This window comes from Actinotalea lenta (genome assembly GCF_030586465.1).
GTDB classification, from domain to species: Bacteria; Actinomycetota; Actinomycetes; order Actinomycetales; family Cellulomonadaceae; genus Actinotalea; species Actinotalea lenta.
In genome coordinates, this window is the sequence record NZ_JAUQYP010000001.1 from 169,392 (window position 1) to 284,443 (window position 115,052).

Annotated in this window: 98 protein-coding genes and 4 tRNA genes (2 of these 102 cut by a window edge); 35 read left to right on the plus strand and 67 right to left on the minus strand. The window is 73.3% G+C overall.

The window, feature by feature from the left end; genetic code table 11:
- The 3 genes in view from Q6348_RS00825 to Q6348_RS00835 are tightly spaced (at most 34 nt apart) and all read right to left on the minus strand, a layout consistent with a single transcriptional unit that may run on beyond the window.
- Positions 1-751, minus strand: partial view of a S8 family serine peptidase gene (locus Q6348_RS00825; protein ID WP_304599446.1) — the 5' end (the start) only. 938 nt of this gene lie to the left of the window's left edge; only the first 751 of its 1,689 coding nucleotides appear in the window; its start codon is at positions 749-751; its stop codon lies off the left edge, out of view.
- Positions 752-785: 34 nt separating this feature from the next.
- On the minus strand, positions 786-1,280 hold the full coding sequence (locus Q6348_RS00830) for a hypothetical protein (RefSeq protein WP_304599447.1): 495 nt from the start codon (positions 1,278-1,280) through the stop codon (positions 786-788).
- Positions 1,265-1,870: an RNA polymerase sigma factor gene (locus Q6348_RS00835; protein WP_304599448.1), complete on the minus strand. Its 606-nt coding sequence runs from the start codon at positions 1,868-1,870 to the stop codon at positions 1,265-1,267. The genes Q6348_RS00830 and Q6348_RS00835 overlap by 16 nt, the downstream gene beginning before the upstream one ends.
- Positions 1,871-2,078: 208 nt before the next feature.
- Here Q6348_RS00835 and Q6348_RS00840 point away from each other — a divergent pair, with 208 nt between their 5' ends.
- Positions 2,079-3,020, plus strand: coding sequence for an asparaginase (locus tag Q6348_RS00840; RefSeq protein ID WP_304599449.1), 942 nt, complete (start codon positions 2,079-2,081; stop codon positions 3,018-3,020).
- A 77-nt stretch (positions 3,021-3,097) separates the two neighbouring features.
- Here Q6348_RS00840 and rplA read toward each other — a convergent pair whose 3' ends face one another.
- The 5 genes from rplA to Q6348_RS00865 form a co-directional block, all read right to left on the minus strand.
- Positions 3,098-3,817 carry a 50S ribosomal protein L1 gene (gene rplA, locus Q6348_RS00845; RefSeq protein ID WP_304599450.1) on the minus strand — a complete coding sequence of 240 codons (720 nt, stop codon included), beginning with the start codon at positions 3,815-3,817 and terminating at the stop codon, positions 3,098-3,100.
- A gap of 79 nt (positions 3,818-3,896) precedes the next feature.
- Positions 3,897-4,328 carry a 50S ribosomal protein L11 gene (gene rplK / locus Q6348_RS00850; RefSeq protein ID WP_304599451.1) on the minus strand — a complete coding sequence of 144 codons (432 nt, stop codon included), beginning with the start codon at positions 4,326-4,328 and terminating at the stop codon, positions 3,897-3,899.
- Between the two features lie 94 nt (positions 4,329-4,422).
- The gene (gene nusG, locus Q6348_RS00855) at positions 4,423-5,178 is read right to left on the minus strand and encodes a transcription termination/antitermination protein NusG (protein ID WP_304599452.1); all 756 of its coding nucleotides are present in this window, start codon (positions 5,176-5,178) and stop codon (positions 4,423-4,425) included.
- Between the two features lie 47 nt (positions 5,179-5,225).
- Positions 5,226-5,474, minus strand: coding sequence for a preprotein translocase subunit SecE (secE, locus tag Q6348_RS00860; protein ID WP_304599453.1), 249 nt, complete (start codon positions 5,472-5,474; stop codon positions 5,226-5,228).
- Between the two features lie 82 nt (positions 5,475-5,556).
- Positions 5,557-5,629, minus strand: a tRNA-Trp gene (locus Q6348_RS00865).
- A gap of 287 nt (positions 5,630-5,916) precedes the next feature.
- On the opposite strand from Q6348_RS00865, the gene Q6348_RS00870 reads away from it, so the two are divergent.
- Together Q6348_RS00870 and Q6348_RS00875 are read left to right on the plus strand one after the other, a co-directional pair.
- Positions 5,917-7,137, plus strand: coding sequence for a pyridoxal phosphate-dependent aminotransferase (locus tag Q6348_RS00870; protein ID WP_304599454.1), 1,221 nt, complete (start codon positions 5,917-5,919; stop codon positions 7,135-7,137).
- Between the two features lie 28 nt (positions 7,138-7,165).
- Positions 7,166-7,759, plus strand: coding sequence for an alpha/beta family hydrolase (locus tag Q6348_RS00875; RefSeq protein ID WP_304599455.1), 594 nt, complete (start codon positions 7,166-7,168; stop codon positions 7,757-7,759).
- Here the strand turns inward: Q6348_RS00875 and Q6348_RS00880 are convergent.
- Entirely contained in the window at positions 7,732-8,337 is a 606-nt protein-coding gene (locus tag Q6348_RS00880) for a PKD domain-containing protein (RefSeq protein WP_304599456.1), read from the minus strand. The two genes, Q6348_RS00875 and Q6348_RS00880, sit on opposite strands and share 28 nt — an antisense overlap.
- A 392-nt stretch (positions 8,338-8,729) precedes the next feature.
- A complete protein-coding gene (locus tag Q6348_RS00885) occupies positions 8,730-9,209 on the minus strand; it encodes a DUF6318 family protein (protein ID WP_304599457.1) in 480 nt (159 codons plus the stop codon).
- Between the two features lie 347 nt (positions 9,210-9,556).
- On the opposite strand from Q6348_RS00885, the gene Q6348_RS00890 reads away from it, so the two are divergent.
- The 4 genes from Q6348_RS00890 to Q6348_RS00905 are packed head-to-tail and all read left to right on the plus strand — an operon-like array spanning position 9,557 to position 13,195.
- Complete coding sequence (locus Q6348_RS00890) at positions 9,557-10,399, plus strand: ABC transporter ATP-binding protein (protein WP_304599458.1); 843 nt, start codon at positions 9,557-9,559, stop codon at positions 10,397-10,399.
- Positions 10,399-11,271: an ABC transporter permease gene (locus Q6348_RS00895; protein ID WP_304599459.1), complete on the plus strand. Its 873-nt coding sequence runs from the start codon at positions 10,399-10,401 to the stop codon at positions 11,269-11,271. The genes Q6348_RS00890 and Q6348_RS00895 overlap by 1 nt, the downstream gene beginning before the upstream one ends.
- Positions 11,268-12,572 (plus strand): sensor histidine kinase, encoded by a 1,305-nt coding sequence (locus tag Q6348_RS00900; protein ID WP_304599460.1) that lies wholly within the window; start codon positions 11,268-11,270, stop codon positions 12,570-12,572. The genes Q6348_RS00895 and Q6348_RS00900 overlap by 4 nt, the downstream gene beginning before the upstream one ends.
- Positions 12,569-13,195: a response regulator gene (locus Q6348_RS00905; RefSeq protein ID WP_304599461.1), complete on the plus strand. Its 627-nt coding sequence runs from the start codon at positions 12,569-12,571 to the stop codon at positions 13,193-13,195. Before Q6348_RS00900 ends, Q6348_RS00905 begins: the two co-directional genes overlap by 4 nt.
- Before the next feature lie 3 nt (positions 13,196-13,198).
- Here the strand turns inward: Q6348_RS00905 and Q6348_RS00910 are convergent, their stop codons facing one another.
- Positions 13,199-13,768: a DUF308 domain-containing protein gene (locus tag Q6348_RS00910; protein WP_304599462.1), complete on the minus strand. Its 570-nt coding sequence runs from the start codon at positions 13,766-13,768 to the stop codon at positions 13,199-13,201.
- 98 nt (positions 13,769-13,866) lie between these two features.
- Between Q6348_RS00910 and Q6348_RS00915 the strand changes: the two genes are divergently transcribed.
- Positions 13,867-14,907: an adenosine deaminase gene (locus Q6348_RS00915; RefSeq protein ID WP_304599463.1), complete on the plus strand. Its 1,041-nt coding sequence runs from the start codon at positions 13,867-13,869 to the stop codon at positions 14,905-14,907.
- On the opposite strand, the gene Q6348_RS00920 is transcribed toward Q6348_RS00915, so the two are convergent.
- From Q6348_RS00920 to Q6348_RS00940, 5 genes are all read right to left on the minus strand, one after another.
- A complete protein-coding gene (locus Q6348_RS00920; protein ID WP_304599464.1) occupies positions 14,894-15,640 on the minus strand; it encodes an ABC transporter permease in 747 nt (248 codons plus the stop codon). The two genes, Q6348_RS00915 and Q6348_RS00920, sit on opposite strands and share 14 nt — an antisense overlap.
- A 5-nt stretch (positions 15,641-15,645) precedes the next feature.
- Complete coding sequence (locus Q6348_RS00925) at positions 15,646-16,560, minus strand: ABC transporter ATP-binding protein (protein WP_304599465.1); 915 nt, start codon at positions 16,558-16,560, stop codon at positions 15,646-15,648.
- Positions 16,561-16,729: 169 nt separating this feature from the next.
- Positions 16,730-17,833 carry a UDP-N-acetylmuramate dehydrogenase gene (locus tag Q6348_RS00930; RefSeq protein ID WP_304599466.1) on the minus strand — a complete coding sequence of 368 codons (1,104 nt, stop codon included), beginning with the start codon at positions 17,831-17,833 and terminating at the stop codon, positions 16,730-16,732.
- 24 nt (positions 17,834-17,857) lie between these two features.
- A complete protein-coding gene (locus Q6348_RS00935) occupies positions 17,858-19,078 on the minus strand; it encodes an MFS transporter (protein ID WP_304599467.1) in 1,221 nt (406 codons plus the stop codon).
- Positions 19,075-20,541: an MFS transporter gene (locus tag Q6348_RS00940; protein WP_304599468.1), complete on the minus strand. Its 1,467-nt coding sequence runs from the start codon at positions 20,539-20,541 to the stop codon at positions 19,075-19,077. Before Q6348_RS00940 ends, Q6348_RS00935 begins: the two co-directional genes overlap by 4 nt.
- A 128-nt stretch (positions 20,542-20,669) precedes the next feature.
- On the opposite strand from Q6348_RS00940, the gene Q6348_RS00945 reads away from it, so the two are divergent.
- Positions 20,670-21,728 (plus strand): LacI family DNA-binding transcriptional regulator, encoded by a 1,059-nt coding sequence (locus Q6348_RS00945; protein WP_304599469.1) that lies wholly within the window; start codon positions 20,670-20,672, stop codon positions 21,726-21,728.
- A 27-nt stretch (positions 21,729-21,755) separates the two neighbouring features.
- Here the strand turns inward: Q6348_RS00945 and Q6348_RS00950 are convergent, their stop codons facing one another.
- From Q6348_RS00950 to Q6348_RS00975, 6 genes are all read right to left on the minus strand, one after another.
- Positions 21,756-22,172 (minus strand): MaoC/PaaZ C-terminal domain-containing protein, encoded by a 417-nt coding sequence (locus Q6348_RS00950; RefSeq protein WP_304599470.1) that lies wholly within the window; start codon positions 22,170-22,172, stop codon positions 21,756-21,758.
- Positions 22,169-22,618, minus strand: coding sequence for an FAS1-like dehydratase domain-containing protein (locus Q6348_RS00955; RefSeq protein WP_304599471.1), 450 nt, complete (start codon positions 22,616-22,618; stop codon positions 22,169-22,171). Before Q6348_RS00955 ends, Q6348_RS00950 begins: the two co-directional genes overlap by 4 nt.
- An 11-nt stretch (positions 22,619-22,629) precedes the next feature.
- Entirely contained in the window at positions 22,630-22,800 is a 171-nt protein-coding gene (gene rpmG, locus Q6348_RS00960) for a 50S ribosomal protein L33 (RefSeq protein WP_263578066.1), read from the minus strand.
- 52 nt (positions 22,801-22,852) lie between these two features.
- Positions 22,853-22,929, minus strand: a tRNA-Met gene (locus Q6348_RS00965).
- A 30-nt stretch (positions 22,930-22,959) separates the two neighbouring features.
- Positions 22,960-23,032: transfer RNA gene (locus Q6348_RS00970), tRNA-Thr, on the minus strand.
- A 54-nt stretch (positions 23,033-23,086) separates the two neighbouring features.
- Positions 23,087-23,443 (minus strand): helix-turn-helix transcriptional regulator, encoded by a 357-nt coding sequence (locus Q6348_RS00975; RefSeq protein ID WP_304599472.1) that lies wholly within the window; start codon positions 23,441-23,443, stop codon positions 23,087-23,089.
- Between the two features lie 86 nt (positions 23,444-23,529).
- On the opposite strand from Q6348_RS00975, the gene Q6348_RS00980 reads away from it, so the two are divergent.
- Positions 23,530-27,666, plus strand: a complete 4,137-nt coding sequence (locus Q6348_RS00980) for a putative inorganic carbon transporter subunit DabA (protein WP_304599473.1) — start codon at positions 23,530-23,532, stop codon at positions 27,664-27,666.
- Entirely contained in the window at positions 27,659-28,519 is an 861-nt protein-coding gene (locus Q6348_RS00985) for a DUF6671 family protein (protein WP_304599474.1), read from the plus strand. Before Q6348_RS00980 ends, Q6348_RS00985 begins: the two co-directional genes overlap by 8 nt.
- A gap of 47 nt (positions 28,520-28,566) precedes the next feature.
- Here the strand turns inward: Q6348_RS00985 and Q6348_RS00990 are convergent.
- Positions 28,567-28,650: transfer RNA gene (locus Q6348_RS00990), tRNA-Tyr, on the minus strand.
- A 124-nt stretch (positions 28,651-28,774) separates the two neighbouring features.
- On the opposite strand from Q6348_RS00990, the gene Q6348_RS00995 reads away from it, so the two are divergent.
- A complete protein-coding gene (locus Q6348_RS00995) occupies positions 28,775-29,266 on the plus strand; it encodes a YajQ family cyclic di-GMP-binding protein (protein ID WP_304599475.1) in 492 nt (163 codons plus the stop codon).
- Between the two features lie 30 nt (positions 29,267-29,296).
- On the opposite strand, the gene Q6348_RS01000 is transcribed toward Q6348_RS00995, so the two are convergent.
- Complete coding sequence (locus Q6348_RS01000) at positions 29,297-29,782, minus strand: MarR family winged helix-turn-helix transcriptional regulator (RefSeq protein WP_304599476.1); 486 nt, start codon at positions 29,780-29,782, stop codon at positions 29,297-29,299.
- A gap of 24 nt (positions 29,783-29,806) precedes the next feature.
- Here Q6348_RS01000 and Q6348_RS01005 point away from each other — a divergent pair, with 24 nt between their 5' ends.
- Both Q6348_RS01005 and Q6348_RS01010 read left to right on the plus strand, forming a co-directional pair.
- Positions 29,807-31,780 carry a chloride channel protein gene (locus tag Q6348_RS01005; protein ID WP_304599477.1) on the plus strand — a complete coding sequence of 658 codons (1,974 nt, stop codon included), beginning with the start codon at positions 29,807-29,809 and terminating at the stop codon, positions 31,778-31,780.
- Between the two features lie 44 nt (positions 31,781-31,824).
- On the plus strand, positions 31,825-33,633 hold the full coding sequence (locus Q6348_RS01010) for a chloride channel protein (protein WP_304599478.1): 1,809 nt from the start codon (positions 31,825-31,827) through the stop codon (positions 33,631-33,633).
- Between the two features lie 15 nt (positions 33,634-33,648).
- Here Q6348_RS01010 and htpX read toward each other — a convergent pair whose 3' ends face one another.
- Together htpX and Q6348_RS01020 are read right to left on the minus strand one after the other, a co-directional pair.
- Entirely contained in the window at positions 33,649-34,518 is an 870-nt protein-coding gene (htpX, locus tag Q6348_RS01015; protein WP_304599479.1) for a zinc metalloprotease HtpX, read from the minus strand.
- A 138-nt stretch (positions 34,519-34,656) separates the two neighbouring features.
- Positions 34,657-36,018, minus strand: coding sequence for an FAD-dependent oxidoreductase (locus Q6348_RS01020; protein WP_304601876.1), 1,362 nt, complete (start codon positions 36,016-36,018; stop codon positions 34,657-34,659).
- Positions 36,019-36,139: 121 nt separating this feature from the next.
- On the opposite strand from Q6348_RS01020, the gene rarD reads away from it, so the two are divergent.
- Positions 36,140-37,078, plus strand: coding sequence for an EamA family transporter RarD (gene rarD / locus Q6348_RS01025; protein ID WP_304599480.1), 939 nt, complete (start codon positions 36,140-36,142; stop codon positions 37,076-37,078).
- Here the strand turns inward: rarD and Q6348_RS01030 are convergent.
- The 25 genes from Q6348_RS01030 to Q6348_RS01150 all read right to left on the minus strand — a co-directional run bounded on the left by Q6348_RS01030 (position 37,054) and on the right by Q6348_RS01150 (position 71,978).
- Positions 37,054-38,214 (minus strand): RDD family protein, encoded by a 1,161-nt coding sequence (locus tag Q6348_RS01030; RefSeq protein WP_304599481.1) that lies wholly within the window; start codon positions 38,212-38,214, stop codon positions 37,054-37,056. The two genes, rarD and Q6348_RS01030, sit on opposite strands and share 25 nt — an antisense overlap.
- A 153-nt stretch (positions 38,215-38,367) precedes the next feature.
- Positions 38,368-40,617 (minus strand): transglutaminase-like domain-containing protein, encoded by a 2,250-nt coding sequence (locus Q6348_RS01035; protein WP_304599482.1) that lies wholly within the window; start codon positions 40,615-40,617, stop codon positions 38,368-38,370.
- The gene (locus Q6348_RS01040; RefSeq protein ID WP_304599483.1) at positions 40,614-41,801 is read right to left on the minus strand and encodes a DUF58 domain-containing protein; all 1,188 of its coding nucleotides are present in this window, start codon (positions 41,799-41,801) and stop codon (positions 40,614-40,616) included. Before Q6348_RS01040 ends, Q6348_RS01035 begins: the two co-directional genes overlap by 4 nt.
- A gap of 7 nt (positions 41,802-41,808) precedes the next feature.
- Positions 41,809-42,768: an AAA family ATPase gene (locus tag Q6348_RS01045; RefSeq protein WP_304601877.1), complete on the minus strand. Its 960-nt coding sequence runs from the start codon at positions 42,766-42,768 to the stop codon at positions 41,809-41,811.
- A gap of 39 nt (positions 42,769-42,807) precedes the next feature.
- On the minus strand, positions 42,808-48,741 hold the full coding sequence (locus Q6348_RS01050) for a fibronectin type III domain-containing protein (RefSeq protein WP_304599484.1): 5,934 nt from the start codon (positions 48,739-48,741) through the stop codon (positions 42,808-42,810).
- Positions 48,738-50,258, minus strand: a complete 1,521-nt coding sequence (locus Q6348_RS01055; RefSeq protein WP_304599485.1) for a serine/threonine-protein kinase — start codon at positions 50,256-50,258, stop codon at positions 48,738-48,740. The genes Q6348_RS01050 and Q6348_RS01055 overlap by 4 nt, the downstream gene beginning before the upstream one ends.
- Positions 50,255-51,535: an FHA domain-containing protein gene (locus Q6348_RS01060; RefSeq protein ID WP_304599486.1), complete on the minus strand. Its 1,281-nt coding sequence runs from the start codon at positions 51,533-51,535 to the stop codon at positions 50,255-50,257. The genes Q6348_RS01055 and Q6348_RS01060 overlap by 4 nt, the downstream gene beginning before the upstream one ends.
- On the minus strand, positions 51,532-52,344 hold the full coding sequence (locus Q6348_RS01065) for a PP2C family protein-serine/threonine phosphatase (protein ID WP_304599487.1): 813 nt from the start codon (positions 52,342-52,344) through the stop codon (positions 51,532-51,534). The genes Q6348_RS01060 and Q6348_RS01065 overlap by 4 nt, the downstream gene beginning before the upstream one ends.
- A gap of 144 nt (positions 52,345-52,488) precedes the next feature.
- Positions 52,489-53,487, minus strand: a complete 999-nt coding sequence (locus Q6348_RS01070) for a polyprenyl synthetase family protein (protein ID WP_304599488.1) — start codon at positions 53,485-53,487, stop codon at positions 52,489-52,491.
- Positions 53,484-55,067 carry an NADH-quinone oxidoreductase subunit NuoN gene (gene nuoN / locus Q6348_RS01075; RefSeq protein ID WP_304599489.1) on the minus strand — a complete coding sequence of 528 codons (1,584 nt, stop codon included), beginning with the start codon at positions 55,065-55,067 and terminating at the stop codon, positions 53,484-53,486. Before nuoN ends, Q6348_RS01070 begins: the two co-directional genes overlap by 4 nt.
- On the minus strand, positions 55,064-56,635 hold the full coding sequence (locus tag Q6348_RS01080) for an NADH-quinone oxidoreductase subunit M (protein ID WP_304599490.1): 1,572 nt from the start codon (positions 56,633-56,635) through the stop codon (positions 55,064-55,066). The genes nuoN and Q6348_RS01080 overlap by 4 nt, the downstream gene beginning before the upstream one ends.
- A 13-nt stretch (positions 56,636-56,648) precedes the next feature.
- Complete coding sequence (nuoL, locus tag Q6348_RS01085) at positions 56,649-58,622, minus strand: NADH-quinone oxidoreductase subunit L (RefSeq protein WP_304599491.1); 1,974 nt, start codon at positions 58,620-58,622, stop codon at positions 56,649-56,651.
- Positions 58,623-58,628: 6 nt separating this feature from the next.
- On the minus strand, positions 58,629-58,928 hold the full coding sequence (gene nuoK / locus Q6348_RS01090) for an NADH-quinone oxidoreductase subunit NuoK (RefSeq protein WP_304599492.1): 300 nt from the start codon (positions 58,926-58,928) through the stop codon (positions 58,629-58,631).
- Positions 58,925-59,800, minus strand: a complete 876-nt coding sequence (locus tag Q6348_RS01095; protein ID WP_304599493.1) for an NADH-quinone oxidoreductase subunit J — start codon at positions 59,798-59,800, stop codon at positions 58,925-58,927. The genes nuoK and Q6348_RS01095 overlap by 4 nt, the downstream gene beginning before the upstream one ends.
- Entirely contained in the window at positions 59,797-60,411 is a 615-nt protein-coding gene (nuoI, locus tag Q6348_RS01100) for an NADH-quinone oxidoreductase subunit NuoI (RefSeq protein WP_350339673.1), read from the minus strand. Before nuoI ends, Q6348_RS01095 begins: the two co-directional genes overlap by 4 nt.
- 73 nt (positions 60,412-60,484) lie before the next feature.
- Positions 60,485-61,849 (minus strand): NADH-quinone oxidoreductase subunit NuoH, encoded by a 1,365-nt coding sequence (gene nuoH, locus Q6348_RS01105; RefSeq protein ID WP_434062030.1) that lies wholly within the window; start codon positions 61,847-61,849, stop codon positions 60,485-60,487.
- A complete protein-coding gene (locus Q6348_RS01110; protein WP_304599494.1) occupies positions 61,846-64,491 on the minus strand; it encodes an NADH-quinone oxidoreductase subunit G in 2,646 nt (881 codons plus the stop codon). The genes nuoH and Q6348_RS01110 overlap by 4 nt, the downstream gene beginning before the upstream one ends.
- The gene (nuoF, locus tag Q6348_RS01115) at positions 64,488-65,819 is read right to left on the minus strand and encodes an NADH-quinone oxidoreductase subunit NuoF (protein ID WP_304599495.1); all 1,332 of its coding nucleotides are present in this window, start codon (positions 65,817-65,819) and stop codon (positions 64,488-64,490) included. The genes Q6348_RS01110 and nuoF overlap by 4 nt, the downstream gene beginning before the upstream one ends.
- Positions 65,819-66,649, minus strand: coding sequence for an NADH-quinone oxidoreductase subunit NuoE (nuoE, locus tag Q6348_RS01120; RefSeq protein ID WP_304599496.1), 831 nt, complete (start codon positions 66,647-66,649; stop codon positions 65,819-65,821). Before nuoE ends, nuoF begins: the two co-directional genes overlap by 1 nt.
- Complete coding sequence (locus Q6348_RS01125; RefSeq protein WP_304599497.1) at positions 66,649-67,995, minus strand: NADH-quinone oxidoreductase subunit D; 1,347 nt, start codon at positions 67,993-67,995, stop codon at positions 66,649-66,651. The genes nuoE and Q6348_RS01125 overlap by 1 nt, the downstream gene beginning before the upstream one ends.
- Positions 67,995-68,684 carry an NADH-quinone oxidoreductase subunit C gene (locus Q6348_RS01130; RefSeq protein WP_434062058.1) on the minus strand — a complete coding sequence of 230 codons (690 nt, stop codon included), beginning with the start codon at positions 68,682-68,684 and terminating at the stop codon, positions 67,995-67,997. The genes Q6348_RS01125 and Q6348_RS01130 overlap by 1 nt, the downstream gene beginning before the upstream one ends.
- A gap of 128 nt (positions 68,685-68,812) precedes the next feature.
- On the minus strand, positions 68,813-69,364 hold the full coding sequence (locus Q6348_RS01135) for a NuoB/complex I 20 kDa subunit family protein (RefSeq protein ID WP_304599499.1): 552 nt from the start codon (positions 69,362-69,364) through the stop codon (positions 68,813-68,815).
- Positions 69,365-69,404: 40 nt separating this feature from the next.
- The gene (locus Q6348_RS01140) at positions 69,405-69,767 is read right to left on the minus strand and encodes an NADH-quinone oxidoreductase subunit A (RefSeq protein WP_304599500.1); all 363 of its coding nucleotides are present in this window, start codon (positions 69,765-69,767) and stop codon (positions 69,405-69,407) included.
- A gap of 85 nt (positions 69,768-69,852) precedes the next feature.
- Positions 69,853-71,139, minus strand: coding sequence for a geranylgeranyl reductase family protein (locus tag Q6348_RS01145; RefSeq protein ID WP_304599501.1), 1,287 nt, complete (start codon positions 71,137-71,139; stop codon positions 69,853-69,855).
- Between the two features lie 125 nt (positions 71,140-71,264).
- Positions 71,265-71,978 carry a demethylmenaquinone methyltransferase gene (locus Q6348_RS01150; protein WP_434062031.1) on the minus strand — a complete coding sequence of 238 codons (714 nt, stop codon included), beginning with the start codon at positions 71,976-71,978 and terminating at the stop codon, positions 71,265-71,267.
- 256 nt (positions 71,979-72,234) lie between these two features.
- On the opposite strand from Q6348_RS01150, the gene Q6348_RS01155 reads away from it, so the two are divergent.
- Positions 72,235-73,524, plus strand: a complete 1,290-nt coding sequence (locus Q6348_RS01155) for an isochorismate synthase (RefSeq protein ID WP_304599503.1) — start codon at positions 72,235-72,237, stop codon at positions 73,522-73,524.
- 323 nt (positions 73,525-73,847) lie between these two features.
- Here Q6348_RS01155 and Q6348_RS01160 read toward each other — a convergent pair whose 3' ends face one another.
- The 3 genes from Q6348_RS01160 to Q6348_RS01170 all read right to left on the minus strand — a co-directional run bounded on the left by Q6348_RS01160 (position 73,848) and on the right by Q6348_RS01170 (position 78,311).
- Positions 73,848-75,416 (minus strand): trypsin-like peptidase domain-containing protein, encoded by a 1,569-nt coding sequence (locus tag Q6348_RS01160; protein ID WP_304599504.1) that lies wholly within the window; start codon positions 75,414-75,416, stop codon positions 73,848-73,850.
- Between the two features lie 148 nt (positions 75,417-75,564).
- Positions 75,565-77,331, minus strand: a complete 1,767-nt coding sequence (gene menD / locus Q6348_RS01165) for a 2-succinyl-5-enolpyruvyl-6-hydroxy-3-cyclohexene-1-carboxylic-acid synthase (RefSeq protein ID WP_304599505.1) — start codon at positions 77,329-77,331, stop codon at positions 75,565-75,567.
- Positions 77,328-78,311 (minus strand): o-succinylbenzoate synthase, encoded by a 984-nt coding sequence (locus Q6348_RS01170; RefSeq protein ID WP_304599506.1) that lies wholly within the window; start codon positions 78,309-78,311, stop codon positions 77,328-77,330. Before Q6348_RS01170 ends, menD begins: the two co-directional genes overlap by 4 nt.
- A 40-nt stretch (positions 78,312-78,351) precedes the next feature.
- Here Q6348_RS01170 and Q6348_RS01175 point away from each other — a divergent pair, with 40 nt between their 5' ends.
- Positions 78,352-79,296: a 1,4-dihydroxy-2-naphthoyl-CoA synthase gene (locus Q6348_RS01175; protein WP_304599507.1), complete on the plus strand. Its 945-nt coding sequence runs from the start codon at positions 78,352-78,354 to the stop codon at positions 79,294-79,296.
- A 14-nt stretch (positions 79,297-79,310) separates the two neighbouring features.
- Here the strand turns inward: Q6348_RS01175 and Q6348_RS01180 are convergent, their stop codons facing one another.
- On the minus strand, positions 79,311-81,725 hold the full coding sequence (locus Q6348_RS01180; protein WP_304599508.1) for a putative bifunctional diguanylate cyclase/phosphodiesterase: 2,415 nt from the start codon (positions 81,723-81,725) through the stop codon (positions 79,311-79,313).
- A gap of 76 nt (positions 81,726-81,801) precedes the next feature.
- Positions 81,802-82,884 (minus strand): DUF3048 domain-containing protein, encoded by a 1,083-nt coding sequence (locus Q6348_RS01185; RefSeq protein WP_304599509.1) that lies wholly within the window; start codon positions 82,882-82,884, stop codon positions 81,802-81,804.
- Between the two features lie 83 nt (positions 82,885-82,967).
- Between Q6348_RS01185 and Q6348_RS01190 the strand changes: the two genes are divergently transcribed.
- Together Q6348_RS01190 and Q6348_RS01195 are read left to right on the plus strand one after the other, a co-directional pair.
- On the plus strand, positions 82,968-84,095 hold the full coding sequence (locus Q6348_RS01190; protein ID WP_350339629.1) for an AMP-binding protein: 1,128 nt from the start codon (positions 82,968-82,970) through the stop codon (positions 84,093-84,095).
- Positions 84,095-84,964, plus strand: coding sequence for a 1,4-dihydroxy-2-naphthoate polyprenyltransferase (locus Q6348_RS01195; protein ID WP_304599510.1), 870 nt, complete (start codon positions 84,095-84,097; stop codon positions 84,962-84,964). The genes Q6348_RS01190 and Q6348_RS01195 overlap by 1 nt, the downstream gene beginning before the upstream one ends.
- A gap of 290 nt (positions 84,965-85,254) precedes the next feature.
- Here Q6348_RS01195 and Q6348_RS01200 read toward each other — a convergent pair whose 3' ends face one another.
- The gene (locus Q6348_RS01200) at positions 85,255-87,747 is read right to left on the minus strand and encodes a zinc metalloprotease (protein WP_304599511.1); all 2,493 of its coding nucleotides are present in this window, start codon (positions 87,745-87,747) and stop codon (positions 85,255-85,257) included.
- A gap of 117 nt (positions 87,748-87,864) precedes the next feature.
- Positions 87,865-88,221: a DUF4229 domain-containing protein gene (locus tag Q6348_RS01205; protein ID WP_304599512.1), complete on the minus strand. Its 357-nt coding sequence runs from the start codon at positions 88,219-88,221 to the stop codon at positions 87,865-87,867.
- A 335-nt stretch (positions 88,222-88,556) separates the two neighbouring features.
- Between Q6348_RS01205 and Q6348_RS01210 the strand changes: the two genes are divergently transcribed.
- The 4 genes from Q6348_RS01210 to Q6348_RS01225 all read left to right on the plus strand — a co-directional run bounded on the left by Q6348_RS01210 (position 88,557) and on the right by Q6348_RS01225 (position 94,098).
- On the plus strand, positions 88,557-90,227 hold the full coding sequence (locus Q6348_RS01210) for an ABC transporter substrate-binding protein (RefSeq protein WP_304599513.1): 1,671 nt from the start codon (positions 88,557-88,559) through the stop codon (positions 90,225-90,227).
- A 97-nt stretch (positions 90,228-90,324) separates the two neighbouring features.
- Positions 90,325-91,395 (plus strand): ABC transporter permease, encoded by a 1,071-nt coding sequence (locus Q6348_RS01215; RefSeq protein WP_304599514.1) that lies wholly within the window; start codon positions 90,325-90,327, stop codon positions 91,393-91,395.
- Position 91,396: 1 nt separating this feature from the next.
- Entirely contained in the window at positions 91,397-92,410 is a 1,014-nt protein-coding gene (locus tag Q6348_RS01220; RefSeq protein ID WP_304599515.1) for an ABC transporter permease, read from the plus strand.
- Positions 92,407-94,098, plus strand: coding sequence for a dipeptide ABC transporter ATP-binding protein (locus Q6348_RS01225; protein ID WP_304599516.1), 1,692 nt, complete (start codon positions 92,407-92,409; stop codon positions 94,096-94,098). The genes Q6348_RS01220 and Q6348_RS01225 overlap by 4 nt, the downstream gene beginning before the upstream one ends.
- A gap of 19 nt (positions 94,099-94,117) precedes the next feature.
- Here Q6348_RS01225 and Q6348_RS01230 read toward each other — a convergent pair whose 3' ends face one another.
- Entirely contained in the window at positions 94,118-94,732 is a 615-nt protein-coding gene (locus Q6348_RS01230; protein WP_304599517.1) for a hypothetical protein, read from the minus strand.
- Between the two features lie 54 nt (positions 94,733-94,786).
- Positions 94,787-95,509, minus strand: coding sequence for an AIM24 family protein (locus Q6348_RS01235; RefSeq protein ID WP_304599518.1), 723 nt, complete (start codon positions 95,507-95,509; stop codon positions 94,787-94,789).
- Between the two features lie 128 nt (positions 95,510-95,637).
- Here Q6348_RS01235 and Q6348_RS01240 point away from each other — a divergent pair, with 128 nt between their 5' ends.
- From Q6348_RS01240 to Q6348_RS01260, 5 genes are all read left to right on the plus strand, one after another.
- Positions 95,638-96,090, plus strand: a complete 453-nt coding sequence (locus Q6348_RS01240) for a hypothetical protein (RefSeq protein WP_304599519.1) — start codon at positions 95,638-95,640, stop codon at positions 96,088-96,090.
- Between the two features lie 197 nt (positions 96,091-96,287).
- On the plus strand, positions 96,288-96,515 hold the full coding sequence (locus Q6348_RS01245) for a chemotaxis protein CheW (RefSeq protein ID WP_304599520.1): 228 nt from the start codon (positions 96,288-96,290) through the stop codon (positions 96,513-96,515).
- Positions 96,516-96,618: 103 nt separating this feature from the next.
- Positions 96,619-96,957 carry a hypothetical protein gene (locus Q6348_RS01250; protein WP_304599521.1) on the plus strand — a complete coding sequence of 113 codons (339 nt, stop codon included), beginning with the start codon at positions 96,619-96,621 and terminating at the stop codon, positions 96,955-96,957.
- Positions 96,954-98,096 carry an iron-containing alcohol dehydrogenase gene (locus Q6348_RS01255; RefSeq protein WP_304599522.1) on the plus strand — a complete coding sequence of 381 codons (1,143 nt, stop codon included), beginning with the start codon at positions 96,954-96,956 and terminating at the stop codon, positions 98,094-98,096. The genes Q6348_RS01250 and Q6348_RS01255 overlap by 4 nt, the downstream gene beginning before the upstream one ends.
- 37 nt (positions 98,097-98,133) lie before the next feature.
- Entirely contained in the window at positions 98,134-99,186 is a 1,053-nt protein-coding gene (locus Q6348_RS01260) for an Atu2307/SP_0267 family LLM class monooxygenase (protein ID WP_304599523.1), read from the plus strand.
- Between the two features lie 45 nt (positions 99,187-99,231).
- Here the strand turns inward: Q6348_RS01260 and Q6348_RS01265 are convergent, their stop codons facing one another.
- On the minus strand, positions 99,232-99,771 hold the full coding sequence (locus Q6348_RS01265) for a PRC-barrel domain-containing protein (protein WP_304599524.1): 540 nt from the start codon (positions 99,769-99,771) through the stop codon (positions 99,232-99,234).
- A 124-nt stretch (positions 99,772-99,895) separates the two neighbouring features.
- On the minus strand, positions 99,896-100,324 hold the full coding sequence (locus tag Q6348_RS01270) for a CBS domain-containing protein (protein WP_304599525.1): 429 nt from the start codon (positions 100,322-100,324) through the stop codon (positions 99,896-99,898).
- A gap of 200 nt (positions 100,325-100,524) precedes the next feature.
- On the opposite strand from Q6348_RS01270, the gene Q6348_RS01275 reads away from it, so the two are divergent.
- Positions 100,525-101,985, plus strand: a complete 1,461-nt coding sequence (locus Q6348_RS01275; protein ID WP_304599526.1) for a GGDEF domain-containing protein — start codon at positions 100,525-100,527, stop codon at positions 101,983-101,985.
- Positions 101,986-101,988: 3 nt separating this feature from the next.
- Here Q6348_RS01275 and Q6348_RS01280 read toward each other — a convergent pair whose 3' ends face one another.
- From Q6348_RS01280 to Q6348_RS01295, 4 genes are all read right to left on the minus strand, one after another.
- Entirely contained in the window at positions 101,989-103,224 is a 1,236-nt protein-coding gene (locus tag Q6348_RS01280; RefSeq protein WP_304599527.1) for a sugar ABC transporter permease, read from the minus strand.
- Positions 103,221-103,997, minus strand: coding sequence for an ATP-binding cassette domain-containing protein (locus tag Q6348_RS01285; RefSeq protein WP_304599528.1), 777 nt, complete (start codon positions 103,995-103,997; stop codon positions 103,221-103,223). Before Q6348_RS01285 ends, Q6348_RS01280 begins: the two co-directional genes overlap by 4 nt.
- A 48-nt stretch (positions 103,998-104,045) precedes the next feature.
- Positions 104,046-105,287 (minus strand): sugar ABC transporter substrate-binding protein, encoded by a 1,242-nt coding sequence (locus tag Q6348_RS01290; protein WP_304599529.1) that lies wholly within the window; start codon positions 105,285-105,287, stop codon positions 104,046-104,048.
- A gap of 311 nt (positions 105,288-105,598) precedes the next feature.
- Entirely contained in the window at positions 105,599-106,015 is a 417-nt protein-coding gene (locus tag Q6348_RS01295; protein ID WP_304599530.1) for a hypothetical protein, read from the minus strand.
- A 102-nt stretch (positions 106,016-106,117) separates the two neighbouring features.
- Here Q6348_RS01295 and Q6348_RS01300 point away from each other — a divergent pair, with 102 nt between their 5' ends.
- The 4 genes from Q6348_RS01300 (at position 106,118) to Q6348_RS01315 (ending at position 110,260) form a co-directional block, all read left to right on the plus strand.
- Positions 106,118-108,154, plus strand: a complete 2,037-nt coding sequence (locus Q6348_RS01300) for an FAD-dependent oxidoreductase (RefSeq protein ID WP_304599531.1) — start codon at positions 106,118-106,120, stop codon at positions 108,152-108,154.
- Positions 108,151-108,528 (plus strand): succinate dehydrogenase/fumarate reductase transmembrane subunit, encoded by a 378-nt coding sequence (locus Q6348_RS01305; RefSeq protein ID WP_304599532.1) that lies wholly within the window; start codon positions 108,151-108,153, stop codon positions 108,526-108,528. The genes Q6348_RS01300 and Q6348_RS01305 overlap by 4 nt, the downstream gene beginning before the upstream one ends.
- 3 nt (positions 108,529-108,531) lie before the next feature.
- Complete coding sequence (locus Q6348_RS01310) at positions 108,532-108,960, plus strand: succinate dehydrogenase/fumarate reductase transmembrane subunit (RefSeq protein ID WP_304599533.1); 429 nt, start codon at positions 108,532-108,534, stop codon at positions 108,958-108,960.
- A gap of 175 nt (positions 108,961-109,135) precedes the next feature.
- Positions 109,136-110,260 carry a GGDEF domain-containing protein gene (locus Q6348_RS01315; RefSeq protein WP_304599534.1) on the plus strand — a complete coding sequence of 375 codons (1,125 nt, stop codon included), beginning with the start codon at positions 109,136-109,138 and terminating at the stop codon, positions 110,258-110,260.
- An 18-nt stretch (positions 110,261-110,278) separates the two neighbouring features.
- Here the strand turns inward: Q6348_RS01315 and Q6348_RS01320 are convergent, their stop codons facing one another.
- Positions 110,279-112,633, minus strand: a complete 2,355-nt coding sequence (locus tag Q6348_RS01320; protein WP_304599535.1) for a putative bifunctional diguanylate cyclase/phosphodiesterase — start codon at positions 112,631-112,633, stop codon at positions 110,279-110,281.
- Positions 112,634-112,759: 126 nt separating this feature from the next.
- Between Q6348_RS01320 and Q6348_RS01325 the strand changes: the two genes are divergently transcribed.
- Both Q6348_RS01325 and Q6348_RS01330 read left to right on the plus strand, forming a co-directional pair.
- Positions 112,760-113,773: a GNAT family N-acetyltransferase gene (locus Q6348_RS01325; protein WP_304599536.1), complete on the plus strand. Its 1,014-nt coding sequence runs from the start codon at positions 112,760-112,762 to the stop codon at positions 113,771-113,773.
- Positions 113,774-113,838: 65 nt separating this feature from the next.
- A protein-coding gene (locus Q6348_RS01330) for an MFS transporter (protein ID WP_304599537.1) crosses the window boundary here: on the plus strand, positions 113,839-115,052 show its 5' portion. Its footprint extends 163 nt past the window's final position; the window shows 1,214 of its 1,377 coding nt (coding positions 1-1,214); the start codon lies at positions 113,839-113,841; its stop codon lies beyond the right edge, outside the window.

The following is a 115,052-nucleotide window of genomic DNA, read 5'->3' on the forward strand; positions in this document are numbered from 1 at the left end:
GCGTGCGGGTCCCGGTGTCCAGCAGCGCGACCACCGGCCGCGTCGTCCCGTCGGCGGACCGCAGGACGTCCGCACCGTCCGCGTGCCGCCGGTGAGGACGCGGACCGACCCAGGCTGTGGGCGTGCGCCCACCCGAGCCCGGCACGGCGTACTCGGTCAGACCCGCGTACGGCAGCGGCTGGGTGAACGGCAGCGGCTGGGTGAACGGCAGCGGCTGGGTGAACGGCAGCGGCTGGGTGAACGGCAGCGGCTGGGTGAACGGCAGCGGCTGGGTGAAGGGGTTCCCGCCGATCCCGACGGTGGCGGCCAGGACGTGGTCGAGGGCCGCGACCGCCGGCGCCCCCGTCTTGTCCACCAGGTCCTCCAGCAGCGGCCACGCGTCCACCGGGTGCCGGACCTCACCGGGCTCCGCGCTGATCCGCACGCCGAACCCGGCATGCTCCAGGACGAACGCGTAGGCGTCGTCCGGCAGGTCCGCCCGGCCGAGGACCTCGAGCTCGCGCACGTCCCTCGGATCGACGCTGACCACCCAGCCGCGCTCCCGGGCGAGCTCGGCGAGCGTGGCGAGCTCGCTGCCACGCAGCTCCGGCGTGCCGGCCAGGAGCACGGTGTCCTCGAAGTACGACGTCGTCATCGGCCGCGCCGAGTCCGCGCGGCGAACCGCGGTTGCCGGGTCGAGCATGCGGACCCGACCTGCGAGCGGATCGTGCGGGTCGGGCTCCGCCGACCCCGGGACCTTCGGTGCGACCATCGACGTCTCCTCCCCTGCGGGCCGCGACGGCTCGCTACAGCTCGATCACCGGCGTGCTGACGGCCGGCCCCGTGCCGTCGGACCGGCGCAGCACCAGGCTGGCCGGGCCCGTCGGCACGTCCTCCAGGACGAAGCACCCCTCGTCGTCCGACTCGGTCCGGATCTCGCCGTCCGGGCGGAACAGTGCGACGTCGCACCGCACAGCCGGTGCGATCCATCCGTCGACCCGGATCCCGCCCGCACCGGGCGACAGGGTGATCATGACCGTGCACGGGTCCGCCGTGAAGGTCACGGTCCGCGCCGTGACGGTCTCCTCGCCGCGCAGCGCCGGTTCGGGGGTCTGCAACCGGACCAGTTCGACCAGCTCCGACTCCAGCCCGTCGAGCGTGATCGCGAACAGTGCACGGTCCGCCAGACCGTCCGGCACGGGGTCCACCGTGCGCACGACCCGGCCCAGCCGCGCCAGCAGGGTCCGGTCGCGGGCGTCCATCGGCTCGTCCGGCGAGTACTCCGTCATGACCATTCCCATCTGTCGTCCTGGTCGAGCAGCGCCCGCAGCTTGGCCAGGCATCGTCCGCGCGTCACGCCGACGGCGGTCACCTTCATCCCGGTCACCTCCGCGATCGCGCGGTAGTCGGGCCGGTCGGCAGCCGCGACGCACCGCAGGATCTGCCGACACCGTTCTGGCAGCCTGGCGAACACCCGCCACAGGGTGCGGTCGCGCTCGGTCTCCAGCAGGTGTCGCTCCGGACCGACGCCGGCGTCGGGCACCTCGCCCGCCTCGTCGATGTCGTCCGGCAAGGGCCGCGCCCGCGCCGCGGCGGCTCGGGTGCCGCGCACCGCGGACCACGCTGCTCGACGGGCGCTGACCAGCAGCCAGGCCAGCGCGGCCTGCGGTTCGCGGATCGTCTCGGCGTGCCGGACGAACGAGACCCAGACGCCCTGGACCACGTCCTCGGCCTGCTCACGGGCCACGCCCTGCCCCCGCACCACGTGCCAGAGCAGAGGGGTGGCATCTCGGACGAAGGCCTCGAAGGCTCCGGTTCGCCCCTCGCGGTACTCCACCAGCGCACGCGCGCCGCGCTCGCCGAGCGTCATTGCGTGCGCCTGATCTGTCACCGTCGGGTGCTCCATGGGGGCAAGCCGTCCTGTCGACCTCGGGGTGCGAGACTACGGGGAGCGTGACGCACGCCACAAGGCGCAGGGCGCACCGCTCCTACCCATGACGGAGGACGGGACCGAGCGCCGGTGACACCCACGCTGCGAGGTGACATGTGATCTCGGTCACGCACGCTCGCCTGACCCTCGACCGGACCAAGGAGAGCCTGTGCCCCATCCCCTGGACACCGCCGGAGCCGTGGAGCTCGCCGTCGTGGACCGCGACGGGCTGCCCGAGTCCCGCCACCTGGGTGCTGCCGCGCTGGTCGACGCCGACGGCCGGCTGATCGAGTCGCACGGAGACATGGCCGCCGCCGTCTACCCGAGATCGGCCCTCAAGCCATTCCAGGCTGAGGTCTCCCTGGCGGCCGGCGCACCGCTGGAGCCGGTGCAGCGCGTGCTCGCCTGCGCCAGCCACGCGGGCACAGACGAGCACGTCGCGGTGGTCTCGCACGTGCTGCGCGACGCCGGGCTGGACGAGGGTGCGCTGGGCTGCCCCGTAGCCGCCCCGCTCGACCCCACCACGGCCGCGCGGGTCGAGACGAGCCGGCTCCGTATGAACTGCTCCGGCAAGCACGCTGCGTTCCTCTCGGCCTGCGTCACCGCGGGCTGGGACACCGCGACCTACCTCGAACCGTCCCACCCGCTGCAGCGGGCCGTGCTCGCGAGCGTGCAGGACCGGTGCGGTGAGCACGTCGCGCACACCGGCACCGACGGGTGCGGGGCCCCGGCCCACGCGCTCACCCTGCCAGCCCTGGCGCGCGGCGCCTCCCGACTGCTCGGGCCGGGCAGCGCCCTGGCGGACGACGTCCGCGCGCACCCGTGGGCCCTGGACGGCCCGGGTCGGGCGAACACCCGAACGGTGGAGGCCACAGGGGCGGTGGCCAAGGTGGGCGCCGAGGGGTACCTGCTCGTGGTCGCCCCCGGCGGCGCCGCGGTCAGCCTCAAGGTGCTGGACGGTTCGCAGCGCGTGACGACGTTCGTCGCGCTGTCCCTGCTGGCGCGCGCCGGGGCGCTGGACCCCGACGTGGTGGCGCCGCTGCTCGCCGAGCTCACGCCCCCGCCCACGGGTGGCGGGCACGTCGTCGGCAGCTGGCGGCTGAGCGTGTAGCACAGCGGCCCGGCCCCCGAGGGGACCGGGCCGCAGTCACGTGCGGTGCGCCGGCTCGCGGCGTGGAGACTCGACCGTCAGGCCACGTCCTCCTCGACGAGCAGCCCGCGCGTCTTGTTCGGGTCGAGCGGGACGCTCGGGCCCATCGTCGTGGCGACGAACGCCTTGGTGATGTAGCGCCCCTTGGAGGCCGACGGCTTGAGCCGCAGCACCTCCTCCAGCGCCGCGGCGTAGTTCTCCACCAGCGCGGTGTCGGAGAAGGACACCTTGCCGATGATGAAGTGCAGGTTCGCGTGCTTGTCGACGCGGAACTCGATCTTGCCGCCCTTGATGTCGGACACGGCCTTGGCCACGTCCATCGTCACGGTGCCGGTCTTCGGGTTCGGCATCAGACCCCGCGGGCCGAGCACCTTGCCGAGCCGGCCGACCTTGCCCATCAGGTCCGGGGTGGCGACCGCTGCGTCGAAGTCGGTGTAGCCGTCCGCGACCTTGGCGATCAGGTCGTCCGCACCCACCTCGTCCGCGCCGGCGTCGATCGCCTGCTGGGCGCGGTCGCCCTGGGCGAAGACGATGACCCGCGCGGTCTTGCCGGTGCCGTGGGGCAGGTTGACGGTGCCACGGACCATCTGGTCGGCCTTGCGGGGGTCGACTCCGAGCCGGAAGGCGACCTCGACGGTCGCGTCGTACTTGGCGGTGGAGGTCTTCTGCGCCAGGCGGATCGCCTCGAGCGGCGGGTACAGCCGAGTCTTGTCGATCGTCGCCGCCGCGGCGCGGTAGGCCTTGCCGTGCTGTGCCATGGTCTCTCCTTCGAGTCGTGGTCGTCGGGCCGCACAGGGCCCTGCCACTGGGAGGACGGGCCGGTCGGCCCGCCCCGGGTCAGTCGTTGACCGTGATGCCCATCGAGCGGGCGGTACCGGCGATGATCTTGGCCGCGGCCTCGATGTCGTTGGCGTTCAGGTCAGCCATCTTGGTCTCGGCGATCTCGCGCACCTGGGCGCCCGTGATCGAGGCGACCTTGGTGGTGTGCGGGGTCGGAGAACCCTTGGGGACACCGGCGGCCTTCTTGATCAGCTCGGCGGCCGGCGGAGTCTTGAGGATGAAGGTGAAGGACCGGTCCTCGTAGACCGTGATCTCCACCGGCACGACGTTGCCACGCTGCGACTCCGTCGCGGCGTTGTACGCCTTGCAGAACTCCATGATGTTGACGCCGTGCTGACCCAGCGCAGGCCCGATGGGCGGCGCGGGGTTCGCGGCACCGGCGTTGATCTGGAGCTTGATCAGGCCGGCGACCTTCTTCTTCGGGGGCATGTGCCTTCCGTTCCACCTCGTGGGCCGACGCCGTGGGCGATGACCCGGTTGCAGTGCCGGCGAGCGGTTGCCCGCCGGCGGGTGCGTCGTCCGGTCAGATCTTGGCGACCTGGTTGAACGACAGCTCGACCGGGGTCTCCCGGCCGAAGATCGAGACGAGGACCTTGAGCTTCTGCGCCTCGGCGTTGATCTCCGAGATCGTCGCGGGCAGCGTGTCGAACGGGCCGTCCGTGACGGTGACCGACTCGCCGACGGAGAAATCCACCTGGATCGCCGGGGCGCCTGCCGCGGCCTTCGCGGGGGTCTTCTCCGGTGCGGGCGCGAGCGTCGGGGCGAGCATCGAGAACACCTCGTCCAGCATGAGCGGGACCGGCTGGTGGGTCTGCCCGACGAAGCCCGTGACCCCCGGGGTGTGCCGGACGGCGCCCCACGACTCGTCGGTCAGGTCCATGCGCACCAGCACGTAGCCGGGGATGCGGACCTTGCGCACCACCTTGCGCTGGGAGTTCTTGATCTCCACGACCTCCTCCATGGGGACCTCCACCTGGTAGATGAAGTCCTCCATGTTGAGGCTCTGGATCCGGTTCTCGAGGTTCGCCTTCACGCGGTTCTCGTAGCCGGCGTAGGAGTGGATGACGTACCAGTCGCCGGGCTGGCGACGCAGCTGCGCCTTGTACTCAGCGACCGGGTCGACGACCTCGTCCTCGACGTCCTCGGGAGCAGCGTCCCCGTCGGTGGTCTGCGCCTCGGCGTCCTCGCCCTCCGCGGGCTCGGCAGCCTGCTCGGCCGTCGCCTCGGCGTCGTCCGGCACGGCGAGCTCGTCCTGCGGCTCGGGAGACTCCTGGGACACGGTGCGAACCTGCTTTCTGTCGATGACGGTGGCGGGCAGGGCGGGCGTCAGCCGCCGAACACCCAGCCGACCAGCGTTCCCACGCCGAGGTCGACGAGCGTGACGAACGCCATGACGATGGCGACGAACACCAGCACGACGGCGGTGTAACGCAGGAGCTCGGCCCGGGTCGGCCGGACCACCTTCTTCAGCTCGGCGATGACCTGGCGGAAGAACAGGGCGATCCGCGCGAACAGCCCTCGGCGCGCGCCGTCCTTCGACGACGCCTTGCCGCTGGTGCGGGCCCGTTCGCTCACGTCACGTCCTCAGATCTCGTCGTTCTCCCCCGGCCCCGACGACCGCCCGAGCGGTTCGTGGTGCGGGACCTGCGATCACACGCAGGGCAGGAGGGACTCGAACCCACAACCGCCGGTTTTGGAGACCGGTGCGCTACCAATTGCGCCACTGCCCTATGGCTTCGACATCCGGCTGCGGGCGCGCCGCAACATGGCGGACGTCAACCGCCGACGCACGAGTGTACGTGCTCGGCAGGCCCAGGTCGAACCCCGCCCGGCGCAGAACGCGGCCTCGTGTGCGGATCGCGGCCTCCGGCGCGGAACGCGGCGCGTCGGACGCCGCACCCTGCGCCCGGCGCCGCACCCTGCGCCCGACGCCGCACTTCGTGTTCTGCGCCGTGCGCGGGCGCGGCAGTGTGGGATGCGGGTACTGCGCGCAGGACGGCTCTGCGAGGATGGGCCCGTGAGCGAGCACCCGACCACCAAGCCCCGCATCTCGACCCGCATCGGCTCGATCGCCGAGTCCGCCACGCTTGCCGTGGACGCCAAGGCGAAGGCGCTCAAGGCTGCCGGCCGTCCCGTCATCGGGTTCGGCGCCGGTGAGCCGGACTTCCCGACTCCGGACTACGTGGTCGCCGCCGCCGTCGCGGCCTGCTCGGTGCCGGCCAACCACCGCTACACGCCCGCTGCCGGTCTGCCGGACCTGCGCCAGGCCGTGGCGGACAAGACCCAGCGGGACTCGGGGTACGAGGTGGCGCCCTCCCAGGTCCTCATCACCAACGGCGGCAAGCAGGCGGTCTACGAGGCCTTCGCGACACTCGTGGACCCCGGGGACGAGGTGCTGCTGCCGGCGCCGTACTGGACCACCTACCCCGAGGCCATCCGGCTGGCCGGCGGGACACCGGTGGAGGTGTTCGCGGGCGCGGACCAGGGCTACCTGGTGACCGTCGACCAGCTGGAGGCGGCGCGCACCGAGCGGACGAAGGCGCTGCTGTTCTGCTCGCCGTCCAACCCGACCGGGGCCGTGTACTCCCCCGAGCAGACCGAGGCGATCGGCCGCTGGGCTCTCGAGCACGGCATCTGGGTCATCACCGACGAGATCTACGAGCACCTGGTCTACGACGACGCGGTGTTCACCCCGATCGTGCGTGCCGTGCCGGAGCTGGCCGACACGACCGTCGTGCTCAACGGCGTCGCCAAGACCTACGCGATGACCGGTTGGCGAGTCGGCTGGATGATCGGCCCGGCCGACGTCATCAAGGCCGCGACCAACCTGCAGTCCCACCTGTCCTCGAACGTGGCGAACGTGTCCCAGCGCGCTGCGATCGCGGCCGTGACCGGGGACCTGTCGGCCGTGGCCAGGATGCGCGAGGCCTTCGACCGCCGACGCCGGACCATCGTGGAGATGCTGTCCGCCATCGACGGCGTGACCTGCCCGACGCCGAAGGGCGCCTTCTACGTCTACCCGAGCGTCGAGGGTGTCCTGGGCCGGACCATCCGAGGCGTGACCCCCACGACGTCGGCCGAGCTCGCGGGGCTGATCCTGGAGGAGGTCGAGGTCGCCGTGGTGCCCGGAGAGGCCTTCGGGCCGAGTGGTTACCTGCGACTGTCCTACGCGCTGGGCGACGACGACCTGGTCGAGGGCGTGGGCCGGATCGCGACGTTGCTCGCCGAAGCGCACTGAGCGGTCGCGCGAGCCGGAGCCGCCCTGGATGCGCGCCGCGGGGCTGCTGCTGACGCCCGGGTCCAACGGGGACCCGGACCATCCGCCGCTGGTCGCGGTGCAGGCTGCTGTCGAGGCGCGCACCGGTGTCCCGGTGCGACGCTTCGGGTTCGGCTCACCCGGGCGAGGGGGTCGCGGCCCCGCGCCGGCGCGCACGGCCGTGGCTCGGATTCGTGCCGAGGCCGACCGTTGGGCGGCAGAGCTCGGTGTGGAGCCCGGACGGCTCCTCCTGGGTGGTCGGTCCTTCGGCGGGCGCATGGCGTCTGTCGCCGTCGCTGCGGGGCAGGCTGCCGCCGGGCTCGTGCTGCTCAGCTATCCCCTGCACCCGCCCGGCCGGCGCGACGGGTGGCGAGTCGAGCACCTCCCGCGGATCGAGGTGCCCGTCCTGGCGGTCTCCGGCGCGAACGACCCGTACGGCTCGCCCGAGGAGCTGTCGGTTGCGTTCGCCGACCTCGGCGGCCCGGTGCAGCACGTGACGGTCGCCGGGGCACACGTGCCGCGCGACCCGCAGGAGGTCGCGGACGCGGTCGCGGCGTGGGTCGCGGCGTCGAGCGGTCAGTCGCAGCCGGGGCCGTCGGGGTAGCGGGAGCAGGGGCCGGCGACCAGGTGGGCGCGCAGTTCGACGATCTCGAAGGGATCGCTGGTCGAGGTCGTGGTCGCCATCCCCGGAACCTCACGCACCGTCGGGTCCGAGGCGACGGTGTAGGTCGCCGCCCACGTGGTGGTCAACCTCACCTGCCCGGTCCCCACGTGCCGGTAGGTGTAGGACACGTCCTGGTCCGGGTAGGGATGACCCGGGCTCGACGTGGTGAACGGCGCCCCCTCCCCACCGTCGGCGCCGAAGTCCCACGTGAACGCCACCGGGCTCACCGTGAACCGCACCGGAACCCCCAGCAACGTCGTGGACAGCACCTGCGGTGCCGGGTCGGTGTAGGCGATCGTCTCCATCTGCACCAGTACCGGACCGGCCCCCGGCTGCACCGCCAGCGACGACGGGGTCAACGGCAGCCGCCGGAACTCCCTCAGCACCTGATCGGCCGACGGCTCCGCCCCACCAGCACAACGAAGATCCGCAACCATCTCCCACGCCGACCACGCGGCGTCCTCCGACTCACGGACCCGGCGCCACCACGGCAGCACCACCTCCGCCAGTCCACACACGTCCGAATGGTCGTGCACCACCCCCGCGGCACACGGCCACAGCCCCTCGAACCCCTCACCCGCCGAGAACGTCCCGCACGCCTCCGCATGGATGAACTGCACCAAAGCGGGACCGGACCCTGATGGTTGAGGCTCGACGGGCTGAGCACCGCCCTGCTGCTCATCGGTCACCCACGTGTCGATGCCGTTGTCCTTCGCCTTGGCCGTCGGCCCCCGATGCACCGGTGGGCCGTCGGGTGACGTCGTGCTGGCCGACGAGCCAGTCGGGGTGGAGGCGACGCTCGACGAGCCTGCAGCTGCGTGTCCCGGAGCGCCAACGGCCAGACCCGCGACCATGACAATGGTCAGGCCGACTCTGGGAAGGAAGCGTCGAGGCCCCTCCAGGATGCGGGTCAATGCGCGTCCTCGATCAACGCGGCCACGTCCTCATCTGCTCCGAAGCGCTGGCCTGCACGCATGACCCAGTCCGGCCCTTCGCGGTGCAGGATGAGAAGCATCTGCGCCGGTTCAGCCGTGTAGTCGGAATCCCATTCCCCGTCGCTCGCATAGACATGGACCGTGGGCATGGAGACATCCAGGATCACTCCGTAGGCGAGCGGGTTGAGCTCTTGGACGCGGGACACCGACGCATGGACATTGCCGTCCTGGCGGTAGATGAAGCCGTCCGTGACTGCCTGGCGAGCCTCGGCGACCTCACCCGAGCAGAACTCGCAGTCGTCGGTGCTCAGTCGCTCCCACTCGGTGGTGTCGTTGGTCTCCAGGACGTAGCGGTACAGGTCGCGCAGGAACCACACCGCGGCGGCCTGCGCTCCCTTCTCCCCGGTCCCGGCCCACAGCTCGGGCTTGTCGGGCAACGCCACTGCCGGCGCCATCGTCGGCACCGGGCTCGAGACGGGCACGGACACCGCGACCGCCGGACCCGCCGCCGTCGGACCCGGGCGCACGGGGCCGCGCCCTGGGCTGCACCCCGCCGAACCCAGCAGTACCAGCACCGCCAGCACACCGGCAGCCCACGTCCGTCGCATCGCGCCCCCCGCACCCGTCCCCTGACCCGGCGCGCACGACCCTGCCACACACCCCCCGGCGGATGTGGCCGATCCACAGGCCAGATCCAGCCCCGCAGCCGGTCGGCCGAGCGACGCATCCACCGATCGGTTGACCTCAGGACTGGCCGAAGGATGCTGACGCCCGGTGGGGCGACCGAGCCAGGCTTGCAGCCATGAACGAACCAGCCGTCCTCGTACAGGACCTCCAGAAGACCTACGGCGTCAAGCGCGCCGTGGACGGCCTCGACCTGCGGGTCGAGCGCGGCGAGATCTTCGCCGTGCTCGGCCCGAACGGGGCCGGCAAGACCACCACCGTCGAGATCCTCGAGGGCTACCGCAAGCGGGACCGCGGCAAGGTCCGGGTGCTCGGCACCGACCCCGAGCACGGCAGCCGTGGGTGGCGCAGCCGCATCGGGATCGTCCTGCAGTCCGCGGACGACCACGCCGAGCTCACGGTGCGCGAGATGGTCACCCACATGTCCACCTGCTACCCCAGCGCCAGGGACGTGGACGAGGTCATCGCCGCGGTCGGGCTGACGGACAAGGCCAAGGCCCGCACCCGCCAGCTCTCCGGCGGCCAGCGCCGCCGGCTGGACGTCGCCCTGGGCATCGTCGGCCGGCCCGAGCTGCTGTTCCTGGACGAGCCGACCACCGGGTTCGACCCGGAGGCGCGTCGGTCCTTCTGGGACCTGATCTCCGGTCTGCGCTCCGACGGCACCACCGTGCTGCTCACCACGCACTACCTGGACGAGGCCGAGCACCTCGCCGACCGGATCGCCGTGGTCCGCGACGGCCGTGTCGTCGCCCTCGACACCCCGGCGGCGATCGGCTCGAGAGCCCAGCAGGAGGCCACCGTCCGGTGGGACGACGGCACCCGCCACGAGCAGCGCACCGCAACCCCCACGACCCTCGTCGCCGACCTCGCCGCCCACTACGGTGGCGAGGTGCCAGGCCTCGAGGTGCACCGCCCCACGCTCGAGGACGTCTACCTCGGGCTCGTCGGAGAGGCAGCCTGATGACCACCCTGACCCGCACCACCACGTCGGCCCCCGCCGCCACGCGCTCGACCCGGATGCCCTCCACGGCCGCCCTCGCGCTGGCGCGGACCCGCGTCGAGCTCCTCCAGTTCTTCCGCGAGCGCGACGCCGTCGTGTTCGTCTTCGCCTACCCGATCATCATGCTGGGGATCTTCGCCACGGTCTTCGGGCAGGACGGCGCAACCGTCGGCCCGCAGGGCAGCCCCGGGGTCGCGTTCGCCCAGTACTTCCTGCCCGGCATGGTCGCCACCGGCGTGCTGCTGTCGAGCTTCCAGAACATGGCCACCTCGATCGCCGTGGAGCGCGACGAGGGCGGCCTGAAGAGGCTGCGCGGCACCCCGATGCCCCCCGCCGCGTACTTCGGCGGCAAGGTCGGCTCTGTGCTGGTCTCGAGCCTGATCCAGCTCACGCTGCTGCTGGGCGCGGCGACCACGATGTTCGGCGTCGAGCTTCCGACCAGCGCGGACCGCTGGTGGACGTTGGCGTGGGTGTTCCTGCTGGGGACCGCGGCCGGGACGGTGTGCGGCGTCGCGTTCTCCTCCGTGCCGCGCAGTGGTCGCAGCGCCTCGGCCGTCGTGGTGCCGATCGTGCTGGTCCTGCAGTTCACCTCCGGGGTGTTCTTCCAGTTCGACCAGCTGCCCGGATGGATGCAGACCGTCAGCGGGCTCTTCCCGCTCAAGTGGATCGCGCAGGGGATGCGCTCAGTGTTCCTGCCGGACTGGGCGCTGCAGATGGAGCCGGGCGGCTCGTGGCAGCACGGCGCGACGGCCGGAGTCCTCGCCGGCTACCTGGTGGCCGGTCTGGTGCTCGGTGTGCTGACGTTCCGCTGGCGCCGGCGGGACGACGGATGACCCGCGCGTCACGGGCCGCGGCCGGACGATCCGAGCGGTCGTCCGGCCTCGGGCCGTCCCTGGCCGACCCGGACGACCGGTCGAGGTTCTGGCACCGGTCCATGCGCGGGTGGGACGTCGCGTTCTACCTCATGACGGGGTTGACGGCGTTCGCGGTGCTGGCCATCGAGGACTCGAGCGGCCCGTCCGTCGCGGTGGCGCTCGCGGTGCTCGCCGGCCTGGTGCTCGCGTACGTGGGGATCGGCCGACGGGCTGCGCTGACCGACAACCGTCGCCTGGTCTGGCTGTACCTGGCGATCCTGCTAGTGGCGGTCACGGTCGTGTCCGCAGCCAGCATCGCCGGCAGCGTGCTGCTCTTCGTCGGCTTCTCGCAGATCTGGTTCTTCGCGCCGAACCGCCGGGCGGGCGTCGGCCTCGTCGTGGCGCTCGCGGTGGCCGTGTTCACCGCGATCGGGGTCCGGTCCGGCGTGCACACGCCACAAGAGCTCGGCGCACTGCTCACCCAGGGCGGCGTCACGATCGCGTTCGCGGTCCTCCTCGGCCTGTGGGTCACGCAGATCGCGGAGCGCAGCGAAGAGCGCGCTGCGCTGGTCGAGCGCCTCGAGGCCGCACAGACCGAGCTCGCCCACTCCCACCACGCAGCGGGTGTGATGGCCGAGCGCGAGCGCATGGCGCAGGAGATCCACGACACCCTGGCCCAGGGCTTCACCAGCATCGTGATGCTCAGCCAGGCCATCCGTTCCGACGTGGAGCGGGACCGCCCCGAGTCCGCCCTGCAGCGGCTGGACCTGGTAGAGCGCACCGCGCGGGAGAACCTCGCGGAGGCCAGAGCACTCGTCGCCGCGTTCGCCCCGGTGGGGCTGTCCGACGGTCAGGTCGGCGAGGCGCTGCGCCGACTCGCCGACCGGTTCGCCGACGAGACCGGTCTGGCGGTGCAGGTGCACCTACCGCAGGCCATGCCGGCCGTGGGCCGCGAGCGCGAGGTGATCCTGCTGCGCGCCGCGCAGGAGGCCCTCACCAACGTCCGCCGGCATGCCGATGCGTCGTCGGTGCTGCTCATGGCGTCCCCGACCCAGGACGGCGGCGTGACCCTCGAGGTGGCGGACGACGGGCGGGGCATCCCGGCGGAGGCCGCCGAGGGCTTCGGCCTGCGCGGGATGCGCGACCGGGTCACCTCCGGCGGCGGGGACCTGGACGTCAGCTCGCGCAGCGGCGGTGGGACACGCGTGCTGGTCACCCTGCCGGGCGTGCCCTCGGACGGGGCCGAGCGACCCGAGGAGCAGGAGGAGGAACGAGCATGAGCGTGCGCGTGGTGGTCGTCGACGACCACCCGGTGGTGCGGGCCGGGATCGTCGGGCTGCTCGCCGCCGAGGAGGATCTCGACGTCGTCGCCGAGGGCGCGGACGGCAGCGAGGCGCTCGCGCTCGTCGAGCAGCACCGTCCCGACGTCGTGCTCATGGACCTGCGGATGCCGCGGGTCGACGGGGCCACCGCGACCGCCCAGCTGCAGCAGTCCCACCCCGACGTGAACGTCGTCGTGCTGACCACCTACGAGTCGGACGCCGACATCCTTCGGGCCGTCGAGGCCGGTGCGACCGGCTACCTGCTCAAGGACGCTCCGCGCCAGGACCTGGTGGAGGCGGTGCGAGCAGCGGCCCGCGGCGAGACCGTGCTCGCGCCGTCCGTCGCGCGGCGCCTCGTGGCCCAGGTGCGCGGCAACGACCAGCGGCTGACCGCACGCGAGCTGGAGGTGCTGGCGGCCGTGGCCCGTGGACGCTCGAACGCGCAGATCGGGACCGAGCTGTTCATCAGCGAGGCCACCGTCAAGACGCACCTGCTGCGGGTGTTCACCAAGCTCGGCGTGGACGACCGCACCCGTGCCGTCACCGTCGCGATCGAACGAGGGATCCTGCCGTCGCGGTGAGGCTCACACCGTGGCCGACCGCCCCACCGTGATCGCGTGCATCACCTGCACGATGCCGACCACCACGAGCGCCGCCCCGAGGAGCCACCACAGGACCAGGGTGCTCAGGATCGGCGAGAACAGCAGGACCACACCACCCACGATGCTGACCACGCCGTTCACGACGGCCCAGGGCGTCGACGGGGCGTAGCGCGCCAGCACGATCGTCCCGATGCCCTGCACCACCCACACTGCGCCGATCATGATGCCGAGCAGCGTGGCCAGGAACGCCGTGGTCGCGCGCAGGTTGGTCAGCGCAAGCACGGCCACGACGACGAAGACGAGGCCGAGCGCGACGTACCCGAGGCGCCACCAGCCGCCGCCACCACGGGCCCCCAGCACCCCGATCGCGACGTAGAGGAGCCCGGCGAGCACCCCGTAGACCGCGACCACCCCGGCCACGACGGCGGCGGTGCGGCCCGGCCAGATCAGGACGAGCAGGCCGACGCCGACCGCGACCACCCCGGTCATCCCCAGGAGGGTGCGCAGCACCCCGGCGTCCTTGGCGCTGATGACGACGTTGGGCTGTGACATGGCGACCCCCGTTGGTCCCGACGTCCGACATGGTCGATTATGGCGTGCGGACCCTCGCCCGGACAGCCGTCACGAGCGCGGTTTGGCAGACTGCGGACGTGCGCGACCTGGCTGCTCTTCCCAAGGCGCACCTCCACCTGCACTTCACCGGCTCGATGCGCGGGTCGACGCTCGCGGCGATGGCCGCCGACCGCGGCGTGCGGCTGCCGCACGCACTGACCGACGGCGTCGTGCGCGCACCGGTGGACGAGCGCGGCTGGTTCCGCTTCCAGCGCCTCTACGACGCTGCGCGGGCCTGCGTGCGCACCGAGGCGGACATGCGTCGCATCGTCGCCGAGGCCGCGACCGACGACGCGGCCGAAGGCTCGGGGCGGCTCGAGATCCAGGTGGACCCCACCTCCTACGCCCCGCACGTGGGCGGCATCACCCCCGCGCTCGAGATCGTGCTGGACGAGGCCCGCGCGGCCACCCGTCGAACCGGTGTCGAGGTCGCCGTGATCGTGGCGGGTTCGCGGACCCGTCACCCGCTGGAGGCCCGCACGCTGGCGAGGCTTGCCGCGCAGTACGCGGGGGACGGGCCGGGCGAGGTGGTCGGCTTCGGGCTCAGCAACGACGAGCGGCGCGGGGACACCGCGGAGTTCGCCGCGGCGTTCGCGATCGCCCGGCAGGCGGGACTGGCGGCGGTCCCGCACGGCGGCGAGCTGCTGGGGCCGGACCACGTGGTGCAGGTGGTCGAGCACCTCGACCCCGACCGGATCGGGCACGGCGTGCGCTCGGCGGAGGACCCGGCCGTGCTGCAGTGGTTGGTGGACCGGGGCGTCGCGCTCGAGGTGTGCCCGGCATCGAACGTGTCGCTCGGGGTGTTCGCGGAGGACCGGCACGTCCCGCTGCGCACCCTGGTCGCAGCCGGCGCGACGCTCGCGCTGGGCGCCGACGACCCGCTGCTGTTCGGCTCGCGACTGGTGGACCAGTACGTGCTGGCCCGCCAGGTGCACGGCTTCTCCGACCACGAGCTGGCCGAGCTGGCGCGCGGCTCGATCCACGCGTCCCGTGCGTCGCAGGCGACGAAGGCGCGGCTGCTCGCCGGGGTGGACGCCTGGCTGGCGGCACCCGCATCGCGGTCAGCTAGTCCCGGCTGAGGCGCCAGCCGGCCACCGCCGCGCCGGCCAGCCCCACCGCGCCCAGCACGCCGAGCAGACGCAGGTTCCAGCCGGGGCCGAACCACACGTCCTGGAGCGCGGTGACGAGCGGGCGCAACGGGGTCCAGTCGCCCACGGTCGCCATCGCGTCGGGGAGCACGGCCTCCGGCGGCCCCGCACCGCCGACCATGAACACCACGAACCAGACCAGGATCCCGGCACCCTGCGCGGCCCGGGCGGTCGGGAGCGCCGCGCCCAGCGCGAGCCCGACCAGCGCGAAAGCGAGCGCACCCACGACCGCGGTGACCACCACGCCGAGCACGTCGTCGGCGGTGTCGGGCCCGATGGTCGGGATGGCCGTGGCGACCACGAGCGCGCCGCCCAGGAGGGAGAGCACCGTCGCGACCGTCACCTGCCCGAACAGGACCGCGCCGACCGGGATGCCGGCGCCCCGCACGCGCCGCAGCACCCCGCGCTCCCGGTAGCCGGCCAGGTGGGTGGGCAGGATGATCAGCCCCACCGACGCGGCCGCGAGCGCGATGTACGCCGGGGTGTAGTACGTCGCGCCGCCGACGCCGCGGAACACGTCACCGCCCTGGTCCGGGGTGTCCCCGAACACCGAGCCGAGCACCAGGACGAACACGGCGGGGAGCGCCAGCGCGAACACGACCGTCGTCGGCTCGCGCACGAGCAGCCACAGCTCGGTGCGCGCGGACTCGCCCCACGGTCGCATGCGCGTCACCTCCGCTCGGCCCCGACCAGGGCCAGGTAGGCGTCCTCGAGGGTCGGCTGGTGCACGCGCAGGTCCGTGGGGACCGTCCCCCGCCCGACCAGCAGATGCCCCAGGTGCAGGAGAGCGGCAGCGTCGCCACGCACCTCGTACGCCCGCCCACGCCGGCCCACCGAGGTCACGCCGGGCAGCGCCCCGAGCTCGGCGTCGTCGAGGTCGGCGGTGAAGGTCGCCGTCACCCCGCCGCCGTGCGCCGCGACCAGCTCGGCCGGGGTCCCCGCCGCCACCACCGCGCCGTCGCGTACGACGACGAGCCGGTCGCACAGCCGCTCCGCCTCGTCCAGGAAGTGCGTCACGAGGACCACCGTCGTGCCGAGCTCGCGCAGCCGGGCGATCAGCCGCCAGGCCTCGCGCCGGGCCTCGGGGTCCAGACCCGTGGTCATCTCGTCGAGGAACACCAGCCGCGGTCGGTTCACCAGTGCGAGGGCGATGAACAGCCGCTGCCGCTGCCCGCCGGACAGCGTCCCGAACGCCGCCGATCTCTTGGCCGCCAGCCCCCAGTCCGCCAGGAGCGCGTCGACGTCCGCACGGCCCTCGCCGACGGACGCGAACAGCCGCACTGCCTCGACCACCCGCAACCGGTCGGGTAGCGCGGAGTCCTGGAGCTGGCTGCCGATCAGCCGCCGCAGCTGGCGCACCTGGGTGCGCGGGTCCAGACCCAGGACGGTCAGGTCACCGCCGTCGGGCCTGCGCAGGCCCTGCAGGCACTCGACCGTCGTGGTCTTGCCGGAACCGTTGGGGCCGAGGATGCCCAGCACCTCGCCGCGCTCGACCTCGAAGGAGACGTCCGCCACCGCACGCACGGTCCCGTAGGACTTGCGCAGGCCGTGCACCACGACGTCCGGCGTCCCCGCGGCGCGCACGGCTCCACGGTAGAGGCGCCGGCCGGCCCCCGTACGGGCTTTGGGCGATCCCACCGGGCTCGACCGTGCGAGGTGGCCGCCATACCCGGCGAAGGGTGCAGCGAATCCGTCGGATGGCGACGGTAGCGCTGCACTCCTGCGGCCCCAGGCGGCGCAGGCGGCGCAGGCGTCAGAGGTGCACGTTCACCAGGACCGGCTCGGGCTCGAGCTCGACTCCGAACGCCTCGCGGACGCCGCCGCGGACCGTTCGCGCGAGGGCCACGAGCTCCGCGGTCGAACCGCCGCCGCGGTGGGTCAGCGCGAGGGAGTGCTTGGTCGAGACCCCGACGGCGCCCGGCAGGCCGAAGCCCTTCCCGAACCCGGCGTGCTCGATGAGCCATGCCGCACTGGTCTTGACCAGACCCGGGTCGATCTCGCCGAGGCTGGGTCCGGTCGTGCGCTCCGGGCGGGCGGCCCGTACCGGGTAGCGCGGAGCCCCCTCGGGCAGCGCGTCGGCGACGTCGGCCGGGACCACGGGGTTGGTGAAGAACGAGCCGGCGCTCCAGGTGTCGTGGTCGGTGGGGTCGATGACCATGCCCTTGCCGGAACGCAGCGCCAGGACGGCGTCGCGCACGTCGGTCATCGGGGCGCGCTCCCCCACCCGGACGCCGAGTCGCGCCGCGAGCTCGGCATACCCGATCGGCGCGGACAGGGTGCCGAGCCGCAGCTGGAAGCCCACCTCGAGCACGACGTACCGGGGCGTAGGGCCCCAGCCGTCCTCGCGCATCGAGCGCTTGAGCACCGAGGTGCGGTAGCCGAAGCCGAGCTCACCGGTCGCGAAGGTGCGGTGCCGGCCCTCGGCACGGTCCCAGGTACGCACCGTCGAGACCACCCCGGCGACCTCCTGGCCGTACGCGCCGACGTTCTGCACGGGCGTCGCACCCGTCGAGCCCGGGATGCCCGCGAGCGCCTCGACGCCCACCCAGCCCTCAGCCACGGCACGCTCGACCACGACCGACCACGGCGTGCCGGCCGGCACGGTCGCGCTGGCGCCGCCACAGCTGTCGACCGCGTCCACGTGCACGCCCGAGCGCACGTCGTGCACGACCAACCCGGGGAAGCCCTCGTCGGCGACCACCAGGTTCGACCCGCCGCCCAGGACCAGTACGGGCTCCCCGGCCGCGTCGGCCGTCCGGACCGCATCGACCAGCGCGTCGGCGGAGTCGACCTCGAGGTACCGGCCGGCGGGACCGCCCAGGTGCAGGGTCGTCAGGTCGGCGAGCAGGGGTTGCACGCCGTCACCCTACGCGCGGCCGGGTCAGCGAGCGCCGCCGGCGGCCGTCGGCAGCGGCCTGGCGGCTGGGATCACCAGCAGGCCCACGAGCACCGGGACCGTCACCGCGAGGAGGGCGTGCCGGTAGCCGACCGCGCCGGCCAGCAGCCCGAGCAGCGGCGGACCGGCGAGGAAGGCGCTGTAGCCGATGGTGGCGACCACGGCCACCCGCGCGGGCGCGCGCCGCGGGTCGTCCGACGCCGCGCTCATCCCCACCGGGAAGCCGAGCGCTGCCCCCATCCCCCACAGGGCGACGCCGACCGCCGCGAGCCACAATGCCGGAGCGAGGCCGAACAGCAGCAGCCCCACCAGGGACAGGGCGGCGACGATGCGCAGCACGACGACTCGGCCGTACCGGTCCAGCAGACCGGTGCCGAGCAGCCGCATCGCCGTCATCGCGGTCACGAAGAGCCCGAAGCCGAGCGCACCGACGTCGTTGCCCACGTCGAAGCCGTCCACCACCGCAAGGCTCACCCAGTCGTTCGCCGAGCCCTCGGTGATCGCGGCCGCGAGCACGACCAGCCCGATGAGGACGGTGCGGGGCTCGAGCCACGCGCTGCGCGGGCGCCCGACCGCGTCGTCGGGGTGGGCCGCGTGCGTGCCGGCCGGCAGGAACCAGCGTGAGCACACCACGAGGGCGAGGTAGCCCAGGGGGAGCGCTATGCCCAGGTGTACGACGAGCGGCGCGTGCAGGCTCGCGGCCAGGGCGCCGATCCCGGCGCCGGCCATGGTCCCGAACGAGAACCCCGCGTGGAACCGCGGCATGATCGCCCGGCCCAGGCGCTGCTCGACGGCGGCGCCCTCGAGGTTCATGGCGGCGTCCCACACGCCGGTGCCCATCCCCACGAGCACCAGGGCCGGGACCACCACCCAGATCCGGTGCGCGTCCACGGCCGCGGCAGCCACCAGCAGGCCGGTCCCGTTCACCGCCGCGAAGGACAGGATGGTGCGGGTCGCGCCGAGCCGCTGGACCACCACACCGGACAGCGGCATGGCGAGGAGCGCACCGGTGGACACCCCCAGCAGCAGGAGACCGACCTGCTGCGGCTCCAGCCCGAGGGCGTCCCGCACCGCCGGGACGCGGGACGCGAAGCTCGCGAACGCGAAGCCGTTGAGCGCGAAGGTGACGAACACGGCCCACGCCGCGGCCTCGGGCGTCCCCCGGCCGGAGACCGCGGGCGGTGCCGTCTCGACGGGTCCTGTCACGGTGCCGCCACCTCGGGCCGGACAGCAGGGGTCACGGCCGCGGCGGGCAGGTCGACCGCCTCGAGCACAGGCAGGTCGACCGCCTCGAGCGCGGGCACGGCCGCAGGGGCGCCGGACGGGGCGACGGCGGAGGCACGGTCGTCGGCGACGCGGCGCGACAGGAGCACGCCCACGATCATGACACCGCCGACCAGGAGCACGGCATGCCGGACGCCGGCGGCCTCCGCGGCCAGCCCGATCGCGGGCGGCGCGATGAGGTTCGCCGTCGAGGCGAATGCCGACGCGACCGCGACCCGGCCCGCGGCGCCGACACCGTCGCCGGTCACCGCAGCCATCCCGATCGGCACGACGAGCCCGGCACCCAGGCCCCAGGCGACGGCGCCGAGAACGGCGACCGGCAGCGTCGGGGACAGGGCGAAACCGACCAGCCCGGCCAGCGCGGTGGACGTGGACGCGAGCATCACGGGAGCCCTGCCGAACCGGTCGATCAGCCTGGTCCCGCTCACCCGGGCCGCAGTCATCGAGGCGACGAACGTCGCGAACACCAGGGCACCCACGGCTTCACGGGCCCGGAAGCCGTCGACCACGCCGATCGCGAGCCAGTTGTTCGCCGTGCCCTCGGACAGCCCGCCGGCCATCACGAGGACCCCGAGCACCAGGGTGCGGGGATCGCGCCAGGCCCGCAGCGCCTCGCGCATGCTCCCGCCCGGCGTGACGACGGCCCGGGTCTCCTGGGGGGCCATCGGCAGCACGGCCCCGGGGATGCTGCGCAGCCGCCAGACGAGCGCCACGACGGCGACGGCCGAGAACTGGACGACCAGGGGGACGCGTCCCCAGGCCGCGAGGGCACCGAGGCCCGAACCGAGCACCGACCCGATCGAGAACCCTGCGTGGAACTGCGGGACCACGGTGCGCCCCATCCGGCGCTCGATCGCCACGGACTGCACGTTCAGCGGGACGTTCCCCAGCGCGAAGGACACACTCATCGCGACCACGCCCGCGCCCAGCACGACGACCGAGCCGACCTCGGGGCCGACCCCGAGGAGGACCGCCGCCACCGAGTACGTCCACGCGGCGACGACCATCGAGCGCCGGCTGCCCCACCGGGTGGCCAGCGCGCCGGCGCCCAGCACCATGGTCAACGACCCGAGCGATCCGACCAGCAGCACCGTGCCCAGCTCGCCGGTGCTCAGGTGCAGCGACTCGCGCACCGTGGGCAGGCGCGCGAGCCAGGTCGACACCGTGAGCCCGAGCAGGAGGTAGAGGCCGAACAGGTGAGCCCGCGCGACGAGGGCGTCGGGCGCGTCGCCGGGTCGTCCACCCAGAGGCCGTCGGACCGGAGGTCGCCGGACGGGGGCCTGGCGGGGGATGCGGTCGCCGCGCACGGCGCGCCGCAGGTCGGTGCGCCGGGGTCGGTGACGCAGGTCGAGGAGTCGGGCGGGCAGGCGGGCAGGACGGTGCACGAGGGGCTCACAGCAGGAAGAGAGGGTGGCCTCGTCGACACCTTTGTCGAATCGATTCGAGGTTGCGACACAAGTGTGCTCGGTAGGCTGCCGCCCGTCAACTGACTCCACGAGCCCAGGCAGGTGAGATGACCGACCGCACCACCCTCGCGGACGTCGCCGCGGCGGCCGGGGTCTCGGTGTCCACGGCGTCCCTCGCCTTCTCCGGCGCGGGACCCATCTCCGCAGCGACCAAGGAACGCGTCCTGGCCGCCGCCACGGAGCTCGGCTACGCGGGGCCCAGCGCGCTGGGTCGCTCGCTGCGCTCCGGGCGCTCCGGGATCGTCGGGGTCGTGATCGGTGACCAGCTCCGGCGGTCGTTCCGCGACCCCGTGTCGGTACGCGTCCTGGACGGCCTGGCCGGATCCCTGGGCCCGCGCGGGCTCGGAGTGCTGCTGGTGCCCGCCACCGGGGACGAGGACGACGAGAACGACCCCTTGGTCGCGACGGCACCGCTCGATGCGGCGGTCCTGCTGTTCGGCGCGCGGCGCAGCTCCCCCATCCTCGGCGCGCTGCAGCACCGCGGCATCCCCGTCGTGCTGGGCGAAGGGCCGACCGGGCTCGGCCTCCCGGTGGTCGGGGTGGCCGATCGGCAGGGCACGCGACTGCTCGCCGAGCACCTGCGGGACCTGGGCCATGAGCGGATCGCCGTGGTCACGCTCCCGCTGGGCGGGGCGCGCCGGTGCGCGCCGGTGGATCCGACCCGGCTCGCGGAGATCGACTGCCCGCCGGCCGAGCACCGACTCGACGGGCTGCGCGACGCCGGGATCGAACCGGTGGCGGTCGTGGAGGCCGCCGCGTCCCTCGTCGAGGCCGGCACCGACGCGGGACGTGTCCTGCTCGACGTCGCCGACCCGCCGACCGCCGTGATGACCCAGTCCGACCTGCTGGCGGCGGGCGTGATCATCGCTGCGCGTGAGCTGGGCCTGCGAGTGCCGGAGGACGTCTCGGTCGCGGGCTTCGACGGACTGGACCTGCCGTGGCTGGCCCCGGACGTGCTGACGTCGGTGTCTCAGCCGTTCGCCGCCAAGGGTCAGGCCGTCGCGGAGATGGTCACCGCGATCCTCGCGGGTGAGCAGCCGGCGGACGTCGAGCTCCCCGTCGAGCTCCGCCTCGGTACCACCACAGGCCCACCACCAGCTGCATGACCCCGCCGCCCGGTGGTGATCACGGTGTCAGGGGGTGGGCAGGCTCACGAGGGCCTGGGCCTTGGCCAGGACCTTGACGCCGGCCGCCTCGACCACGAGGTCGACGCGGGCGGTGCCGGCGTCGACAGCACCCACGGTGGCCGTGATGGTCACGAGCGCGGCGCCGGGATCGGGCACCTCCACGGGGCGCGTGAAGCGCACGCCGTACTCGAGCACGCGGCCCGGATCCCCCAGCCAGTCCACCACGACGTTGATCGCGACCCCCATGGTGAGCATGCCGTGCGCGATGACGCCGGGCAGGCCCACCTCGCGCGCGAGCCGCTCGTTCCAGTGGATGGGGTTGCGATCGCCGCTCGCGCCCGCGTAGTGCACGAGATCCGCACGCGAGACCTCGACGGTGCGGATGCCGACCACCTGGCCGACCTCGACGGGCGTGCCGCTCATGTGCCGTCCCCCCGGACCGCGAGGGTGGAGACCACCGTGCTCACCGGCCGACCAGCACCGTCGACGAGCTCGCACCGGGTGGTGACCATCGCCAGGCCGGCGCGCTCGGTGATCGAGTCCACGTGCAGGACCGTCGTGATCTCGTCCCCCGCCACGATGGGACGGTGGTGGGTGAAGCGCTCTTCCGCGTGCACCACGCGGGAGAAGTCGATCCCCGCGGCCGGGTCGGCGATCAACTGGGCCTCGGCGGCCTGCGCGATCACCACCGCGAAGGTCGGCGGCGCAACCACGTCGGCGTACCCGATCTGTCGGGCTGCTTCCGGGTCCCGATGGCTCGGGTGGGTCGCTCCGACGGCGGACGCGAAGTCCCGCACGTGCTCACGCCCCACCAGGTACGGCGCGGTGGGCGGGTAGGCGCGTCCGGCGTAGCCCGCGTCGATCGGCATGGCCGATCCGGTCAGCGGGTCTCGCGGTGCGCGGTGTGCTTGCCGCAGCGCGGGCAGAACTTCGCCAGCTCGAGCCGGTCGGGGTCGTTCCGCCGGTTCTTCTTGGTGATGTAGTTCCGCTCCTTGCACTCGGTGCAGGCAAGCGTGATCTTCGGTCGGACGTCCTGAGTCTTGCTGGCCACGATTCACCTCTGCTGTCGTGCGTCGGCCGGGCGCGACCGATCTTGTCCTGAGTGGTAGCGGGGGCGGGACTCGAACCCGCGACACCACGATTATGAGCCGTGTGCTCTAACCACCTGAGCTACCCCGCCATTCCGGCACCCGCGCACAGGCACCGCCAGAGCCCCGAAAGGGAATCGAACCCTTGACCTTCTCCTTACCATGGAGACGCTCTGCCGACTGAGCTATCGGGGCAGCGCAGGCCAGGGTACAGGAGCCTGAGCGGCGGGCGAAATTGCGCCCCCGCCCTCAGTCGTCGGCGAAGATCTCGATCAGCTCGCCCACGCGATGCTCGCCCTCGGCCGGGTGGCGGAACTCCAGGTCCCCGTGCACGACGTAACGGTTGCGACGGCCGACCCGCTCCTTGGTGACGTAGCCCGCCACCTCGAGATCATGCACGATGCTCGCGGCCGAGCGCTCGGTGATCCGGGCGCGTTCCGCGATGTCGCGAAGGCGCAGGTCCGGCTCCCGGGCGATGAGCAGGAGCACGCGGCCGTGCGAGGTCAGCAGCGTCCAGCCCTGCCCCTCGCGCCGGCTCGCGGGCACAGGCTCGGCGGCCGGCCGGGTCCCCTCCGACCGGCCCGGGCGACGACCCGCGACGGACACAGCTCCATGGTGCCCGATCACGCCCCGCCCCGGCCCGTTCCGTGGGTCGATTTTACAGGAAACTTATTTCCTGTATCTTCCCTCCTATGTTCGCCCTCTCGGTCGCCCGCATCCCACCGGTAGCCCTGCTGCTCGCGGCGCTCGTCGCCCTCGGCAGGTCGCTGTCCGGCACCACCCCGGCCCTGGTCCTGGGACGGATGGACCTGGGCCCGCTCGGCACGGCCGACGTGGCATGGACCGTCGGCCCCGTCGAGGCCGCGCTCCTCGCCCTGGTGGCGGGCATCGGCACCGTCGTGACCAGCTACAGCGCCCGCAACCTCGTCGGCCAGCGGCGTCTGGTCCGGTACGCAGCGCTCGAGACCGCCGCCGTGGCGGGGCTCGCGCTCGCCGTGACGGCGTCCTCGCTGCCTGTGCTCGCCGCGGGCTGGACCCTGGGGACGTTCGCCCTGACGGGTCTGGTCTCCCACGCGGGCACGACGCAGGCCCGGCGCGCCGCGCGGCAGGTCAGGGCCCGACTGCTGGTGGGAGACGCGCTGCTCTGGGCCGCCGTCCTGCTGGCCGGCACACAGCTGGGCACGCTCGACCGGGCGGACCTCTCCGCGCGGGTCGCCCAGGCGCCCAGCTCCGTCGTCACCCTCACCGCACTGGCCGTCGTGGGCGCCGGAATGGTCCGCAGCGCGCTCGTCCCCGCGCACCGGTGGCTGCCCGAGACCGCCGAGGCGCCGTCGCCGGTGAGCGCGCTGCTGCACGCCGGCCTCGTCAACGGGGTCGGCGTGCTAGCCCTGCTGCTGTGGCCCCTGGTCGAGGCCGCGACCGCAGCCCGGGTGCTGCTCCTGCTGGCCGGTGCCACCACCGCGGTCGTCGCAACCGCCCAGCTGCGCACTCGCGCCGACGTCAAGGGAAGGCTGGCCGCGTCGACCTCCTCCCAGATGGGCTACCTGGCGATCCAGGCAGGTCTCGGGATCCCCGCGGGCGTCCTGGCCCACGTGATCGGGCACGGCGTGTGGAAGGCGTCTCTGTTCCTGGGAGCGGGCGGTGCCGTGGGACGTGCCAGGACGCGCGATGCGGCGGGTTCCGGGCATCGGCGGCTGCCGGTCGTGCTCGGCGCCGTGGTTGCGGCGACGGTGGGGCTCTCGGCGCTCGCGCCCGCGGCCTGGCTGCCCGCGCTGACCGCCCCCGCGGAGCTGCTCGTCCTGGTCATCGCGACGGTCGCCGCCTGGGTCGCGCTCGACGCCGTCGCCCGGCGTGACGCCCCGCTCCCGGCGCGCCTGCTCGCGTCCGGCCTGGTCCTGGCCGCGGTGGCCGGGTACCTGCTCGGGCTGCGCGCCCTCGGCCACCTGCTGGCCGACGTGGTCGGCGAACCCGCACCCTGGACCGGCCCGCAGGGCCCTGTCACCGCCGGGGCAGTCCTCGTGCTCGTCGTGACCGGCGTGGTCGCTGCGCGCATCGACGGCGCGGCCCGTGCCGGACGCCGGCCGCGGCTCGCGCGCCGGGCCGCCCGCAGCTCGCTACGGCCCACGACGCTGCGCGGGCGGTTCGCAGGCGCCCCCTCGGTCGCGATGCCGATCCCGCCGGTGACCGAGGCTGACGCCACGGCCGCGCGCCACGACCTGGACGGCGCGTCGTCGGTCGCCGGCGTCCTGTTCCCTCTCACGTCCTTCGTGGCGAGCAACCCTCTCGCCGGCCTCGAGGACCTCGACGTCGTGGAGGCCACCCGCGTGGCCGGCGACACGTGGGGGGCCGAGCCCGGACCGTCGGCGCGCGCGCTGCGGGACGCACAGGAGCGGGGGCGCCTCCAGGAGGCCGACCTCGCTGCGGCGCTCGAGGCAGGATCCGTCGAGGTCGGCGTCCGCCCGGACCTGCTCCGCGCACTGCTCGTCAGCGACGGTCCAGGAGCCCACGAGCTCGCGTGGGCGGTGGACGCGCTGGACCGGGCCGGGGTCGAGCCCGACCGCGCGCTGCGCACCCCGGTCCAGGTGCTGCTGCCCCACGCGCCGGAGGTCGCGGGCCGCGCCCGGGACCTGGCGAACCACTGCTGCGCCCGGTCCCTCGCCGGCACGGCCTGGCCCGGGGCGGCGGGTCCGTGGCAGGAGCTTCGCGCCCTGGATCTCGACGCACTCATCGGCGTGCGGGGCGCCGCGGACGTCGTCGCCGCGCTGCCTGCCGACGCCACCGGCGCGATCGCGGCGCTCCTCGAGCACTTGGGCGTGCACCCGCAGGACCGTCCTGCGCTGCTCGCCCGGGTCGTCGCCCGCGACCCGGGCTGGCCCGCGCACCTGCAGTGGCGTGCACGCCACGAGCGTCTTGGCCGGGAGGCCGGCCTCGACCTCCCGACGCAGGGTGCCGCCGACGCGCTCCTCGCCGAGCTGGTCGCGACGCGCCTGGCCCTCGACGTGGTCGTGGCCGAAGCGCATGCGCCACGCCTGCTCGGCCGACCGTTCGACCCGAGCGACCTCGTGCACGACTCGCACGACCGACTGGCCGGGCACCTCTCGACCCTGAGGCACGCCGGGCTGCTCGGAGCCGACCCCGGTCCCGCGGAGGTCCGCGCGGTGGCCGGCGAGCTCGCCGACCTGACGGCTGCCCGGCTGGCGAGCATGCGGGCCGAGGCCCTCGAGCGAGCGTTCCGGCGGACGCTGCTCGGCCCGGTGGCGGCCCGCGCGGAGCAGCCCGCAGCCGCGCCGGGGTCCGCTCAGCCGCCCGCGGCACAGCTGGTCACGTGCATCGACGTGCGGTCCGAGCGGCTGCGCCGCCACCTCGAGGCACTGGGGCCGTGGGAGACCCTGGGGGCCGCAGGGTTCTTCGGTCTCCCGGTCCAGCACAGCGGCCCGACGGGGACCGTGACCGAACGGACCCCCGCGCTGGTCCGGCCCGGCGCCGCGGTCACGGAACGGCGCGGCCCGACGCGCGGCCTCGCGGGCTGCGACGACGCGCTCGTCGCCGCCGCGCGTGCGGTCGAGGGCGCCGTAGGCCTGCCGTTCGGGTGGGCCGAGGCGGCCGGCTGGTTCTACGCGCCGTTCGTCCTGCTCACGACTCTCGCTCCGGCCGGCGCCCGCGCCCTGCGCGAGGTGGTCCGACGCGCCCTCGGCACGCCACGTCGCGGAACCCTCGACGTCGTCTCGGACGTGGGCGTGGACACGCTGGCCGATGCTGCGGCGGGCTTCCTGGCCACCCTCGGGAACCCCGACCTGGCACCGCTCGTGGTCATCGCCGGTCATGGCGGCGGGGTCACCAACAACCCGCATGTGGCCGCCTACGACTGCGGTGCGTGCGGAGGCGCCGCAGGGGACGTCAACGCGCGCGTCATGGTGCAGGCGCTGAACGACCCTCGGGTGCGTCGGGCCCTGGGCGAGCGGGGCGTCACCCTCACGCCGCAGACGCGCTTCGTCGCGGCGGTGCACGACACCACGCGCGACGTCGTGGCGGTCCTGGACCGCGAGGAGCTGCCCGACCAGTGGTCCTCGACCCTCGGCGACCTCGAGGCCGACCTGTCCCGCGCCGGGCACGCGGTCCGGCACGAGCGCCTGGCCCTGCTCCCCGAGGGCGCGCACCGCAACGGGCTCGGTCAGGTGCGCCGGCGCGCCGCGGACTGGGCCCAGCCCCGCCCGGAGTGGGGGCTGGCCGGGGCGGCCGCGATCGTCGTGGGACCGCGCGACCTCACCCGTGGTCTGGCGCTCGACGGACGGGTCTTCCTGCAGTCCTACCGGGCCGGGTCCGACCCCGACGGGGTGGTCCTCGAGCAGCTCCTCGCCGCTCCGGTGGTGGTGGCCCAGTGGATCACGGCGCAGTACTGGGCATCCACCGTCGACCCGCACCGCTTCGGCGCCGGGGACAAGACGACCCACAACGTCGTGGGCGACGGACCGCTCTCGGCCGTCGTGACCGGGGCGCGCGGTGACCTGCGACTCGGGCTCCCCTGGCAGGCCGTCTCGGCGACCTCCCCCGTCGCGAACCCCTCGACCGGGCAGGACCCGTGGACGGCAGCCACGCACCACGAGGCCCTCCGGCTCCTGGTCGTCGTGGCGGCCGAGCGGTCCACGGTCGACCGTGCCGTTCAGCGGCAGCCCGCTGTGGCCCGCCTCGTCTCGGGCGGGTGGATCACCGTGGCGGTCGTCGAACCCGGCTCCGGCGAGACATGGGTGATGCGGCGCGACGGCAGCTGGGTGGCCGAGGCCCTCCCGCTGGGCGAGGGAACCGTGCGCGAGACCGTCCGCGATGCTTGACGTGCCGCTCGGAGCCGTGGACCCGACCTATCGCGGCCGGGTCGCGGTGCTCGCCACCAAGCACGGGAAGGAGGCGCAGATCGCCCCTGCGCTGGCGCCGACGGGGCTGCTGGTGGAGGTCACCGAGATCGACACGGACCGGTTCGGCACGTTCACGGGCGAGGTCCCGCGCACCGGCAGCCCGGTCGAGGTGGCGGAGCGCAAGGCCCGCGCCGCCATGGCGGCGACGGGCCGGGACGCGGGCCTCGCCTCCGAGGGCAGCTTCGGCCCGCACCCGGGCGTTCCCGTCCTCACCGCCGACCTCGAGATCGTGGTGCTCGTCGACGACCTCCTCGGCGTCGTCGTCGCCGAGCAGGCGCTCAGCGTCGACACCGCCGCCACGTCGCGCACCGTGGCCCCCGGGGAGGACCTCTCGGAGCTCTGCGCCGCCGTCGGGTTCCCGGACCAGGCACTCATCTGTCGTCCGGCGGACGGCTCCCCCGACGGCATCGCCACAGGTCTCACCCGGCTGCCGGACCTCGACCGAGCGGTCCGGGACGCCGCGCGCGCGTCGGCCGACGGGCTCGCCCGGGTCGAGACCGATCTGCGAGCGCACCTGTGCCCGACCCGCCGTCGGGTCATCGCCGAGGCGGCCGAACGCCTCGCCGTGCGGCTGATGACGCGCTGCCCGCGCTGCTCGGTACCGGGTTTCGGGCTCACCCGGTCGGAGCAGGGACGGCCGTGCGGGCTGTGCGGGCTGCCGACCAGGGGGCCCGTGGCGATGGTCACGACCTGTTCGCGGTGCGAGCACCGCGAACGGGTCCCGGTCCCCGGGCCGGCCGATCCCGCCACGTGCACGTGGTGCAATCCCTGACGCGCACCCGGAGACGACGAACGCCCCGAGTCTCCTCGGGGCGTCGCTGGTGGCAGGTGAGGGATTCGAACCCCCGTAGCTCGCGCAACTGATTTACAGTCAGCTCCCTTTGGCCGCTTGGGTAACCTGCCGGGCCGACCACGGTCGGTGCGGATGGAAGGATAGCAACTCCCCGGGGGAGGTCCGCACGCCCAACGGGACCGGACCCGGCGCGAGAACGCCACGCCCCCGCTCGCCGCACCGGAAGGACACGCCATGGCATCCGACTCCTCGTTCGACGTCGTCAGCAAGGTCGACCGCCAGGAGGTCGACAACGCCCTCAACCAGGCGGCCAAGGAGATCTCCCAGCGGTACGACTTCAAGGGCGTCGGCGCCTCGATCGCGTGGAGCGGCGACATGATCGTCATGCTCGCCAACAGCGAGGAGCGCGTGAAGGCCGTCCTCGACGTCTTCCAGACCAAGCTGGTCAAGCGCGGCATCTCGCTCAAGGCCATCGACACCGGCGAGCCCAAGGCCTCCGGCAAGGAGTACCGCCTCGAGGCGACCCTCAGGCAGGGCCTGAGCAGCGAGAACGCCAAGGCGATCAGCAAGCTCGTGCGCGACGAGGGCCCCAAGGGCGTCAAGGCCACCATCACCGGTGACGAGGTGCGGGTGTCGAGCAAGAGCCGCAACGACCTGCAGGCCGTCATAGCCCTCCTCAAGGAGGCGGACCTGGACGTCGCGCTGCAGTTCGTCAACTACCGGTAGGAGCGCGCGGTCCTAGGGGCGTCCGGCCGGTCACATCCCGAGGGCCGAGAGCTCCCCCGGAGCCGGTCCACCCGCGGCACGGGTGAACGCCTCGAGCGCGTCGGCCAGGGTGGCGCGCTCGTCGTCCGCCATGCCCGCCAGGATCGCCGCGATCTCCTCGCGCCGCCGCGCGGTGACACGGTCCACCAGGTCCCGGCCGGCGTCGGTCAGCTCGATGAGCACCGTGAGCCGCGTGCCGGGCTCGTCGATCCGCTGCACCCAGCCGCCCGCGACCAGCCGGTCGGCGTTCCGGGTGAAGGTCGACGGGTGGATGCCCATCCGTTCCGCCACCACGCCCGAGCGCAGCGGACCCTCCGTGGCCAGCAGGACCAGGACCCGGTATTGCGGCAGGGAGACCTCGTCGAGCGCCTCGTTGAGCGACCGGGCGATCACGGCGAGCAGGGCCCGCGACGCATGCAGGGTGACGTCCGCCGCGCGGTCGAGGCCGACCGGTGGACCCTCGGGTCGAGTGGTCATGGGACGACATGCTACATTAGTTGTATGCCTACAAGTTCCGGAGTTGCCGCGCGCCTCGGCACGACCGCTCGGCAGCTCCGGAGCACCTCCGGCGCCCTGACCGTGATGGCTCTCGTGGTGGGAGCCACCACCGGTCTGGGCGCCGTCGTCTTCCGGTGGCTCATCACGCGCGCGACCTGGATCTTCACCGGTCACGCCGACTACTCCGCCGTCGGCCTCGGCAACCACCCCCCGCACCCGTGGGTGCCATGGCTGGGCTCCTGGTTCGTCGTCCTGGCACCCGTGGTCGGCGGGATCATCTACGGCCCGGTCATCCAGAAGTGGGCCAAGGAGGCCCGCGGGCACGGCGTCCCCGAGGTCATGCTCGCCGTCTCCCAGCGGGGCGGCCGGATCGAGGGCAAGGTCGCCGTCGTCAAGTCGCTCGCATCGGCGCTGTCCATCGGCTCCGGCGGCTCGGTCGGCCGCGAGGGCCCGATCGTGCAGATCGGCTCGGCGCTGGGCTCCCGCATCGCCCAGTGGGCACGGCTGTCGGAGACCAAGGTCCGCACGTTGGTGGCGTGCGGCGCCGCGTCCGGTATCGCTGCCACCTTCAACGCGCCCATCGCCGGGGTCTTCTTCGCCCTCGAGCTGCTGCTGCGCGACTTCACCGCCGAGTCGTTCGGCATGGTGGTCCTCGCCGCCGTCACCGCCTCCGTGATCGGGCGAGCGATCCTCGGCGACGTGCCCTTCCTCGAGCTGCCGACGTTCTCCGTGCACCACGCGGGCGCCTACCTGCTGTTCGCCGTCCTCGGCGTGATCGCCGGAGTCGTCGGCGTGCTCTTCACCCGGATCCTGTACGGCTTCGAGGACGTCGCGGACAAGATCTGGCGCGGCCCGGAGTGGGCCAGGCCGGCCGTCGGCGGCGTGCTGCTCGGCCTGCTCCTGCTCGCCGTCCCGCAGATGTACGGCGTCGGTTACCCCGTCCTGCAAGCGGGTGTGCACGGTGAGTTCGCGATCGCAGTGCTGCTGGGCCTCCTGGTGGCCAAGATGGTGGCGACCAGCCTGAGCATCGCGATCGGCGGCTCCGGCGGCATCTTCGCCCCGAGCCTGTTCATCGGAGGCATGCTCGGCGCCGCCTTCGGGGACGTCGCGTCCCAGCTGTTCCCCGGCATCGCCGGTCCCGCCGGCGCGTTCGCGCTCGTGGGCATGGGAGCGGTGTTCGCCGGAGCCGCGCGCGCCCCGATCACCGCGGTGCTCATCCTGTTCGAGCTCACCGGCGAGTACACCATCATCCTGCCGCTGATGCTCGCGATCGTGCTGGCCACGGGCGTGAGCCGGGCGCTGAGCCGGGACAGCATCTACACCCTGAAGCTGCGTCGGCGCGGCATCGAGATCGACTCCCGCGCCGCCGATCCCCGCCTGACCGACAAGACCCTCGGCGACGTCATGGAACCACCACCCGTCGCACTGTCCGACTCGGTGAAGCTCGAGGCCGCCGCACGTCGCCTGCTCTCCAGCGGCCGCGGGTCCCTGCCCGTGGTCTCCGAGGGCCTGCTCGTCGGCCAGCTACGGGCGGACAAGGTCGCCACCGCGATGGAGACCGAGGACACGGCCGGCACGTTGACCGTCGCGGACGTCCTCGACGACGTACCCCGCGCGCGCACCACGACTGTGCTGCGGCGCGGCCTGGACGCGTTGCGCCGTCACGAGTACCCCGACGGCGGCCTCGCCGTGACGGACGAGGAGGGGCGGCTCGTGGGCTGGGTCACGCACCGAACCCTGCTGCGCACCCTCACGGCGCCCCTCCCCGTGGCGCCGGCCGCGACCGCCGGGACCGCACTGGCCCGGCTGCGCTCCCCCCGGCGTCGGCCGCACGAGCCGCGCGTGCGGCGAGGACCGGCCCGACCGCGCTCCGGCGACGGCGACCCCGCCGCCCACCGCGACCCCGCCGCACACCGGGGCCCCGCCGCGGCTCCTGGGACCGAAGAGGGGCAGGCCACCGCGCCCGCCCGCCGCTGACTACGGACCCCTGGTCCGCCGAGAGGACGCCCATGGTGGGATTCGTGACCGCGATCGGTCGACGCATGCGCGCGGAGGTCGTCACCGCCGTCCTCGCACTCGCCGTCGGCGTGGTGGCGGGGCTCGGCGCGGTGGCGTTCAGGGCGCTGATCTCCCTGGTCCACAACCTGTTCTTCGGCGGCAGGCTCAGCCTGACCTACGACGCCCTCGTGCACACCGACCCCAGCCGGTGGGGCGTGGGCGTGATCCTGGTGCCGGTCGTCGGCGCTCTCGCGGTCGTGGTCCTGGTCAAGCGATTCGCGCCCGAGGCCAAGGGACACGGTGTGCCCGAGGTGATCGACGCGATCCACTTCAAGGGCGGCCGCATCCGTCCGCGCGTCGCGGGCGTCAAGGCCCTGGCCTCCTCGATCTCGATCGGATCCGGGGGCTCCGTCGGCCGCGAAGGACCGATCATCCAGATCGGCGCGACGTTCGGCTCGATCCTCGCCCAGTGGCTCAAGCTGCCCGAGTGGCAACGCCTGACCCTGATCGCGGCGGGCGGTGGCGGCGGCATCGCCGCCACGTTCAACACCCCGATCGGCGGCGTGATCTTCGCCGCCGAGATCCTCATCGTCGAGATCAGTGCCCGCACGCTGATCCCCGTGCTGATCGCCACGGGGACCGCGAGCGTGATCGCGGGACTGTTCTTCGGGGACCAGCCCTCGTTCGTCATCCCCGCGCTCACCATCGACCCGCCCGCCGTGTCCCCGATGTCACTGGTGGGCTACAGCCTGCTGGCCATTCTCCTCGGCCTGGTCGGCTGGCTCTACACCCGGTCGATCTACTGGGCCGAGGACCTGTTCGACCGGCTCCCGGTCAACGACTACCTCCGGCACGTGATCGGCATGCTCGTGGTCGGCGTCACGATCTACCTGCTCATGGCACGCACCGGGCACTACTGGATCGAGGGCGTCGGCTACGCCACGATCCAGGAGATCCTGCAGGGCACCCTCACGGCCGCCGGGTTCATGGTGCTGCTGGCTGGGCTCAAGCTGCTGTCCACGTCGTTGACCCTGGGCTCGGGGGCGTCCGGCGGCGTCTTCTCACCCGCGCTGTTCATCGGTGCGACGCTCGGCGCAGCGTTCGCGACCGTGGTCGACGCCGTCGCTCCCGGGATGCACCTCAACCCCGTCAACGCGGCCGTCGTCGGGATGGCGTGCATGGTAGGTGCGAGCACCGGAGCCGCCGTGACAGCCGTCGTGATGACCTTCGAGATGACCCGGGACTTCCAGGTCCTCATCCCGCTGATCGTCGCGGTCTCGCTGGCCTACCTGGTGCGACGCTCGCTCATGTCGGACACCATCTACACCCTCAAGCTGTCCCGCCGTGGACAGCAGCTGCCGGCCGCGCTGCAGAGCTCCCTGTACCTGACGCGCCGGGCGGTCGACTTCGTCCACGCGCCGTTCGTCGTCAAGCCCGCGGACGCCACCCTGTCGGACCTGCCCCTGACCTGGGGGCGCCGGAACAGCCACATCGTGCTGGCCGGGCCGGACGGAGGGGTCGCCGGCGTGGTGACCGCGCACCGCATCGGCGAGGCGCGTCGCTCGCAGCGCTCACCGGCGACCCCGCTGCTGGACCTGGCCGGTACGAAGCCCACCTTCGCCCCTGCGGACGCGCAGATCGTCGACCTCATCGGGGTGCTGCGCGGCAGCGGCGTCCACCTCACCGTGCTCACCGAGGACGGGGCGCGCGCGCCGGCTCGCGCGGTCAAGGGCGTGCTCACCCACGAGGACGTCGTGGAGGCCACCAACATGGCTCAGACGCTGCGACGCACGCCCGTCGCCCGGACGGACATCGCGGGCCCGGACGACTGATCTCGGCCGGACGCCTCAGGCGTCCGGGTAGCCCGCCATCTGGCGCAGCCGGGCGATCCGGTCCGCCATCGGCGGGTGGGTCGCGAACAGCTTGGCCATCCCGCCGGCCTTGAACGGGTTGGCGATCATCAGGTGCGAGACGTCGACCAGGTCCCGGGTCGCCGGCAGCGGGGCTCGCGCCGTCCCGGCGTCCAGCTTCTCCAACGCCGACGCCAGCGCGAGGGGGTCGCCGGTCAACCGTGCGCCGTCCTCGTCGGCGTCGTACTCCCGGGTGCGAGAGATCGCGAGCTGGATCATCATCGCCGCGATCGGCGCCAGGAAGACCAGGGCGATCGCGCCGATGGGGTTGTTGCTGCGGTTGCCGCCGCCGAAGAAGAGCAGGAACTGCGCCACCGCCGTGATCAGCCCGGCGATGGCTGCCGCAACCGAGGACGTCAGGATGTCCCGGTTGTAGACGTGCATGAGCTCGTGCCCGAGCACCCCGCGCAGCTCGCGCTCGTCGAGCATCCGCAGGATGCCTTCCGTGCAGCACACCGCGGCATGCCGAGGGTCCCGCCCGGTCGCGAACGCGTTGGGGGCGGCGGTCGGCGAGATGTACAGAGCGGGCATCGGCTGCCGGGCCTGCGTGGACAGCTCGCGCACGATCCGGTACATCTCCGGGGCCTCGAGCTCGCTGACCGGATAGGCGTGCATCGCCCGGATGGCGATCGAGGCGGAGTTCCAGTAGCCGTACGCCGTGCCGACCACCCCCAGGCCGGCGAACAACCACAGGAAGGCCGAGCTCCCGGCCGCGTTGGCCACCAGGTAGCCCACGCCCAGCAGCACGGCCCACAGGAAGCCGAACAGACCTGCGGTCTTCAGGCCGTTGAAGTGCTGCCGTCCCACGTGAACCCTCCTGCCCGACGTACGCACCGCACCGCGGCGGCTGCCCACGTCAACGTTCCACAGGCTGGCACGGTTCCCTGCGGGCCGGCCCGGAACGGGGTGGACGTCGGCTGTGCGAACCCGGTGCGGGCGCCGGGCTCAGGCCTCGCCGCGCATCACACGCAGCATGTCCTCGCGAGGCACCAGCTTGATCCGCTCGCGGCCGTGCGGCTCGCCGAGCGACTGCTCGTACGCGTCGAGCAGCACCCACCCGGACCACTCGATGTGTCCGACACCCCGGCTCGCCAGCAGCTGCGTCACCGCTCCCGGGTCGGGCTCGGCCGCACGCGGCAGCGCGGGCGCGTCCTGGACCAGGTGCCCGATCGTCTCGGTCGCGTCGGACTTGGTGTGCCCGATGAGCCCGACCGGGCCCCGCTTGATCCACCCTGTGGTGTACACGCCGGTCAGGTGCTCGCCGTCGGGCCCCACGACGCGGCCCTCCCGGTTGGGGATCACACCGGCGACCTCGTCGAACGGGAGACCCGGCACGGGGGACCCGAAGTAGCCGACGGCACGGTAGACGGCCTCGACCGGCCAGTCGTGCAGCTGACCGGTCCCGGCGGCGGTCCCGTCACCCGTGAGCGTGGTCCGCTCGGTCCGGATCCCGGTCACCCGGTCCTCGCCGAGCACTGCGACCGGGCGGTGCAGGAAGTGCAGGTGGATCCGCCGGCTCGCGGTCAGGTCCTCCGGTTCCTTCAGCGTCCAGTCCGTCAGGGTCTTGACCACCTGCTTGGTCTGGTTGGAGGAGTGGATGGCGGCCATCGACCCCTCGTCGAACTCGAAGTCCTCGGGATACACCACCACGTCGACGTCGGGCACCTTGCCCAGCTCGCGCAGCTCCAGCGGCGAGAACTTGACCTGGGCCGGACCGCGGCGGGCGAACACGTGCACGTCCGTGACGGGGTTCGCCTCGAGGATCCGGTGCACGTTGTCCGGGATCTCCGTGGGCAGCAGGTCCTCGGCGTGCTTGGCGAGCATCCGCGCGACGTCGAGCGCGACGTTGCCCGCGCCGATCACCGCGACGTGCTGCGCCTCGAGCGGCCACGTCCGCGCCACGTCCGGGTGACCGTCGTACCAGGACACGAAGTCCGCCGCGCCGTAGGACCCCGGCAGGTCGATCCCGGGGATCGGCAGCTCCGCGTCCCGGATCGCGCCCGTGGCCATGACCACCGCGTCGTAGTAGCGGTGCAGCTCGGCGACGGCGATGTCCGTCCCCACGTCGACGTTGGCCAGCAGCCGGATGTCGCCGCGCTCGAGGATCTTGTGCAGCGCGACGATGATCTGCTTGATGCGAGGGTGGTCCGGAGCGACGCCGTAGCGCACCAGGCCGAACGGCGCAGGGAGGCGCTCGATCAGGTCGATGCTCACGTCCAGGCCGGTCTTGGACAGGATGTCCGCGGCGTAGATGCCGGCAGGGCCGGCGCCGACCACGGCGACGCGCAGGGGACTCACGCGGGACAACACCTTCCGACGAGGGTCAGCCGCGCGCGTGTGCTGCGCGACCGACGGACCAGTCTAGGCGCCAGGGCCGCCTCCTGGACGCCGACGACCACCGCGCGGTCACGCGCGTAGCGTCTGGTCCGTGGCCGCAGGCACCCCTCCCCGTCCGGGCACCCGGACGCAGAGTGACGGGTCCGGGCTCGCCCAGGGTCTCGGCGCATACCTCTGGTGGGGTTTCCTCCCGCTGTACTTCCCGCTCCTCGCGCCGGCCGGCTCCGTCGAGATCATCGCCCACCGGGTGCTGTGGTCGCTCGTGTTCTGCCTCGTCGGCCTCGCGGTGACCGGCACGCTGCGCCGAGCGCTCGACGTGCTGCGCTCCCGCGCGACCCTGGCCCGGCTGGCCGCCGGCGGGGTGCTGGTGGCCGGCAACTGGCTGGTCTTCGTCTACGCGGTGCTCTCCGACCACACGGTGGACGCTGCGCTCGGGTACTACATCAACCCGATCCTCACGGTGGTCCTGGCCGTGCTGGTGCTGCGCGAGCGGCTCCAGCCCGCGCAGTGGGCCGCGGTGGGGCTCGGTACCACCGCCGTGCTGGTGCTCACGGTCGGTCTCGGACGCCCCCCGTGGATCTCCCTGGCCCTGGCCGGCTCCTTCGGCCTCTACGGGCTGATCAAGAACCGGGTGGGTCGCAGCGTGCCGCCGTTGACCGGTCTCGCGGTCGAGACCGCGGTGCTCGCCCCGCTCGCCCTCGTCTGGCTCCTGGCGGTCCTGCACGGCGGATCGTTCGCGACGGGACCCTGGCACGCGCTCGCCCTGGCCGGGGCCGGCGTGGTCACCGCGGTACCGCTCTTGCTGTTCGCCGGCGCCGCGAGGCGGCTCCCGCTGTCGGTCGTGGGCCTGCTGCAGTACCTCACGCCGACCATGCAGTTCGTGATCGGCGTGGTGGTGTTCGGCGAGCGCATGCCCGCGGCCCGGTGGTGGGGCTTCGCGCTCGTGTGGGCGGCCCTGGTCATCCTCACCGCGCACGGGCTGCGGGCCGGGCGGCTCGCTCGCCGTCAGCCCGCGACGGTCAACCAGTAGTCGCCGAACGCGACCGACGCGCCCACGGGGACCCGGACCTTCTGCTCCGGCGCGCACAGGATCTGCTGGCCGTCCTCCAGGGTCACCACGGTGCCGTTCGTGGAGTTGCGGTCCCGCAGCCACACGCCGGCGCCGTCGACGCCGATGGCCAGGTGGGTCTTGGACACCGATCGGCCCCGGTCCACCACCGCGATCACCTGCACGGGAAGTCCCTCACCCTCGCGCGGCGCGGGGTTGCGGCCCACCAGGGCGGTCCCCTCGAGCACGACCACCCGGTTGTCCCACAGCAGCAACGTCGCGCGCGGACGGGTCTGGGCCCTCGTGGGCGCGTAGGCGACCCTGGACCTGGCCTCGCGCATCGAGGTGCGCTCCAGGTCCTCGGGCAAGCCGCGGGAGGAGCCGCTCGCCCGCTGCACGTGTGGCGCCCGCGGGACGACCCTGGTGCCCTGGGCGACCGTCGTGGGCGCCGCGACGGCGGCCACCTCTCGCTCGCCCTCGACCGCGGGCCCGCCGTTCGGCACGACCCCGGGAGGCGCCGCGGCCTCGGTCGTCGTGACGGGCGGTGCGGAGGCCTCCGGCGACCGTGCGCGGCCCGGCGCAGCGCGGTGGCGACGCCGGTCGTCGTCCCCGAGCAGGGACTGCAGGCGTTCGGTGGCCTGTCGCGGCGTGGGGGGTGCGTGCACCGGGTCCACGCCGATGTTCACGTCGAACACGACGTCCCCGACCAGACGGTCCTGCCAGCCCTGCCGCCGGGCGTTGCGCCGCGCCGAGGCCGTCATCAGCAGGCCGACGAGCACCGTCGACCACGCGACCAGCACACAGAGCTCGCGCGCGAAGGCCCGGCCCAGGCCGATCGGCCGCCCGTCGCCCGCCGCGAGCACCCGGAGCCCGGTCAGGACCCGGCCGAGCGTGTACCCGCGGCGGCCCAGCAGCGACCACTGCACCACGCCCTGCCCTGCCAGCGCGACGAGGCCCAGCACCGTCATCGCACTGACCTGGGGCTCGCCCGCCCGCTGCTGACCGAGGACCCCGCCGACCACCAGGCCACCGCCCAGCACCAGGGCCGCGACGAGGTCGATGAGGCGCGCGAACGCTCGCTTGCCCAGGCTCGCCGGGACGGACCCTGCTGCGGGCATCCGGCTCACCTCCGTCCGGTCCGGCGAGTGGTGGCCGCGCCCGCGGGGGGCGGGCGGGCTCTGGACCCGACATCGGCACTGCCACCGTCCGACATGAGTCCGATCGGGTGAACATTCCGTGCAGGTGCGCCCGGGCCGGGCTGCCGGGCCCGGTCAGCGCGCCCCGCGCAGGGACGCCCAGGTCCACCATGATCGCCAGCGCACGCGGCGCGGCACGGCACGGCGCATCGCCCCGACAGCGTTGTCGACCTGCGTCCAGTACGCCTCCACCTCGGCCTCGGTGGGGCTGCGTCCCGAGAACACCACGGCGTCGGCGCGCGCCGCGAGCGTGGCCACCGGGCCCCCGATGCCCGCCGAGCGCCGGCCACCATCGGCGGGTCTCGTCCCGGCCGGCCCGAAGGAGCCGGCCAGCGCGACCGCGATCTCGCGGCGGGTTGCCTGGTCCGGGACGTCGCGACGCAGGTCCGTCGCGCGGTCGAGCACCTCGTCCCACCCGCCGATCACGCGCCGCACCCCGTCCTCGGCTCGCCGCCGACGACGACGCCGTCGACCCTTGAGCAGTGCGAGCAGCAGCGGGGGGCCCAGCACCAGGAGTGTCGGGACGCCTCCGAGCAGCGCGGCCCGACGCAGCACGAGGAGCACCTCCGAGGGCTGGGACCGGTCCTGGTTGTCGTCCGTGGTGGGCTGCTCGGTGTCGTCGTCCGGCGCGGTCACCGGGTCCTGCGGAGGAGGCGGGGGCTGGCGGACGGCGGGGTCGGCCGCCGCCTGCTGGGGTGAGGTGTCCTGGCGTGGCGTCCGGCTCTGGTCCGGCGTCGGGAAGAAGCTCACCCACCCGTAGCCGGCGAAGTCGACCTCGACCCACGCCTGGATGTCGGACCCCGTGAAGGTGATCGCCGGGTCGCCCGCGACGGCGGGGTCGGGCACGAAGCCGAGGACCACCCTCGACGGCAACCCCATCTCCCGTGCCATCAGGGCCATCGCGGAGGCGTACTGCTCACCGTCCCCGACCATGGTCGTGCCGAGCAGGTCGGTGATCCGGTTGGCGCCGTGCCCGGACAGCGAGGGCGTGTCACCGCGGTCCACCAGACCGTGGCTGAAATACCCGTCGGTGGACAGCTCCTCCTCCAGAGACCGGGCGATCAGGCCCGGCGACCCTGCGGTCCCTGCGATCTGCGCCGCCCTGGTGCGCACCATGTCCGGCACCTCCTGCGGCTTGGGAAGCACCACGCGCGCCGTCGTCGCCCGGTCCAGGTCCGGCTCGGTCGGGACGGTCGGCACCACGACGTCCTCGGTCCACTCCAGGCCCCGCGGGACCCCGTCCACCAGCGCGGCCGTGCCCGTCGCGTCGTTGTACCGCAGCTGCGAGCGCAGGGCACCGTCCCCGCCGGAGAAGGTCACCTGCTTGGCCCACCCCACGGTCGGCAGCCAGACGAACGGCAGCGCACCCGCCTCGAACCGCACCGTTGCGCGCTGCCCGACACGGCGCAGCGGGTCGACCTCGCTCCCCACCCGGCGGAACGAGCCGGAGCCCTCCGCGGCCGCGGCCCCGGCGACGTCCCACACCACGCCGTCGAAGGCGTCCATGGTTGCCAGCCGCACGGTCGCTCCCTCAGGCAGGCCGCGGACGGTCAGCAGGTCCGTGTCGCCCCAGTCCTTGACGAAGGCGCGAAACGCCGACAACGGGCTGGGCTGGTCCGCCGGGTCGAACGGCGGCACGATCTCGTCCCGGGTCACGAACCGGGCGCGCTGCTCGGCGAGCCATGGGGCGGTCACCGACCCGAGCGCCGTCACGACCGCGGCCACCAGCGCGATCGACACCACCCGGCGCGGTGCGAGCGTGCCGGAGCGCCACGAGACCCAGCTCACCAGGCTCAGCACCATGCCGACCCCGGCGGCGACCGGAAACACGGCGACCTTCGTGCTGAGCACCACGCAGACCACCAGGACGGCGAGCGGGACCAGGGCGGCCAGGGCGCCGGCACGCCGGGTGCGCAGGGCCAGGCTCAGTGCACCGAGGGAGCCGACGAGCGCCAGCAGGAACGGGGCCGCCAGGACCGTCCCCGCGGTCCCGAGCTGCGGCTCGAGGGTGAGCACCTGCTTCCACGCGGTCACCGCCGCGGTCAGCAGGTCCACCGTGCTGCGGGCGCTGGGCAGCGGCCCGCGCGTCGCGTCCCCCACCACCGCGGGTCCCACCAGGAGGTAGGCCGCGAGCGCCGCGGCGATCGTGACCGCGGTCCCCCACCGCAGGTGCGCCGCGACCACGGCGAGCCCCGCGCCGCAGATCAGCCCGGCGAGAACCGGTGCGACCAGCGCCCGGGCACCGAAGACCGGGATCACGGGCAGCATCGCGAGCGCGAGGCTCACCGTGAGCACCACGACGTCGATCTCGGGACGGCGCCTCATGTACCCACCACCCGTCGCAGCAGCAAGGGCAGGTCCTCGAGCGCACCCAGCCGGGCCACGGCGAGCGAACCGCGCGCGGTGACCTCCGTGGTGTCCCCGCTCCGGCACGTCAGCAGCAGGGTGGGGGCACCACCGCGCAGCCGCTCGGCGGCCGCTCGCAGCACGGGAAGCTCGGGCACGGACCCGGTGATCAGGACCACGACGGACGCGTCAGGGGCGTCCGAGGAGATCCAGGGCACCAGTGCGGTCGCGGCGCGACCCCCGGGGCTGGTCGTCACGCGCGCCACGTCGTCGAGCAGGGCTCCTGCCTCATGCGTGCGCAACCGCGAGCCCGCGAGGAAGGTCAGGCTCCGGTCCTCCCGGAGTGCGGACACCCCGATCGAGGCGGCAGCTGCCACCGCCAGCTCGAGCTCGTCCTCGTCGCGGTAGTCCGCTGCGCAGGTGGCGAGCGCGACGGCCGTGTGCGTGCGGCGGGTGTCCTCGAACTGGCGCACCATCAGAGTCCCGGTCCGCGCCGTCGTCTTCCAGTGGATGTGACGCCGGTCATCACCGGGCTCGTAGTCGCGCAGCGCGTGGAACGACAGGTCCGAGTTGGACACCACCCGGGTCGGTCGACCCTCGAGGTCGCGCAGGACCCCAGCGGCCGCGCCGGTCAGGGGGACGAGCACCGGGTGCACGCAGACCTCGACCGTCCCGGTCCACGCCACTCTCCTGGCGATCAGGCCCCACGGGTCCCCGCGGACCGAGCGCACCGGGCCCACCTGCACGACCGACCGCCGCGTGGTGGGGATCGAGAACAGCTCCTCGTGACGAGCGCCGGGGCGCAGCCACGGCAGCGGGAACTCGGCGACCTGCCGTCCGACGGGGAGCTCGATGCGGGCCGGCAGGAGCCGCCTGCGAGCCCTGCTGCGCACCTCGACCCTGCCGGTCACGCGCTGGCCCACGGTCACCCGGCGGTCCACGACCTCCAGGTCGACGTCGTAGGTCGAGCGGCCGAGAGTCAGGGCAACCGCCAGAGCCGCCATCCCCAGCAGCCCGAGGCCCACCACCAGCAGCTCGAGCCAGCCGAGCCACCAGCCGGCGCCGGACAGCACGGCCCCGAGCCCGAGCACGGCCCAGCCGAGCCCGGACACCGACCTCAACGGTCGTACCAGGGCCCTCAGGCGTCGGACGGGCAGTCGCATGGTCTCGTCAGCCTCTGGTCGCCGGCGGGGCGGTCTCGGCGAGCACGCGGGCGACGACCTGGCGCGCGGTGACGCCGGCGAACTCGGCCTCGGTGTCCAGGATCAGCCGGTGCGCGAGCACCGGTTCCGCGAGGAGCTTGATGTCGTCCGGGATCACGTAGCCGCGCCCCTGCGAGGCGGCCCACACCTTGGCCAGCCGCACCAGCGCGAGCGATCCGCGGACCGAGGCCCCGACGACCGTCTGCGCATCCTCCCGGGTCGCCTCGGTCAGCCGGGCCACGTAGTCGAGGACGACGTCCTCGACGTGCACGGTCGTGGCCAGGTCCGACATCTCCGCGACGGCCTGAGTGGTGATCTTGGGAAGCAGACTCTTCGTCCGGTCGCGGTCCGACGCGCCGGACAGGATCCGGACGGTCGAGGCCCGGTCCGGGTAGCCGAGGGAGGTCTTGACCAGGAACCGGTCCAGCTGGGCCTCGGGGAGCCGGTAGGTGCCGGCCTGCTCGATGGGGTTCTGGGTGGCGATCACCATGAAGGGGCGGCCGACCTGGTGGGAGACCTTGTCCACGGTGACCCGGGCCTCCTCCATGACCTCCAGCAGGGCGGACTGGGTCTTGGGCGAGGCACGGTTGATCTCGTCGGCCAGCACGACCGAGGCGAACACCGGTCCCGGGTGGAAGTCGAACGAGCGTGAGCCCTGGTCGTAGATCGTCACGCCGGTGACGTCGCTGGGCAGCAGGTCCGGCGTGAACTGGATCCGGCTGTGGGTGCCCTGGACGGTCGCGGCGATCGCCTTGGCCAGCGACGTCTTCCCGGTCCCCGGTGCGTCCTCGAGCAGGAGGTGCCCGTCGGCGATCATGCAGGTCAGGGCGAGACGCACCGCGTGCTCCTTGCCGAGCAGCGCCTGACCGATGTTCGCGACGAGCTCGTCGAAAGTCTGCGCGAACCACGCACTCTGCTCGGCGGACATGCTCACGGGGATTCTCCTGACGTCGGGGGATGGGGCCGGTCACGGAGCCGGCGGTGGCGTGGTGGGCGAGTCGGTCGGCGGCGGCGTGGTCGGCGGTGGCGTGGTGGGCGGTGGCGTGGTGGGCGAGTCGGTCGGCGGCGGCGGGGTCGGCGGTGGCGTGGTCGGCGGCGTGGAGTCGTCCACGACGACGACCTGCGCGGTCGCAGAGGCGAGCGACGCCCCCTCGGCGTTGAGGGCCCAGACGGTCAGCGTGAGCGTCTCACCGCCGGTCCCGTCGACGACGAGGGCGGGCGTCGCCACGGAGCCCGTGACGGTGACGGGTGGCGGCGTGGACCCGTCCGGAGCTGCCGGAGGCGTCCTGACCAGCTCGTACCGGTACCCGGTGATCGCCGATCCTCCGTCGACGCCGGGCTGCCAGGTGAACTGCACCTGCGCGGAGTCCGGCAGGTTCTCGCCGCGGACGTCGGTCGGCTGCTGCGGCACGGTGCGCAGCGTGACGGACGCGCTGACGGCGGGACCGGCGGCCCCCTTGGTGTTGACCGCCAGCACGGACACCGTGTGGTCGCCGCCGGCGAGCCCGGTCAGGCGCACCGAGGTCTGGTCGGGCCCCACCCTGACCGGCTGCGCGCCGTCCACGCTGACGTCGTACCCGCTCAGCGGGACACCGCCGGTGTCCGCCGGCGCGGTCCAGCGCACCTGCACGGCCGCCTGTCCGAACGGGGTCGGCTCGAGGGAGTCGTCGGACACCACGAGGCCGGTCACGGCTCCCGGCGCCGTCCAGATCTCACCGGTGGTCGAGGCCCACGCGCCCGCGCCCGCCTTGTTCGAGGCGCGGACGTCGATCTGGTAGGTCTGGCCACGCTGCGCCGGGAACGTGTAGCTCGTGGCGTCGCCGCCGACCGACGTCACCGCGCCGTCCACCCGCACCTCGTAGCCCGAGACCGGGTCGCCGTGCGCGGCGGCGGGCGCCCACGTCACGGTGATCTGGGTCCCGCCCGGACCGACCTTCGACCGGGTCGCGGTCACGCCGCCGGGGGCCGACGGCACGGCCGCGGGGACCTGGGGCGTGGACCACATGCTCCAGTCTCCGGGGTCAGGCGCGTCGTTCACGGCGCGGACCCGGACCGTGTACGAGGTCCCGTTGGTCAGGCCGGCGAACGAGACCGAGGTCGAGGCCGACGTCACCACGGCGGTACCGGCCGAGGGCGCGGGACTGATCTCGACCTGGTACTCCCGGATCGGCGACCCGGTGTTCGCCGGAGGCTCCCAGGAGGCCGTGACCTTCGCGTCGCCCCAGGCCAGCGTCGGCGCTCCGGGCGCCGCGGGCTTGACGTCGGGGCGGGCCGGCCCGGAGGCCGGGCTCGGGTCGGAGTCACCCACCGCGTTCTGTGCGACGACCGTGAACGTGTAGTCAACGTCGTTGGTCAGCCCGGCCACGGTGCAGGTCGTCGACGGACAGTCGACGGTCGGTCCTCCGGGCTCCGCCGTGACGCGGTACCCGGTGATCGGTTCGCCGTTGGCCGGCGGGGCGTCCCAGGCGAGCGTGACGGTCTGGTCTCCCACCTCGGAGATCCTGGGCGCCGCGGGCGCGTCGGGCCGCCCGCGCACGACCAGGGTGATCCGCCCCTCGACCTCGCGGTCGGGGTCGGCCGTGACGTCCCGCACGCGGAACCGCACGGCCATGGGACCGAGGAAGTCGGCGGCGGGACGGATCATCACCTGGTCGCCCTCGACCCACGCCTGGCCCGAGGCGGGATCGTCGGGGACCGCAGCCATGAGCGTCAACGGCGCGGGGAACGGGTTGAACGCCCCGGCGAGGGCCCGGACGGCGGTGACCTGGCCCCGCACACCGGTCCCGATGCGCTGGTCCACGACCCGCGCGAGCGGTTTGCTCGAGGCCACGACGCGGAAGTCCACCTGCGCCGGCAGCGCGCCGAGGCCGCCGTAGTCGATGGACAGACCCACGCCGCCCACCGTGCCGCGCGCCACGGACGTCGCCACGCTCAGGGTCAGGACCGAGCCGTCGAGGGTCATCGTGACACCGCGAGGCGGGCTCGAGGTGAGCAGGTAGGCGTAGGTCGACTGCGGAGACTGGGCTCCGATGGGGGCCGAGGTGAACGCGGTGAGGTCGACACGGGTGGACTCGCCCTGCGGGACGTCGAGCACGGACGGCGTGAAGGTCGGGGGGTGGTCCTCGAACGCCAGCACGGTGATCGGCAGCGTGAGCACGGCGGTCCGGGCCGTGGGGTCGTCCGCCGGGCCGTCACTGACCGGGACCGTGATCGACGCCGGGCCGGCGTACGTCTTCACCGCCCGGTAGCGCAGCGTCCGGGAGTCCACCACCAGGTCCGAGCCGTCGGACTTGGTCGCGCTCACGGCGGTGGGGTCCGCGACCCGCACCGTCCGGCCCGGGGCCACCTGGATCTGCTCGTCGAGCGAGATCGACAGCGATGCGCCCGCCAGCACCACCAGGTCGGGCGCACCCGGCCGCCGCACGGGCGGGAAGTCCCCGAGTGCCGGGACGGTGATGAAGGCGTAGGAGCTGACCCCGCCGGCGTCGGGCGCGACGTTGGTCAGGAGGTAGGGCAGGGTGCGGGGCTGGGGGCCGAGCGCGACGACCACCGTGCCGCTCGGGGTGACGTGTGCGACGTCCGCGGCCGAGCTGTCCACGGACACCCGGAGGTCCGAGAGCGGTCCGCTCGGGTTGTCGGCGACCTCGAGCACGTTGACCTCGACGGACGAGGCGTTGAGGGTCTGGGTCGCGGGCACGACGACGTCCTGGGCCAGCGGCGCCAGGATGGGTGCGTCAGGGTCGACGACGACGGTCAGCACCGCGCTGTCCCGCCCGCCGCGGGCGTTCGAGGCGGTGTAGGCGATCTGCAGCGTCGCGGGTTCCAGCGGGGTGCGCACGACGATGCGGCGGTTGTCCACGTGCGCGTCCGTGCCCGCGGCCATCTGGAGCTCGGGGTCCAGCGTCAGGGTGCCGCCGGAGGTGTCCACGTCGTTGGCGAGCACCCGGACCGCGACCGACTGCCCGGGGCGCACCGTCACGTCGTCGTTGCGCGCGACGACCTGCGCCGGCGCCTGCGGGCGCGCGGCGATCCCGACCCGGATGGTCGCCACGGCGCGCTGCCCGACCCAGTCCTCGACCGCGTAGCTGAACGTGTCGGTGCCCAGCTCGCCCGGCAGGGCCTCGTACTCCAGCCAGTCGGCGCCCTGGTTGACGATCCGTCCCTTGCTCGGGGCCTTGTCCTGACCGAGCAGCGACACGCCGTCGCCGTCCGGGTCGATCCCGGTCAACGGGATCGGGATCCGGATGGTCTCGGCCTCGAACACCCTGGCCGTGAGGTCCTTGGGGTGCGGCGGGGACTTCGAGGTCCGGTCGGACGCGTGCACCTCGACCGTCACCCGGGCCGCGGTGGCGTTGCTCTCCGGGTCGGAGACCTGGAACGTGGCGTGCACACGCATCGGCGTGTCAGGGGCTTGGTAGCGCAGCACGTCTCCGGAGACGAACATCAGGCCCTGGCCCTCCTCGGGCGGCTGCACGAGGGTCCTCTCGAGGTGCAGCGGGTCCCCGTCCGGGTCGTAAGCGCCGTCCAGGACGGGGATGGTCACCACGCCGCCGGTGCGGACGGTGGCGACCACGTCGGGCACCACCGGAGGCTGCTGGGTGGACGACGCGTCGATCGGCTTGACCCGCAGCTCGCCGGTCGCCGCCGCGGCGCCGTTGGAGATCGTGTAGGGAACCGTGACCGGGCCGGACAGGGTCCGGGTGGCCGAGATGCGGACCAGCTGATGGTTGAGCACGGCGACCTCGAGCCCGCTGCCCTCCGGCACGTCGACCGACTGCAGGACCAGCACCGCGCCGCCGGGGTCCACGTCGTTCGCGAGCGGGTCGACCACGACCTCTCCGCCGGGCGGCAGGAGGGCCACGTCGAGGACCGCCGTGGGCGGTTCCACGGACTGCGGCTTCTCGGCCACGTCGATGCGGGCCACGCCCGTGGTCTGCTGCGGCGCGGCCGTGACCACGAAGCTCACGTAGTACGTGCCGGCCCGCGCGGCGGAGAACGTGAACGTCCCGGCGGCCAGGTCCGGCGTGATCGTGGCACCGGTGAGCTCGTCCACCCCGGCCAGTCGCACGGGCTCGCGGGAGGCGGAGCGCACGCTGTCCAGGGGGCGCACGGTGACCGGTTGACCCACGTAGGTGACGGCGTGCACCGGGTCGATCACCGGGGCGAGCGACCCGGCGGGACGGATGTCCACCTGCAGCTCACCCGTCGCCGTGGCCTGCCCGTCGCCGACCAGGAGCTGCACCGTGCGGCGGCCCAGCGTGGTGCCGTCCGAGGAGAACGTCAGCTCCCCGTCCTGGCGGGTGCGCACCGAACCGCCACCGTCGACCGTGGCACCCAGCAGCACGAGCTGGTCGCCGTCGGGGTCGACGAAGTCGGGCAGCACGTCGAACGTCCCGGTGGCGCCGCGCTCGACCTGCACCTGGCTGACGCGCTGCTGCCGGGGCGGTCGGTTGACCCCGTCGGGGACCACCTCGAGGGTCACGGTCGCGGTGGACGGCGCACTCGCGCCCCGCCCGTCGGTCACGGTGTAGGTGAACCGCACGGCTCCCGAGGCGCCCGCGGCCGTGACGAGCTGGATCGCCCGTCCGCCGTAGATCGGCACGATCGTGCCGAACGACGCCGGCAACGGGTCCAGGTCGGAGATCGCCAGCAGTCCGCAGTCCGACGCCGAGTCGTTGTCGATCACCGACAGGATCGTGGTCCGGCCGGGGCGCACGCCGTACGAGTCGTCCACGGCCCGCGCCGGGGCGGACTGCGGTGTGCACTCGGCCTGCAGCGTCTGGGTGCTGCGCTGGTCGCTGGCCTGCTGGCCCGTGTCGGTCTGCTCCTCGGGGACCACCTCGCGCCAGTTCGCCTGCCGCAGCGTGGCGTCCACGGTGGGCGCCCAGAGGTTCCCGGACACGTCGTTGAGGACGACGACGTCCCGGTTGACCCGGAAGCGCAGCTCGGCACCACCGGTCATGCCCTCCAGGTCGACCGTGCGGGTCCGGTCGCCGCACACCTGGAGGTAGGACGCGCGGACCGCGGCCCACGCACCGTTCGCGCAGCCGGCGACCCGGACCGGCGCCGCGGGTGCACCGGACCCACCCTGCCGGTGTGCGACCACCGGGCCCCCGGACAGCGGCACCTCGAGCAGCGCGTCGGGGGTCGCCACGAGCACCGAGTCAGCGCGCGGTCCGGGCTGCTGCAGGACCAGGTCCGGCCCCCACTGGGCGAGGTCCACCGATGCCGTCGGGGTGTGCACCGTGGTTCCGGTCACCGTCACCAGCACGTCCCCGACCGCCGTCGCGGACTGCGCGGGCGAGGTCTGGCCGCGCATCGAGCCGACCACCCGGTCACTCACGGCGGGGTCCAGCCGGAGGCGGTGCAGCTGACCGGACGAGGTGGTGGCGAGCACGTCACCGGACGTTCGCGAGACCACGGCCGATGCACCGGGACCGAGCCGGACGTCGGGCTCGGTCGTGGTGTCCAGTGTGCCGACCTCGTCCAGGGGGAGCACCCACAGGTCACCGTCGGGCTGCAGGACCGAGACGACGCCGTGCGCCATGGAGACCTGGTCGTCCGACGCGACGGTCGCCGTGCCCGCGATGGTCACCGAGGCGGGGTCGACCCGGGAGATGCTCCCGGGCTGGACGAGCATCACCTGGTCACCGTCCTGCTGGACGTCGAAGCCGGGCTGCTCGGCGACCAGGCCGGCGTTCAGCTCCCCGACCTGCGCGTTCCACCGGGCCAGCTGCATGCTCGGGCCCCTGGTCACCCACACCGAGGCGTCGTTGAGGTCCACCTGGGACACCGTGGCCCCGGGGTACACGACGGCCATCGCGATCAGCGCCGCCGGAGCGGCCAGCGCACCGACGACGGACGGCCACCGACGCCCACGCGCGGGTCCGTGATGCGTCATGGCGCGCACCCGACGGCGGGGTTCGTCGTGTACCGGCCGTCGTCCCGCACGATGGCCACCTCGATGCACACCTGGCCCGGGGCGTCGGGATGGACGACGACCCGCGGGGTGTCGACCAGCTGCATCGCCGTCGTCCGGCCGGGCTCCGCGCGCCCCCACAGGTACCGGTCACCCGGCTCCGGGGACGGGTTGGCCCAGGTGAACACGACCGTGTCGTCCGCGACGCTCGCCGTCAGGCCCGTGGGCGCGGGGACGGGCGCGCGGCTCACCGCCGGCGCGCCCGTCGGGCTCGTCACCGGCTCCGGACGGGGCGCGCGGTCTCCGAAGGCACCGAGCACGCCCACCACCGCGGCCGACAGCACGAGGCCACCCGCCACGCCGGCGGCCACCACCCGGCCCACCCGGCGCCGGCGGGGAGGGGGCTCGATCTTGGCGCGCTCCAGCTCCGCGACGTGCTGGCGCCAGCTGTCCGGGACCTCGACGTGCTCCTCCGCGCCGGGCTCGGCGACCGACCCGCTGCCGGTCGCGGCGGCCCGCGCGAGCTGGGCGGTCGCCTCGGGCGAGACCGTGCGGACCGGCCGGAGCCGCGTCGTCTGCGCCACCTCTGCGTCGGGCCCCGGCGCCGACGTCCCGCCGGGCGGGAGGTCGTCGGGCAGGTCCAGCGGGGTCAGCGGGAGCATCAGCTCGGCCTCGAGCTGCTGCCATGCCCGTCCCAGCGCGAGCGCGGAGTGGTACCGCAGCCCCGGGGCGGGAGCCATGGCACGCGCCAGGACGTGCTGCAGCGACTCCGGGACGTCCCCTCGACCTGTCGGGGGCAGCGCACCGCGCCCGATCCGCGCCACCAGGTCCGCCGCGGTGTTCGTCCCGCCGACGACCTCGAACGGGGAGCGCCGGGCGAGCAGCGAGTACACCGTGGCGGCCAGCTGGTAGACGTCGGACCGGACGTCGGCGACGGGCTCGTCGGCGAGCATCTCCGGCGGCGACCAGGGGATCGACATGCCGACCATCCGGTCGCCGAGCAGCCCCGCCGTGGCGGCGATCCCGAAGTCGGTCAACGCCGGCCACCCGAAGTCCGTCACCAGGACGTTGGCGGGCTTGATGTCGCGGTGCAGGACGCCCGCTCGGTGGGCGCTCTCCACGGCGGACGCCAGCCGGATCCCGATCCGCAGCACCTCCGCGACGCTCATCCGCTCCGCACGGTACCGCTGGGCGAGCCCGGGCCGGGAGCAGTACTCCATGACCAGGTACGGCCGACCGTCCGGAGCGACGTCCGCCTGGTAGACGGTCACGATCGAGGGGTGGTGGGACAGCGAGGCCATGATGTCCGCCTCAGCCCTGAACCGGGCCCTGGCGCCGTCGTCGAGGGAGGTCGCGAGCAGCACCTTGACCGCCACCTGACGCCGGGGCATCTGCTGGCGGTACAAGAACACGTCGGCGAACCCACCCATGCCCAGGAGGCGTACGTACTCGTACCCCGGGATCGCGGGCGGCCGCGACGGCTCACGACGGGAGCTCACCCACCGGCCTCCACGAGGAACGTGACCCCCTCACCCAGGTCCACCACGACGCCCGGCTCGACCACCGTGGGCTCTCCCGGGTGCAGGCGCTGCGCACCCGACCCCTGTCGCAGGAGAAGGACGCCGTTCGTCGAGCGCAGGTCGGTGACGACGACGTCGTCACCATCCATCCGGATCTCGCAGTGCGTGCGGGAGATGTCCTGGTTGGGGCTGGCCACGGTGACGAGGCGCGGCACCTCTCCCCCGGGCGTGCGCGTGGTCTGCGGTGCGCGGCCGATGAGGACCGGCCGGTTGAGCGAGACCACCAGGCCGGTGGACATCAACAGCTTGGCCGGGGCGGGGGTGCGAGGGGTCGGGACGGACAGCTGCGGCACGGCGTCCTCCGCCCAGTCCGGGAGCTGGCGGCGCAGGGCGACCACGTCCGAGCTCAGGATCGTCAGGCCGTCATGGTCCTCGGGGACCTCGGTGGAGGCATGCACTGCGCGGGCCTCGCTGAGCGCCTGCCCGGACTCCTCGCGACGGGCCTCCCGCACGGAGGCGACCGGCTGCCACGCCGGGACGGCGGGCTCGTCAGCCTCCTCGTCGGGATCGGGCCGGTCGACCCGCGCGGACGGCGACGCCGCCCGGAGCCCGGGCAGCGGTCGGGGCTCGGTCTCGGCGGGGATCTCGGCCTCCGGTCGGAGACCGGCCTCGGGCTCGGGCTCCGGTCGGGGGCCGGTCTCGGCTCGGGGCTCGGGCTCCGGTCGAGGACTCTCAGTGCGGGGCTCAGGCTCCTGCACGGAGCGCGGCGACCCGGCCTCGGGCGCCGCGGTGCTCGCGACCCCGGCCACCGATGTCCCGCTCGCCGGCGCGCCGGTCCTCAGGACCACCTGCGTCGCGGGCACGACGGCGACCCGGGCCGGGAACTGCGCGCCCGCGCCGGGACGGCCCGCCGTCAGGCGTACCTGAGACACCCCGGTGCGCCGCACCTCCGCCCAGGTCGAGACCTGTTCGGCCCCGATCATCTCCGCCGTGTCGCCGACCGTGATCTCCACCTGCGCGGAGCCGCGCACCACGAGGTGCGCCGTGGCGCCCTCCAGACGCACGATCGCGAACGAGGGCGCCGCTGCCAGCCCGTCGCGGAGCAGCACCTGGAGATGGTCGGTGAGCGAACCGCCCGTGAGCATCGACTCCCACAGCGCCGTGCGCAGCTCGGCGGCGCACCCGTCGGGCAGCAGCGCCGCGGTGCCGTCGACGAGGACGGCCAGGCCGTCGCCGGGGATGTAGTCGCTTCTCATCGGTCCACCTCCGGGACAGGCGCGGGGGTCTCGCGCGGGTTGGTCGTTCCGGCGGACAGCTCGCCCGGCACCCCAGGGCGCGCGTCGTCGCCCGCGTGGAGCGTCACCACGTCGATCACGATCGCGGTGACGTTGTCCCGGCTGCCGCGCCGGACCGCCTCGTCCACCAGCTGCTCAGCCGCGGCCTGCGGATCGGCCACGGAGCCCAGGAGCGCCGCGATCTCCCCGCCGGCGAGCTCCTCGGTCAGACCGTCCGTGCACACCAGCATGCGGTCGGCCGGGCCGACCGGGATGAGCCAGTAGTCCGGTTCTGCGTCCGGCCCCGTGCCGATGGCACGGGTGATCACGTGCCGGTCGGGATGGTGCAGGGCCTCGTCGGGCGCGATCACCCCGCGGTCCACGAGCTCCTGGACGACCGAGTGGTCCACCGAGATCTGGTCGAGCTCGCCGCCGGCGTAGCGGTACACCCGGGAGTCGCCGATGTTGAACACCAGCCAGTACGCAGCGCCGTGGTGGTGTGCCACCCCGACGCCCGCGAACGTGGTCCCCATCGTGCGCCCCGCCGGGGCGGCGCCGCGCACGCGGGCGGAGATCTCCCGCACCACCAGGTGAACGTCATCGGCGGCGACCGTGCGGCGATCGGCCAGCCGTCCGGCCTCTTCGACCGCGATCCGGGCGGCGACCTCCCCGGCGTCGTGGCCGCCCATGCCATCCGCGACGACGAAGAGCGGGGGGCAGGCGAACAGCGCATCCTCGTTCAGGCGGCGGAACGGCCCGCAGTCCGTCGCCGACCCCCAGGTCGTGCGCACCCGCCCACCCCCGTCCACGCTCGGCTGCCCGCCCGGGCGTGTGGCCCGAACGGGTGAATCCTCCCGACTGCTCATCGGCGCGTCGACGCCCGGGCTGTAGCCCGGGAGGGTGAGGAGTTTGTGTGCTTCGTGGGCCCTGCGGAGTCAGGCCGAGCGCTCGACCAGGGAGCGCGCGAAGAGCACCAAGGAATCCCGCACGGGCCCTTCCGGCAGGGCGCCCAGCGCGTCGACCGCCTCGTTGGCACGGGCCTCCGCGGCGAGCCGGGTGCGCTCGGTGACCTCGTGCTCCCGCAGGGCGCGCACCGCCGCCGCGAGGTCGGCGTCGTCGGACAGGTCCCCGTCGAGCAGGTCCAGCACCCGGCGGTCCTCGGCGGTGCCCGCCCCGGAGCCGACCAGCCGGCGCAGCAGCAGCACCGGCATCGTCGGCACGTGCTCACGCAGGTCCGTCCCGGGCCGCTTCCCGGTGAGGCCGCCGTCGTCGGTGAGGTCGATGACGTCGTCAGCGAGCTGGAAGGCGAGGCCGATCTTCTCTCCGTACGTGGTCACGACGTCGACGACCTCGGGCGGGCACCCGCCGAACAGGGCGCCGTACCGCGCGGACGTGGCGATCAGCGAGCCGGTCTTGTCCGCGAGCACCTGCAGGTAGTGGTCGACGGGGTCCACGCCGTCGGCCGGCCCGACCGTCTCGTGCAGCTGGCCCAGGCACAGGCGCTCGAAGGTCTGGGCCTGGACCAGGACGGCCTGCGGGCCCAGCACGGCCGTCAGCGCGGACGCCTTGGCCAGCAGCAGGTCGCCGGTGAGGATGGCGACCTGGTTGCCCCACACCTCGTGTGCGGCGGGGGCCCCGCGACGCACCGGTGCCGAGTCCATCACGTCGTCGTGGTACAGCGTCGCGAGATGGGTGAGCTCGACGACCACGGCGGCGTCCAGCACGCGAGGGTCCGCGCCGTCCCCGAGCTCTGCCGTGAGCAGCGTGAGCAACGGGCGCAGCCGTTTGCCCCCGGCGCTGACCAGGTGCCGCGACGTCGCGTCGGCGAGGTGGTCGGCGTGCGAGGCCGCCTCGACCAGGCGCGTCTCGACCCGGGCGAGGCGATCGGTGAGTCGATCCGCCAGCCCGGTGTCGGCGAGGGGCAGCGCGGTCACCGGACGAAGACCGCCGCGTTCCCGAGCAGGTCCAGCAGCCAGGACGGCAGCACGCCGAGCGCCACGGTCCCGACCGCTGCGATGCCGACCGCCACGGCGGTCAGGCCCTCCGACCGCACGACCGTGGTGGTCTCCGCGACACCCGGCTCCGGGTCCTTGAAGAACATCAGCACGACGATCCACACGTAGAAGAACACCGCCGCTGCCGAGGCCAGCACACCGAGCACCGCCAGCCACGCCTGCCCGCCTGCGACCACGGCCGAGAACACCGCGTACTTCCCGATGAACCCCGCCGTGAGCGGGATGCCGGCGAACGACAGCAGGAACAGGGTGAACGTCACCGCGAGCAGCGGGTGCCGGCGACCGAGCCCGGTCCACTGCGTCAGCGCGGTCGCCTCGGCGACGGTGGCGCCACCGGGACCCTCGTTGACCTCGCGGACCAACGTGACGATGCCGAAGGCGCCCACGGTGGCCAGGCCGTAGGCCACCAGGTAGAACAGCACGCCGGAGACCCCGGACTGCTGGAGCGCGACCACGCCCACGAGCACGAACCCGGCGTGCGCGATCGAGGAGTACGCCAGCAGGCGCTTGACGTCGGTCTGCACCAGCGCGACCACGGTGCCGACGACCATCGTCACGGCGGCGACCGCCCACAGCAGGGGCATCAGGTCCCACTGCAGCGGTGCGGCCACGACGTACACCACGCGCAGCAGGGCGCCGAAGGCCGCGATCTTCGTGCACGCCGCCATGAAGCCGGTGATCGGGGTCGGCGCACCCTGGTACACGTCCGGGGTCCACGAGTGGAACGGCACGGCACCGACCTTGAACAGCAGGCCCACCATGAGCATGACGAGCCCGGCGACCAGCATCGGGTCGACACCCGCGGCCCCGCCAACGGTGGTCGCGATCTCGGACAGCCGCACCGATCCGGAGTAGCCGTACAGCAGCGCGATGCCGAACAGCAGCACCGCTGAGGCGAAGGCGCCCAGCAGGAAGTACTTGACCGACGCCTCCTGGCTGAGCAGGCGGCGACGACGGGCCAGCCCGGTGAGCAGGTACAGCGGCAGGGAGAGCACCTCGAGTGCGACGAACAGCGTCAGCAGGTCCCCCGTGGCCGGGAAGATCATCATGCCGCCGAGTGCGAACAGCACCAGCGGGTACACCTCGGTCTGGGCGAGGCCGCGCGAGGTGGCCAGTCGTTCGTAGTCCGAGCCGGGCACCGCCGCGCCGGCGGGCGCGAAGGCGTCCTGCCCGGCGTCCGTGCGGTCGGCGATCACCAGCACGCTGAGCAGGCCCAGCATGACGAGGGCACCCTGCAGGATGACGGCGGGACGGTCCAGCACCATCGAGCCGCCCAACGCCACGACGCCGCCACCGGACGACGGCGCGGTGTCGGGCCACAGGGCGGCCAACGCCACCGCCGCGCCGGCCAGTGCGGCCATGGTGAGACCGAACTGCGTCCAGCGCCGCACCTTCTGGGGCACGAACGCCTCGACCAGCACGCCCAGCACGGCCGCGCCCAGCACCACGAGGACCGGTGCGATGGCGCCCCAGGCGACCTCGGGAGGGTTGAAGCTCACTGGTTGCTCCCGTCGTCGGAGGGGCTCGCGAGCGTCGGTGCCACATCGGCGACACCCACGTGCTCGAGGGTCACGGAGGCCGGGTCCCGCACCAGGTTCAGCGCGGGCGCCGGGAAGAAGCCGAGCACCAGCATCGCGGCGATCAGCGGGCCGACCACCCAGCGCTCGCGCGCCGAGAGGTCCGGCAGCGAGGAGAGCTCCTCGCGCCCGGGCCCGGTGAAGGCGCGCTGGTAGGTCAGCAGAACGTACAGCGCGGCGAGGATCACGCCCACCGCCGCGACAACGGCCGCGGCCTTGTTGGCGCCGAACGTGCCGACCAGCACGAGGAACTCGCTGACGAAGGTCGACAGCCCGGGCAGCGACAGCGCTGACAGCCCGGCGACCAGGAACGTCCCGGCGAGCACCGGCACCACCTTCTGCAGACCGCCGTGGTCGGAGATCTTGGCGCTCCCGGATCGGGCGATGAGGAAGCCGGCCACCAGGAACAGTGCGCCGGTCGACAGCCCGTGGTTGAGCATGTAGAGGCTCGCGCCCTGCACGCTGACCGAGGTGAACGCGAAGATGCCCAGCACGATGAAGCCGAAGTGGCTCACCGACGTGTAGGCGATCAGACGCAGCAGGTTCTCCTGGCCGATCGCCAGCAGCGCTCCGTACAGGATGGAGATCACCGCGAGCACGATGATCACCGGAGCGGCCCAGCGGGATGCCTCGGGGAACAGCGGCAGGCACAGCGTGAGCATCCCGAACGTGCCCACCTTGTCCAGCACGCCGACCAGCAGGACCGACGTGCCCACCGGGGCAGCCTCGGCGGTGTCCGGCAACCAGGTGTGCACGGGCCACATCGGCGCCTTGATGGCGAAGGCGAGGAAGAACGCCAGGAACACCAGGCGCTGGGTGGTCACCGACATGTCGAGGTGACCCACCAGGTTGTCGATGAGGAAGCCCTGCGGGCCCTGGGGTCCGTGCAGGTAGAGCGTGATCACACCCGCGAGCATCACCAGGCCACCGGCGAGCGAGAAGATGAGGAACTTGATGGCGGCGTAGCGCCGCTGCAGCCCGCCGAACGACCCGATCATGAAGTAGACGGGCACCAGCATGGCCTCGAACAGGACGTAGAAGAAGAACACGTCCCGCGCGGAGAACACCGCGACCATGAACGCCTCGAGCACCAGGACGAGGGCGGTGTAGGTGCGGATCCGCGAGCCACCGATCACCTGCAGGCCGTCCTCGTGCACGTCCGGGTGCTCGCGCCACGCCGCGATCAGGACCAGCGGGGTGAGCAGCACGGACAGCAGCACCAGCGTGAGGCCCACGCCGTTGACGCCGACCGCGTAGCTCACGCCCAGGCTCGGGATCCACGCGTGCGTCTCGGTGAGCTGCTGGGTGCCGGCGGAGGCGGTGTCGAAGGAGAACGCCGCCACCGCGCCGAGCACGAGCTCGAGCAGGGCCACGGCCACGGCCACGGGCCGGGCGTGCCGTCGGGCCGCGCCGGGGAGCGCCCAGACCAGGGCGGCGCCCACCAGGGGGACCACGATCAGGGTGGTCAGCCAGGGGAACTGTGCGGGCATCGTTGTCTTTCCCTCAGATCCGGAACGCCAGGACGATGGCGACGAGCACGACGACGCCGGCGAGCATCGTGGCGGCGTAGGAGCGCACGAAGCCGTTCTGCAGCCTGCGGACGATCGACCCGGAGCCGAGCACGCCGTGCGCGAGCCCGGTGAACGCACCGTCCACCACGGTGCGGTCGCCGTAGACCAGCGACCGGGTCATGACCTGGCCGGGCAGCACCAGGAGCGCGTCGTTGACCTGGTCCTGGTACAGGTCCTGCCGGGCGGCCTTGGTGAGCACGCTGCCCGGTGGCGGGGTGACGGCCACCGGCGCGGCCCAGTACTGGCGCCACGCCAGCACGATGCCCGCGGCGACCAGGAGCAGGGTCAGGATCGTGATCACGGGCACCGACAGCACGGGCGAGTGCTCCTCGGTGTGACCCGTCACCGGCTCGAGCCAGGTGGTGAACAGGTTGCCGAAGGCCAGGGCACCACCGAGCGCGGCGGAACCCACCGCGAGGATGATCATCGGCCACGTCATCAGAGCCGGGGACTCGTGCGGGTGGCGCACCGGGGCGTCCGTGGCTCCCCCGCCGTGCCCGTCGGACCAGCGCTTGGTGCCGTGGAACGTCATGAAGAACATCCGGGACATGTAGAACGCGGTGATGCCTGCGCCGATCATCGCGACCAGGCCGAACACCCACGGCTGCCACCCGGTGCCGCCGTTCATCGCGAACGCCGACTCGATGATCTTGTCCTTGCTCCAGTAGCCGGAGAACGGGGGCACGCCCATGATCGCGAGCCAGCCGAGCCCGAACGTGACCCAGGTGATCTTCATCAGCGGGGCCAGACCACCGAACCGGCGCATGTCGACGGTGTTGTCCATGCCGTGCATGACGGAACCGGCGCCCAGGAACAGCCCGGCCTTGAAGAAGCCGTGGGTCAGCAGGTGGAAGATCGCGAACGCGTAGCCGATCGGTCCGAGCCCGGCGCCCAGCATCATGTAGCCGATCTGCGACATCGTCGAGCCGGCCAGCGACTTCTTGATGTCGTCCTTGGCGCTGGCCACGATCGCCCCGAACAGCAGCGTGATCGCGCCGACGATCGCCACGACCAGCAGTGCCGTGGGAGCGCCGTCGAACACCGGGGCCGACCGCACCACGAGGTACACCCCCGCGGTCACCATGGTCGCCGCGTGGATGAGGGCGGACACCGGCGTCGGGCCGGCCATCGCGTCGCCGAGCCAGGACTGCAGCGGGAACTGCGCGGACTTACCGGTCGCACCCAGCAGGAGCAGCAGCCCGATCGCGGTGAGCACGCCTTCGCCCGCCCCGCCCACCCGGCCGAACACCGTGGCGAAGTCCGTCGCACCGAAGGTGGCGAAGATCAGCGCGATCGCGACGATCAGCCCGAGGTCACCGACGCGGTTGGCCACGAAGGCCTTCTTGGCGGCCACCGCGTTCGGGGTCTCGTGGTTCCAGAACCCGATCAGCAGGTAGGACGCCAGGCCGACGCCCTCCCACCCGACGAACAGCAGCACGTAGCTGTCGGCCAGCACCAGCAGCAGCATCGCCGTGACGAACAGGTTGAGGTAGGCGAAGAACCGGCGCCGGTCGGTGTCGTGCTCCATGTAGGCGACGGAGTAGACGTGGATGAGGGTGCCGACGAACGTCACCAGGAGCACGAAGGTCATCGACAGCGGGTCCAGCCGCATCCCGGCGTCCAGCGAGAACGCCCCGGCGGGGATCCAGGAGAACAGGTGCACGTCGATCACGCGCTCGGCGGCGGGCCGGCCCAGCAGCGCGACCCACTCGATCACGGCCACGACGAACGCCGCGGTCGAGGCGAGCACGCCGAGCCAGTGGCCCCAGCGGTCGGTCGCCTTGCCGCCGAGCAGCAGCACCGCGGCGCCGAGCATCGGCAGCGCGACGAGCAGCCACACGGCGGACAGCGCCCCGGTGGCGGCGCTCGTCGCCGCGGCGGCGGGCAGCAGGGTTGCGGTGGTCATCCGGCCTCAGCCCTTCAGGAGGTTGACGTCGTCGACCGAGGCCGACCGGCGGGTACGGAAGATCGCCACGATGATCGCGAGCCCCACCACGACCTCGGCGGCGGCGACCACCATGACGAAGAACGCCATGACCTGGCCCGTGAGGTCACCGTGGATCCGGGAGAACGTGACGAACGCCAGGTTCGTCGCGTTGAGCATCAGCTCGACCCCCAGGAACGCGATGATCGCGTTGCGCCGCAGCAGCACCGTGGCGGCGCCCAGCGAGAACAGGATCGCGGACAGCACGAGGTAGTTGGTCAGGCTCATCGGGTGCGCTCCTCGTCGATTCCGGTGAGGCCCGCGCGACGCTCGTCCGCGCCGGTCAACCGGTCGCGGGTGCGCTCGTCGACCTCGGCGTGCACCTCGCTGATGTCCCGCTCCTGGCCCCGGATGCGCAGCACGCGCGGGACGGACTGCTCCAGCGGTGCGCCGTCCGGGCCCAGCGCCGGCACGTCCATGGCATTGGACCGTGCGTAGACGCCCGGGGCCGGCAGCGGCGTGACCACCTGGCCCTCCGCGATCGCGGCCACCCGGGCGTCCGCACGCTCCTTCTGCCCGATCAGCCGGGTCAGCCGGGGGCGGTGCGTCAGGACGATCGCACCGACGGCCGCCGTGACCAGCAGCGTGCCCACCACCTCGAGCGCGAACACGTGCTGGCCGAACACCACCCCGGCCACAGCCTGCGGGTTGCCCACCTCGTTGGCGGTGGCCAGCCCCTGCGGCGTCGGAGCGGTGGCCGCGACGACCACGCCGATCAGCACGGCGGCGAGTCCGGCACCGAGCAGCAGCCCGATCCAGCGCTGCCCGGTGATCGTCTCCACGAGCGAGTCCGAGGCGTCCACACCCACGAGCATCAGCACGAACAGGAACAGCATCATCACGGCGCCGGTGTAGACGATCACCTGGACGACGCCGAGGAACGGCGCCTCCTGGGCGACGTAGATGATCGCCAGGCTGATCATCACGACCACGACGCCCATCGCGGCATGGACGGCCTTGCGGGCGAACAACAGCCCGAGCGCCGCGATCACCATGATCGGGGCGAGCACCCAGAACAGCACCCCCTCCGCGGTGGAGGTGTGGCCCGTGGTGGCCAGGGAAGTGGCCGCGGGCAGCAGGGCCCCGAGGCTCAGCGTCATCGTGCGCCCTCCGCCCGGTTGCGTGCGGCGTCCAGCGTCGGGTCCTCGGGACGCCACTGCGCCACCCAGTCCACCTGCTCGATCACCGGACCGGTGATCTCGCCGCGGTAGTACTCCAGGTCCTCCGTGCCGGGCACCATCGGGTGCGGGGCGGCGAGCATGCCCTCGCCCATCGGCGCCAGCAGGTCGGCCTTCTCGTAGATCATCCCGCGCCGGGTGGGACCGGCGAGCTCGTAGTCGTTGGTCATCGTCAGGGCGCGCGTGGGGCACGCCTCGATGCACAGCCCGCAGAAGATGCACCGCAGGTAGTTGATCTGGTAGACGCGGCCGTACCGCTCACCGGGTGAGAACTGCGCCTCGGGCGTGTTGTCCGCGCCCTCGACGTAGATCGCGTCGGCGGGGCAGGCCCAGGCGCACAGCTCGCAGCCGATGCACTTCTCCAGACCGTCCGGGTAGCGGTTGAGCTGGTGCCGGCCGTGGTAGCGCGGCTTGGTCGGCACCTTCTCGAACGGGTACTGCTCGGTGACCGTCGGGCGGAACATGCTCGACAGCGTCACGCCGAACCCGGCCGCCGGGGCGAAGATCCGCCCGACGGCGCCCTTGCGCGGCAGCAGCGACTCGTACTCGTGCTCGCTGCCGGCCGGGCGGTCCAGCGGCCCGGTCTCGCGGCGGGTGAGGTCGTCGTCAGCCACGGTCCTCCTCCTGGGCGGTCGTCTGGTCGGCAGTCGTCCGATCGGCACCGTCCGCCACGACGGAGGCCTCGACGGGCGCCCGGCGGCGCGGGGACGGGGGCAGGGCCTGGCCGGGCAGCGGCGGGACCGGGTAGCCGTCCTTGAACGCGTCGAACGGCTCGGGTGGTCCGTCCGGCTCGGGTTGCTCCTTGCGCTCGGGCACCAGGAACATCGCGGCGACCGCAAGCACCAGCACGGCGGCCAGGCCGCCGAGCAGCTGGGCCTGGCTCAGGTCCGCGAACCGCCGCACACCCTGCACCACGGAGACGGCGACGATCCACACGAGCGCGAACGGGATGAGGATCTTCCACCCGAACTTCATGAACTGGTCGTACCGGAAGCGCAGCAGCGTGCCGCGGACCCAGACGAAGATGAACATGAAGAACCAGAGCTTCACGCCGAACCAGAGCACCGGCCACCAGCCGTGGTTGAGCATGTCGTTGTTGATCGCCGAGAGCGGCCACGGCGCCCGGAAGCCACCGAAGAACAGCGTCGTGGCCACGGCGGAGACGTTGAGCATGTTGATGTACTCGGCCAGGAAGAACCACGCGAACTTCATCGACGAGTACTCGGTCATGTACCCGCCCACCAGCTCGCCCTCGGCCTCCGGCAGGTCGAAGGGCAGGCGGTTGACCTCACCGGTCATCGAGATCAGGTAGATGACGAACGCCGGCAGCAGAGGCAGGAACCACCAGATGGTGGTCTGGGACTCCACGATCTGCCGCGTGCTCATCGAGCCGGCCATGACGAACACGCTGACCAGGGACATGCCCATCGCGAGCTCGTAGGAGATCACCTGCGCGGTGGACCGCACCGAACCCAGCAGCGGGTACGTCGAGCCGGACGCCCAGCCGCCGAGCACGATCCCGTACACGCCCACCGACGCCGCGGCCAGGATGTACAGCACCGCGACCGGGAAGTCGGTCAGCTGCAGGGGCGTGAGGTGCCCGAACAGGTTGACCTCGGGGGCGATCGGGATGACCGCGAACACCAGCAGCGAGGCGAACACCGAGATCATCGGAGCCACCAGGTAGATGACCTTGTCCGCCGCGCGGACGGTCATGTCCTCCTTGAGCAGCAGCTTCATCGCGTCGGCCAGGGATTGCAGCAGGCCGAACGGGCCGTGCACGTTGGGACCGGGCCGGATCTGCATGCGCGCGACGACCTTGCGCTCGAACCAGATCGCGAAGAGCACGCTCAGCAGCAGGAAGACGATGATCCCCACGGCCTTGATCAGCACGATCCACCAGGTGTCGTTGCTGAAGTCCGCCGCGGGCGGGGGGGTCGCGGCGGCCAGCGCCACGCTCATCGCGGTCATGCCTGCTCTCCGTCCGTCGGCTCCACGTCCGTCGTCGTGCCGGGCGCCACCGTGACCACGGCGCCCGCGTCGACCCGCAGGGTCGTGCGGACCGTGGAGCCCGGCGAGCTCACCGGCAGCCACACCACGGCGTCGGGCATCGGCGTGATCACGGCCGGCAGCGTGATGCTGCCGTGGTCGGTGGACACCGTCACCGGCGCACCGTCATCCACCCCGATGCGGGCGGCGAGCTCGCTGCTGAGCCGCGCGACCGGTCGCGGCGCGGTGCCGGCCAGGAACGCCTCACCGTCCTGGCACCGGCCCAGGTCGAGCAGAAGGTGCCAGCTCGCCAGCACCGCCTGGTCGGCCCCGGGGGTCGGCGGCTCGGAGTACGCCATGTCCGGGGCGTCGGCCCGGACCCCGTCCCACGCGCCGAGCTCGTCGAGGTCGCCGTGCACCGCGGCCAGCGTGCCCAGCCCGAGGTCCACCCCGAGCCGGCCCGCCAGCGCGTGCAGCACACGATGGTCGGGCAGCGCCGTCGAGGTCAGCGCCTGGGCGAACGGTCGCGGCCTGCCCTCCCACGTGACGAACGTGCCGGGCTTCTCGGCGGGCGGGGCGACCGGGAGCACGACGTCGGCCCGCTCCGTCACCGCCGACGCGCGCACCTCCAGGCTGACCACGAAGGTCTGCTCGAGGGCGCGCAGCGCGAGGTCCGGATCGGGCAGGTCGGCCGGGTCGACGCCGCCGACCACCAGGGCGGCCAGCCCGCCGGAGACCGCACCGGTGAGGATCGCCGTGAGGTCGCGGCCCGGCGTGCTCGGCAGCGACTCGACGCCCCAGGCGGCGGCCAGGTCGGCCCGTGCCGCGCCGTCGGCCACCGGGCGACCGCCCGGCAGCAGGGTCGGCAGGGTGCCGACCTCGAGGGCGCCGCGTTCGCCGGCGCGTCGTGGCAACCAGGCCAGCCGGGCACCGAGGCGCTCGGCCAGTCGCAGTGCCGCGGACAGCGCACCGGGCACGGTGGCCATCCGCTCGCCCACCAGGACCACACCGCCGCGCAACGCCTCCGCCGCGGCGGCGAGCTCGGCGTCCTCGGCGTCCCCGATCGCGTCGAGCACCTCCGGCTCGGTCCCGGGCGCCGCAGGCAGCAACGTGCCGCGCACCCGGCGCAGCCCGCGCGTGGCGAAGGGCGCGACCGAGAACACCCGGGTGGCCCCGGCCAGCACACCCTTGCGCAGGCGCAGGAAGACCACGCCGCCCTCGTCCTCGGGCTCGAAGCCCACCAGCAGCACCGCGCTGCGCTCGAGGTCGGCGAACGTCACGTCGATGCCGCGTCCCGCGACCGCGTGGCCCAGGAAGGCCTCCTCCTCGGCGGAGTGCGGCCGCGCACGGTGGTCGACGTCGTTGGTGCCCAGGGCCACGCGTGCCAGCTTGGCGTAGGCGTAGGCGTCCTCCATGGTCGGGCGCCCGCCGGGCAGCACACCCACCCCGGCGCCGTCCCGCGCCGCGGCCAGCCCCTCGGCCGCCACGGTGAGGGCCTCGGCCCAGCTCGCCTCGCGCAGCTCGCCGGGGGCGCCGTCATCGGTGCGGTCCCGCACCAGCGGCGCGGTGAGCCGGTCGGGGGCGGTCTGCCAGGTGAACGCGAACCGGTCCTTGTCGGTCAGCCACTCCTCGTTGACCACCGGGTCCTCGCCGGCCAGCCGCCGCATCACCACACCGCGACGGTGGTCGACGCGGATCGCCGAGCCGTTGGAGTCGTGCTCGGCGATCGACGGCGTGGAGGCCAGGTCGAACGGGCGGGAGCGGAACCGGTAGGAGGCGCCGGTGAGAGCGCCGACCGGGCAGATCTGCACCGTGTTGCCGGAGAAGTACGAGGAGAACGGCCGTCCCGACGCGTCCAGCGCGGCCGGGCCGATCGGCCGCTCCGGGGACTCGTCGACCGGCGGCATGCCACCGGCCCGGGTGTAGGGCGTCCCGTCGTCCTCGGCCCCGGCGAACACCGTCGCCTGGCCCGCTCCGTCGAAGCCCAGCACGGCCGGGTCGAACCGACCGATCTGCTGGCGCGCGCCGCGCTGCTGCAGGTCGATGAACTGGTCCCCGGCGATCTCGTTGGAGAAGCGCGTGCAGCGCTGGCACAGGATGCAGCGCTCGCGGTCCAGCAGGATCTGCGTGGAGATCGCCAACGGCTTGGCGAACGTGCGCTTGGCGTCCACGAACCGGCTCGTGGCGCGGCCGTTGCTCATCGCCTGGTTCTGCAGGGGGCACTCGCCACCCTTGTCGCACGTGGGGCAGTCCAGCGGATGGTTGATGAGCAGCAGCTCCATCACGCCGTGCTGGGCCTTGTCCGCCACCGCAGACGTGCGCTGGGTGTGCACGACCATGCCGGGCGTGGCCACCAGCGTGCAGGACGCCTGGGGCTTGGGCATCGGCCGCAGGTTGCCCTCGCGGTCCGGCATCGCGACCTCGACGAGGCACTGCCGGCACGCGCCCGCGGGCTTGAGCAGCGGGTGGTCGCAGAACCGGGGGATCTGGATGCCGAGCTGCTCGGCCGCGCGGATCACCAGGGTGCCCTTCGGGACGGACACCTCGACGTCGTCGATGGTGAACGTCACCTCGGGGACCACGGTGCCCGAGGTGCCCGCCGCACCGGTCGTCGTGGACGTCATGCTCCCACCGTTCCTGCTCCGGACACGGAGCCAGACGCGTACTCGAACAGGGCCGCCTTCGCCGGGTCGAACGGACAGCCGCCGGACAGGTGGGCCTCGAACTCCTCGCGGAAGTACTGCAGCCCGGAGGTGATCGTCGACGTCGCCCCGTCACCGAGGGCGCAGAACGCACGGCCCAGGATGTTGTCGCAGACGTCGAGCAGGGTGTCCAGGTCCTCCTGGGTGCCCCGGCCGGCCTCGATCCGCTGCAGGATCTGCACCAGCCAGTAGGTGCCCTCGCGGCACGGCGTGCACTTGCCGCAGGACTCGTGCTTGTAGAACTCCGCCCACCGGGTGATCGCCCGGACCACGCACACCGAGTCGTCGAAGATCTGCAGCGCCCGGGTGCCGAGCATCGACCCGGCCGCACCGACCGACTCGTAGTCCAGCGGGACGTCGAGGTGCTCGGCGGTGAACAGCGGGGTCGAGGACCCCCCCGGTGTCCAGAACTTCAGCTCGTGGCCCTCGCGGATGCCGCCGGCCATCTCGAGCAGCTCGCGCAGCGTGATGCCCAGGGGCGCCTCGTACTGGCCGGGGTTGCGGACGTGGCCGGACAGCGAGAACAGCCCGTAGCCCGTGGAGCGCTCGGTGCCCATCGAGCGGAACCAGTCGCTGCCGTACTGCACGATCGAGGGGACCGAGGCGATCGACTCGACGTTGTTGACCACGGTCGGGCGGGCGTACAGGCCCTCGACCGCCGGGAACGGTGGCTTGAGGCGGGGCTGACCCCGGCGTCCCTCGAGGGAGTCCAGCAGCGCGGTCTCCTCGCCGCAGATGTACGCCCCGGCGCCCGCGTGCACCGTGACGTCGAGCTGGAAGCCCGAGCCGGCGACATCGGAGCCCAGCAGGCCGGCATCGTAGGCCTCCTGCACCGCCTGGAGGAGGCGGCGGTACACGTGCACGACCTCACCACGCAGGTAGATGAACGCGTGGTGGCAGCCGATCGCGTACGACGTGATGATGACGCCCTCGAGCAGCTGGTGCGGCGAGGCCATCATCAGCGGGATGTCCTTGCAGGTACCCGGCTCGGACTCGTCGGCGTTGACCACCAGGTAGCGCGGGCCGCCGTCCGGTGCCGGCAAGAAGCCCCACTTCATTCCGGTCGGGAAGCCCGCGCCCCCACGACCGCGCAGGCCGGAGTCCTTGACCATCTGGACCAGGTCGGCCGGAGCGGTGGCCAGCGCGGTGCGCAGCGCGTCGTACCCGCCGGAGGCCCGGTAGGACTCCAGCGTCCAGGGGCGCTCGGTGTCCCAGGTCCGGGACAGGACCGGGGTCAGGGTGGTCGCCATCACGACTCCTCACGCTTGGTCTGGTCGCCCGACGCGTCGTTCGAGGTGCGGCGCGACGCGTCCTCGCCCTGCGGTCCGGCGGGGGTGTCCACGCTCGACTGGGTGCCGCCGGAGCGGGGGGCGGTCTTCTGCCGCTCGCCGCGCGCGGGCTGCGCCCGCGTCTTGCCGGCCTCGCCCGGCGCGACCCAGCCGCGCTCGTCGGCCAGCTGCAGCCCGACCAGGGTCGGCGCACCGGCCCCCGGACCTTCGTTCGCCCGGCCGTCGGTGAACCCGGCGAGCACGCGGGAGGTCTCCTTGAACCCGACGACGCGGTCGGCCCCGCGCGTGGGCCGCACCGGCTCCCCGGCCTGCAGAGCGTCCACGAGGGCGGTCGCCGAGGCCGGCGTCTGGTTGTCGAAGAACTCCCAGTTGACCATCACCACGGGCGCGTAGTCGCACGCGGCGTTGCACTCGACGCGCTCGAGCGTGATCGCCCCGTCCTCGGTGGTCTCGTCGTGCCCGACGCCGAGGTGGTCGCTCAGCTCGGCCCAGATCTGGTCGCCGCCCATCACGGCGCACAGCGTGTTCGTGCACACCCCGACGGTGTAGGTCCCGTTGGGGTGACGCTTGTACTGGGTGTAGAAGGTGGCCACCGCGGAGACCTCGGCGGCGGTCAGGTCCAGCGACCGGGCGCAGAACTCGATCCCGGCGGCGGTGATGTACCCGTCGACGGACTGCACCAGGTGCAGCAGCGGCAGCAGCGCGGACCGCGGGTTCTCCGGGTAGCGCGCCAGGACCTGCGCGGCGTCGGCCTCGAGCTGCGCCAGGGTCTGCGCGTCGTAGCTCGCCATCAGCGGTCCACCCCTCCCAGCACGGGGTCGAGCCCGGCCACCGCGACGACCACGTCAGCCACCTGGCCGCCCTCGCACATGAGGGACACGCCTTGGAGGTTGTTGAACGACGGGTCACGGAAGTGCGCCCGGTACGGCCTGGTGCCTCCGTCGGAGACCAGGTGGACGCCGAGCTCGCCGCGCGGCGCCTCGACCGTCTGCCAGACCTCGCCTGCCGGGACCCGGAAGCCCTCGGTGACGAGCTTGAAGTGGTGGATGAGCGACTCCATCGAGGTGCCCATGATCTCCTTGATGTGCGCCAGCGAGTTGCCCATGCCGTCCGCACCGATCGCCAGCTGCGCGGGCCACGCGACCTTCTTGTCCGCGACCATCACCGGCCCGGGACCCATCTGCTGCAGGCGCTCGACCGCCTGCTCGACGATCCGCAACGACTGGTAGCACTCCTCCAGCCGCAGGACGGTCCGCGCGTAGGCGTCGGCGTCCGTCGACGTCGGCACGTCGAAGTCGTAGGTCTCGTAACCGAGGTAGGGGAAAGCCTTGCGGACGTCGTAGGGCAGGCCTGCCGAGCGCAGCACCGGCCCGGTGATGCCGAGCGCCATCGCGCCGGCCAGCGACAGGTGTCCGACGCCGACCGTACGGCCCTTGTAGATGGGGTTGGCCAGCATCAGGTCGCCGAGCTGGCCCAGGTACGTGCGCACCCGGGGCATCGCCTCACGCACCGTGTCCAGCGCGCCGGGCGGGATGTCCTGGGCGACGCCACCGGGCCGGATGAACGCGTGGTTCATCCGCAGACCGGTGATCAGCTCGAAGATCTTGAGGATCTCCTCGCGCGCGGTGAACGAGATCGTCATGATCGTCGTCGCACCGAGCTCGTTGCCGCCCGTACCGATCGCGATGAGGTGCGAGGCGATCCGGTTGAGCTCGAGCAGCAGGACGCGGACCGCCTGGGCGCGCTCGGGCACGTCCTCGGTGATGCCGAGGAGCTTCTCGACCGCCAGGCAGTAGGCCGCCTCGCTGGAGAACGGCGCCACGTAGTCCATCCGGGTGCAGAACGTCACGCCCTGCGTCCAGGTGCGGAACTCCATGTTCTTCTCGATGCCGGTGTGCAGGTAGCCGATGCCCGCCCGGGCCTCGGTCACCGTCTCACCGTCGATCTCGAGCATCAGGCGGAGCACGCCGTGCGTGGACGGGTGCTGCGGACCCATGTTGACGACGATGCGCTCCTCGCCGAGGCGCGCTGCCTCCTCGGCGATGTCCGACCAGTCGCCGCCGACGGCCTCGAAGACGCGGGCGTCCTCGTCGTCGGGCAGCGAGCCGGTGGCGTGCGGGGTGCGGGCCTCAGCCATCAGTTGTACGACCTCCGCTCGTCCGGCGGGACGACCTGCGCCCCCTTGTACTCCACCGGGATGCCGCCCAGCGGGTAGTCCTTGCGCTGCGGGTGACCGACCCAGTCGTCCGGCATCTCGATGCGGGCCAGCCCCGGGTGGCCGTCGAACACGATCCCGAAGAAGTCGAAGGTCTCCCGCTCGTGCCAGTCGTGCCCCGGGTAGACCGGGGTGCTCGACGGGATGTGCGGGTCGGACTCGGGGACCGACACCTCGAGGCGCAGCCGACGCGAGTGCGTGACCGACGTCAGGTGGTAGACCGCGTGCAGCTCGCGCCCGGTCTCGTGGGGGTAGTGCACGCCGGAGACGCCGAGGCCCAGCTCGAAGCGCAGGTCCTGCTCGTCGCGCAGCGCGCGGCACACCGTCAGCAGGTGCTCCCGGCTGGTGTGCAGCGTCAGCTCCTCGCGGTCGACCACGACCGCCTCGACCGCGTCCTCGAACGCGATGCCCTGCTCGGCGAGGACCTCGGCGAGGATGTCCACCACCTCGTCGAACCAGCCACCGTAGGGCCGCGGGCTGGGCCCGGGCATCGCCACCGTGCGGACCAGGCCGCCGAACCCGGAGGTGTCCCCCGACCCGGTGACGCCGAACATGCCCGTGCGCACGTCGACGACCTGCGGCCCGGCCGGGCGGGTACCCGTCGCGGGGATGTTCTGCGAGCCTGCCTCGAGGGCGGCCTCGACGGTGGTCTGCGGGGTGTCGCCGCCCTCGGCGCCGACCGGTGCGTCGCCGGCCTTCGCCGCGGCCGAGGCGTCCTTCTTCTCGTCGCTAGCGTCGCTCACCGCAGCAGCCCCTTCATCTGGGAGGTCGGGGTGGCCTCGAGAGCCGCGGCCTCCGCGGCGCGCGCCGCCTCCTCACGGTCGACCCCCAGCGGAGACTGCTGGACCTGGTCGTGCAGCGCGAGGATCGCGTTCAGGAGCATCTCCGGTCGCGGCGGGCAGCCGGGCAGGTAGATGTCCACCGGCACCACGTGGTCGACGCCCTGGACGATGGCGTAGTTGTTGAACATCCCGCCCGAGGACGCGCACACGCCCATCGACAGCACCCACTTGGGCTCGGACATCTGGTCGTAGACCTGGCGCACGATCGGGGCCATCTTCTGGCTGACGCGCCCCGCGACGATCATCAGGTCCGCCTGCCGCGGCGACGCGCGGAACACCTCCATGCCGAACCGGGACATGTCGAACCGGGGGGTACCGGTCGCCATCATCTCGATCGCACAGCAGGCCAGGCCGAACGTCACCGGCCACATCGACGCCTTGCGGAAGTAGCCCGCCAGGCCCTCGATGGTGGTCAGCAGGATCCCGGACGGGGCCTCCTCGATGCCCATGGCCTGCCTCCTTCCTCTCGTCGTTCGTGCTGCAGCCCGGTCAGTCCCACTCGAACCCGCCGCGGCGCCACTCGTAGACGAACGGCACCGTGATGAGAACCAGGAAGGTGAGCATCGCGACCACGCCGAACATGGCGAGCGCGTCGAACGCCACCGCCCACGGATACATGAAGACGACCTCGATGTCGAAGACGATGAAGGTCATCGCGACCAGGTAGTACTTGATCGGGAAGCGTCCGCCGCCGATGGCGTGCGGCGTCGGGTCGATCCCGCACTCGTACGCCTCGAGCTTGGCGCGGTTGTACCGCTTGGGGCCGATGATCGCGCTCGCCCCCACCCCACCGAGGGCGAGCACGGCCGCCACCGTCATGAGCACGAGGATCGGCACGTACGGGTTGCTCATCTCGTCCTCCAGCTCTGTCCCGCGCGGTGCGGGCCGTGGTGCAGCGACGGCCGGTGGCGCTGGGTCCCAGCCGAGTTTTCTCGGGTCATGCCGCAGGCGCAATTCGCGTCAGCGCGGCGATGAAACGGTCGGACGCATCGCCCCCGTGCGGGTCCCACACGTCCGACAGCAGCTTCAGTGTGAGGCGCATCAACGCCGGCCGGGGCAGACCGTACCGCGTCAGGACGCGCATCACGTCAGGGCGCTCGATGATCCGCACGAATGCCCGGCCCAGGGTGTAGTAGCCACCGAGCTCGTCGGCCATCACACCCGGGTAGGTTGCCAGCACCCGGTCGCGCTGCGCGTCGGTGGCTCGCGCGCGGGCCTGCACGATCACCTCGGCGGCCCGACGGGCGGCCTGCATCGCGTAGGCGATCCCCTCGCCGTTGAACGGGTTGACCATGCCGCCGGCGTCCCCGACCAGCAGGACGCCGCGATGGTAGAGCGGCTTCCGGTTGAACGCCATCGGCAAGGCCGCCGAGCGCACCGGGCCGATCTGGTTCTCGGGCGTGAACTCCCACTCCGGAGGCAGGTGGGACACCCAGCGCTGCAGGAGGTCCTTGTAGTCGATCTTCGTGGCGGCCGCCGTGGAGCTCACCGATCCGAGGCCGACGTTCGCGGTGCCGTCGCCGAGACCGAAGATCCAGCCGTACCCCGGCAGCAGCGCCGAACGTCCCGGGGGGCCGTCCCACAGCTCGAGGTGGGACTCCATCCAGTCGTCGTCGTGTCGCGGGGTGCGGAAGTACGTGCGCACGGCCACGCCCATCGGGCGCCGCGGGTCCTTCTCCAGGCCGAGCGCGAGCGCGAACCGCCCGGACACGCCGTCGGCGGCGACCACCACGGGCGCACGGTAGGTGACCTCGTCGCCTGTTCGACGACCGCTGGCGTCGACCGGGCGTGCCGTGACGCCGACCACGCGGCCCGTGCGCTCGTCGGTCACCGGGCCGGTGACCTGCGTCCGCTCCTGGATGCGGGCGCCCGCGGCGCGGGCGTGCACGGCCAGCGTCTGGTCGAAGTCCTTGCGGGTCCGGCTCACCCCGTAGTCCGGGAAGGTCTCCGTCTGCGGCCAGGGCAGGTGGATGACGTGCCCGCCGCCGCGCACCCGCAGGCCCTTGTTGCGGATCCAGCCGTCCTCGGGGCGCATCGGCACGCCCATCGCGACGAGCTCGCGCACCGAGCGGGGCGTGAAGCCGTCGCCGCAGACCTTCTCCCGGGGGAACTCGGTCTTCTCCAGCACGAGGACGTCCACTCCGGCGGCCGCGAGGTAGAAGGCCACGGTCGATCCTGCGGGACCTGCGCCGACGACGATCACGTCAGCGTCGGGGGTCACCACCAGAGTCCTGCCTTCGATCCTTGTGAACAGATTCACGAACGAGCCGTGCCAATCCTAGTGCCCCGTGGGACCTTGGGCCGCACACGCCCATCGGGCGGACGGGGATCACCAGGGACCGAGGTCTGTCACCCCCTCGTGCGCGGGTCGTGCCCCGGCCGCACGCCCCGGTGCATCGCGACGATGCCTCCCGAGAGGTTGCGGTACGCGACCCGGCTCCAGCCCGCGCCGGCCATCAGTGCGGCGAAGTCCCCCTGGTCGGGCCAGCTGCGGATCGACTCGGCGAGGTACACGTAGGCGTCGGGGTCACGCGAGACGGCACGCGCGACGGCGGGCAGCGCGCGCATCAGGTACTCCGTGTACACCGTGCGGAACACCAGGTCCGTCGGCCGTGAGAACTCGGTCACCACGAGCCGCCCCCCGGGGCGTGTGACGCGCAGCATCTCGGCGAGCGCGGCGCGGGTGTCCACGACGTTGCGCAGCCCGAACGAGATCGTCACGGCGTCGAAGGACCCGTCGGCGAACGGCAGTCGCGTCGCGTCCCCGGCGGTGAAGGCCAGGTCCGGGCGGCGGCGCTTGCCCACCGCGAGCATGCCGACCGAGAAGTCGCACGGGACCACATGCACGCCCGCGGCGTCGAACGGCTCGCTCGACGTACCGGTACCGGCCGCGAGGTCCAGCACGACCTCACCGGGACGCGCTCCGACGGCCTCGACGGTCGCCGTCCGCCAGCGGCGGTCCTGGCCGAGCGAGATCACGTCGTTCGTCAGGTCGTACCGGTGGGCGATGGCGTCGAACATCGCCGCGACCTCACCGGGTCGCTTCTCCAGACTCGCGCGCATGCCCGCCATCCTCCCAGCCCTCCGCGGGTGCCCCGAACGCGCCGGGGCGCCGAGCCCCCGCCCCGGGGTCGGCCCGACCGCCCCGTCGGCGTCACTCTCCCCCCAACCGAGACGCGCACACCCAGGCGAGTGCTGCACCTGGAGGCACACCTCTGGACTGGATGTGCGCCGCTCGACGGGGGTGGGGGTGGGGGTGGGGGTGGGGGTGGGGTGGGCGGACGGAGGTGGGGGGCTCGGGGATCTAGGCTTGGGGGCGATGACACTCGGCCCCTCCCCCGACGGCGCGCAGACCCTGCCGGCGCCGCTGGTCGCCCGTACCGTGCGCGTCGACCCCGAGGACCTGCCCGCCGACCTGATGGACCTGCTGCCGCCCGAGGGCGGCAACGCGTGGGTGCGGCGCGGGGACGGCCTGGTCGCATGGGGCGAGGTCGCGGCCCTGCGCACGGAGGGCGAGGACCGGTTCGCCGACGCCGATGCGGCCTGGCGCACCGCCATGGCGCACGCCGTCGTCCGCGACGAGGTCCGGCTGCCGGGCACCGGGCCGGTCGCGTTCGCGTCCTTCGCGTTCGCCGACGACTCCCCCGCCGGCGGCATCCTCGTCGTCCCGCGCGTGGTGGTGGGCCGGCGCGGCGAGGACGCGTGGCTCACCACCGTCGACGTCGGCGCGATGGCGCCCGCGGCGCGGCTCGAGCCGACGGAGCCACCACTCGGCCCGGGCGACGTCACGTACCGCCCCGGCGGCCTGAGCCCGGACGCCTGGCGCTCCGCCGTGGCCGAGGCCGTCGCCGCGATCCGCGCCGGTCGGCTGGACAAGGTCGTGCTGGCGCGCGACGTCGAGGCGCGCACGGCGCACCCGCTCGACCCCCGCTGGGTCCTGCACCGGCTCGCGACGGACTACCCGGGGTGCTGGACGTTCTCGGTGGGCGGCCTGGTGGGCGCGACCCCGGAGCTGCTGGTCCGCTCCGAGAAGGGCCTGGTCACCTCGCGCGTGCTCGCGGGGACGATCCGGCGGACCGGTGACGACGACGCCGACCTGGCTCACGCGGGCGTGCTGGCCCACTCCTCGAAGGACCTCGAGGAGCACGAGTACGCGGTCGCCTCGCTGACCAGGGCGCTCGAGCCGTTCTGCTCCTCGACGAACGTCCCGGAGACGCCGTTCGTGCTGCACCTGCCCAACGTGCTGCACCTGGCGACCGACGTCACGGGAGTGCTGGGCGAGGAGGGCACGTCGAGCCTCGCACTCGCCGCGGCCCTGCACCCGACCGCAGCGGTGGCAGGAACGCCCACCGCCGACGCCGTGACCCTGCTGGCCCGGCTCGAACGGATGGACCGCGGGCGGTACGCAGGCCCGGTCGGCTGGCTCGGCGCGGACGGGGACGGAGAGTGGGGCATCGGGCTGCGGTCCGCCGAGCTGGATGCCGACGACCAGCACCGGCTGCGCTTGTTCGCGGGCTGCGGGATCGTCGCGGCGTCGGTGCCCGACTCCGAGCTCGCCGAGTCGGAGGCGAAGCTCGAGCCCATGCGGCACGCCCTCGGCGAGGACTAGAGCCGCCAGACCGACCCCCGTGCTCTGCGCGAGCACGGGCACCCCAGGCAGGGCGCGCACCCACCTGTGGCCACCGCGGCGCCCACCCCCGCCCACCGCACCCACTCACCCACCTAGCCGCGAGTGGTGCACATGCAGGCGAGTGGTGCACCTGCGGGCGCACCACTCGCCTGCATGTGCACCACTCGACGGCGGGTGCGGAGGCGCGGCGACGGCGGGTGGCGGGCCGACGCCTCGTGCGGACCTACGGCGGCGGGCCGGGACGCTCGCGCCGTGAGCGTCCCGGCCCGCACCGGGGGGGTCAAGGTGTCCGTCGGGCTGTGTCAGCCCCCTTGACCCCAGGGCAGGCTCGGCAGGGAGGGGGACTGACCCTGCTGCGAGCCGGAGGTGGTGGAGCCGCTCATCGCGGCGAACGTCACGTCCACGCTGAAGGACTTGCCGTCGCGGACCACGGTGAGCGTGGCGGACTGGCCGGCGGCCAGTGCTCGCACGTACCCGGTCAGGGACTCGGCCCCGCTGACCGGCTGGTTGTCGATCGCCACGATCACGTCACCGGCCCGCAGGTCGGCCGACGCCGCGGGTGTCCCGGGGGACACGGAGTGGATCTTCGCGCCCATCCGGGTGACGCCGTCGGCGGTCGCCTGACCGTCGGTCAGCTCGACACCGAGGAAGGCGTGGCTCGCCGTGCCGTCCTTGAGCAGCTCGGCGCCGATCCGGTCCGCCAGGTTCGACGGGATCGCGAACCCGAGCCCGATCGAGCCGGAGGACTGCGACAAGGACGCGATCGAGGACGTGATGCCGATGACCTCACCCTTGGCGTCGAACAGCGGACCACCGCTGTTGCCGGGGTTGATCGCCGCATCGATCTGGATCGCGTTCGTCACGACCGGCTGACCGCCGCCCTCCGACGTGGACACCGGGCGGTCGAGCGCCGAGACGATGCCCGTGGTCGCCGTGCTGGACAGACCGAGCGGGTTGCCCACCGCCATCACGGGCTCGCCGACGACGACCTTGGAGGAGTCGCCGAGCGTCGCGGGCTTGAGGTCGCTCGGCGGGTTGGTGAGCGAGACCACGGCGAGGTCCGTCGTGGGGTCGGTGCCAGCCACGGTGGCCGGGAACACACGCCCGTCGGACAGCGTGACCGTGATGCCGCCCTGGGTCGCCCCGGCGACGACGTGGTTGTTGGTGAGGATGTGACCCTTGGTGTCCACGACCACACCGGAGCCCTCGGCGACGCCCCCGTTGAGCTGGACCTTGATGGCCACCACGGACGGACGCACGGCGTTGGCCACGGCCTCCCAGTCCGGGTTGGACACCGTCGATCCGGAGACCGGCACCGCCTCCGAGGAGGTCGCGCCCAGGCTGTCGATCGACACCGCGGTGTGCGCGGGGTGGCTGAACCCGATCACGAGACCGGCGGTGGCCACGCTCGCGATGAGCGCGGCGCCGGCAGCGGTGCCGACGAGCGGCATCCACCGGTGCTCCCGCTTGGGGCGCTCGGGCGTCGCGACGGAACCGATCGACCACCCGGGGGGCGGGGTGCCCTGCCCGTGCGGCTGCTGGTAGTAGGGCGGGGTGGGCTGATGGGTGAAGCCGGGATGCTGGGGTCCGGGGTTGGTCTGCGGGCCCGGCTGGCCCTGCGGACCGGTGGGCATGTGCGGACCGGGGTTGGCCTGCGGACCGGGGTGACCCTGCTGCGGGTAGCCGGCAGGCGGGGTCTGGTGGGCCGGCTGGGACGCGGCCTGCTGACCCTGCTCGGGTGCGGCCTGCTGACCTGGCTGCGGCTCCTGGGGGTGGCCCGGGCTCACCCACGGCGCCGCAGTACGCGGGTCGCGCTGCGACTCTGGGGTGTGACCGGCCTGCGGGTCGGGCCGGTTCTCGTACGGGTGCATGTGGGAACCTCCTTCGATCCCCTACTCAAGACCACCCGCCTGGCGCGGACCTGGAACGAACCTGGGAGTCCGCTGAGAGTGCCCGCGGCGCGCGTGCACGGCCCGCTCGTCGCCCTCCCGGGACCCCGCGGACGGCGGCCCGAGCGCTTCACTGCAGATCGGCCAGCGCCACGTGGACGGCGTCCGCGAGCCGCCCGGTCAGGGCTCGGCGTTCCGCCCGGTCCACCGGGACCTCGAGCACCTCGAGCCCCTGCACGGGCCGCGCGAGCGCCGCCGGGAGCTCGTCCACGTCGACCCGGCGGTGCGGCACGCCGTAGCCCGCGCACAGCGCGCCCAGGTCGGCGCGGTGCGGGGTGGCCATGACCCGCTCGGCCAGGTGTGCCAGCCGACGCTCGCCGTGCTCGAGCGTGGCGAAGATCGACCCCCCGCCGTCGGCCGCCACCACGACCTGCAGGTCCGGACGGGGCTCGTCGGGACCCATCAGGAGCGCGCCCGCATCGTGCAGGAAGGCCAGGTCGCCCACATAGGCGCGCACGGGTCGCCCGAGCCCCAACGACAACCCGGCCGCGGTGGACAGCGTCCCGTCGATCCCGGCGAGGCCGCGGTTGGCCACCACGAGCGGCGGATCCTCCCACCGTGCGACCAGGTCGAGGTCCCGGACCGGGTTGCTGGCGGAGACCACGAGCACGTCCTGAGGGCCCAGCGAGGAGGCCACGACGGCGGCGAGCAACGGCCCGGAGGCGGCGTCGGCGCTCTCGGCTGCGAGCACGTCCGCGACCGCGCCGGCGGCCAGCACCCCGGCCCGGCGCCACCGCCCCAGCCAGTCCAGACCCGCGCCGAGGTTTCCCCGCAGGAGGGAGCCGGGCACCCCGGGGACCACCTGATCGGCCCGACGGGCCGCGTCGGGCCAGTCGCGGCCCTGCTCGGCGATCACCATCACCTCGACGTCGGGACGGGCGAGCAGCGCCTGCACCGGGCGGGACAGCGTCGGCCGGCCCAGCACCACGACGCGCTGCACCGCGCCGCCGAGCTCCGGGTGGTCCAGCAGCAGCCGGTACGCGGCGATGGCGTTCGGCCCGCCTCCTGCACCCGAGGAGGGCTCGGCAAGCAGCGGCCACTCGTTGGCGTGGGCCACCACGGAGGCCTCCGGGCCGGCCCCGTCACCGGCCACCACCACGGTCCGCACGCCGTCCGGCGGCGAGACCGGCCGCGCCACGTCGGAGAACGCGGCCAGCTCCGCTCCTGCGGGGGTGCCGGGATGCGCGAGCACCCGGGTCAGGCCGTCCGCGGAACGCTCCGGCCACGGCCCGTCCGGCACCAGCGGCTCGCGGTAGGCGAGGTTCACGTGCACCGGACCCGGTGTGTGGTCCCGGGTGCCGAGCGCGACGGCGACCACCCGGGCCGCCAGGTTGCGCAGGTCACGTTCCTCGTCGGGCAGCCCCACGGGTGCGGGGACGTCCACCGACAGCCGCACAGCCGGCGCGAGCAGGCCCACCTGCTCGGTGGTCTGGTTGGCGCCGGTGCCGCGCAGCTCGTGCGGTCGGTCCGCGGTGAGCAGCAGCAGGGGCAGGCCCGCGTGCCGGGCCTCGAGCACCGCGGGCAGCAGGTGCGCCGGCGCCGTGCCCGACGTGGTCACGACGGCGACGGCTCGCGGCTCCTTGCGCGCCTTGGCCGCGCGAGCCAGGCCCAGCGCGAGGAAGCCCGCGACCCGCTCGTCCACCCGCACGTGCACGCGCAGCCGCGGCGCGCGGAGGTCGCGCGCCGGATGGTCGGGCGGCAGCGCGGCCTCCGCAGCGGCGTAGGCCAGCGGTGCGCTGCGCGAGCCCGGAGCAACCACGACGTCGGCGACGCCCAGGTCGGCCAGCGCCTGCATCAGCGTCCGGGCCGCCCGAGCGGCCGGGGGGTTGGGCGTCACCGGTCCTCCTGCGCTGCGAGTGCGACGACCCGGTCCAGACGCGTGCGCCACCGACGGTCGAGCTCGGGGTCGGCGACGTGCCGGGCCAGCAGGTCCTCCGCGGGAGCCACCGGCCCGGACGGGACGGGCAGCTCACCGTCCGTCACGTCTGGTGGGTCCGCCACGACGTCGTCGAGCATGAGCTGCGCGGTGGCCAACCCGCAGGCGTAGGGCAGCTCCGGCAGCGCGCCGGCGAGCGCGAGACCGGCCGCCAGGCCCACGGAGCTCTCCAACGCCGAGGACACCACCACGGGCAGCCCGGCCTGCTCGGCCAGCTCCAGGCAGGCGCGCACGCCGCCCAGCGGCGCGACCTTGAGCACGAGCACGTCCGCCGCGCCGGCCCGGGCCACGGCGAGCGGGTCCTGCGCGCGGCGCACCGACTCGTCCGCGGCCACCGGCACGTCCGACGCGCGTCGCACGGCGGCGAGCTCGGGGACCGTCGCGCAGGGCTGCTCGACGTACTCCAGGCCTCCGGCGGCGCGGTCCAGCACGGGCAGCCGGGCGAGCGCGGTGGCCACGTCCCAGCGCCCGTTCACGTCGATCCGGATCGCGCCGCCCGGTCCGAGGGCGTCACGCACCGCCTCGAGCCTGGCGATCTCCTCTGCCAGGTCCTGACCGGCCTCGGCGACCTTGACCTTCGCGGTGCGGCACCCCCCCGAACCGGTGACCAGGGTGTGTGCCGTGCCCGCGTCCACAGCGGGCACGGTGACGTTCACCGGGACGCTGGGTCGCACCGGCTCGGGCCATCCTTCGTCAGCGGCCTCGAGGGCGGACCGCCACCAGGCCAGCGCAGCCGCGTCGTCGTAGTCCCAGAAGGGCGCGAACTCGCCCCATCCCGCGGTCCCACGCACGAGCATCCCGTCCCGCGAGGTCAGGCCGCGGAACCGGGTGCGCAGCCCGACCCGGTACACGTGCAGGTCGGTGGGGGACGGTGCGCTCATGACGGCCACCGTAGTGGCGGCGACCCCTACGCTGGCGGCCATGACAGCACTGCCGGACCAGGTCTCCGCGACGTTCGACCCGCAGCGCTGGCGCGAGGTCCCCGGCTTCGCCGATCTCACCGACGTGACGTACCACCGGGGTGTGCTGCGTGGCGACGCCGAGCGGGACCTGCCCGTGGTCCGGGTAGCGTTCCACCGCCCGGAGGTGCGCAACGCCTTCCGCCCGCACACCGTCGACGAGCTCTACCGCGTGCTCGACCACGCGCGCATGTCACCCGACGTGGGCGTCGTGCTGCTCACGGGCAACGGGCCCAGCCCCAAGGACGGCGGCTGGGCGTTCTGCTCCGGCGGCGACCAGCGCGTGCGGGGTCGCGACGGGTACCGCTACGCGACGGGCACCGGTGAGAGCGACCCGCTGGACGCCGCGCGGGCCGGCCGGCTGCACATCCTGGAGGTCCAGCGACTCATCCGGACGATGCCCAAGGTGGTCGTCGCCGTCGTCGACGGCTGGGCGGCCGGCGGTGGGCACTCGCTGCACGTGGTCGCGGACCTGACCATCGCGTGCCGCGAGCACGGCCGGTTCAAGCAGACCGACGCCGACGTCGGCTCGTTCGACGCCGGGTACGGCTCCGCGCTGCTGGCCCGCCAGGTCGGCCAGAAGCGCGCCCGGGAGATCTTCTTCCTGGCGCGGACGTACACCGCCGACGACGCCGAGCGCTGGGGTGCGATCAACGAGGTGGCCGAGCACGACGACCTCGAGGCCCTCGCGCTCGACTACGCCCGCACCATCGTCGGCAAGTCCCCCCAGGCCGTCCGGATGCTCAAGCTCGCGTTCAACCTCGCCGACGACGGCCTGGCCGGCCAGCAGGTGTTCGCCGGCGAGGCCACCAGGCTGGCGTACATGACCGACGAGGCCGTCGAGGGCCGGGACGCGTTCCTCCAGCGGCGCGAGCCGGACTGGTCCGCCTTCCCGTACCACTTCTGACGGCGCTGCGGCCGTCAGTCCAGCAGTGCGCCGAGGTCCTCGGCGCTCATCGGCCTTCCCAGGTGGAAACCCTGCGCGCGCGGGCACCCCAGGGCGCGGAGCGCCTCGAGCTGCTCGCTCGTCTCCACCCCTTCGGCCACCGCGCCCAGCCCCAGGGAGCCCGCGAGCCCGAGGATCGCCTCGGCCACCGCGGTGTCGCGCCCGCGGCCGCCGAGCCCGGCGACGAACGCGCGGTCGATCTTGACCTCGCTCACCGGGAACCGGGTGAGGTAGGCGAGCGAGGAGTAGCCGGTGCCGAAGTCGTCGATCGCGAGGCCGCACCCGGCACCGGTGACGCCCAGGAGCTCGGCCAGCACGTCGTCGCCCGCGCCCAGCAGCACGCGCTCGGTGATCTCCAGCTGGAGGCCGGCCGGGTCGACGTCCGCGGCCTGCGCAGCGTGCACCACCTGGTCCCGCAGCACCAGGTGGTGCACCTGGCGCGGCGAGACGTTGACGGACACGGTCAGGTCCGGACGCCGCCGCCGCCAGAGGGCGAGCTGCCGGGCGGCCTCGTCGAGCACCCAGGCACCGATGGGCAGGATGAGCCGGCTGTCCTCGGCGACGTCGAGGAACGCGGCGGGCGTCAGCGTGCCGTGCTGGGGGTGCTCCAACCGCAGCAGGGCCTCGGCGGAGACGACCCGGCCGGAGTCGAGGTCGCGGATGGGCTGGTAGAGGAGCCGGAAGCGCGCGCGTGCGAGCCCGGCACGCAGGTCCTCCTCGATCGCGAGCCGGTTCACCGCGATCGCGTGCAGCTCGTCGTCGTACAGCGCCCACGGCTCGCTGCTGTGGTGCTTGGCGTGGTACATCGCGACATCCGCATGCCGCAGCAGCTCCTCGGCCTGCGTTGCGCCGTCGTCGCTCACGGCGACGCCGATGCTCGGGCGGACCACCAGCTCCCGACCCGAGACGCGCAGCGGCTCCAGGACCGCGGCGTGCAGCCGTTCGGCGATGCGGACCGCTGCCAGGTCGTCGGACACCCGGGTGGCCACGACGAACTCGTCGCCCGCGAGGCGGGCCGCGGTGGCGTCCGCCCGCAGGACCGCACCGATCCGTCGCGCGACCTCCCGCAGGACCTCGTCGCCGGCGGCGTGGCCGAGCGTGTCGTTGATGTCCTTGAACCGGTCGAGGTCGAGGTAGAGCACCGCGAGGTGGCCGCCGGCCCGGTCCAGGCCGCGCGCCAGGACCCCGAGGTGGTCCAGCAGCAGTGAGCGGTTGGCGAGGCCGGTCAGGGGGTCGTGCAGCGCCCGCCGCTCGAGCTCGGCCTCGACCGCGCGACGTTCGGTGATGTCCTGGACGTGCGTGATGACGTACGTCGGGTGCCCGTGCACCGCCGCGGGAGCGGAGGACTTGCGCACCCACACGACGCTGCCGTCCGCGTGCAGCATGCGCTTCTCGCGCTGGAACGGCGCACGCTCACCCTCGACGAACCGCCGCAGCGTCGCGGAGTCGAGCTCGACGTCGTCCGGGTGCGTGAACTCGGCCCCCAGGTGACCGACCATCTCGTCCGGCGTCCGCCCGAGCATCGCGGCGAACGCCGCGTTCACCTGCACATAGCGACCGCCGGGAGCGACGTCTGCGATCGCCATCCCCACCGGGGCGTCGTCGAACGCCATGCGGAACCTGGCCTCGGACTCCACCAGTGCCTGCTCGGCGCGGTGCTTCGCGGTGCTGTCCCGCCAGGTCGCCACGATCGCGCCGGCCACGCGAGCCGCCCGCACGTCGACCACCCGCGCGCCGTCGGGCTCCGCGAGGTGGACGCCGTCGAGCGCCACGGGCGGACCACCGCGAGCGACCTCGAGGTACGCCTCGAACAGCTCGTCGGCGCCCAGTGCCACCATCGGCTCCCGGAGCAGCAAGCCCGGCTGGCCCCCCCACTGCCGGGCGGCGCGGTTGACGAACCAGACGCGCAGGTCGACCGGGTCGTCGGCGTCGTCCAGGACCGGCCTGGCGAGCAGCGAGGGGTCCGGGTGGTTCTCCAGCACCGCCTCGAACCGGGCCTCGGCGGCCGCCGCGGCCTGCTCCGCCTGCACCCGGTCGGTGACGTCGCGCCAGGTCAGGACCAGGCGGTCGGCCACGCGGGTGATCCGCAGGTCGACGAAGCGCACCGGTTCGGAGCGCAGCCGCGAGGGCACCGCGGACAGCGACACCTGCCGCCCCGAGCTGTAGGCCTCGACGTAGGCCGAGAAGCGCGGGGCGCGCCGCAGGCCCAGACCCGCGTCCACCTGAACGCCCGGCGCCGCACCCCAGGCGCGGGCCGCGGGGTTCGCGTAGTCGAGGACGAAGTCCGCGATCCGGGCGCCGTCGTGCACGGGGTGCGCCACCACCACGGGGTCGAGCACCTCGTCCAGCGCCTCGACCGCCCACCCCGGTCGTGCGTCGTCGCCGGCCATCCCCACCCCCTCGCCGATGATCAGGCTAGGACCGGCCCGGCCCGACGGCCACGGCAGGGGCCGCGACCCGCGTGCGTCAACCCCCCGCCGGGGGGTCGACCGTGAACGAGCCGGTGCCCTGCGGGACCAGCTCCACCCACGTGTTCCCGGGGGCCAGCAGCACGTCCTTGCCGTCCGCGGTGGTGAGCGTCACCGGTTGGTCCTGCGCGGTCTTGTGCCAGGTGGCCGGGATCGTCTTGCCACCCGTAGCGACCAGGGCCTGGCCCTCCCCCACGAGGTCGTAGGTCGGCACGGGGGCGCCCAGCTGGGCGAGGAAGCCGGAGGCGGGGTGCGGGGCGACGACCAGGACGACGTTCGTGGCCTGGATCCGTGACCCGTCCGCGACGACCGCGGGATCCTTGCCCTCCCAGCGCTGCCAGCCGTCGGCGCTCCAGCTCCAGGCAGGGTCGGACTGGCTGGACAGGTGCATCGAGATCTTCGTCGCATCGGTGCCCTGCAGGACGGCCGTCGCCTGCTGGGCGGTGCGCGCGAAGTGGAACTGCGCCGGGGGGGTCGAGGAGTGGCTCGCGTCGGCGTTCTGCACGAAGACCGGCACGTCGCCGTAGACGTTGTGCGGGGCCTGCCGCGTCGCGATCCGGTACATGCCCGGCGCGGCGTAGTCGTTGTTCATCCCCTGGATGCCCGCCTGGGGGACCATCGCGAGAATCCCCTCCTGCCCCCCGGAGAAGACCAGCGGTCCGTGCAGCGGCGCCACGATGGACATGTCCATCGGCCGCACGGACCGGATGGGCCCGATGTGGGTCGGCGTCTGGGAGTGGAACACCGCGACCAGCCTGGACACGTCGAAGTCGATGATGGTCTCCCAGACCATGTCGGCCTGGTTGAGCCCGCTCTGCGGACGCGCGAGGTGGCTGTTCTCGATCTTGACCGCGACGGCAGGGCGGTCGGGGAGCTCGGCGGTCTGCACGCCCGTCAACGGCCAGACCACCGGGACCTTCGGGGTCGGCGGCACGCTCCGGCTCGGCGTGATCGTCGGCGTCACGGTGACGGGCGGAGGCGCCTGCGGCGTCTGGGTGGAGCACCCGGCGAGCGCGAGCAGGGCGACGGCCAGCCCCGCCACGGTGCCGGACCACAGGGGTCGGCGGGTCACTGGGCGCACGGCAGGACTCCTTCGCGTCGCCGGTGGCATCGGGCCGCCCTCGAGGGCGCGGCCTCACTCTACGGCCCGCCTAGGGTGGGACGGTGCACAGACTGGTCCCGTGGCCCGTTGCCGGCCGCACCGCGGTCGACCTGGTCCGCGCCGTGGCGGCCGCGCTGGACGGCAGCGGCCCCGCGCTGGCGCCGCATGCGGGCGGCGTGACTCCTGCCCTGCCCGCCGACGTGCCCGACGGTGTCGCCGCGGTGCTCGCGACCTCGGGCTCGACGGGCAGGCCGCGCGGGGTGCTGCTGGACGCGGCCGCCCTGGTCGCCTCGGCCACCGCGACCCACGATCGCCTGGGCGGTCCAGGCCGCTGGGTGCTCGCCCTGCCGCCCGAGCACGTCGCGGGCCTGCAGGTCGTGGTGCGCTCCACGCTCGCCGGGGTCGAGCCCGTGCTCGCGGACCCTCGCGACATCGGGACGGTGGCCATGGCGGCCCGTGAGGGCCGCGTGCGCTACGCCGCGCTCGTGCCCACCCAGCTGCATCGCGCGATCGCGGGGGTTCGCGACCGCCTGCCGGCGGACCTCGCGGCGCTGGCCGGGCTCGAGGCGATCCTGGTGGGCGGTGCGGCCGTGCCGCCCACGCTCCTGGAGCACGGACGAGCCCTGGGGTTGCGCCTGGTCACCACCTACGGGTCGACGGAGACCAGCGGCGGCTGCGTCTACGACGGCGTCCCGCTGGACGGCGTGAGGGTGGAACTCGTCGACGATGTGGTGCGGGTGGCCGGGCCGACCCTGGCCCGCGGCTACACCGAGCCCACTGCCGACGCGTTCGTGGAGCGCGACCTGCGCCGCTGGTTCGTCACCTCCGACCTTGGCCGGTGGACCGCCGACGGCCGGCTGGAGGTCCTGGGCAGGCGCGACGACGTGCTCGTCGTGGGCGGGACGAACGTCGCGCCGCAGGCGGTGGAACGCGCGCTCGCGACGCTGCCCGAGATCGGGGAGGTCTGCGTGGTGGGCGTGCCCGACGAGCGATGGGGTCACGTGCCGGTCGCGGTGGTCGTCGCGCGTGCGCCCACCGACCTGCAACGGGCCCGGGACGTCGCGGTGCGTACCCTGGGCTCCGCCGCGGCCCCGCGCCGGCTCGTCGAGGTGGCTGCGCTGCCCATGCGCCCCTCGGGGAAGGTCGACCGGGCAGCCGTGGCGCGCCTGGTGACCGACGAGGAGGAGTGATGGCGACAGCAGCCGAGTGGCTCGAGGGCGCGCGCCCGCGCACGCTGCCGGCGGCACTCGCCCCCGTGCTGGTGGGCACGGGCGCTGCGGCGCAGCAGGGGTCGGCGCACCTGGACCGGGCGGCGCTCGCCGCGGGCGTCGCGCTCGCTCTCCAGGTCGGGGTCAACTTCGCCAACGACTACTCCGACGGCGTGCGCGGGACGGACCTGGAGCGGGTCGGCCCCATGCGGCTGACGGCCTCGGGCGCGGCCCCGCCGTCTCAGGTCCGTGGCGCCGCGTGGGCGGCGTTCGGGACGGGCGGGGTGCTCGGACTGTGGTTGTGTGCGCTCAGCGCCCAGTGGTGGCTCGTGGCCGTGGGGGCGGTCGCCGTCCTCGCGGCATGGACGTACACCGGGGGCCGCAACCCCTACGGCTACCGGGGCCTGGGTGAGGTCGGCGTGTTCGTGTTCTTCGGCCTGGTCGCGGTGCTCGGCACCACCTGGACGCAGGCCGGTCTCCCGCAGTGGCCGGCGTGGGCGGGCGCGGTCGGGGTCGGCCTGCTGGCCTGCGCGTTGCTGATGGTCAACAACATCCGCGACGTGCCCACCGACGCGGTCGCGGGCAAGCGCACCCTGGCGGTGCGCCTCGGTGAGCGCAGGGCACGGTGGCTGTACGCGACGTTCCTGTGGGTCCCCCTCGCGCTGGGCGCCACGTGCGCCCTGGTCGCCCCGTGGTCCCTGCTGGTCCTGCTGCTCGCGCTGCCGGTGGCGCTGCTGTCGAGCACCGTGGTCCTGGGCGCGCGCGGCACGCTGCTGCGCCCCGTGCTGGCGGGCACGGGGATGCTCGAGCTCGCCTTCGGCGTGCTGCTGGGCCTGGGCCTGGCCCTGTGAGCGCAGCCGCGGTCCGGCGGGCTCAGCGGGGCGGGAGGTAGCGAGGCGCGCTTCCCCGACGGTGCTCGGCGGCCCACGCGGCGAAGCGGCGCTCAGACACCGATCCGTGCTGGGGCGTCCGCAGTGTGGATGCCGATCCGGGCCGCCGACCGGCTTCGCCGCGTCAGCCGCCGTCCCCACCATCGCCCACGTCGCCCGCGCGCTCATGCCGCCGTCGCGGTGCAGCGGGACGTCACGGAGACCGGCCGAGCGACGACGGCGAGCTCGACCGTCACACCTTGGTGCCGAGCTCAGCGGGGCGGGACGACGTATCCCACGACGTCGACGATCAGCGACATCGAGGCTCCGTTGTTGTAGAGCAGGACCTGGTTGTGTGTGGCGCCGCCGAGGGCGACGACCGTCGTGTTCGACGAGTCCACCCCGCCGACCGGGTTGAACGCCGACGTCCGGACGCATGACGACAGCGCCATCCCCGCCGGGCACGCCGAGACGTAGGAGACCCCGGTGGTCGCGGTGGACGTCAGGTTCAGCACGGCGGCGGTCGCACCTGCGGGCGCACCGGAGAGAGTCAGCGTCGTGGTGGCGCCCCGGCCCATCGGCTGACCGTTCAGAGCCCGGACGGGGACGATCGGGTCGAGCGCGCCGCCCGTGGCCGACGCCGGGACGTAGTAGCCCGCGACGTCGACGATGACACGGGTCGACCCGGCCTTGTTGTACACCTGGAGCTGGTTGCCGTAGGGGCCCCCCAGCTTCACGACGGAGAAGTTCGCGATGTCGCGACCCGGCACGGGATTGACGTTCGAGGTGGACCGGCAGGTCGCGAGCGCCTGGCCGGCCGGGCAGACCGAGACGTATCCGATGGCGGTCGCGGCACTCGACGTCGTGTTGAGGGCGACGGCGCTCGCCCCGGCCGGGACCTGACCCAGGCTCAGGGTGACGAGCTGTCCGGCCCCGAGGCGCTGGTCCATGGCGCGGCTCGGCGGCCGGGCCTCGAACAGCGCTCCGGAGGACGCGCTCGTGGCCGACGCGCCCGGGACGTAGTAGCCCTGCACATCGACGATCAGGCTCAACGTCCCGGCGTGGTTGTACACGGTCACCTGGTTGCCGTTCGCGCCACCCAGGGCGACCGTCGCGGCGGACGCGGTGTCCACGCCTGCGGTCGGGTTGAGCACGGAGGTGGACCGGCACACCGCCAGCGGCGTGCCGGCGGCGCAGGCCGAGAGGTACGACGTCTGGTGCACGTTCGTGACCGTGAGGTTGAGCGCGACCGCGATCGCCCCGGCCGGTGCGCCCGGCACGCTGAACGTGTAGGTGGACTGCGGTCCGAGGGTCACACGGTTGAGCAGTCGGGTCGGGTCGACGGGCTGGAAGCCGCCGTCGCCGACGGGCGGCGTGGCGGCGGCACGGGCGACCTGGATCGTGGCCCCCGAGGTCGTGACGTCGGCGACCGTCACGCGCACCTGGCCGTCAGCGGTCTCGAAGGACTGGCCCGCCGGGATGACGAAGGAGCCGTTCGGGCCGGCTGCGAGCAGCCAGGTCTGGGCCCCGAGCCCGCGCTGGTCGACGCGGTGCACGATGACGCCGGGCAGGAACCTCGCGCGCGAGCAGCTCGTGGTGCCCGTCGGGCACCCGCGACGCGTGGTCGCCAGGTCCGCGTCGCGGCCCACCGCGCCGCGGTACTCGACGTAGTAGGTGGCGTCGCCGGTGGTGAAGCGCACGAACCGCAGCCCGGTACCCCCACCGACCGGCGCGATGGTCACGTCCGCCGAGCCCGTGACGTCGCGCATGGAGGCCGCGTCCAGGAGTCCCAGCGTGTCGAGCTGGGCTCCGGAGAGCGGCCCGACGCCCCCGATGCTCAGGCCCATCACGTCGTACGCGTCGCCGTAGGTCACGTCCGTGCACTGGTCGGCGGACCCGTCCGCGGCGTCCGGGCACGCGTAGCGCACGTTGGAGTGCCCGAGCCCGAGCGTGTGGCCGAGCTCGTGCGCCTCGGTGACCTGACGTTCGCCTGTGCTGCCGGCGCCGTTGATCCACGCCGACCCGCCCGAGGAGAGGTTCGCCACGCCGGCGAACGGGCAGGACGGCAGGCGCGGCGTGTAGGTGATGGTGTGCCGGCCGGTGCCCACCGTGGGTGCCACCCCGGCCTTGCCCGCCGTCCAGGACAGGAAGGCGATGACCTGCGCGGTCGTGCAGGACCCGGTGCCGCCCCAGTCGGCGTAGGAGCCCGCAGCCACCTGTGCGCCCGCCGTGAACACGACGGCACCACCGGTGGAGTCGGACCAGTACGGCGCGACGGCGCTGCTCAGGTCCGTCGCGAGGTCCGCGGGGCGGATCGTGTCTGCCGTCTGTCCCGGCAACGTGGCGGTCAGCACCTGCACGGTGCGGCTGATCGACCCGGGCACGAGCTCGGCCAGACCCTGGTCGGGCTGCGACGCACCGCCCTGGGCCGGGGCGGTCACGTCCACCAGCTGGGCCGGCGCGCCCGCGTCCGCGGTCGTCGGGTCCTGGTCCGCGGCCTGGACCGCGCCGAGCCGGACCGTGACGGTGGAGCCGGTGGGCACGTCGGCCAGGACGCCGTCGGCGACGCGCACCGCACCGCCGCTGTCGGGGACCACGGCGGTGAGGTCGACGTCCGTGCCGTCGCCCACGTCCACGACGAGTCGCTGGACAGTGCCGACGAGCTCGGCGGTCCCGGCCACCGCGGGGGCGGCCCACCCTGCTACGACGACTGCGAGGACGGCGACCAGGGCCGTCCTGCGGCGACGGATGCGCTCTGCCGTCAAGGGGTGCCCTCCCGATCGCGCGGCGCCGTACACACGACGCCTACCGTGAGATCTGTCGGCATCAGCGGGACGACCTTGAGCCGTCGGCGGGCACCGGAGGGCCTGCTGTGTCGAGCCTCACTCGGCGTGGCCGGACTCGCCGCGCTCGTCCTCGTCGGCCGCGTCCTCGACCTCGGCGTCCTCGACCTCGGCGTCCTCGGCGGCCGCGTCCGGGTCGACCACGCGCGGACCGGCCCGCCGGGCCTCGACGCGGTCGGACAGCCACAGCGCCGCCCGGTCCCGGGATCGGCCGAGCAGGACGTAGGACAACGCCCAGGCGAGCAGCGCGGCGAGCAGCACCAGGAGCCAGCCACCCAGGTGCAGCCAGAACAGCACGAGCAGGGCCACGACGAACAGGCCGAGGCGCTGCGCGGAGTACACGACCAGGGGCACCGGGCCACGGTAGGCGATCCGCGCGGCTGCTGTGGGCCGCACGCCCTCACCTGTGCACCGGGGCTCCGCGTCGGTCCACGTGACATGGCCCGGCGCGCCCCGCGTCGCGCAGTGCGCCTCCGCCCCGGCCACGCGCAGGGACGCGCCCGGCGGCAATGATCACGGTTTGGTCTCGGTCGTCATGTGAGCGATCACGTGCCGTTCCAGGACGTTCGACCCACCCCGGGCCTCTGACCGGCCGCGACGCGCAGCCCCCGTCAGGTTGCAGTGCCGTAAACATCTCGCCGGTGTGTCACCAGGTGGGACAAACCTGTGCTAGCCATGGACGATTACGGTCGTCGAGCGCCTGGGACGACCACCGAGAGAGAAGGACGCGCATGACTCACCTCCCCCGGCGCCGCCCAGCGGCGCTCGCGGCCGGCATCGCGGTCGCGGCCCTCAGCCTCGCCGCATGCTCCAGCGGCGGCTCCGACAACGGATCGACCGACGGCGCCAGCGGCGGCGGCGGCAACAGCGGCGGCTCGATCATCATCGGCACCACGGACAAGATCACCACGCTCGACCCGGCAGGCTCGTACGACAACGGGTCGTTCGCCGTGATGAACCAGGTGTTCCCCTTCCTGATGAACACCCCGTACGGCAGCCCGGACGTCCAGCCGGACATCGCCGAGTCCGCGACGTTCACCTCGCCGACCGACTACACGGTGACCCTCAAGCCCGACCTGAAGTGGGCCAACGGGCACGACCTGACCTCCTCGGACGTGAAGTTCAGCTTCGACCGCCAGCTCGCGATCGGGGCGTCCGGCGCCGATGACGGCAACGGCCCCAGCTCGCTGCTGTACAACCTCGACAGCGTGGACGCGCCCGACCCCACGACCGTCGTGTTCCACCTCAAGTCGCCCAACGACCAGGTCTTCCCGCAGATCCTGTCCAGCCCGGCGGGACCCATCGTCGACGAGGAGGTCTTCTCCCCGGACTCGCTGACGTCCGACGAGGACATCGTGGCGGGCAAGGCGTTCGCTGGTCCGTACGTGATCACCAGCTACGACAAGAACAACCTCATCAGCTACGAGGCGAACCCCGACTACCAGGGTCTGCTGGGAGCGCCCAAGACCAAGAACGTGGACGTCAAGTACTACGCCGAGGAGTCGAACCTCAAGCTCGACATCCAGCAGGGCAACATCGACGTCGCCTACCGGTCGCTGTCCGCGACCGACATCGAGGACCTGCGGGGCGACAGCAACGTGGACGTCGTCGACGGCCCCGGCGGTGAGATCCGCTACATCGTCTTCAACTTCGACACGATGCCGTACGGCGCCAAGACCGCCGAGGCCGACCCGGCCAAGGCCCTGGCCGTCCGGCAGGCCGTGGCGGACCTGGTCGACCGCAAGGAGCTGTCCACGCAGGTCTACAAGGGCACCTACACCCCGCTGTACTCCTACGTCCCGGCCGGCCTGACCGGTGCCACCGAGGCGCTGAAGTCCATGTACGGCGACGGCAACGGCGGCCCGGACGCCGACAAGGCGAAGTCGACCCTCGCCGACGCCGGGGTCTCCACGCCTGTCGAGCTGCACCTGCAGTACAACCCGGACCACTACGGCTCCGGCTCGGCCGACGAGTACGCCCTGATCAAGGACCAGCTGGACTCCAGCGGCCTGTTCAAGGTCGACCTGCAGTCCACCGAGTGGGTGCAGTACTCCAAGGACCGCACCACCGACGTCTACCCGGCCTACCAGCTCGGCTGGTTCCCGGACTACTCGGACGCCGACAACTACCTCACGCCGTTCTTCCTGATCGACAACTTCCTGCACAACCACTACGCCAACCAGGCCGTCAACGACATGATCCTGAAGCAGGCGACCACGCAGGACCCGCAGGCACGGACCGACCTGATCAAGCAGATCCAGGACGCCGTCGCCAAGGACCTGCCCACCATCCCGCTCCTCCAGGGCGCACAGGTGGCCGTCGTCGGCAAGGACATCTCCGGCGCGGCAGACACGCTGGACGCGTCGTTCAAGTTCCGCTACGGAGCCCTGTCGAAGGGCTGACCAGCACGGGACCGGGCGCTCGGCTCACGCCGGGCGCCCGGTCCCGCGTCCGCCCGCTCCGCACGCCCGGCTCCCTGCCACCAGACAGGACTTCCCCATGACGACGACCGTCGAGCAACCCGCTCCCGAGACCACCAGCAAGGGGGGCGGGTCGCTCGGCCGCTACATCGCGGTCCGGGCGCTGCTCATCATCCCGACGGTGTTCATCCTGGTCACCACCGTGTTCGTGCTGATGCGGACCACCGGCGACCCGATCACCGCGTCCCAGGGCGGCCGCCTCCCCCCCGAACAGCTGGCCGAGCGCATCCACGCCGCCGGTTACGACCGGCCGATCCTGGTGCAGTACTGGGACTACCTCACGGGCATCCTGCACGGGGACTTCGGCACCACGCTGTCCGACCACCGGCCGGTCACCGAGGTGCTGACCACGTTCGGCACGGCGACGCTCGAGCTCGCCATCTACGCGCTCATCGTGGCGTTCCTGCTGGGCATCCCGCTGGGCCGGCTGGCCGCCTTCCACCGTGACAAGGCCCCGGACGCGGTGCTGCGCGTGCTGGCGATCCTCGCCTACGCGACGCCGGTGTTCTTCGCGGGCCTGATGCTCAAGCTGGTCTTCTCGGTGTGGCTCAACGTCCTGCCGGTCGCGGGGCGCGCCTCGACGCGCACCGAGCTGACGCTGCAGAAGGTCGACAACCCCACCGGGATCTACCTCGTCGACGCCCTGCGCACCGGCGACCCCGCGGTGATCGGCGACGTGCTCACGCACGCCGTGCTGCCCGCGCTCACCCTCGGCCTGCTGACGGCCGGCGTCTTCCTGCGCCTGGTGCGCACCAACGTCATCTCGACCTTCGGCGCCGGCTACGTCGAGGCCGCGCGGTCCCGCGGTGTCGCCGAGCGCCGCCTCCTGCGCAAGCACGCCTACAAGCCGGCGCTCATCCCGATCGTCACGGTCATCGGGCTGCAGATCGCACTGCTGCTGGGCGGCGCGGTCCTCACCGAGACCACGTTCGAGTGGAAGGGCCTGGGGTTCCAGCTCGCGCAGTACCTGCAGGCCCGGGACTTCGTCGCGGTGCAGGGCATCGTGGCCGTGCTCGCGGTGATCGTCGCGGTGACCAACTTCATCGTGGACATCATCGCCGCACTCATCGACCCGAGGGTGAGGTACTGACATGGCCGACGCCACCGAGCTCGCCCCGCCCACGGTCCGCCGATCCTGGTGGACCCGGCTGCCCGTCGTGTCCCAGCTGCGCCAGAGCATCGGCCTGCAGCGGGGCATGCTCATCGCGGGCCTCGTGCTCGCCGCGATCTTCGTCCTCGCCGCGGTCTTCGCGCCGCTCCTGGCCCCCTACGGCTACAGCCAGCTGCGTGACGCAGCCGGCACGTTCGGCGCGCAGCAGCCGCCGTCGGCCGAGCACCTGCTGGGCACGACCGTGGGCGGCTACGACGTGCTGTCGCGGGTGATCTGGGGATCGCGCACCGCGCTCCTCGTCATCGTCGTCGCGGTGACCGCGTCGATCCTCGTCGGCGTGCTCCTCGGTCTGATCTCCGGGTACTTCGGGGGCTGGCTGGACCGCGTGCTCGTGATGATCGCCGACGCGATCTACGCCTTCCCCTCCCTGCTGCTGGCGATCGTGCTCGCCATCGTGATCAGCGGGGGGCAGTCCAGCATGTGGGGCGGCATCTTCGCGGCCGCGCTGTCCATCACCGTGATCTTCATCCCGCAGTACCTGCGGGTCACCCGTTCCGAGGTGATCCGGATCAAGTCCGAGGCGTTCGTGGAGTCCGCGCGCGTGATCGGTGCCGGGCACGTGCGGATCATGAGCCGGCACGTGCTGCGCAACTCGACCCGCACGCTTCCCCTGATCCTCACGCTCAACGCCTCGGAGGCCATCCTGACGCTGGCGGGCCTGGGCTTCCTCGGGTTCGGCATCGAACCGACCGCGGCGGCCGAGTGGGGCTACGACCTCAACAAGTCGCTGTCCGACGTGACCGCCGGGATCTGGTGGACGTCGATCTTCCCCGGCCTGGCGATCGTGCTCGTCGTGCTCGGTCTGACGTTGGTGGGCGAGAGCCTCAACGACCTGGCCGACCCGCGGCTGCGCAAGCGCGCGGCGGGGCCCGAGCCCGTCGAGGACCTCGGTGTGGAGCTGCCCGCCGGGCAGCAGGAGGGCGAGCAGCGATGAAGGACGTCGTCGAGATCACCGACCTGGCGGTCAGCTTCGCGACCGACGCCGGCCAGGTGCAGGCCGTGGACGGCGTGACCCTGTCGGTGCACCCGGGCGAGGTGCTCGCGGTGGTCGGCGAGTCCGGCAGCGGCAAGACCGTCACGGCCAAGACCATCCTGGGCCTGCTCCCGGAGACCGCAAGGGTGCGCGGCGCCGTGGTGCTGAGCAGCAAGGACGGCACCACCGAGGGCGATGTCGCCCAGATGTCCGCTGCGCGCCTGCGCCAGGTCCGCGGCCGCGACGCGGCGATGGTGTTCCAGGAGCCCTCGACGGCGCTGAACCCGGTGTACCCGGTGGGCTGGCAGATCATCGAGGGCCTGCGTGCGCACGGCAGGTACACCAGGGCCGAGGCCCGCGCCGAGGCGATCGACGTGCTGCGCCGGGTCGGCATCCCCGACCCCGAGGAGCGGATCGACCACTACCCGCACCAGTTCTCCGGCGGCCAGAAGCAGCGGATCGTCATCGCGCAGGCCCTCGTGCTGGACCCGGGCGTGATCGTTGCTGACGAGCCGACCACCGCGCTGGACGTCACGGTGCAGGCCGAGATCCTGGACCTGCTGCGCCGGTGCCGGGACGAGTTCGGCGCCGCCGTGGTGCTCATCACGCACAACATGGGCGTCGTCGCGGATCTCGCGGACCGCGTCGCAGTCATGTACCAGGGCAAGCTCGTCGAGCAGGCGGACGTCCGCACCCTGTTCAGTGCTCCGAAGGAGCCGTACACCCAGCAGCTGCTCGCGGCCGTGCCACGGATCGGCGAGGGACTGGCGCGCGCGCACGAGCGCGCCGCCCGCCGCCCGGAGGGCTGGGAGGAGCAAGCACCTGTGGTGCGGGCCCGCGACCTGCGGATCGTGTACCCGGGCCGGTTCCGTCAGCCCGACTTCGTCGCGGTCGACGGCGTGAGCCTGAGCATCCGTCCCGGCGAGGTGCTGGGACTGGTCGGGGAGTCGGGCAGCGGCAAGACCACCATCGGCCGTGCCATGGCCGGGTTGACGCGCGTGGCCGGCGGATCGCTGGAGGTGCTCGGGGTCGAGCTCCGCGGGGTACGTGAGCGCACCTTCCGGCCCGTGCGCTCGAAGATCGGCTTCGTGTTCCAGGACCCGGCGACGAGCTTCAACCCGTTGCTGACCATCGCCGAGTGCGTCGCCGAGCCGCTCGTGGTGCACGGCCGGGCGGAGAACGCCGCCGACGCGCGAGGCCGGGTCGACGAGCTGCTCGAGGCGGTGCAGCTGCCGCGGGCCTTCGGGGCGCGCTTCCCGCACGAGCTGTCCGGCGGCCAGCGGCAGCGCGCCAGCCTGGCCCGGGCCCTCGCGCTGGATCCCGAGCTGCTGATCGCCGACGAGCCGACCTCTGCACTGGACGTGTCCGTGCAGGCCAGGGTGCTGGACCTGTTCGACGAGCTGCACCGCGAGCTCGAGTTCGCCGCGCTGTTCATCAGCCACGACCTCGCCGTGGTCGACATGCTCGCCGACCGGATCGCGGTGCTGCACCGCGGCCGGCTGGTCGAGGAGGGCACGGGCGACCAGGTGCTCGGCTCACCCCGCGAGCCCTACACCCAACGCCTCCTGGCGTCGCTGCCCGTGCCGGACCCCGTCGAGCAGGCCGAACGCCGCGCGCAGTGGCAGCGCCTGCGCGGAGCCGGCGCCTGACCCGTCGCTCCGGTCGGGGTCAGCCTCGCCGGTCGGGAGCGGCTCGCCGGTCAGGTGCGGCTCGCCGGCGCCGGCGCTGCTGCACCGCTCGGCTCGTCAGGTCGACCGGACGGGTGCCGGCCACGTCGCTGAGGACCACGTCGCCCGGTTCCCCGGCCGCTGCGAGCGCCGCACGCGCGCGCCGGAGCAGGCCCGCGGCGGGGTAGGGCTCGTCCGCGACGGTGGCCACCCCCACCCGGACGGGCTCGCCGTCCGGCCGTGCCGCCACCGCGCGACTGACCCGGACGGCGTACCGGCAGACCTCGTCCGCGCTGAGCCCGGACAGCACGACCGCCACGGCGTCGCCCAGCTCGGCGAGCGCATCGTCGTCGCGGGACAGGTCCCGCACGACGTCGTGCAGGCGCGCGGACCTCGTCGCCTCCAGAGGACCTACGAGCACGAGGGCCAGCCCCGCACCTTCCGCGACGGCCGTGCCGGCGAGCACCCCCACCCGGTCACGCAGCTCCGCCTCGGTGAGCGGCACGAGCTCGACGGGGGCCGCCGCAGGCTGCGCCCGCCACCGTCGGACGGCGAGCGGCAGCCCGACCGTGGCGACAACCCCGACACCCGCGATCGAGGCGAGCGTCGTCAGCACACTGCCTCATCGACGCGAGTGACGTCCGAGATGAGGGGATTCGCCCGTTCGGCGTCAGCCGCCGAGCAGCCCACCCAGGCCGCCACCCTTGGACTGCACACGCTCGCCGCCACCCGAGCTCACCGACTCGCTGGGCTGCACGATGACGTAGCCCTGGCCACCGAAGGCCATCTGGAGCATCTCGCCCGTGCCGCCGCGCAGCATGGACCCCAGGCCGCCGGTGTCGACCCGGATGTCCATCGAGACGCCCGCGGTCCAGCAGACGACGGCGTTGGCGTCCGCGAAGGTCGGCGAGCTCGCGACGTCCAGCGCCACGGGGTCGCCCTTGGTGGTCACAGCGACGTACCCGGTGCCCTGCAGGGAGACGTTGAACATCCCGCCCGCCATCATGCCGCCCCGGGCCGCGATGCGGTGGATGTCCCACTGGATCGAGTCGGAGAACGCCAGCACGCTCGACCCGTTGACCGAGAGCATGTCGTTGTCCAGGTACATCACCTGGATCTCCGAGGCCATGTCCGCCACGAAGAGCTCGCCGTTGCCGGTGGCCTGCATGAGGTCCACACCCTCACCGGTGAGCTTGGACTTGAGGAACTTGTCCAGGCCACCGCTGCCCTTGTTCTGGAAGCGGACGTCACCCTGGTACGCGACCATCGACCCGGTCTTGGCCCACACCGGGCCGTACTGCATCTGGATCTTCAACAGCTTCTTGTTCTGCAGCGCGAACGGGTCGGGAGACGCCGTCTCCTTGTAGTCGCTGAACAGCGTGCCGTGGATCATGCCTCACTCCTTGACGTCGTCGTCATGTGGGTGCCCCGAGCACCGTACCGATCACGACCGGTGAGTCGTAGGGTGAAACACGCAGCGTTCCCCGGACAGCGTCGCCCGGGGCGAGAGGAAGGACATCGATGGGCTTCCTGGACAAGGCGAAAGCGACCGCGAGCGGTCTGGCCGCGAAGGCCGACGGCGCGCTGAGCAGCACGGCGAGCTCGTTCTCCGGGGGAGGTGGCGGACCGTCCCCCGACGCGCTGCTGCACGACCTCGGCATCCTCAGCTACCTCGAGGCCACGGGCCGGCCCGCCGCTCCCGAGGACCGCGACCGGGTGATGGCCGCTCTGCAGGAGGCGGAGCAGCGCGGCACCCTGCGCTCGTTCGCCCTGCGCACCGCGACCCCCGCCGCACCCCCTCCCCCCGGCGCCGCGGCCGCTGCGCCGCCACCGCCCGGTGCGTCCGCCGCCCCGCCACCCGCACCCGCAAGCCCACCGCCCGCACCCGGTGCCGCTCCGCCGGCCGCGCCGGAGGGCACTCAACCGGCCCCGCCGCCGACGCAGGCTCCCCCGCCACCCCCGTCCTGGGCCTGACGCACCACCGCCGACCCCGCCCCACGGGGGCCGTCGCGGAGCGGGCCGTCGCGGAGCGCACTGAGCGGGGCGGTCGCGAGGTGAGACGGGGCGTTCCACGACGGCGCACGGTGGGTCACGCCGCAGCACGCACGGCCGATACTGGCGTTGCCGGGCACCCCCGGCACCCTTGGCATGCCCACACCCCGGAGCACCCGATGACCTCGACCACGCCGGCCGTCACCCACCCGTCCCACACCCGTCCCGCCGGCCAGGCCCGTGAGCTGATCGACCTTGTCCGGTGGGCTCCCGCACCGCGCTGGGAGGGCGGCGCAGGAGCCCGGGCGCGCTACCTCGCCTACCTCCTGGGCAGCATGCTCGCGTGGACCGCGGCCGGGCTCGGCGTCGCGGCCGCGCTCGGCAGGCTCACCGGTCTGGCGGGCTGAGGGCACGCCTGCCCCGGCGGGAACCGCGCCGCACGCCCGCCCCGCAGGAACCGCGCCGCGCGCCTCCGCGCAGCGCGACGGCCGCCGCGGCACCCTGGGAACCATGCGCGAGAGTCACAGCAAGGACCTGCGAGACGTGGACCGCGTGCACGTCTCCGTGGTGCTCGACGCCCAGAACCAGCGGCACCGCGGGGAGATGATCCTGTACGGCGCCGGCCGGCCGATCCTGTACGGACCCGTCGGCCCGGCGGTGTGGGACCACGTGTTCGGCGACCCGAACATCTGGCACGAGCGCGACGACCTGATGCGACTGATCGCCTCCTTCGAGCTCGAGGCGCTCGGCCTGGCGCTGACGGGCGACGCGGACGCGGAGGAGTTCGTCCCCGCCAACGGCGCGGGCCCGATGCTGTATCGCAGCACGGTCGAACGGCTGTGGACATGACGTTCACCTTCCGCACCGCCGGACAGGTGCTCGTGGGCCCGGGCGTCAGCGCCCAGGTCCCCGCGCTGGCGGCCCAGCACGGAGCACGCACCCTGGTGGTCTGCGGGTACCACACGGACCCCGGCCAGGGTCCGCTCGGCCGGCTGGCGGACCCCACGGTCGTGCGGTGGAGCGGCGAGCCGACCGTCGAAGGGGTCTCCGCGGCGGTCGAGTCGGCGCGGGCCGCGCACCCCGACGTGGTCATCGGGTGGGGCGGCGGGTCGGTGATCGACCTCGCCAAGGCCGTCGGCGTCCTGCTGCACAGCGACCGCGGCGTCCTCGACCACCTCGAGGTGATCGGGGCGGGCCTGCCGCTGCCGAGCACCTCGGTGCCGGTCATCGCGGTGCCCACGACGGCCGGCACCGGCGCGGAGGTCACCGCGAACGCACCGGTGCTGTCCGCCGAGCACGGCGTCAAGGCGAGCCTGCGCAGCCCCGCGATGCTGCCCGCGGCCGCGGTGGTCGACCCCGAGCTGACCCTCAGCTGCCCACCCGACGTCACGGCCTCGTCGGGCCTGGACGCCCTCACCCAGTGCCTGGAGCCGCTGACGTCGGTCAAGGCGAACCCGATCAGCGACGCCCTGGCACGCGAAGGGCTCGCCAGGGCGGCGGCCGGGCTGCGGCGGGCCGGCGCCGACGGCTCGGACCTCGCCGCCCGGACGGACATGAGCCTCGCCGCACTGCTGTCCGGCATGGCGCTGGCCAATGCCAAGCTCGGCGCGGTGCACGGTCTGGCTGCACCGCTCGGAGGCATGACGGGGGCCGCCCACGGGCGGCTGTGCGCAGCGGTGCTGGCCGCGACGACGGAGGTCAACGTGCGCGCGCTGCGCGAGCGCGACCCCGAGTCCCGAGCCTTGGCCCGGTATGCCGAGGCGGCAAGGATCCTCACCGGCGACCCGACCGCCGGACCGGATGACGCTGTCGCCTGGCTCCGCGAGACCGTGTCCCTGCTGCGCGTGCCACCCCTCGGTGCGCTCGGGCTGGCAAGCGATGACCACGAGCGCGCGGCGGACGCGGCCATGGCCGCCAGCTCGATGGCCGGCAACCCGGTGCGGCTCACCCGGGACGAGGTGCTGGAGATCCTGGACCACTCGTCCTGAGACGCGCGCACGGCCGTGCGGTGATTGGATGCGGCCCATGAGCTCCGTCAGCCTGGGCCTGGGCACGTTCGGCGACGTGGGGCCCGAGCCGGACGGCGCGGCCCCGCCGATGCACCAGGTGCTGCGCGAGGTGGTCGAGCAGGGTGCGCTCGCTGACCGGTGCGGCGTGGACCACTTCGTCCTCGGCGAGCATCACCGACCGGACTTCGCGATCTCCTGTCCCGAGGTCGTGCTGGCGGCGGTCGCCGCCCGCACCGAGCGCATCACGCTCTCGTCCGGCGTGACGGTGCTGTCCACCGACGACCCGGTGCGGGTCTACGAGCGCTTCGCGACCCTCGACGGGCTCAGCGACGGCCGCGCCGAGATCCAGGTGGGACGGGGATCCTTCACCGAGCCCTTCGAGCTCTTCGGCCACGACCTGTCCGACTACGTGGTGCTGTTCGACGACAAGCTCGACCTGCTCTCGCGGCTGCGCACCGAGGACACCCTGAGCTGGCACGGGCGGACGCGGCCCGCCCTGACCGACGCGCACGCGTTCCCCACCACGCGCCGCGGCTCCCTGCCGGTGTGGGTGGGGGTCGGCGGCACGACGGAGTCCGTGGTCCGGACCGCGCGCTACGGCCTGCCGATGATGCTGGCGATCGTCGGTGGGCCTCCCGAGCGCTTCGCCTCGTTCGTCGAGCTGTTCCACACCAGTGTCGAGGAGGCCGGCACCGGCCCCACGGGTGGCCGGCTGCCCGTCGGTGTGCACTCGCCGGGCTTCGTCGCCGACACCGACGACGAGGCCCGCGACCAGCTGTTCCCGCACTACAAGGCGAGCCGGGACCGGATCGGCCGGGACCGCGGCTGGGGGGAGATGACGCGCGAGCAGTTCGACGCGGAGGTGGACGCGGGTTCGCTGTACGTCGGGTCCCCCCGGACCGTCGCGGAGCGCATCGCGACGACGATCCGCACGCTCGGCATCGACCGGTTCGACCTGCGCTATGCGCACGGCCCGCAGCCGCACGACGAGCTGATGCACACCGTGGAGCTGTACGGAACACAGGTGATCCCCAGGGTCCGCGAGCTCCTCGGCCAGAGCGGGGAGTGAACCCGGCTCGGCGCGCGGCGGCCCGCGCACCGAGCCGACCGGTCCTCAGTGAGCCGGCTGCCACCGTCGCAGGTGGCCCACCTCCGGTTCTCCGCTGCCCCCGACACCTGTCCGGGGACTCTGGCGCGGGTGTGTCGGGGGCAGGTCCCCGGACGCGCCGGGCCCGGCCGTGGGGCTGGCGGCCTCCTCGGTGGCCGGCAGGCCCCCGGGGGCTCCGGGGCCGGTCGTCGGGCTGGCCAGGTGTGCGCTGCGCGAGCCGGAGCCGGGTCCCGTGGCCGGGCTGAACGCCGAGCCGTAGTGCTCGATGAGCCGCAGCTCGTCCTGGGTCGCGACGCTGTCGCCGATGTCGAACACCGGGGCGTCGCGCACGAGGTCTCCCGGGACGTCCAGCTCGAGGCGCGTGCCCCGCGCGGTCGCTCCGGTCAGCGGGACCGGCCGGTCCCCGTCCGAGCCACGCACGACCGCCCACGCGGGCTCATGGGTCCGGTCGTCGACGTAGACCGCGACGACCGTGCCCAGGACCCTGCCATCGCGGTCGGTCACCTCGCGTCCGTCGAGCGTGCCGAGCTCCTCCGCAGTCACCATGTCGACTCCTCTCCTTGGAACTCCCGCGAGTACACGCGCGGGCCTGCGTGAGAGTCGATACAGCCATCCAACGACGCGGCGACCAAGATCACAACGCCAGACGCGCGACAGCCGCGCGGCACGGCTAGCCCGAGATGTAGGCGCTGAGCTGGTCCCGCTCCACCTGCAGCAGCTCCAGCCGACGCTTGACCACGTCGCCGATGCTCATGATGCCGACCAGGACGCCGTCCTCGACCACGGGCACGTGCCGGAACCGGCGGGCCGTCATCGTCTCCATCAGGTCCTCGACGGTGTCGCCCGGGCTGCAGGTGTGCACGTCGGCCGTCATGATCGCGGACACCGGACCGTCCAGCACGGCGTCACCACTGGCGTGCAGGCCGCGCACCACGTCCCGCTCGCTGACGATACCGGCCACCCGGTGACCATCGGCCGAGACCACCACGGCCCCGATGCCGTGCTCGGCGAGCAGGGCGAGCAGCGCGCGCACGGCACTGTCCGGGCTGATGGTGACGACCGTGTCCCCCTTGCGCGTGAGAACGTCGGCGATACGCATGGCGACCCACCTCCGGCGGCGCGGGCCGACACACCGGCGTGTCGGCTGTCCGCAGACCGTACGTCAGGGCGGCGGGGCCCGCCAGCCCCGTGGTCCGCACGCTGGGACGGCGACCCAGGTGGGCGAGGTAAGGTCCGGCCGCACGGAGCAGCGACCGGCGACGCTGCACGCCGCATGCTGCAGCCCCGAGGAGATCTCCTGTGACCACGGTCCGTCGCGCCGCGCGCCTCGCGCCCGCCGTGTGGGTGGTCGTGCTGGGCTACGGCGTGCTGATCGCCACCGGGAGCGCCGTCCCGAGCACTCCGGTCACCGCCGGGGGTCTCGTGCTGGCCTGGTTGCCGCCCGCGCTGGCGGCGCTCGCCGCGGCTGGCGACGACGCCCGCGGGGTCAGACCCGCCGCGGCGGCGCTCGCCTGCTTCGCCGCCGGCCTGAGCCTCAACGGCCTCCAGTACCTCGTCACCGGGTCGGTGACGTTCCCCGCTCCGGGCGACCTGGGCTACCTGGGGTTCTACGTCCTGTTCGTCGTGGCGCTCGTCCGCAACGTGCGTCACCGGATTCCGCGGCTGGGGTTCGCGACGGTCGTCGACGCGGCGGTCGGTCTCCTGGCGATCGCCACCGTGCTGTCCCTGCCGCTGCTCCCTCGGCTCCACGACGGGCCGGGTGGGCTCGGCGCCGCACGTCTCCTGGCACTCGCCTACCCCGTCGCCGACCTCGCGCTGGTCAGCGGGATCCTCGGGCTCATCGCGGTCACCCCGGGCCTGCTTCGGGGCTGGCCGTGGCTGGTGGGCGGACTGCTGCTGTTCTCAGCCAGCGACACGGCGTTCGCGGTCGGCGACCCGACCACGATGCTGCAGTCCTCGCTGCAGCTGGGCTGGGGCGTGGGATTGGTGGCCCTCGCGCAGTGGGTCGTGGTGGTGGCGGACGGACCGGCACCGGCGCCCCGCGAGTCGCAGTACGCCGACCCGCACGAGTCCCGGCGGACCGCCAGGACTGCGGCCCTCACCGCGGGGGTCGCGGCGCTGGCGGTGCTCCTCGTGCTCGCCGAGAGCACGTGGACAGCGCTGCCCACCGCGTCCGCGGTGCTGGCCGCGCTGACCACGGTCGGCGCGACGGTGCGTACCCAGGTGGGCCTTCGCCTGCTGGTCTCCGAGCCCCGGCTGCGCGCGCAGGCACGCACCGACGAGCTCACGGGCCTGCCCAACCGCCGCGAGCTCACCGAACGTGCCCAGCGCGTGCTGGACGGCACCGGCCAGCACGCCGTGCTCGTCCTCGATCTCGACGGGTTCAAGCAGGTGAACGACACCCGCGGCCACCACGCCGGTGACCTGCTGCTCGCGGAGGCGGCACACCGGATCTCCGGCGCCGTGCGCCTGACGGACGTGGTGGCGCGTACCGGCGGCGACGAGTTCGCCGTCCTCATGCCGCAGGCCACCCGCGTGGTGGCCCTGGATGTGGCGTCCCGGATCGCGGCCAGGTTCCGCGAGCCGATGGACCTGGAGGGCACCCCCGCGTACGTCACCACGAGCATCGGCGTCGCGCTGCACCCCGAGCACGGCCGCGAGATGGGCACCCTGGTGCGGAACGCCGACGCCGCGATGTACGCGGCGAAGGCGTCCCGCACCCTGGTGGCCGTCGCCGACCCGGCGGGCGAGGACGGCTGAGTCCTACGTCCGGCGTCGGGCGACGGCGTCGATCGTCACGGCCACCAGCAGCACGACGGCGGTGACCACGTACTTGGCAGCCGCGCTGAACCCGAGCAGTCCCATGCCGTTGTCGATCGCGGCGATGACCAGGCCGCCGAGCACGCCGTGCAGCGCCTTGCCCCGGCCGCCGAACAGGCTGGTGCCGCCGATCACGGCCCCGGCCACGGCGTAGAGCACCAGCGTCCCGCCGTCCAGGGACGTCGAGATGGAGCGCAGCCGGGAGGCGTACACGATCCCGGCGATCCCCGCGGTGAGGGAGCTGAGCACGAAGCCCGCCGTACGGATCCGGGCCAGGTTGATCCCGGCCCGTCGGGCGGCCTCGGCGTTGCCGCCGACGGCGTACACGTACAGCCCGAACCTCCGCCGGCCGAGCAGGTACGCCCACACCACCAGGACGCCGAGCACCAGCACCACGACCCAGGGCAAGCCGTACACCGGGGCGAGCATCCCGCGGTCCGCGTTGGCCAGCAGGATCAGCCCCGCACCCCCCACCAGCAGGGCCGCGATCTTGGCCAGGGTGAGCGCCCCCGGTGGCGCGACCAGGCCGCTGCCGCGCCGTCGGGCGTCACGGCGCCACACCACGACCCCGAACACGGCGACCACCACGAGCATCAGGGCCCAGCCGAGCGGCCTCGAGAGCGTCCCGCTGGTGATCGCGTTGAGCACGGGGTCCTGGATCTGGATCGAGCCACCGTTGCCCAGCACGAACAGCATGACGCCCTGCCAGAACAGCAGGCCACCGAGCGTGACCACGAACGACGGCAGGCCGATGCGGGTGATCAGGGTGCCGTGCAGCAGGCCGATGAGCGTCGTGGCGACGAGCGCCGCCCCGATCGCGGCCCACCACGGCCACCCGAACTGGGGTCGGGCGAGCCACGCCAGCACGACCGCGCCGATGCCGGCGACGAAGCCGACGGACAGGTCGATCTCACCGAGCAGCAGGACGAACACCTCGGCCATGCTCAGCAGGGCGAACACCGCCGCCTGCACGAGCAGGTTGACCAGGTTGCCCGCGGTGAGGAAGTGGCCGTCGAGTGCCTGGAACAGCACCGAGACCAGGATCAGACCGCCGACGACCGGCAGCACACCGGTCTCGCCGCCCTTGATCCGCCGCCACGCGAGGCCGAGGTACTCCCCCACGCTCGTCGCGGCCGGGGCACCCGCCTGGGCGGTCGCCGCGTCCTCGCGCACGCTCATCCCGGCACCTCCTGGTCGTCGTCGGGTCGTGGTTCCTCGTCACGGCGAGGCTGCTCCGAGACCTCGCGGTCGCTCTCTCCGGTGGTCATCAGGTCCACGACGATGCGCTGGTCGATCTGGTCGATCGGGCGCACGCCGACCATCCGGCCGTGCCGCATCACGGCGACGCGGTCCGCGACCTGGAAGACGTCGGTCATGTTGTGCGAGATGAGCAGCACCGCATGGCCACGCTCGACCAGCTTGCGGACCAGGTCGAGGACCATGCGGGTCTGCGCGACACCCAGGGCGGCCGTGGGCTCGTCCATGATCACGAGCTTGGACTCCCACAGGACGGCCTTGGCGATCGCGACCGACTGGCGCTGCCCGCCGGACAGCGAGGCGACCTGCTGACGAACCGAACGGACCGTGGTCACGGCGAGGTCGGACAGGGTCTCCGACGCAGCCTGCTCCATCGAGACGTCGTCGAGCTGGCCACGCCGCAGGCGTTCGCGTCCCAGGAACATGTTCTGGACGATGTCCAGGTTGTCGCAGAGCGCGAGGTCCTGGTAGACGGTCTGGATGCCCAGGGCGGCGGCGTCCCCGGGTCCGTGGAGCCGGGTCTTCTCGCCCTCCCAGAACATCTGGCCGTGATCGGGGGGATGGATCCCCGCGATGCACTTGATGAGGGTGGACTTGCCCGCCCCGTTGTCGCCGGCCAGCGCGGTGACCGCGCCGGCCGGCACGTCGAGGTCGACGTCGGCCAGGGCCTGAACCGGCCCGAACGACTTCGACACCCCACGTAGTGACAACAGGGGCGGGGCCGAGGTCCCGCTGTCCATGGCTCAGCTGATCCCGGCCGCCGAGCAGGCGCTCGCCACGTTGCCGGAGCACAGGTCGGCAACCTTCACCGCGCCGTCCTTGACCACGGTGTCGGCCATGTTCTTGGGCGTGACCCAGATCGGCGTCGTGTAGACGGACGAGATGTCCGCGTTGAGCGTCGTGTCCTTGGTCGTGGCGTTGACCAGGGAGCTGGGCGGCGTGACACCGGCCCGCAGGTAGATCGCCAGCGCGGCAGCGGCCTGCGCCTCGAGGTAGATCGGCTTGTAGACGGTGCCGCACTGGTAGCCGGTCAGCACGTTCTGCAGACCGGGCAGCGAGGCGTCCTGGCCGGTGGTCGGGAACGACTTGGGCTTGACGCCGTTGCCCTTGAGGATCGAGATCACAGCGTTCGCGTTGTCGTCGTTGGGTGTGATGGCCGCGTTGATGTTCGGGTGCGCGGTCAGCTGCTGCTGGAACGTGGTCGCCGCGGTCTGCGGGTCCCAGGTACCGGCGGGCTCACCCACCTTGGTGTAGGTGCCGTTGTCGAAGTACTGCTTGAGAACGCCGTTGTAGCCCTGCGCGAAGAGCTTCGCGTTGTTGTCCGTGGGATCGCCGTCCATGATCAGGACCTGCGGCTTCTGGACATTCCAGTCCTTGACGCACTGGACGAATCCCTGGCCGATGAGCGTGCCGACCTTCACATTGTCGAACGACACGTAGTAGCGGTCCTTCGGGCCGCCCGTCACCAGGCGGTCGTAGTCGATCACGGCGACGCCGGCGGCCTTGGCCTTGGACTCGATCGCCGCTCCGCTACCGGGGTCCAGCGGGTCGACGAGGAGCACCGACGCGCCCGCATTGATGTCGGCCTCGGCCTGGGTCTGCATGGTCGACGCGCTGCCGTTGGCGTTGTCGATCTTGAACTGGTCGGCCGACAGCCCGGCGGTCTCGAAGGCCTTCTTCAGGTACGGGGCGTCGTACTGCACGTACCGCGTGGAGGTGGTGGTGTCGGGCAGGAGGACGCCGATCATCCCCTTGCCCTGCGAGGCGAGGTCCTTGAGCTGGGACATCACGGAGAAGTCCGCGGTGAACGCGCCGGCGTCCACCTGCGGGACGCTCGCCGAGGACGACGAGGCGCCCGACGAGCCGGAGCTCGGACTCATCGACGAGCTCGAGCTCGAGCCGCTCGTCGAGGAACTGCAGCCGGCCAGCACGAGGCCCGATGCGGCCACGATCGCAAGGACCGGCAGGGTACGACGTGAAGACATCCAAGTGCTCCTTCCGCTGTGCCGCGATGCACGGCATTCGGATCGTCACTCCGAAATGTCCTCGTCGCGAACAGGAAGTTAACACATTCACACAATCTTCACATTTGCCAGGAAATCCCCAGGAAACGCACCGAAATTTGCGCGAAAGGCTATTTCAAGGGGACTCGACGCGCCTGACGGCCCGTGGCACACCGCACCGGTCTGCGGTCGGCGTGGGCCCACTCGAGCACGGCGGCGAGCGCAGTGTGGCCCGACGACAGCGTAGGCCCGTCGCACGGCCGCCGCGAGACCCCGTGCGCGAGCCGCCCTCCCTAGCGCTCCCCCGGATCCGTCCGGTCCGGCGGGCCCCCGTCCAGCAGGGCCCGCAACCAGCCGGCGCCCCGCACGCGCGCCCCGAGCTCCTCGACCCGCCGGCGCAGCTCCCGGTCCGACGTGACCACCACCGCGCCGCCGCTCGCGCGCACCACGTCCACCACGGCGGAGTCTCCGTCCTGCTCAGCCCGCACGAGCTCGAGACCCGGCACACCGCACGGCGCCGCGGCCTTCGCGCGCCCCTCGAGCACCACCACGATCCGACCCGCCGACAGCGACGTGTGGTCGACCCCGACGAGACCGGCCAGCAGTCGTTCGGCAGCACCCACGCGGTCCGTCCACCACCCGTCCGGGCGCGAACCCACCACGTTGGCGGCATCCACCACGAGCACGTCGGGCGGGTCCTGCGCGGTCACGGCCCGACGCTACCCCGCCCAGGGACGATCGGCCCTTGCCGTTCGGGCGCCCCCCGTGGCTACCGTGGAGATGCTGCGCACCTCATCGAGGAGGTGGGGACAGTGCCGACAGCCGCCACGCCTCATGCCCCGCACGTCGTCGTGGTGGGAGGTGGTGGCACCGGCGGCGCAGTGGCCCACGACCTCACCCTGCGAGGCGTCCGGGTCACGCTGCTGGAGCGAGGTGAGATCACCTCCGGCACCACCGGCCGGCACCACGGGCTCCTGCACAGCGGAGCCCGCTACGCGGTGAAGGACGCCGAGTCGGCAGTCGAGTGCATCCAGGAGAACCGGGTGCTGCGGCGCATCGCCGCCGGCTCCTTCGAGGAGAACGACGGGCTGTTCGTCGCGATCACGCCCACCGACCTCGAGTACCTGCCTCGGTTCGTCGAGGCGTGCCTGGCCTGCGGCATCCCCGCCGAGGTGCTGACCGCGGCGCAGGCCCGCGAGCGCGAACCGGGGCTGGGCCCCGACGTCCTGGCCGCGGTCCAGGTCCCGGACGCGACGATGGACGCGATGCGGCTGCCCTTGCGGTTCTTCGCCACCGCACAGCGCAACGGCGCGACCATCCGTCCGTGGACCACGGTGATCGGCCTGCGCCGCGACGGTGCCGCCGTCACCGGGGTGGTCGTCCGCGACGACGTCACCGGACGCGAGGCCGAGCTGTCCGCCGACCTCGTGGTCAACGCCGCTGGGCCGTGGGCCCAGCAGATCGCCGACCTCGCGGGCGTCCAGGTCCCCGTGCGCTGCTCCCCCGGTGTGCTCGTGGCGGTGCGTGGCCGGTGGTGCACCATGGTGGTCAACCGCCTGCACGACTCCGGCGACGGGGACATCGTCCTGCCGCAGCGCTCCCTGTCGGTCATCGGGACCAGCTCCTGGGTGGTCGACGACCCCGACGAGCTGCACCTGCCCGAGGACCACATCCACACCATGATCGAGCAGGGCGCCCGACTGGTCCCGGCGGTGGCCGGCGCCGAGATGCGCGCGGCGTGGTCGGCCGTCCGGCCGCTGATCGGTGACAGCGGCAGCACCACGGGCCGCGAGCTGTCCCGGACCTTCAAGTGCTTCGACCACGCCGAGCGCGACGGCGTCGCGGGCTTCGTGACGATCTCTGGCGGCAAGGCGACCACACTGCGGGCGATGGCGGAGGCCACCGCGGACGTGGTCTGCCGGCACCTGGACGTCGACCGCGCGTGCCGCACGCGCGACGTGCCGCTGCTGCCGCACACCGCCTACCGCTCCCTCGTCGAGGGCGGGCCGGGCAGCGCCCCCCGTCGTCCGGCGCGAGCCCGCACGGCGGGTCGCCGGCCCCCGGCCGTCCGGACGACCCCGCCCGACGGGGCGGCCGGCCGCGACACGGGCGCGACCCGCACCCTGCGGGTGTATCGCTGGAAGCCGGGGGACGCGCCCGCGCTCGTCGACTACGAGGTGCCCGTGGAGCCGCGGACCACGGTGCTGGATGCCCTGCGCACCGTGCGCCGGGCGCAGGACCCGAGCCTGACCGTGCGGCACTCGTGCTGCCACTCCTCGTGCGGCACGTGCGGGGTCCTGGTCAACGGCGCCGAGGTGCTCGGCTGCGTGACCACGCTCGCGGACCTGCCGTCCGGCATCGTCACCGTCGAACCGATGGCCAACGCGCCCGTGCTCAGCGACCTCGTGGTCGACACGACGGCACTGTCGGAGCAGCTCGAGCGGTCGGGCCGGGCCCTGATCCGCGCGTCGGCGGACCTCGGCCCAGGCCTTCCGGCGCCCATGCAGCTCGAGGACTGCGTCGAGTGCGGCCTGTGCGTGTCCGCCTGCCCGATCGCCGGCTCGGACGCCGACTACCTGGGACCGGCCGCGCTCAACGCCGCCTGGCGAGCCGTCGCCGAACCGCGGGGCGCAGACCCGGAGGCGGTGCTGGCGTGGGTGGACGACCACGACGGCTGCTGGCGGTGCCACCTGAGCTTCGCGTGCAGCGAGGTGTGCCCGACGGGGGCCGATCCGGCCGCGGGGATCATGCACCTGCGCGGCGCCCTCACCCGCAGGCACCTGGTGCCGCACCGCACCCGGGACGGCACCCGGACGTCCGGCACGGAGGAGAGGACGGTGGCTCGATGAGCGGCGACACCCGGGGCGTGCGCGGATGGTGGGCGCACCCCGCCGGAACACCGACCTGGGCCTTCCTCGCCAACCGGGTGGCCGGCCTGGTCCTGGTCGCCTACCTCTATCTGCACCTGGCCGTGCTGTCCTTGCTGGTCCGCGGGCCGGAGAGCTGGGACGGCTTCCTCGCGGTGGCGAGCCACCCTGCGGTGCTCGTCGTCGACGTGGTGCTGTTCGCCGCGGTCGCCTGGCACGCGGTCAACGGCATCCGGGTCGGACTGGTGGGCACCGGGGTCGCGGTCCGCAGGCAGCGCGCGATGCTCGTGGCCGTGCTCGGCGCGAGCGTCCTCGCGGTGACCATGGCCGCCGTAGCACTGCTGACGGAGGGCTGAGCGATGGCCGTCGACGTGAGACACCGCACCCCGCACGACCGCGTCCCGGCGACGCACGGCCGACGGGCCGCACTGCCGGGCCGTGGGGGCACGGGGGGCGCCTGGGGATGGCTCCTCCAGGTGGTCACCGGGGTCGCACTGCTGGTGCTCGTGGTGGTGCACCTGGTGGCGCAGCACTTCGTGGTGGACGCGCCCGCCGGGCTTCGCGACCACGCGTCCGTCGTGGCGTACCTGTCGAGCCCCGTGATCCTCGTGATCGAGGCGGCGTTCCTGCTGGCCGTCACGTGGCACGCCATGCTCGGGGTGCGCGCGATCCTGCTGGACCTCGGCCCGCGCGAGCGCGGGCGACGCCGCATCACCGTGGGCGTCAGCGCCCTCGGCGTGGCCACGCTCGGCTACGGCGCCTGGCTGCTGATCGCCCTGGCGACCTGACCCCGCCGACCGGGGGACGTCTCGCCGCGCACCGACCCGCGCACCCCGACCCTGCTCCGATCAGCTGACGCGCCGCGGCATGACGTGACGGCGAGGTACCGGTCCCGCCACACTGTGCACCCGGGCCGGCGCCACCACGTCCCGGGGCCTGCCCGGTGGCGGAGGGCGAGGCGACGTGACGAGTCGGAGCGACCGGGTCGCCGGGCGGCGCCACGACGACCTCGCCGCTCTCGCCCGCCGGGTGGTGGCCCTGGGCATCGCGGTGTGCGTACCGGTGATGGCCGCGATGTGGCTCACCGAGGCCCCCCACGACCCGTGGGTCAGGTGGGGGTACCCGCCGCTGGTGACGTTCCTCGCGGTGTTCGCCTGGATCCTGGTGCGCCACCCCCGTCTGGCGGGCTACGCCGCCGTGATCAGCCTGGTCGGGCTGGAGGGCTGGTGGGTGCTGCTGGCCGTGGCCCGGGTCGGCGACGCGCAGGACGCCGCGTCCGCGTGGGTCTCGCTCTGGCCGACGCCCTTGCTGGACGCCGCGGTGTGCGTCGTGGTCGGCTTCCTCTTCCAACGCACGATCACCGCCGTCGTGCACGGCGCCGCCTACGCGACGGTCATGACCGCCGCGGTGGCCGTCGCGCTGTGGCGGCGGCCCGACGGCGGCGCCTACGTGTGGCTCGCCGCGCGCTACGGCGTCTACCTCGGGGTGTTCCTGGCTCTGCTCCTGGTGCTCTCGCGGGCCAAGGAGAGGGTTGCCTCCGCCGTGGACCGCGCCGACCGGGCCGTCCGGCACGCGGCGCGGATGCAGGACATGGCCTACCTCGACGAGCTGACCGGGATCGCCAACCGGCGCCGCCTGATCGAGGAGCTGGGCCACCAGGCCGCGCTGGCGGGGCCGGACAACCCGATCGGCGTCGTCTTCCTGGACCTGGACCACTTCAAGCAGGTGAACGACACGCTGGGGCACGACGTGGGCGACCGCGCGTTGCGGATCGTCGCCGACGTCGCGTCGCGCCTGGTGCGCGACGGGGACCTGGTCGCCCGCCTGGGCGGGGAGGAGTTCGTCGTCGTCGCACCGGGTGCGGACGCCCGCCAGACCGCCCGGCTCGCCGAACGTCTGCGCCAGACGGTGCCCGTCGAGCTCGGCGTCGCGGTCGGCACCCCGGTGACCGCCAGCTTCGGGGTCACCGCGTTGCGGCCGGGCGAGTCCCCGGACGCGGTGCTGCGTCGCGTCGACGCGCTGATGTACCGGGCCAAGTCCGCCGGCCGGGACACCGTCCGCCCCGAGGAGCCCGACGCGGGGCGGTGAGCCCGCGGGCCGCGCGGGTCAGGCCGGCCGGTGCTCGTCCAGCACGGCGGGGTCGACCACGCGCTGGTGCGGGGCCCCGCCGAGCAGCGTGGCGCGCGGCGCGCACCCAGGCGTCTGCGCCACGGCGTCGGCGAGCCAGAGCACGAGGTCCTCGTGCGGCACCGGTGGGCTGTGCAGGTAGCCCTGACTCCCGTCGCAGCCCAGCGTCGCGAGGACGTCGAGCGTCTCGGGGTCCTCCACGCCCTCGGCCACGACACGCAGGTCCAGGCTGTGGGCGAGGTCGACGGTCGCCGCGACGATCTTCCGCGTCCGCGGGTCGCTGCGCAGCCGGCGCGTGAACGACATGTCGATCTTCAGCTCGTCGGCCGGCAGGTCGTTGAGGTAGGCGAGCGAGGAGTAGCCGGTTCCGTAGTCGTCGATGCTGAGCCCCACCCCACGGTCGGAGATCGCGTGCGCGGCCGCCATCCCGCGCTCGGGGTCGGACATCAGCGTGGTCTCCGTGATCTCCAGCACCAGCAGCGCGGGGTCCAGCCCCGTGACCTCGATCACGGCGTCCAGGGCGGGCAGCAGGCGAGCGTCGGTGAGCACGCTGGCTGAGACGTTGACCGAGACGCGCAGGGGCGCGCCGAGCCGCGCCCAGCCCACGGCGGCCTCGGCGGCCGTGCGCAGCACGTGCCAGGTCAGCGTCGGCATCAGGCCGTCGGACTCGACGAGGTCCAGGAAGGCCCCGGGAGGCACCAGGCCCTGCCTCGGGTGGCTCCAGCGCACGAGCGCCTCGGCGCCCATGACAGCGCCGTCCCGCACGGAGACCTGCGGCTGGAAGTGCACGACGAAGGAGTCCGCGTGACGGGGGCGCGCACCCTCCAGCTCGTGGTGGAGCTCGTCGAGCTGGGCGAAGCGCCGGGCGTGCTCCTGGTCGAGCCGGTCGGTGTAGGCAGCCACCACCGCGCCCGGTCGCCCGACGGGGGGCACGGCCGCAGCCGCCCGTCGCAGCATCTCCCCGGGGGGCACCGCCGAGCTCCCGACCGCGACCCCGAAGCGCGCGGCCACCGGCACGGGCCGTCCGCCGGCGGGCACGCCGCCCGCGAGCGCCGCGGCGAGGTCGGCGGCGACGTCCACCGCCCGGGCCTCGGCGTTGTCCACGAGCACCGCGAACTCGGAGCCGCCGACCCGCGCCACCATGGCACCTCGGGGAGCCGTGGCGGTCAGGGTGCGGGCGACCGCGGCGACGACCCTGTCCCCGGCGCCGTGACCGTCCCGCGCGTTCACGTCCGCGAGTGCGGTGTCGACGGTGACGAGCACCAGACCCCAGCCGCGGACCGGTGGCGCGGCGAGCCTGATCAGCAGCGACCGGCGGTTGGCCAGGCCGGTGAGGTCGTCCGTGAGAGCGTCCCGTCGGACGTGCGCCAGCAAGGTCAGGTCCCGCACGGTCAGCACCAGCCCGACGCTCAACCCGAGGGTGCCGATCGTCGCCAGCATGGTGGGCCACACGGGGCCGGGCGTGGGGACCCACGCGCGGGGGCCGGACCATGCGGCGCGGACGCGGTCGAGCGCGACGAGGACGACCCCCGCGGCCAGGACGCCGAGCGCGACCTGCGCCTGGGTCCGTACCGGGGTGTGTCGGCGGCGGAGCCCGGTATCAGCGACATGGGCCGCCATGGCCGCGGCGGCCATGGCCCAGGCGAGCACGGGCCAGGCGTGGGCACCGGGCGCCTCGGGCAGCAGACCTCCGAGCGCCCCGGCGAGCCCCGCGACCACGACGAGCAGGACGACCCACCAGGCGGGCTCCCACCGGGACTGCCACGCGGAGAACACGAGGACTCCTGCCGCGGCCGCGAGGGTCACGCCCGCGGCGACCTGGGCGAGGCCTGCCACGGAGCCCGGGGGGCTCGCCGTCCACGCCACGGTCCCCGTGCCCAGCGCGGCGAGTGTCACGAGCATCGCACCCACGACGTTGAGCCAGTCGGTGAGCACCGAGGCGCCCGCGTCGTTCCTGCCCCACCGGGCCAGCCCCCGGCACATCAGGATGGCGGCGACCCCCCACTGGCTCGCGAACACCCACGGATGGCCCAGCGTCCCGGCGACGCCGGGACGACCGAGGAGCGCGGCCGCGTCAGCGACCAGCCGGAGAGCTGTGGCGACGACCAGGAGGCCGTTGGCGCTGGAGAGCCACTCCCAGGGCTCGTCGGCCCTGCGTCGTCCGCTGCGCCGGGCGACGAAGGCCACCTGCAGGTGGGCGACGGTGAGCGTGCCGAGGGCCAGCGCCTCCGCCCCGACCAGCCACACGCCGCCCCAGGACGCCATCCACCACGCGGCGACGAGCAGCGAGGCGATCAGGCTCAGGTAGGGCGAGGAGCGCGAGCGCGCACGCATCACCCCTGATCCCACGACGTACGTTCGGCCCCTCGGTGCCGGGTTGTAGGTTTTCGTCCGACGAAGTCCTGCTGGTGCACGGGCCGAGGGGTCGCCGTCGGACGTCCGGCCCGGCAGGATCGGGGCGTGACCATCCCCGCCGCACCGTTCACCCACCTGCCGGCCGACTGGGTGGGCCGACCACCTGGGCCGCAGGACGTGGCCGACCTGGTCGACCTGCGTGGGCGCCACGAGACCGCCGCCCGCGGTGGCACGTCCGGCGCCGCGGACGTCGCAGCGGAGGTCACGGGGCCCGGCGCGGCGGTGCGAGAGCACCTGATCGTGCGCGACCCTGACGATCGCGCCCGCGGGTGGGCGACGGTGCACGACCGCGCCGCCGGGCGGGTACTCGTGGCCGTCGTGGTGGACCCGGGCCTGGAAGGTCCGGTGGCCGACGCCCTGTCGACGACCCTGTTCGACTGGGCGGCCGACGCGGCGGCGGGGCTCGCCCGCGCACGCGGACTGAGCGCGACCCAGCTCGACAGCGGAGCGTTCGAGGCCGACCCCCGTCAGCAGGCGTGGCTCGCGGCGGCGGGGTACTCCCGAGTGCGGACCTGGTGGCAGATGCGCCGGCCGGTCACGGACGCGGACAGCGCGATCCGGGTCGACGACCGGGTGCGACCGGTGCGGCGTGAGCACGGCGGGATGCCCGCGGAAGCCGACCTGCTGGCCGTGCACGACGTGCTCGAGCAGGCGTTCGCCGACCACTTCAACCACCACGAGGAGACCTTCGACGAGTTCCTCGCCCGGCTCCGCGCCGATCCGGGCCACCGCTGGGACCACTGGTGGTTGGCCGAGCCGCGCGACGGAGCACCGGCGGGTGCCCTGGTGGCGAGCGCGGTCCTGGACGACGAGGGCCGCACGACGGGGAGCTACGTCGACTACCTCGGCGTGCTGCGCTCCGCGCGCGGCCAGGGCCTGGCGAGCGCCCTGCTGGACGCGGTGGTGGGCGACGCGGCCCGGCGAGGCCGGTCGAGCGTCGCGCTCGAGGTGGACGCCGACTCCCCCACCGGTGCGGCCGACCTCTACCTCTCCCTCGGGTTCGTCACCCGGTACGTGACGCAGTCCTGGCACCGCGACCTGAGGGTCGACGAGACGTAGCCGGCGACGAGCCCGCCTGCCGCGCCTAGAATGTTCTGCCACAGAAGTTCTCCGAGAGGCGCGGCATGTTCCTGACGGTCGAACCTGGCCGCCCGCGAGCCGTGCGCGAGCACCCGAAGGCCGGCTGGCTCGCCGTGGGCACCGTCTGCATGGGCGCCTTCATGGGCCAGCTCGACGCGAGCATCGTCACGCTGACGTTCCCGGCCCTGCAGCGCCAGTTCGGCCAGTCGCTCGCCGCGGTGTCCTGGGTGTCCCTGGCCTACCTGCTGACGCTGGTGGGTCTGGTCGCCGCGGTGGGCCGCGTCGCCGACGCCGCAGGCCGCAAGCTGGTCTACCTGTACGGCTTCGTGGTGTTCGCCGCCGCGTCCGCCGCGTGCGCCCTGTCACCCACCCTCGGCGCCCTGGTCGCGTTCCGGGTGCTCCAGGCCGTGGGCGCGGCGATGCTGCAGTCCAACAGCGTCGCGTTGGTGGTCACCAGCGTGCCCCAGCACATGATGCGGGCCGCGCTCGGGGTGCAGGCCGCGGCGCAGGCCCTCGGGCTCGCGCTCGGGCCGGCGCTCGGCGGCGTGCTGGTCGCGACCGTCGGCTGGCGGTGGGTGTTCTGGGTCAACGTGCCCGTCGGGGTGCTCGCCGTGGCCGCCGGGTGGTTCCTGCTCCCACGGACCCGCGAGCGCACCCACCTGGGTCGGTTCGACACCCCCGGCCTCGTCCTGCTGGGCGGCTCCACCGCCGCACTGCTGCTCGGCCTGTCCGGGCTCGCGGGGCTCGCGATGCCGGCCGCGCTGGCGGTCGGGCTGGTCGCGGTCTCCGCGATCGGCGCCGTCGCCTTCGTGTGGCGCGAGCGCCGGGCGCCGCACCCGCTGGTCGCCCTCGCGGTGCTGCGCCCGCGTCCGGTGTCCGTGGGGCTGATCGGGGCCTTGACGGCCTACCTGACGCTGTTCGCGCCACTGACGCTGTTCCCCCAGGTGCTGGGGGCTCACGGGGCGTCCGGCCTGGTCCTGACCGCCCTCCCCCTGGGCTTCGCGGTCGCCGCGCTGCTGGCGGAACGTGCACTGCCCCGCCGCTGGGGCGCGCGGGCCCGGGGCATGCTCGGCGCGCTCGCGGGCGCCGGCGCGGCCGCGGCCCTCGTGGCCGTGCCGAACGGGAACCTGTGGGTCGCCGCGTGGCTCGGCGTGCTGGGTCTGGGCCTGGGGGTCTTCATCCCGGCGAACAACTCCGCGATCATGGGGGCCATCCCGGCCGGGTCGTCGGCCGTCGGCGGGGGTCTGGTGAACATGGC

Coding starts and splice junctions, on each gene's coding strand:
- Q6348_RS01000 (WP_304599476.1), bottom strand. CDS start 29,782: ATGACCACTCGACCCGAGGGTCCACCGGTCGGCCTCGACCGCGCGGCG.
- Q6348_RS01110 (WP_304599494.1), bottom strand. CDS start 64,491: ATGACGTCCACGACGACCGGTGCGGCGGGCACCTCGGGCACCGTGGTC.
- Q6348_RS01250 (WP_304599521.1), top strand. CDS start 96,619: ATGCGCGAGAGTCACAGCAAGGACCTGCGAGACGTGGACCGCGTGCAC.
- Q6348_RS00955 (WP_304599471.1), bottom strand. CDS start 22,618: ATGCCGATCGACGCGGGCTACGCCGGACGCGCCTACCCGCCCACCGCG.
- nuoL (WP_304599491.1), bottom strand. CDS start 58,622: ATGACCACCGCAACCCTGCTGCCCGCCGCCGCGGCGACGAGCGCCGCC.
- Q6348_RS01215 (WP_304599514.1), top strand. CDS start 90,325: ATGACGACGACCGTCGAGCAACCCGCTCCCGAGACCACCAGCAAGGGG.
- Q6348_RS01210 (WP_304599513.1), top strand. CDS start 88,557: ATGACTCACCTCCCCCGGCGCCGCCCAGCGGCGCTCGCGGCCGGCATC.
- Q6348_RS01095 (WP_304599493.1), bottom strand. CDS start 59,800: ATGACGCTGAGCCTCGGGGCCCTGCTGCCCGCGGCCACTTCCCTGGCC.
- Q6348_RS01155 (WP_304599503.1), top strand. CDS start 72,235: ATGACACTCGGCCCCTCCCCCGACGGCGCGCAGACCCTGCCGGCGCCG.
- Q6348_RS00900 (WP_304599460.1), top strand. CDS start 11,268: ATGACCCGCGCGTCACGGGCCGCGGCCGGACGATCCGAGCGGTCGTCC.
- Q6348_RS01135 (WP_304599499.1), bottom strand. CDS start 69,364: ATGGGCATCGAGGAGGCCCCGTCCGGGATCCTGCTGACCACCATCGAG.
- Q6348_RS00830 (WP_304599447.1), bottom strand. CDS start 1,280: ATGGGAATGGTCATGACGGAGTACTCGCCGGACGAGCCGATGGACGCC.
- Q6348_RS00945 (WP_304599469.1), top strand. CDS start 20,670: ATGACCGACCGCACCACCCTCGCGGACGTCGCCGCGGCGGCCGGGGTC.
- Q6348_RS01265 (WP_304599524.1), bottom strand. CDS start 99,771: ATGGTGACTGCGGAGGAGCTCGGCACGCTCGACGGACGCGAGGTGACC.
- Q6348_RS00950 (WP_304599470.1), bottom strand. CDS start 22,172: ATGAGCGGCACGCCCGTCGAGGTCGGCCAGGTGGTCGGCATCCGCACC.
- Q6348_RS01195 (WP_304599510.1), top strand. CDS start 84,095: ATGGCGACAGCAGCCGAGTGGCTCGAGGGCGCGCGCCCGCGCACGCTG.
- Q6348_RS00985 (WP_304599474.1), top strand. CDS start 27,659: ATGCTTGACGTGCCGCTCGGAGCCGTGGACCCGACCTATCGCGGCCGG.
- Q6348_RS00920 (WP_304599464.1), bottom strand. CDS start 15,640: ATGCGACCGTGGGGCGAGTCCGCGCGCACCGAGCTGTGGCTGCTCGTG.
- nuoE (WP_304599496.1), bottom strand. CDS start 66,649: ATGGCGAGCTACGACGCGCAGACCCTGGCGCAGCTCGAGGCCGACGCC.
- Q6348_RS00895 (WP_304599459.1), top strand. CDS start 10,399: ATGACCACCCTGACCCGCACCACCACGTCGGCCCCCGCCGCCACGCGC.
- Q6348_RS01260 (WP_304599523.1), top strand. CDS start 98,134: ATGAGCTCCGTCAGCCTGGGCCTGGGCACGTTCGGCGACGTGGGGCCC.
- Q6348_RS01270 (WP_304599525.1), bottom strand. CDS start 100,324: ATGCGTATCGCCGACGTTCTCACGCGCAAGGGGGACACGGTCGTCACC.
- Q6348_RS00910 (WP_304599462.1), bottom strand. CDS start 13,768: ATGTCACAGCCCAACGTCGTCATCAGCGCCAAGGACGCCGGGGTGCTG.
- nuoK (WP_304599492.1), bottom strand. CDS start 58,928: ATGAGCCTGACCAACTACCTCGTGCTGTCCGCGATCCTGTTCTCGCTG.
- Q6348_RS01235 (WP_304599518.1), bottom strand. CDS start 95,509: ATGATCCACGGCACGCTGTTCAGCGACTACAAGGAGACGGCGTCTCCC.
- Q6348_RS01035 (WP_304599482.1), bottom strand. CDS start 40,617: ATGAGGCGCCGTCCCGAGATCGACGTCGTGGTGCTCACGGTGAGCCTC.
- Q6348_RS01040 (WP_304599483.1), bottom strand. CDS start 41,801: ATGCGACTGCCCGTCCGACGCCTGAGGGCCCTGGTACGACCGTTGAGG.
- Q6348_RS01175 (WP_304599507.1), top strand. CDS start 78,352: ATGACAGCACTGCCGGACCAGGTCTCCGCGACGTTCGACCCGCAGCGC.
- nuoH (WP_434062030.1), bottom strand. CDS start 61,849: ATGACCGCGATGAGCGTGGCGCTGGCCGCCGCGACCCCCCCGCCCGCG.
- Q6348_RS01045 (WP_304601877.1), bottom strand. CDS start 42,768: ATGTCCGCCGAGCAGAGTGCGTGGTTCGCGCAGACTTTCGACGAGCTC.
- Q6348_RS01125 (WP_304599497.1), bottom strand. CDS start 67,995: ATGGCTGAGGCCCGCACCCCGCACGCCACCGGCTCGCTGCCCGACGAC.
- Q6348_RS01225 (WP_304599516.1), top strand. CDS start 92,407: ATGAAGGACGTCGTCGAGATCACCGACCTGGCGGTCAGCTTCGCGACC.
- Q6348_RS00885 (WP_304599457.1), bottom strand. CDS start 9,209: ATGGCGCCGGCAGTGGCGTTGCCCGACAAGCCCGAGCTGTGGGCCGGG.
- Q6348_RS00980 (WP_304599473.1), top strand. CDS start 23,530: ATGTTCGCCCTCTCGGTCGCCCGCATCCCACCGGTAGCCCTGCTGCTC.
- Q6348_RS01320 (WP_304599535.1), bottom strand. CDS start 112,633: ATGCGTGCGCGCTCGCGCTCCTCGCCCTACCTGAGCCTGATCGCCTCG.
- rplA (WP_304599450.1), bottom strand. CDS start 3,817: ATGGCACAGCACGGCAAGGCCTACCGCGCCGCGGCGGCGACGATCGAC.
- Q6348_RS00890 (WP_304599458.1), top strand. CDS start 9,557: ATGAACGAACCAGCCGTCCTCGTACAGGACCTCCAGAAGACCTACGGC.
- Q6348_RS01150 (WP_434062031.1), bottom strand. CDS start 71,978: ATGCGCGCGAGTCTGGAGAAGCGACCCGGTGAGGTCGCGGCGATGTTC.
- Q6348_RS01030 (WP_304599481.1), bottom strand. CDS start 38,214: ATGCCCGCAGCAGGGTCCGTCCCGGCGAGCCTGGGCAAGCGAGCGTTC.
- Q6348_RS01310 (WP_304599533.1), top strand. CDS start 108,532: ATGGCCGTCGACGTGAGACACCGCACCCCGCACGACCGCGTCCCGGCG.
- Q6348_RS01080 (WP_304599490.1), bottom strand. CDS start 56,635: ATGCCCGCACAGTTCCCCTGGCTGACCACCCTGATCGTGGTCCCCCTG.
- Q6348_RS01255 (WP_304599522.1), top strand. CDS start 96,954: ATGACGTTCACCTTCCGCACCGCCGGACAGGTGCTCGTGGGCCCGGGC.
- Q6348_RS01060 (WP_304599486.1), bottom strand. CDS start 51,535: ATGAGAAGCGACTACATCCCCGGCGACGGCCTGGCCGTCCTCGTCGAC.
- Q6348_RS01240 (WP_304599519.1), top strand. CDS start 95,638: ATGGGCTTCCTGGACAAGGCGAAAGCGACCGCGAGCGGTCTGGCCGCG.
- Q6348_RS01170 (WP_304599506.1), bottom strand. CDS start 78,311: ATGAGCGCACCGTCCCCCACCGACCTGCACGTGTACCGGGTCGGGCTG.
- Q6348_RS01305 (WP_304599532.1), top strand. CDS start 108,151: ATGAGCGGCGACACCCGGGGCGTGCGCGGATGGTGGGCGCACCCCGCC.
- Q6348_RS01290 (WP_304599529.1), bottom strand. CDS start 105,287: ATGTCTTCACGTCGTACCCTGCCGGTCCTTGCGATCGTGGCCGCATCG.
- nuoF (WP_304599495.1), bottom strand. CDS start 65,819: ATGGCGACCACCCTGACCCCGGTCCTGTCCCGGACCTGGGACACCGAG.
- Q6348_RS00905 (WP_304599461.1), top strand. CDS start 12,569: ATGAGCGTGCGCGTGGTGGTCGTCGACGACCACCCGGTGGTGCGGGCC.
- Q6348_RS01245 (WP_304599520.1), top strand. CDS start 96,288: ATGACCTCGACCACGCCGGCCGTCACCCACCCGTCCCACACCCGTCCC.
- Q6348_RS01160 (WP_304599504.1), bottom strand. CDS start 75,416: ATGCACCCGTACGAGAACCGGCCCGACCCGCAGGCCGGTCACACCCCA.
- Q6348_RS01050 (WP_304599484.1), bottom strand. CDS start 48,741: ATGACGCATCACGGACCCGCGCGTGGGCGTCGGTGGCCGTCCGTCGTC.
- Q6348_RS00995 (WP_304599475.1), top strand. CDS start 28,775: ATGGCATCCGACTCCTCGTTCGACGTCGTCAGCAAGGTCGACCGCCAG.
- Q6348_RS01180 (WP_304599508.1), bottom strand. CDS start 81,725: ATGGCCGGCGACGACGCACGACCGGGGTGGGCGGTCGAGGCGCTGGAC.
- Q6348_RS00875 (WP_304599455.1), top strand. CDS start 7,166: ATGCGCGCCGCGGGGCTGCTGCTGACGCCCGGGTCCAACGGGGACCCG.
- Q6348_RS01220 (WP_304599515.1), top strand. CDS start 91,397: ATGGCCGACGCCACCGAGCTCGCCCCGCCCACGGTCCGCCGATCCTGG.
- Q6348_RS01280 (WP_304599527.1), bottom strand. CDS start 103,224: ATGAGCGTGCGCGAGGACGCGGCGACCGCCCAGGCGGGTGCCCCGGCC.
- rplK (WP_304599451.1), bottom strand. CDS start 4,328: ATGCCCCCGAAGAAGAAGGTCGCCGGCCTGATCAAGCTCCAGATCAAC.
- Q6348_RS01140 (WP_304599500.1), bottom strand. CDS start 69,767: ATGAGCAACCCGTACGTGCCGATCCTCGTGCTCATGACGGTGGCGGCC.
- Q6348_RS01005 (WP_304599477.1), top strand. CDS start 29,807: ATGCCTACAAGTTCCGGAGTTGCCGCGCGCCTCGGCACGACCGCTCGG.